At 68.3% G+C, this 84,333-nt stretch carries 67 protein-coding genes (1 of these 67 only partly in view); 37 read left to right on the forward strand and 30 right to left on the reverse strand.

The genetic code is table 11. The features are described from left to right. Nucleotides 1-148, forward strand: partial view of a GDSL-type esterase/lipase family protein gene (locus AC5P6A_RS16530; RefSeq protein ID WP_134731990.1) — the final stretch only. 953 nt of this gene lie to the left of the window's left edge; only the last 148 of its 1,101 coding nucleotides appear in the window; its start codon lies beyond the left edge, outside the window; its stop codon occupies nt 146-148. A 55-nt stretch (nt 149-203) separates the two neighbouring features. On the opposite strand, the gene AC5P6A_RS16535 is transcribed toward AC5P6A_RS16530, so the two are convergent. Together AC5P6A_RS16535 and phhA are read right to left on the reverse strand one after the other, a co-directional pair. After that, nucleotides 204-863 (reverse strand): DMP19 family protein, encoded by a 660-nt coding sequence (locus AC5P6A_RS16535; protein WP_080398880.1) that lies wholly within the window; start codon nt 861-863, stop codon nt 204-206. A 31-nt stretch (nt 864-894) separates the two neighbouring features. Further along, nucleotides 895-1,788 carry a phenylalanine 4-monooxygenase gene (gene phhA / locus AC5P6A_RS16540; RefSeq protein WP_019658833.1) on the reverse strand — a complete coding sequence of 298 codons (894 nt, stop codon included), beginning with the start codon at nt 1,786-1,788 and terminating at the stop codon, nt 895-897. Nucleotides 1,789-1,913: 125 nt separating this feature from the next. Between phhA and AC5P6A_RS16545 the strand changes: the two genes are divergently transcribed. Continuing rightward, entirely contained in the window at nt 1,914-2,396 is a 483-nt protein-coding gene (locus AC5P6A_RS16545) for an Lrp/AsnC family transcriptional regulator (RefSeq protein ID WP_134735865.1), read from the forward strand. Between the two features lie 85 nt (nt 2,397-2,481). Beyond that, nucleotides 2,482-4,479, forward strand: coding sequence for a hypothetical protein (locus tag AC5P6A_RS16550; protein ID WP_134735864.1), 1,998 nt, complete (start codon nt 2,482-2,484; stop codon nt 4,477-4,479). Nucleotides 4,480-4,520: 41 nt separating this feature from the next. Here the strand turns inward: AC5P6A_RS16550 and AC5P6A_RS16555 are convergent, their stop codons facing one another. Then, nucleotides 4,521-5,513, reverse strand: a complete 993-nt coding sequence (locus tag AC5P6A_RS16555) for a patatin-like phospholipase family protein (protein ID WP_019658835.1) — start codon at nt 5,511-5,513, stop codon at nt 4,521-4,523. A gap of 173 nt (nt 5,514-5,686) precedes the next feature. Beyond that, nucleotides 5,687-6,700 carry a TIGR00266 family protein gene (locus AC5P6A_RS16560; RefSeq protein ID WP_019658836.1) on the reverse strand — a complete coding sequence of 338 codons (1,014 nt, stop codon included), beginning with the start codon at nt 6,698-6,700 and terminating at the stop codon, nt 5,687-5,689. A gap of 159 nt (nt 6,701-6,859) precedes the next feature. Here AC5P6A_RS16560 and AC5P6A_RS16565 point away from each other — a divergent pair, with 159 nt between their 5' ends. After that, on the forward strand, nt 6,860-9,130 hold the full coding sequence (locus AC5P6A_RS16565; protein WP_171953202.1) for a TonB-dependent receptor domain-containing protein: 2,271 nt from the start codon (nt 6,860-6,862) through the stop codon (nt 9,128-9,130). Between the two features lie 132 nt (nt 9,131-9,262). On the opposite strand, the gene AC5P6A_RS16570 is transcribed toward AC5P6A_RS16565, so the two are convergent. Beyond that, on the reverse strand, nt 9,263-10,102 hold the full coding sequence (locus AC5P6A_RS16570; RefSeq protein WP_021204632.1) for an acid phosphatase: 840 nt from the start codon (nt 10,100-10,102) through the stop codon (nt 9,263-9,265). Nucleotides 10,103-10,364: 262 nt separating this feature from the next. Here AC5P6A_RS16570 and AC5P6A_RS16575 point away from each other — a divergent pair, with 262 nt between their 5' ends. Next, nucleotides 10,365-11,243, forward strand: a complete 879-nt coding sequence (locus AC5P6A_RS16575; protein ID WP_058983200.1) for a lipase family protein — start codon at nt 10,365-10,367, stop codon at nt 11,241-11,243. A gap of 11 nt (nt 11,244-11,254) precedes the next feature. After that, nucleotides 11,255-12,457 carry a DUF4785 domain-containing protein gene (locus AC5P6A_RS16580; protein ID WP_171953203.1) on the forward strand — a complete coding sequence of 401 codons (1,203 nt, stop codon included), beginning with the start codon at nt 11,255-11,257 and terminating at the stop codon, nt 12,455-12,457. A 128-nt stretch (nt 12,458-12,585) separates the two neighbouring features. On the opposite strand, the gene AC5P6A_RS16585 is transcribed toward AC5P6A_RS16580, so the two are convergent. Further along, nucleotides 12,586-13,371: an ABC transporter ATP-binding protein gene (locus AC5P6A_RS16585; protein ID WP_227844187.1), complete on the reverse strand. Its 786-nt coding sequence runs from the start codon at nt 13,369-13,371 to the stop codon at nt 12,586-12,588. Between the two features lie 187 nt (nt 13,372-13,558). Between AC5P6A_RS16585 and AC5P6A_RS16590 the strand changes: the two genes are divergently transcribed. From AC5P6A_RS16590 to AC5P6A_RS16605, 4 genes are all read left to right on the forward strand, one after another. After that, nucleotides 13,559-14,761 (forward strand): DesA family fatty acid desaturase, encoded by a 1,203-nt coding sequence (locus AC5P6A_RS16590; protein ID WP_171953204.1) that lies wholly within the window; start codon nt 13,559-13,561, stop codon nt 14,759-14,761. Next, nucleotides 14,758-15,090 carry an EF-hand domain-containing protein gene (locus AC5P6A_RS16595; protein WP_171953205.1) on the forward strand — a complete coding sequence of 111 codons (333 nt, stop codon included), beginning with the start codon at nt 14,758-14,760 and terminating at the stop codon, nt 15,088-15,090. The genes AC5P6A_RS16590 and AC5P6A_RS16595 overlap by 4 nt, the downstream gene beginning before the upstream one ends. A 19-nt stretch (nt 15,091-15,109) precedes the next feature. Continuing rightward, nucleotides 15,110-15,922: a bifunctional DNA-formamidopyrimidine glycosylase/DNA-(apurinic or apyrimidinic site) lyase gene (gene mutM, locus AC5P6A_RS16600; protein WP_164145493.1), complete on the forward strand. Its 813-nt coding sequence runs from the start codon at nt 15,110-15,112 to the stop codon at nt 15,920-15,922. Between the two features lie 105 nt (nt 15,923-16,027). Beyond that, entirely contained in the window at nt 16,028-17,632 is a 1,605-nt protein-coding gene (locus AC5P6A_RS16605) for an OpgD/OpgG family glucan biosynthesis protein (protein ID WP_164145492.1), read from the forward strand. Between the two features lie 509 nt (nt 17,633-18,141). Here AC5P6A_RS16605 and AC5P6A_RS16610 read toward each other — a convergent pair. Further along, a complete protein-coding gene (locus AC5P6A_RS16610) occupies nt 18,142-18,762 on the reverse strand; it encodes a thymidine kinase (protein WP_021204637.1) in 621 nt (206 codons plus the stop codon). Between the two features lie 101 nt (nt 18,763-18,863). Here AC5P6A_RS16610 and AC5P6A_RS16615 point away from each other — a divergent pair, with 101 nt between their 5' ends. Both AC5P6A_RS16615 and AC5P6A_RS16620 read left to right on the forward strand, forming a co-directional pair. Next, on the forward strand, nt 18,864-20,840 hold the full coding sequence (locus AC5P6A_RS16615; RefSeq protein WP_164145432.1) for a UvrD-helicase domain-containing protein: 1,977 nt from the start codon (nt 18,864-18,866) through the stop codon (nt 20,838-20,840). Between the two features lie 261 nt (nt 20,841-21,101). Continuing rightward, a complete protein-coding gene (locus tag AC5P6A_RS16620; protein WP_346715207.1) occupies nt 21,102-21,626 on the forward strand; it encodes a GNAT family N-acetyltransferase in 525 nt (174 codons plus the stop codon). A 61-nt stretch (nt 21,627-21,687) separates the two neighbouring features. Here AC5P6A_RS16620 and AC5P6A_RS16625 read toward each other — a convergent pair whose 3' ends face one another. Next, a complete protein-coding gene (locus AC5P6A_RS16625; protein WP_171953207.1) occupies nt 21,688-22,341 on the reverse strand; it encodes a DUF480 domain-containing protein in 654 nt (217 codons plus the stop codon). Nucleotides 22,342-22,442: 101 nt separating this feature from the next. Between AC5P6A_RS16625 and AC5P6A_RS16630 the strand changes: the two genes are divergently transcribed. The 4 genes from AC5P6A_RS16630 to plsB all read left to right on the forward strand — a co-directional run bounded on the left by AC5P6A_RS16630 (nt 22,443) and on the right by plsB (nt 28,102). Continuing rightward, nucleotides 22,443-23,366, forward strand: a complete 924-nt coding sequence (locus AC5P6A_RS16630; protein WP_171953208.1) for a 5'-nucleotidase, lipoprotein e(P4) family — start codon at nt 22,443-22,445, stop codon at nt 23,364-23,366. After that, nucleotides 23,363-24,088: an orotidine-5'-phosphate decarboxylase gene (gene pyrF, locus AC5P6A_RS16635; protein WP_021202271.1), complete on the forward strand. Its 726-nt coding sequence runs from the start codon at nt 23,363-23,365 to the stop codon at nt 24,086-24,088. The genes AC5P6A_RS16630 and pyrF overlap by 4 nt, the downstream gene beginning before the upstream one ends. A 424-nt stretch (nt 24,089-24,512) precedes the next feature. Further along, nucleotides 24,513-25,466: a hypothetical protein gene (locus AC5P6A_RS16640; RefSeq protein WP_346715206.1), complete on the forward strand. Its 954-nt coding sequence runs from the start codon at nt 24,513-24,515 to the stop codon at nt 25,464-25,466. Next, on the forward strand, nt 25,466-28,102 hold the full coding sequence (gene plsB, locus AC5P6A_RS16645; RefSeq protein ID WP_171953209.1) for a glycerol-3-phosphate 1-O-acyltransferase PlsB: 2,637 nt from the start codon (nt 25,466-25,468) through the stop codon (nt 28,100-28,102). Before AC5P6A_RS16640 ends, plsB begins: the two co-directional genes overlap by 1 nt. 116 nt (nt 28,103-28,218) lie before the next feature. On the opposite strand, the gene AC5P6A_RS16650 is transcribed toward plsB, so the two are convergent. Then, on the reverse strand, nt 28,219-28,422 hold the full coding sequence (locus AC5P6A_RS16650) for a YdcH family protein (protein WP_005407501.1): 204 nt from the start codon (nt 28,420-28,422) through the stop codon (nt 28,219-28,221). A gap of 91 nt (nt 28,423-28,513) precedes the next feature. On the opposite strand from AC5P6A_RS16650, the gene ttcA reads away from it, so the two are divergent. Genes ttcA through AC5P6A_RS16665 form a run of 3 tightly spaced genes read left to right on the forward strand, consistent with a single transcriptional unit; the run spans nt 28,514 to nt 31,215 of the window. Then, the gene (ttcA, locus tag AC5P6A_RS16655) at nt 28,514-29,434 is read left to right on the forward strand and encodes a tRNA 2-thiocytidine(32) synthetase TtcA (RefSeq protein WP_171953210.1); all 921 of its coding nucleotides are present in this window, start codon (nt 28,514-28,516) and stop codon (nt 29,432-29,434) included. Between the two features lie 36 nt (nt 29,435-29,470). Further along, a complete protein-coding gene (locus tag AC5P6A_RS16660) occupies nt 29,471-30,376 on the forward strand; it encodes a recombination-associated protein RdgC (RefSeq protein WP_021202267.1) in 906 nt (301 codons plus the stop codon). Between the two features lie 59 nt (nt 30,377-30,435). Next, nucleotides 30,436-31,215, forward strand: a complete 780-nt coding sequence (locus tag AC5P6A_RS16665) for a M48 family metallopeptidase (protein WP_155028750.1) — start codon at nt 30,436-30,438, stop codon at nt 31,213-31,215. A gap of 350 nt (nt 31,216-31,565) precedes the next feature. On the opposite strand, the gene AC5P6A_RS16670 is transcribed toward AC5P6A_RS16665, so the two are convergent. Then, entirely contained in the window at nt 31,566-32,432 is an 867-nt protein-coding gene (locus tag AC5P6A_RS16670) for a methylglyoxal synthase (RefSeq protein ID WP_346715205.1), read from the reverse strand. A gap of 167 nt (nt 32,433-32,599) precedes the next feature. On the opposite strand from AC5P6A_RS16670, the gene AC5P6A_RS16675 reads away from it, so the two are divergent. After that, complete coding sequence (locus tag AC5P6A_RS16675) at nt 32,600-35,008, forward strand: ATP-binding protein (RefSeq protein ID WP_346715218.1); 2,409 nt, start codon at nt 32,600-32,602, stop codon at nt 35,006-35,008. Here the strand turns inward: AC5P6A_RS16675 and AC5P6A_RS16680 are convergent. The 3 genes from AC5P6A_RS16680 to AC5P6A_RS16690 all read right to left on the reverse strand — a co-directional run bounded on the left by AC5P6A_RS16680 (nt 34,994) and on the right by AC5P6A_RS16690 (nt 41,519). Further along, nucleotides 34,994-36,439, reverse strand: coding sequence for an FAD-dependent oxidoreductase (locus AC5P6A_RS16680; protein WP_019661976.1), 1,446 nt, complete (start codon nt 36,437-36,439; stop codon nt 34,994-34,996). The genes AC5P6A_RS16675 and AC5P6A_RS16680 overlap by 15 nt on opposite strands. Before the next feature lie 61 nt (nt 36,440-36,500). Further along, nucleotides 36,501-40,955: a glutamate synthase large subunit gene (gene gltB, locus AC5P6A_RS16685; RefSeq protein ID WP_346715204.1), complete on the reverse strand. Its 4,455-nt coding sequence runs from the start codon at nt 40,953-40,955 to the stop codon at nt 36,501-36,503. Between the two features lie 174 nt (nt 40,956-41,129). Then, nucleotides 41,130-41,519 (reverse strand): I78 family peptidase inhibitor, encoded by a 390-nt coding sequence (locus AC5P6A_RS16690; protein ID WP_026347258.1) that lies wholly within the window; start codon nt 41,517-41,519, stop codon nt 41,130-41,132. Between the two features lie 111 nt (nt 41,520-41,630). On the opposite strand from AC5P6A_RS16690, the gene AC5P6A_RS16695 reads away from it, so the two are divergent. Then, nucleotides 41,631-42,689, forward strand: a complete 1,059-nt coding sequence (locus AC5P6A_RS16695) for a DNA topoisomerase IB (RefSeq protein ID WP_019661973.1) — start codon at nt 41,631-41,633, stop codon at nt 42,687-42,689. On the opposite strand, the gene AC5P6A_RS16700 is transcribed toward AC5P6A_RS16695, so the two are convergent. Beyond that, entirely contained in the window at nt 42,677-42,985 is a 309-nt protein-coding gene (locus AC5P6A_RS16700; protein ID WP_019661972.1) for a putative periplasmic lipoprotein, read from the reverse strand. The two genes, AC5P6A_RS16695 and AC5P6A_RS16700, sit on opposite strands and share 13 nt — an antisense overlap. 197 nt (nt 42,986-43,182) lie before the next feature. On the opposite strand from AC5P6A_RS16700, the gene AC5P6A_RS16705 reads away from it, so the two are divergent. Further along, the gene (locus AC5P6A_RS16705; RefSeq protein WP_346715203.1) at nt 43,183-44,289 is read left to right on the forward strand and encodes an SDR family oxidoreductase; all 1,107 of its coding nucleotides are present in this window, start codon (nt 43,183-43,185) and stop codon (nt 44,287-44,289) included. Between the two features lie 30 nt (nt 44,290-44,319). On the opposite strand, the gene AC5P6A_RS16710 is transcribed toward AC5P6A_RS16705, so the two are convergent. After that, complete coding sequence (locus AC5P6A_RS16710; protein ID WP_134735941.1) at nt 44,320-45,387, reverse strand: serine hydrolase; 1,068 nt, start codon at nt 45,385-45,387, stop codon at nt 44,320-44,322. 189 nt (nt 45,388-45,576) lie between these two features. Between AC5P6A_RS16710 and AC5P6A_RS16715 the strand changes: the two genes are divergently transcribed. After that, nucleotides 45,577-45,963 carry a BlaI/MecI/CopY family transcriptional regulator gene (locus AC5P6A_RS16715; protein ID WP_019661969.1) on the forward strand — a complete coding sequence of 129 codons (387 nt, stop codon included), beginning with the start codon at nt 45,577-45,579 and terminating at the stop codon, nt 45,961-45,963. 3 nt (nt 45,964-45,966) lie between these two features. Next, nucleotides 45,967-47,949 (forward strand): M56 family metallopeptidase, encoded by a 1,983-nt coding sequence (locus AC5P6A_RS16720; RefSeq protein ID WP_346715202.1) that lies wholly within the window; start codon nt 45,967-45,969, stop codon nt 47,947-47,949. Between the two features lie 92 nt (nt 47,950-48,041). On the opposite strand, the gene AC5P6A_RS16725 is transcribed toward AC5P6A_RS16720, so the two are convergent. The 4 genes from AC5P6A_RS16725 to AC5P6A_RS16740 all read right to left on the reverse strand — a co-directional run bounded on the left by AC5P6A_RS16725 (nt 48,042) and on the right by AC5P6A_RS16740 (nt 53,413). Beyond that, on the reverse strand, nt 48,042-48,356 hold the full coding sequence (locus AC5P6A_RS16725) for an I78 family peptidase inhibitor (RefSeq protein WP_019661967.1): 315 nt from the start codon (nt 48,354-48,356) through the stop codon (nt 48,042-48,044). A gap of 78 nt (nt 48,357-48,434) precedes the next feature. After that, on the reverse strand, nt 48,435-49,457 hold the full coding sequence (locus AC5P6A_RS16730; RefSeq protein ID WP_346715201.1) for a ribonuclease H-like domain-containing protein: 1,023 nt from the start codon (nt 49,455-49,457) through the stop codon (nt 48,435-48,437). Continuing rightward, the gene (locus AC5P6A_RS16735; protein ID WP_346715200.1) at nt 49,454-51,943 is read right to left on the reverse strand and encodes a DEAD/DEAH box helicase; all 2,490 of its coding nucleotides are present in this window, start codon (nt 51,941-51,943) and stop codon (nt 49,454-49,456) included. The genes AC5P6A_RS16730 and AC5P6A_RS16735 overlap by 4 nt, the downstream gene beginning before the upstream one ends. Nucleotides 51,944-52,036: 93 nt before the next feature. Continuing rightward, nucleotides 52,037-53,413: a hypothetical protein gene (locus AC5P6A_RS16740; RefSeq protein ID WP_495222355.1), complete on the reverse strand. Its 1,377-nt coding sequence runs from the start codon at nt 53,411-53,413 to the stop codon at nt 52,037-52,039. Between AC5P6A_RS16740 and AC5P6A_RS16745 the strand changes: the two genes are divergently transcribed. Both AC5P6A_RS16745 and AC5P6A_RS16750 read left to right on the forward strand, forming a co-directional pair. After that, nucleotides 53,380-53,898 carry a hypothetical protein gene (locus AC5P6A_RS16745; protein ID WP_134729794.1) on the forward strand — a complete coding sequence of 173 codons (519 nt, stop codon included), beginning with the start codon at nt 53,380-53,382 and terminating at the stop codon, nt 53,896-53,898. The genes AC5P6A_RS16740 and AC5P6A_RS16745 overlap by 34 nt on opposite strands. Nucleotides 53,899-53,937: 39 nt before the next feature. Further along, nucleotides 53,938-54,612 (forward strand): hypothetical protein, encoded by a 675-nt coding sequence (locus AC5P6A_RS16750; protein WP_346715198.1) that lies wholly within the window; start codon nt 53,938-53,940, stop codon nt 54,610-54,612. 71 nt (nt 54,613-54,683) lie between these two features. Here the strand turns inward: AC5P6A_RS16750 and AC5P6A_RS16755 are convergent, their stop codons facing one another. From AC5P6A_RS16755 to AC5P6A_RS16795, 9 genes are read right to left on the reverse strand one after another with little or no spacing between them, the layout of a single operon-like run. Next, nucleotides 54,684-56,492, reverse strand: coding sequence for a hypothetical protein (locus AC5P6A_RS16755; protein ID WP_346715197.1), 1,809 nt, complete (start codon nt 56,490-56,492; stop codon nt 54,684-54,686). Next, complete coding sequence (locus AC5P6A_RS16760; protein ID WP_346715196.1) at nt 56,489-58,657, reverse strand: hypothetical protein; 2,169 nt, start codon at nt 58,655-58,657, stop codon at nt 56,489-56,491. The genes AC5P6A_RS16755 and AC5P6A_RS16760 overlap by 4 nt, the downstream gene beginning before the upstream one ends. After that, nucleotides 58,654-59,775 carry a BatA domain-containing protein gene (locus AC5P6A_RS16765; protein WP_155028763.1) on the reverse strand — a complete coding sequence of 374 codons (1,122 nt, stop codon included), beginning with the start codon at nt 59,773-59,775 and terminating at the stop codon, nt 58,654-58,656. Before AC5P6A_RS16765 ends, AC5P6A_RS16760 begins: the two co-directional genes overlap by 4 nt. Beyond that, on the reverse strand, nt 59,772-60,668 hold the full coding sequence (locus AC5P6A_RS16770) for a DUF58 domain-containing protein (RefSeq protein ID WP_346715195.1): 897 nt from the start codon (nt 60,666-60,668) through the stop codon (nt 59,772-59,774). The genes AC5P6A_RS16765 and AC5P6A_RS16770 overlap by 4 nt, the downstream gene beginning before the upstream one ends. Nucleotides 60,669-60,675: 7 nt before the next feature. Then, nucleotides 60,676-61,659 carry an AAA family ATPase gene (locus AC5P6A_RS16775; protein WP_019661957.1) on the reverse strand — a complete coding sequence of 328 codons (984 nt, stop codon included), beginning with the start codon at nt 61,657-61,659 and terminating at the stop codon, nt 60,676-60,678. A gap of 16 nt (nt 61,660-61,675) precedes the next feature. After that, complete coding sequence (locus AC5P6A_RS16780; protein ID WP_019661956.1) at nt 61,676-62,383, reverse strand: DUF4159 domain-containing protein; 708 nt, start codon at nt 62,381-62,383, stop codon at nt 61,676-61,678. After that, nucleotides 62,383-63,717: a TldD/PmbA family protein gene (locus tag AC5P6A_RS16785; RefSeq protein ID WP_308305808.1), complete on the reverse strand. Its 1,335-nt coding sequence runs from the start codon at nt 63,715-63,717 to the stop codon at nt 62,383-62,385. Before AC5P6A_RS16785 ends, AC5P6A_RS16780 begins: the two co-directional genes overlap by 1 nt. Before the next feature lie 21 nt (nt 63,718-63,738). After that, nucleotides 63,739-65,373, reverse strand: coding sequence for a TldD/PmbA family protein (locus AC5P6A_RS16790; RefSeq protein WP_332329366.1), 1,635 nt, complete (start codon nt 65,371-65,373; stop codon nt 63,739-63,741). Between the two features lie 30 nt (nt 65,374-65,403). Beyond that, nucleotides 65,404-67,035 carry a TldD/PmbA family protein gene (locus AC5P6A_RS16795; protein WP_180877373.1) on the reverse strand — a complete coding sequence of 544 codons (1,632 nt, stop codon included), beginning with the start codon at nt 67,033-67,035 and terminating at the stop codon, nt 65,404-65,406. 747 nt (nt 67,036-67,782) lie between these two features. On the opposite strand from AC5P6A_RS16795, the gene AC5P6A_RS16800 reads away from it, so the two are divergent. Further along, entirely contained in the window at nt 67,783-68,397 is a 615-nt protein-coding gene (locus AC5P6A_RS16800; protein WP_019661952.1) for a DUF938 domain-containing protein, read from the forward strand. A gap of 85 nt (nt 68,398-68,482) precedes the next feature. Here the strand turns inward: AC5P6A_RS16800 and AC5P6A_RS16805 are convergent, their stop codons facing one another. Beyond that, complete coding sequence (locus AC5P6A_RS16805) at nt 68,483-72,169, reverse strand: indolepyruvate ferredoxin oxidoreductase family protein (RefSeq protein ID WP_346715194.1); 3,687 nt, start codon at nt 72,167-72,169, stop codon at nt 68,483-68,485. A gap of 169 nt (nt 72,170-72,338) precedes the next feature. Between AC5P6A_RS16805 and AC5P6A_RS16810 the strand changes: the two genes are divergently transcribed. Further along, on the forward strand, nt 72,339-72,974 hold the full coding sequence (locus AC5P6A_RS16810) for a tetratricopeptide repeat protein (RefSeq protein ID WP_019661950.1): 636 nt from the start codon (nt 72,339-72,341) through the stop codon (nt 72,972-72,974). Nucleotides 72,975-73,519: 545 nt separating this feature from the next. Here AC5P6A_RS16810 and AC5P6A_RS16815 read toward each other — a convergent pair. Continuing rightward, nucleotides 73,520-75,004, reverse strand: a complete 1,485-nt coding sequence (locus tag AC5P6A_RS16815) for an AAA family ATPase (protein WP_164144790.1) — start codon at nt 75,002-75,004, stop codon at nt 73,520-73,522. A gap of 123 nt (nt 75,005-75,127) precedes the next feature. Here AC5P6A_RS16815 and AC5P6A_RS16820 point away from each other — a divergent pair, with 123 nt between their 5' ends. The 9 genes from AC5P6A_RS16820 to AC5P6A_RS16860 all read left to right on the forward strand — a co-directional run bounded on the left by AC5P6A_RS16820 (nt 75,128) and on the right by AC5P6A_RS16860 (nt 84,113). Then, nucleotides 75,128-75,757: a nucleotide-binding protein gene (locus AC5P6A_RS16820; protein ID WP_010487235.1), complete on the forward strand. Its 630-nt coding sequence runs from the start codon at nt 75,128-75,130 to the stop codon at nt 75,755-75,757. A gap of 49 nt (nt 75,758-75,806) precedes the next feature. Then, nucleotides 75,807-76,283 (forward strand): SixA phosphatase family protein, encoded by a 477-nt coding sequence (locus AC5P6A_RS16825; protein WP_019661948.1) that lies wholly within the window; start codon nt 75,807-75,809, stop codon nt 76,281-76,283. A 4-nt stretch (nt 76,284-76,287) separates the two neighbouring features. Further along, nucleotides 76,288-76,920 (forward strand): YceI family protein, encoded by a 633-nt coding sequence (locus tag AC5P6A_RS16830; protein ID WP_329842699.1) that lies wholly within the window; start codon nt 76,288-76,290, stop codon nt 76,918-76,920. Continuing rightward, the gene (locus AC5P6A_RS16835; protein ID WP_021204082.1) at nt 76,917-78,968 is read left to right on the forward strand and encodes a phospholipase D family protein; all 2,052 of its coding nucleotides are present in this window, start codon (nt 76,917-76,919) and stop codon (nt 78,966-78,968) included. Before AC5P6A_RS16830 ends, AC5P6A_RS16835 begins: the two co-directional genes overlap by 4 nt. A gap of 10 nt (nt 78,969-78,978) precedes the next feature. Then, nucleotides 78,979-79,413 (forward strand): hotdog fold thioesterase, encoded by a 435-nt coding sequence (locus AC5P6A_RS16840; protein WP_021204081.1) that lies wholly within the window; start codon nt 78,979-78,981, stop codon nt 79,411-79,413. A gap of 121 nt (nt 79,414-79,534) precedes the next feature. Beyond that, a complete protein-coding gene (locus tag AC5P6A_RS16845; RefSeq protein ID WP_134735569.1) occupies nt 79,535-80,326 on the forward strand; it encodes a lysophospholipid acyltransferase family protein in 792 nt (263 codons plus the stop codon). A 52-nt stretch (nt 80,327-80,378) separates the two neighbouring features. After that, nucleotides 80,379-81,368, forward strand: coding sequence for a YheT family hydrolase (locus AC5P6A_RS16850; protein ID WP_026347255.1), 990 nt, complete (start codon nt 80,379-80,381; stop codon nt 81,366-81,368). Nucleotides 81,369-81,424: 56 nt separating this feature from the next. Further along, the gene (locus tag AC5P6A_RS16855) at nt 81,425-83,494 is read left to right on the forward strand and encodes a tetratricopeptide repeat protein (protein ID WP_111102907.1); all 2,070 of its coding nucleotides are present in this window, start codon (nt 81,425-81,427) and stop codon (nt 83,492-83,494) included. 10 nt (nt 83,495-83,504) lie between these two features. Then, a complete protein-coding gene (locus AC5P6A_RS16860) occupies nt 83,505-84,113 on the forward strand; it encodes a YbhB/YbcL family Raf kinase inhibitor-like protein (RefSeq protein WP_058980253.1) in 609 nt (202 codons plus the stop codon). Nucleotides 84,114-84,333 lie beyond the last annotated feature (220 nt).

Genomic DNA, 84,333 nt, shown 5'->3' on the forward strand with positions numbered 1-84,333 from the left:
CGTCAGTGGGCAGGGCAGTTATGTGCTGGATGGCAGGCAGTACGACGTGCACGCCGGGCACGCGCTGCTGACCCGCAAGGGCAGCCACCATGCGCTGCAGCAGGTGGGTGAGGAGGATCTGGTGGTGCTGCTGGTGTACCCGCGCTGATTGAAACGTAGCCGAGCATGGGCTCGGCTCTACAGAACAGCGCCGGCGTGCATGGTCATCGTCGTTCGACAGGCTCCGGGCCGAAGTGCTTCAGTCCCAACCTGGCCAGGTCTTCCGGTCGCTCGAAATAGGCTTCGTCGAAGGCGTGCAGCGCCTCCTGCTCCTGTTCGGTCATCGCGCCGTACAGGTCGGTCAGTTGCTTGACCGCCGGGTCATCTTCCAGCCGGTCGACCAGCCCGCGCATGCCGGCCAGGATCGCGTGGGTCTTCGCCGCGCCCATCGCCTGCAGCGCACGCAACGCCAGCTGGCAGGTCGGGTCGCCCCAGTTGCACAGGAACTGCATGAAGCCGCCGTTGTTGATGTCGGCCTCCATGCGCCACAGCGCCACCAGCTGCTGGTCTTCGTCGGACAGCGCATCCAGCGTCCACGCGGCTGCCTTCAGTCGCGCCAGCGCGGCCTCGTAGCGGTCTTCCCAGACCTGGTTGAGGATATCGACCACGCCAGCCTCGCGCGCCGGCAGCAGCGCCGGCCAGTTCACGCCCAGGCCATCGGCGGTGGCGACCCACCGCGCGCGTTGCCCTGCATCGGCTTCGAACAACGCAGGTACCCAGCGCAGCGGCTGGCGGGTGCGGCGGCCATCGGCCAGGGTCAGCAGGATGAAGTCGTCGTCGAAAGCGACATCGGTTACGCGCAGCGAAGCAAATGCATCAGTCATGCCGTGCAGGATAGCCGCGCGGCAGCGCGCATCACACGTCGCCGCCGTCCGCCCAGCCTTCACCCGTGCCGGCCTGGAACACGTGATCGTCAGCCTGCACGTCACCGGCAGGCAGGTGCGCCTGGTCGGCCAGTGCCGCGTAGATCGGGGTGAAGTCCGGCGACGTCGCCTGCATCAGCTGTTCAAAGCTGTCGATGACGAAGTAGGTCTTCTGGAAGGTGTCGATGCGGTACTTCGTTCGCATGATCCGCTGCAGGTCGAAACCGATGCGGTTGGGTGCGGCCGATTCCAGCGAGTACAGCGACTCGCCCTTGGACGACACGATGCCGGCACCGTAGATGCGCAGGCCGTCGGGCGTGTCGATCAGGCCGAACTCCACCGTGTACCAGTACAGGCGGGTGAGGTTCTGCAGCGCGTCCGGGCCGATCGCGTGGGCTTTGACGCCGCCACGGCCATAGGCCTCCATGTAGTCGGCGAACACCGGGTTCATCAGCAGCGGCACGTGGCCGAACAGGTCGTGGAACAGGTCCGGCTCGGCGATGTAGTCGATCTGGTCCGGGCGACGGATCCACCAGGTCACGGGAAAGCGGCGGTTGGCCAGGTGGTCGAAGAAATCCAGTTCCGGCAGCAGGCCTTCGACGCCGACCAGGGTCCAGCCGGTGGCCGCGCCCAGCACTTCATTGAGCTGGTCGAAGCGCGGAATCATGTGCGCGTTCATGCCCATCTCGTCCTGCGCGTCCAGGAATTCCTGGCAGGCACGGCCGACCAGCAGCTCGCGCTGGCGCTGGTACAGCGTGCTCCAGGTGGCGTGGTCGTCGGCGCTGTAGGTGTCCCACGGCTGCTCGACGAGCGCGGTGGTGTACACCGGCACGTAGCCCTTGTCGGTCTGCTGGTGTTCGACGCGGCGGGGCTGGGCGAGGTCCATGGGGCACTCCTTGAAGGGATAGCCACGATGCTAGGGCAGGGCGCGCGCAACAGGGTTGCAAAAGTTGCGCCGATTGGCATTGTTGGCGCAATATCCTTGCGTAGTCACCATGTTGCGGAGCAGCAATGGCCGGAGAAGTCCAGTTTGATCGCACGGATATACGCCTGCTGGCTGAAATCCAGCGGGATGGGCGCGCCACCAACGCGGAGCTGGCGACTCGGGTGAACCTGTCGCCCTCGGCCTGCCTGCGGCGCCTGCAGCGGCTGGAAAGCGAGGGCGTGATCGTCGGCTACGGCGCGCGGCTGGAGCCGCGGCAGCTGCGCCTGGGCCTGCAGGCCTTCGTGCGCGTGCAGTTGGAAAGGCACGACCAGGCCGCCATCGGCCACTTCGTGGACAGCGTGCAGGGCTGGGACGAGGTGGTGGCCTGCCATGCGCTGACCGGCGACATGGACTACCTGCTGCACGTCTACGTGCGCGACCTGGAGCACTTTTCGCACTTCCTGCTGGACCGCCTGCTCAACGCCGGCGGCGTGGCCGACGCCAATTCCAGCTTCGTGCTGCGCACGGTGAAGGGTTTCCAGGCATTGCCGTTGTCGCAGCTGGAATGAGCGCAGCGGCGATTTGACGCGGCCGGGCGGGTAGCCGAGCATCACCGCCCTGCGCGCGCCGCAGCGTTCCTTTCCGGTTCCACGCATGTCCGAACTCCAGCACCCGGTGCCCACCACCATCTTCCTGCCGCTGCAGCGCAAGTCGCTGGCACGTTACATCGCTCACGGCACGCCGCCGCAGACGGCAGTGGAGCAGGCCGGGCTGATGGCCGCGCAGTTGTGCCGGACGCGCCTGCATCCAGCGGCCGAGATCGAACGCCTGCTGCATGATGCCTGCGCGCTGTTTGCCGGCAACGAAGGCGCCGCCGCGCAGCTGGCCGGCCCCGGTGGCGGAGGCCAGCCGGAGCTGGATGCCTGGCTGACCGCATTGGCCGCCCACGGCGTGCTGCTGGCGCCGGCGCAGATCCTGCAGGACGTCATCGCGCAGTCGCCATTGGAGTATCCGGGCCTGGCCCTGCAGCAGGCCTGCCAGGAAACCCTGACCGAGCATGAGATCCGCTTTCCCGCCACCTTTTCCAGTGACGAGGCGCTCACGCAGGATGACGTGGCCGCCGAGGACGCGCGGGCGATCGAACACCATGGCCTGTACACCTCCGAGCAGGCCCGCGTGCTGCGCGCCATCGCCGCCAACCCCGATGAGCTGATCGACCTCGATGGCTATGCCGGCACCGGCAAGGGCCACCTGGTGCTGGCGCTGATGGAGGCGCGGCCCGGCCGCTACACCTACGTGGCGCCCTCGCGTGGGCAGGTGGAAGCCTTCCGCAGCCGCGTGCCGGCCAGCACCGCGGTGCGCCTGCTGACCCAGATCGAGTTCGCCAACCGCGTGGCGCAGCATGCCGCGCGCAGCGGCCACACCGGTGGCTTCGTTGCCAGCTACCGGCGCAGCACCCGCACGCCGCGCGAGATTGCCGGCCGCATCGGCCTGCAGGGCATCGGTGGGCGCAGCCCGGAGCAGGTGCTGCTGACTGCGTTCGAGGCCATCAACCGTTGGTGCGCGTCGTCTGCACCGGGCTTGGCGTTCCAGCATTTCGACCGGTCGGTGCCCGCCGCGATGCTCGACGTGTCGCCGTACATGGCGGCCGCCGAGCACGTCTGGCGCTGCATGTTCGACGCCGAACTGCAGCGGGGCACGCTGCTGAGCCTCAGCCCGGCGCACATCGGCAAGTGGTTGGCACTGCGCGGCGTTACCCCGCCGCTGGACATGGGCATGCTGCTGGTGGACGAGGCGCATGACCTGAGCCCGTCGTGGAAGCAGTTGCTGGCCGGCCATGCGCCTGGCGTGGTCAGCCTGGGGGATCCGCACCAGTGCCTGACCGGTACGGTGCCGCGCTGGGCCGCGTCGAAGGTGCTGGAAATGCACCAGTCGGTGCGCCAGGGCAACCAGGTCGAGGGCCTGGTCAACCAGACCCTGGCACTGGATGGACTGGGGCAGGACAGTGGGCCGTTCGTCGGTGCCGCCGACCGCGCCACCGGTGTGCTGCATTACCGCCACTGGACGCAGGTACCAAGCGAGGGCCTGCGCATCCATGGCAGCGTCGCCGATCTGGCCCTGGATGCGGCACAGCTGCACGCGCTCGGGCTGCGGCCCTATCTGCATCCGGCATCGCTGCGCGCGCTGCGCAGCGTGCTGCAGCGGCCGCTGGATGCGTGGCGCCGGCGCCGCGACAGCGCCTCGGACCCGGCACAGGAGCGCTTCCTGGCCACGCAGGCCGACGAAGGGCAGGGCGCGCTGGTCGAACTGTTTGCGTCTGCCGATCGGGTGCAGTCACTGCTGCAGGCGCTCGACGACCAGGACACGCCTGCTGAAGGGCGGGTGGCGCTGTGCCTGGCCGAACACGCGAAGAACCTGCAGTTCGACGTGGTCTCGCTGTCACCCGGTTGCTTCAGTGCGGGGCAGGGCGGGCGCATCTGGTACAACCCGGTGCGCGCGGTCTATCTGGCACTCACCCGTGCGCGACGCCAGCTGCATGTGCCGGCCGATGGCATGGAACAGCTGCAGCACACGGCGACACTGCAGGAGCAGGCCCGTCAGGCGCGCAGGCGCGAGCGGCAGCAGGCCAGCGGTTACCGGCCTGCGCGCTAGAACGCGCGCGTCGCTGTCTGTCAGCGACACGCCGGCTCAGCTCAGCACTTGTCCTTGCGGCCCATCAGCTTGCCCAGGCGCGAGGCTTCCTCGCACTTCGGCGCGGCCACGGGTGCCGGTGCGGCGGCCGCGGCGCGTGCACGCTGCAGCTGCTGGATCTTCGCGCGGATCTGCGGCATCGCGGCCATTGCGGCCTTTTCGCCCTCCAGGATCGCGGTGCCACGCTGGCTGAAATCGGCGGCGCCGATGTCCAGCACCTTCGGGCGGATGACGATGTCGGCGCGTGCCAGTTCCTGCTCGCCCAGGCGCTGGCCCATGATCGAGATGGACTGGTTGACGATGCCCAGCATGTCGGTCGGCGCCTTGCCGCTGGCCTTGCTGGAGATGTCCACGGCGATCACGAAGTCGGCGCCGAGCTGGCGCGCGGCATCGACCGGCACCGGGCTGACCACGCCGCCATCGATGTAGTTGCGGCCACCGATCTTCACCGGTTCGAACACGCCGGGAATGCTGCTGGAGGCGCGCACGGCCTGGCCAACGTTGCCGCGCACGAAGATCGCGCGCTCGCCTGTTTCCAGCTGGGTCGCGACTGCGGCGAACGGCTTCTTCAGGCGCTCGGCGGGGCGGTTGGCGACCTGCTCGTTGACGTAGTCCTGCAGCTTCTGGCCCTGCACCAGGCCACCGGAGAACAGGCGCACGTCGCGGATGCTGGCTTCATCCAGCGCCACTGCCTTGCTCTGCATCTGGAACGCATCCATGCCGCTGGCATACAGCGCGCCGACCACGCTGCCGGCACTGGTGCCGGACACCACGGCCGGTTCGAAGCCATTGGCCTCCAGCATCTTGATCACGCCGATGTGGGCGAAGCCCTTGGCTGCGCCACCACCGAGGGCGATACCGATCTTCACCGGCTTGGCCTGCGGTACCACGGTTGGCGCCGGCGGCGGCGCAGGGCGGACCGGGTCGCCACCGCAGCCGGCCAGCAGGCCGATCAGGGCGACGGACAGCAGCATGCGGGGTCGGAACAGGCTCATCGGCAGTGCGCTCGCGGCGCCGGATTCAGGAAAGGGCGCCAGCATACCGAAGGTGCCGCAGGGCGGGCAGGGTAGGTCGGGCCGCCCATTCATCGGATGCTTCGGGTAGTGCCGGCCGCTGGCCGGCACCCTCGTGAAACAGCCGGCCAGCGGCCGGCACTACCGCGAGGCGGTCAGAACCGGTTGTCGCCGTCCAGCATCCGGCCCAGGCCGCCCAGCACCGAACCCTCGCCGCGGTTCTGGCCGCCGCCCTGCGGCGCGGCCATCCACATGCGGCCGGCTAGGCGCGAGAACGGCAGCGACTGCAGCCAGACCTTGCCTGGACCGGTCAGCGTGGCCAGGAACACGCCTTCGCCGCCGAACAGCATGCTCTTGATGCCGGCAACACGGCGCACGTCCATGTCCACCGTCGGGTGATACGCCACCACGCAGCCGGTATCCACGTCCAGGCGTTCACCGGCAGCCAGCTCGCGCTCGACCACGCAGCCGCCGGCGTGGATGAACACCCAGCCGTCGCCCTCCAGCTTCTGCATGATGAAGCCTTCGCCGCCGAACAGGCCGGTCATGATCCTGCGCTGGAACTGCACGCCGATCTGCACGCCGCGCGCGCCGGCCAGGAAGCTGTCCTTCTGGCAGATCAGTCGGCCGCCGTGCTGGTCCAGCTTCATCGCCAGCACCGTGCCCGGGTAGGGCGCGGCGAAGGCGACCTTGCCCTTGCCGTGGCCGCTCTGGGTGTAGACGGTGGCGAACAGGCTCTCGCCGGTCAGCACGCGCTTGCCGGCGGCCATCACCTTGCCCATGAAGCCGCCGCCCTGGTCGCCGTTGGCGGCGCCGAACACCGTGTCCATCTGTACCGTGGCGTCCTTGAACATCAATGCGCCGGCCTCGGCAATGGCGCTCTCGCCGGGGTCGAGCTCGATCTCCACGAACTGCATTTCATGGCCGACGATGCGGAATTCGATGTCGTCGGCGCGGCCGCTGGCGGAGGGGACCGGCGGCGGGCTGTTCGGCATGCCCGGGGCCGCAGACTGCAGCTCCGGCACCTCGGCAATCGAGGTCCATCCGCTCATGCCCTGGCACCAGGCCAGCGCGCGCGGGTTGGCCTGCGCATAACGGCGCGCAGCCTGGTCATCAAGCGGGCCGATACGCTCGGCTTGGGCGGAGGCATGGAAATACCACTGGGTCATCGCGGCGGCTCCGCAGGGCTGGAAACCCCCGAGTCTAGCGAGGGCGCCCGGGCCGGGGCGACAGGCCCATGAACGGCGGGCATTTGCGGGGCAGGTGCTGTATTGCAACAATTATCTGGTAGCGCCGTTTTACCACCCCTCCAAACACAGCCTACCGCCATGTCCCCGACCCGTACTTCCCGTGGCCGCCTTCCGGTCGCGCGCCCCCTCGTTGCCGCTCTTTCCGCCCTGCTGCCGCTGGTTGCGGCCGCCCAGGAAACTCCCGCTGCCAAGGATCCGGTTGCCCTCGATGCCCTGCAGGTGACCGCGCAGCGGCGCGTCGAGAACGCCAAGGACGTACCGGTCGCACTGAGCGCGATCCAGGGCGAGAAGCTGGATGTGCTCGGCTCGGCCGGCGATGACATCCGCTTCCTGGCCGCACGCGTGCCCAGCCTCAACATCGAGTCGTCCTACGGCCGTGCCTTCCCGCGCTTCTACATCCGCGGCCTGGGCAACACCGATTTCGACCTCAATGCCTCGCAGCCGGTGTCGCTGGTGTATGACGACGTGGTGCAGGAAAGCCCGCTGCTGAAGGGATTCCCGCTGTTCGACCTGGCCAACGTGGAAGTGCTGCGTGGCCCGCAGGGCACGCTGTTCGGCCGCAACACCCCGGCCGGCGTGGTCAAGTTCGATTCGGCACGCCCGTCGCAGGATGCCGATGGTTACCTCCGTGTCGGCTACGGCAGCTACAACAGCTGGAACGTGCAGGGCGCCTACGGCGGCCCGCTGACCGACCGCTGGTCGGCACGCGTCTCGGCCATCTACCAGCGCCGCGACGACTGGGTCGACAACACCCGCGTCGGCGCTCCCAACAGTGGCTTCGAAGGCTATGACGAAGCCGCCGGCCGCGTGCAGTTCCTGTACGAAGGCGACGACTTCGAAGCACTGTTCAATCTGCACAAGCGCAAGCTCAACGGTACCGCCCGCCTGTTCCGCGCCAACATCATCCAGAAGGGTGGCAATTCGCTGGTCGAGAACTTCGACCGCGACAAGGTGGCCAACGACGGCGTCAACTTCTCCGACCTGGAGACCTGGGGCGGCAGCGCGCGCCTGCAGTGGAACCTCGGTTCGGTGACCCTGCATTCGATCACCGGTTATGAAACCGCCGAGTCGCTCAACCGTGGCGACATCGACGGTGGCTACGGTGCGGCCTTCCTCGGTGCCGGCAACTACGGTCCGGGCCTGATTCCGTTCTCGTCGGAGTCGGCCGACGGCCTGCCGCACCACCGCCAGTGGACGCAGGAAGTGCGCATCGAGTCCAACGAATGGGGCCGCTTCGACTGGCAGGCCGGCGTCTTCTACTTCGATGAAGACGTGACCATCAACAACTTCAACTACGACTCGCTGACCCCGGGCAATCCGCAGACCGGCCACGTGGTGCAGAACCAGCGCAACAAGGCGTGGGCCGTGTTCGCTTCGGGCGACTTCGATGTCACCGACCGCTTCAAGCTGCGTGCCGGCGTGCGCTATACCCAGGACAAGAAGGACTTCAGCGCCAGCGTGCTGCAGGCCGTTCCGTTCGGCACCCCGGTCAGCGGCCCGTACCTGGCCAACACCGACGTCAACGACGTCAGCTGGGACGTCAGCGGCGTGTACAAGCTGACCGACGACATCAACGCCTACGCCCGCGTCGCCAAGGGCTTCCGCGCGCCGTCGATCCAGGGCCGCCTGGCCTTTGCGCCGGGCCTGTCGCAGGCCGATTCGGAGAAGGTCATCTCGTACGAGGCCGGCATCAAGGCCGACCTGTTCGAGCGCCGCGCGCGCCTGGGCCTGAGCGTGTTCCGCTACAACGTTGACGGCCAGCAGCTGATCGCCGTGGGCGGTGCCAACAACACCGCCACCCTGCTCAACGCCGACAAGACCATCGGCCAGGGCGTGGAACTGGACCTGGAAGCCTACCTGGCCGACAACGTCCTGCTGACCTTCGGCAGCAGCTACAACGACACCGAGATCAAGGACAAGAACCTTGCGGTGGCGATCTGCGGCGGTGGCTGCACCATCAACGACCCGACCAAGGTCATCAACGGCGGCACCTATGCGCTGGTGAACGGCAACCCGCTGCCGCAGGCGCCGAAATGGATCCACAACGCGACCCTGCGCGTGGGCTTCCCGCTCAGCGATGGCAGCGAGCTGTACGCCTACACCGACTGGGCCTACCGCAGCGCGGTGAACTTCTTCATCTACGAGTCGCCGGAATTCCGCGGCCGCAGTTCGCTGGAAGGCGGCCTGCGCCTGGGCTACAACTGGGATTACGGCCAGTACGACGTGGCGGTGTTCGGTCGCAACCTGACCAACCAGACCCGCGTGGTCGGCGCGATCGACTTCAACAACCTGACCGGCTTCCTCAACGAGCCGCGTACCTGGGGCGTGGAGTTCACCGCGAAGTTCTGATGCGGTGGCTGCGTTGATGCAATGAAGAAGGGCCGGCTCACTGCCGGCCCTTCTGTTTCCTGCTTCGTGTAGAGCCGAGCCTGCGCTCGGCTGCTCTGAGCCGAGCATGGCTCGGCTCTACAGAGGCGTGGCCTACAGCGCGCTCTGCGGGCGCACCTTCAGCACCGCATTCTCGGTGGCGCAGTCGCGGCTGGAGTGCAGGCCGGCCTTGCGCGCCGCTTCGATCTCCTTGCGTGCGGCCAGCAGGTCCTTGTTGAAGGCCGCGTTGTCGTGCAGGCGGGCCACGGCGGCGGCACCCATGAAGCGGCCTTCGAGGATGTCGCTCTGCCAGTGCACGTTGCACACCAGGCGGCTCTCGCCGTAGTTGCGCCCGCGCGCCTGGATGGCGTCGGCGCGGTCCGGCGCGATCTCCGACAGGATCAGTGCCCAGGCCCAGCCGATCGAGGTGTGGCCGGACGGGTACGAGCCGTTCTTGCGCAGGCCGTCTTCGTCCTTCGGCGAGCAGGTCGGTTCACCGTTGACCATGAACGGACGCGGGCGCTGGTAGTGGTTCTTGGCCGCCTTGGTCGCCGCACTGGCGTCGATCCGGCTGCGCTCCAGCAGGCGATACAGCGCCGGGGTCTTCACCGCATCGACGTCGATGTCGGCGGCGCAGGAGAAGTGGTTGGCGCCTTCGGGGAAACCGAGTTCCGCATCGACGCCGGCCTGGGCGAAGCGCGGGCTGCCACGCAGCGCGCGGGCCTCACGGCTGACCTGCTCGTCCAGGGCGAACGCGGCCGAACCGGCCACCGGTGGTGCCGGTACCAGGTCGAGGCTGGCCGGAACCGCGCTCTTGTCCAGATAACCCACCGCCTTGGTGGTGATGTTGGCTTCGACGGCGGTCGGCTTGGCGGCGGTGGCGGCACAACCGGCCAGGGCAGCGGCCACGGCAAGGCCGAGCAGCGGGCGGGCAGGGTGGGAGATCAGCGACATGGACGGGCTCCGGAGAAAGAACATCGCGTCATGATCGCAGTCCCAGTGCGGCACCGCAGTGGCCATCGGTCATACGGCCAGAACCGGCATGGTCATCGAAACAAGATGAAAAACGTCATCAAGTGACGCCAGTCTCCTGAATCCGGGCGCAGCGCACGGACTTTCACGCGCCCGCGCCGTGAGCATCGGCACATCGGCAGGCACCAGAGGCCGTCCAGTTCCAGCCGGGTCGGGGGGATCCGAAGACAGAGGGAGAGACGCGATGCGCAGCACCGCAACAGGAAGTACCGTCCTGGCCCTGCTCCTGGGGCTTGCAACAGCGCCGGCGCAGGCCGCCGACGTGGTCGGCGTGGCCTTCGTGCATGGCACCGGCGCGCAGACCAACGCCACCCAGGACTACTGGCAGCCGACCATCATCGACACCGTGCGCCAGGGCCTGCCCAACAGCAGCAATTACGTGGTCATCAACTGCGATTTCACCCAGTACATGTGGAAACCGGAAGCGGCCGGCTGCCTGGCCAACCAGCTGACCCGTTTCATCGACAGCCGTGGCATCACCCAGCTGGTGGTGATCACCCACTCCAACGGCGGCAACGTGGTGCGCTGGATCCTGTCCAACCCGACCTACGACAGCCGCTATCCGAAGATCATCCGCACGGTGCGCAAGGTCACCGCGCTGGCGCCGTCTTCGGCGGGCACGCCGCTGGCCGATGCGGTGCTCAACGGCAATACCTTCGAAACCTCGCTGGGCTGGCTGCTGGGCTACAAGAACGACGCGGTGCGCCAGCAGCAGGTGGCGAGCATGGCCACCTACAACGCGCAGAACCTGTACGGCACCGCAGGCCGTCCCGCCCTGCCCAAGCCGTTCCGTGCGGTGGTCGGCAGCGACGTGGAATCGGCGGTATGGGACAGCAACAGCTACTGCGGTGGCTACGCCGCCAATGTCGGCCTGGAGTTCACCCAGAACTGGCTGTCCTCCTGCTCCGATGGCTTCCTGGAGTGCAGCAGCCAGAAGGCCGCCGGCACCACCTGGTTCACCGACACGCAGCGCACCCAGGGGGCAGAGCCGCTCAGCCACAACCAGAGCCGCCGCGAGTGCTTCGGCCTCGGCACCCTGCTGCGCAACGACCTGACCCAGTGAGGGAGACGACCATGACGATTCATTCCACCCTGCTGGCCAGTGCGGTGCTGGCAGTCCTGTCCCTTTCCGCCGCGCAGGCCGCGCAGCCTCTGCAGGCGGCCCGCGTGGGCGACCAGGTGCCTGCGGCGCTGGTTGCCGCGCCATTGCCGGCCGATGACAGCGAACGTGCACCGCTGTCCTTCGCCTGGGCGTTGGACCCGGCACAACCGCTGCAGGCGGCCACGCCGTATGCCTCGGTCAGCCGCAGCTACTGGCAGCAGGTCGATGGCTCGCAGCTGCAACGCGGCCTGGACCTGCCGCTGACGGCGCCCGATGCGGTGATCCAGCTGAGCCCGGCCGCAGGTGCCCGCGCGCTGCCTGCCAACACCCTGCAGATGCGCGACTCGGCTGGCCGCAGCAGCGTGGCCCGCAGTGTCGATGCGCGCGCGCTGCAGGATGCCGGCATGCCGGTGGGTGATGGCAGCAGCATGCTGCGCACCGGCGCGACCAGTTCGGCCGGTGCGTACACGCTGCAGAGCACGCAGGCGCAGGGCCGCTATGTGGTGCAGGTGCTTGAGCCGAACAGCCCGCTGCGGCTGGAAGTGCAGGCCAACCAGGCGCAGGTGCTGGCCGGTGGCAACGTGCAGCTGCAGGCACGCTTGCTGGAAGACGGTGCCACCACCGCGCAGATGGCCTCGCGTCGCGGCAGCCTGGGCGGTGAAGCCCTGCTGGTCGCACCGGATGGACGCAGCTGGCCGCAGCGGTTGCTGCGCACCACTGATGGCAGCCTGCGCGCGCAGGTGCGGATCCCGGCCGACGTCGGCACCGTGCAGGGGCTGTGGGAACTGCAGGTGTTCGCCCAGGCCGATGGCGTGCTGCGCGACGGCAAGGTGGCTTTCGCGGTGGCAGGGCCTACTGCTCGCTTCAGTGGCCAGGCGGCACCCGACCCGGCCAGCCGCCAGGTCGCGCTGCCGCTGCAGGTGGCCGCCGCCGGTCGCTACGAGGCGCGTGGCACGTTGTATGCCACCGGCCGCGATGGCCAGCTGAAGCCGGTGGCGCAGGCGCATGCGGCCGCGTGGTTCGATGGACCGGGGCGTGGCCAGCTGGTGCTGCCATTCGACCAGGCCGCGTTGCCGGCTGGCTTCGGCGCACCCTACGAACTGCGCGACCTGCAGCTGCAGGACCAGAGCCGGATGGCACCGATCGAGTCGCGCGCGCTGGCGTTGAAGTTCTGAGCAAGGGTGCAGCGGGCGGGGTTCCGGCCCGCTGTACCGTTTTCTGTAGAGCCGAGCCTATGCTCGGCTGCCGTTCCCCGCGGCCAGAAGCAGCCGAGCATAGGCTCGGCTCTACAGTGGCATGTCGATTATCCCGCGTACGCGGTCAGCCGGCCTTCCTGCTCGCATACCGTGATCGCGCCACCGAACACCGCCGACAGCGGTTCGTTGCGCAGCAGCTCGGCGCGGGTACCGTCAGCCAGTACGCGGCCGTCACGCAGCAGCACCACGCGTTCGATCTCGGGAATGATCTCTTCGATGTGGTGGGTCACCAGCACCAGGGTGATGCCCTGCTGGGCCAGCACGCGCATGGTCGCCACCAGCTGCTCGCGGGCGACCAGGTCCAGCCCGGTGGAGGGTTCGTCCAGCAGCAGCGCCTGCGGCCGGTTGACCAGCGCGCGCGCGATCAGCACGCGGCGGGTTTCGCCGGCCGACAGCTCGGCGTAGGCACGTTCACGCAGGGACAGCGCGCCGGTCATCGCCAGTGTCTCGCCGACACGTGCGCGCATGTCGGCGGTCACCTCGCGGAAGGCCGGCACCACGTAGCTGGCGAAGAAGCCGGACAGCACCGCCTGTTCCACGGTCAGGCCGGGCATGTCGGCCAGGTTGCTGCTGAGGTCGCCGGTGACGATGCCCAGCTGCGAGCGCAGCCGGTCCACCTGCCAGCGGTTCTGGCCCAGCACCTTCACCGCCACCGTGCCGTCGCCCTGCGCCAGTGGATACAGTTCGCGGGTGATCAGCTTGATGAAGGTCGATTTGCCACAGCCGTTGGGGCCGAGCAGGGCGGTGTGCTGGCCCTGCGCGATGCGCAGGCTGAGCCCATGAAGCACCTTCACCTGGCCACGCACCACGGTGGCGCGGTCCAGTTCGATCAAGGGGGGCAGCTCCGCGACGGGCGGGGCGGCGGAAATGCGGCTGGCGCGTGGATCAAGGCTCGACAACTCAGGTCCCCAACTGTGAACGGTGCCACGGATGGCGATGCGATACATCGCCGCAGGGATGCAGTTTGCAACGCAAGCGCCCATCATGTCTGCCATCCCCGCGTGGATCCGGAGAGCTGCCATGCCTGATGCCCTGATGTCCCTGTTGACTGGTGGTGTTCTCGGCCTGGGGTGGTGGGCCATGCTGGCCGTGCTGCTGGTCTTCACCCAGATCACCATCTTCTCGGTGACCCTGTACCTGCACCGCAGCCAGGCCCATCGCGGGGTCGATTTCCACCCGGCGCTGGCCCACCTGTTCCGCTTCTGGCTGTGGTTGACCACCTCGATGATCACCCGGGAATGGGTGGCCATCCACCGCAAGCACCACGCCAAGGTGGAGACCGAGGACGACCCGCACAGCCCGGTTACCCGCGGCATCGGCACGGTGTTCTGGCATGGCGTGGAGCTGTATCGGGAAGCGCGTGGCATGCGCGCGGACATTGAGCAGTACGGGCGCGGCACCCCGGACGATGCGATCGAGCGCCACCTGTACACCCCGCACGCCACGCTGGGCCCGGTGCTGCTGCTGGCAATCAACAGCGTGCTGTTCGGCCTGCCCGGCGTGGCCCTGTGGGCGATCCAGATGGCATGGATCCCGTTCTGGGCGGCCGGCGTGGTCAACGGCCTGGGCCACTGGTGGGGCTACCGCAACTACGAGTCTGCCGATACCTCCACCAATCTCACGCCGTGGGGGTTCTGGATCGGTGGCGAGGAGCTGCACAACAACCACCATGCCTTCCCCAGCTCGGCGCGCTTCGCGATGCGGCGCTGGGAATTCGACATCGGCTGGAGTGCGATCCGCCTGCTGCAGGCGCTGCGACTGGCCAGGGTGCTGCGGGTGGCACCGGCCATGGACGTGCGCCCGAACATCGCCGTGCCCGATGCCGAAACGCTGAAGGCGCTGCTGTCGCATCGCTTCCAGGCGATGACCGATTACCAGCGCAACGTGTTCATGCCAGCCCTGCGCGAGGAGGCCGCGCAGGCCGGGGCCAAGCTGCGCCGGCTGCTGCCACGCCGGCTGCGCCGCGGTCTGGTCAACGATGGCCGCTGGCTGAAGCCGGACAGCCGTGCCCAGCTGAGCGCCTGGGTGGCACAGCGCCCGCGCATCCGCACCCTGGTCGAGTACCGCGCGCGGTTGGCGGCACTGCTGGAGGCGCGCGGCCACGATGCTGCCGAGCGCCTGCATCAGCTGCAGGCGTGGTGCCGCGAGGCCGAGGGAAGCGGTATCGCGGCGTTGCAGGCCTACGCCGCACGCTTGAAGGGCTACAGCCTGGTGGGCGCGTGAGGGCAGGGTACGGGCTTCTGCTGGCGGCGCTGCTGCCGGGTGCGGCGCTGGCCCAGGTCACCGACACCGCCAGCTATCTGCAGCGGATGGACAGCGATGGCGACGGCAAGGTCAGCGAGGCCGAGTACGTACAGTGGATGCTGTATGCCTTCGATCGCATGGACCGCAACGGTGATGGCGTGCTGAGCGCCGACGAGCTGCCCGGCGGCAAGGGCAGGACGATCAGCCGCGAGCAGCAGCGGCAGGTGATCGTGCAGCGCTTCCACAAGCAGGATGCCAACCGTGATGGCTTCCTCAACGCCCGTGAGCTGTCCGCGCCGCCGCGTTGAGCGGGCGTAGAATCACCCCATGCCCGAACTGCCCGAAGTCGAAACCACCCGCCGCGGCCTGGCGCCGCACCTGCAGGGCCGTCGCGTGCATGGCGTGATCCTGCGCCGCGCCGACCTGCGCTGGCCGATTCCACCGGAAGTGGCCGAGCTGATGCCGGGGCAGCGCATCGAGGACATCCGCCGGCGCGCCAAATACCTGCTGCTGGATACCGCCGTCGGCAGCGCGGTGCTGCACCTGGGCATGTCCGGCAGCCTGCGCGTGCTGCCCGGTGATACCCCGCTGCGGGCGCATGACCACGTCGACATCAGCCTGGACAACGGCCGCCTGCTGCGGTTCAACGATCCGCGCCGCTTCGGCAGCCTGCTCTGGCAGCCGGCCGGCGAGGTCCACCCGCTGCTGCAGGGGCTGGGTCCGGAGCCGCTGGACGAGGCCTTCGACGGCGACTACCTGTTCGCCCGCAGCCGGGGCCGCAGTGCGCCGGTGAAGACCTTCCTGATGGACCAGGCGGTGGTGGTGGGCGTCGGCAACATCTATGCCGCCGAGAGCCTGTTCAAGGCCGGCATCAGCCCGCTGCGCGAGGCGGGCAAGATCTCGCGCGAACGCTACCAGCGGCTGGCCGGGGCGGTGAAGGAAATCCTCGGCTATGCGATCACCCGGGGCGGCACCACGCTGCGCGATTTCATCAGCCCTGACGGCGCACCGGGCTACTTCGAGCAGGAACTGCTGGTGTACGGCCGCGACGGCCTGCCATGCCCGAACTGTGGCCGCGCGCTGAAGCACGCCACCATCGGCCAGCGCGCCAGCGTCTGGTGCAGCCACTGCCAGCGCTGAGCCGGGCGGCCAGCGGCAGCTGAACGGGCAGGAGACGTCTCCGCTGCCCGTTAACGTTTGTCTGCCTATCATGGCCGACCTTCCCTTCGTGCCTGACGCGCCTGCATGCAACGACGCGACTTCATCCGCAATGCCTCCCTCGCCCTGGCAGCATTCGGCCTGCCGTCCCTGCCCGCGTGCGCGGCCAGCAGGAGCGGCCAGATGGGCCTGCGCCGCCTCGGCCAGCCGCAGCCGTTCGACTTCGCTACCCTCAAGGGCCAGGCGCGCGCGCTGGCACAGGCGCCCTACAAGAGCCACAAGCGGGTGCTGCCGGGCCGCCTGGAAGGCTTGGACTGGGACCAGTACCAGTCGATCGGTTACCGCCAGGACCATGCGCTGTGGGCTGACCAGCCGGGCAAGTTCCAGGCCAAGTTCTTCCACCTGGGCCTGTACTTCCATTCGCCGGTGCGCATGTTCGACGTGGTCGACGGCAAGGCGCAGGAGCTGGCCTATGACGGCGCGGCATTCAACTACGGCAAGAGCGGCATCAAGGACGGCGAGCTGCCGGCCGACCTGGGGTTCGCCGGTTTCCGCTTGAACACCCGCAAGGACACCGACCGCGATTTCGCCGCCTTCCTCGGCGCCAGTTACTTCCGCGCGGTCGGCAAGGAGGGTCAGTACGGCCAGTCCGCGCGTGGCCTGGCGATCGATACCGGCATGGGCAAGCCGGAGGAATTCCCGGATTTCATCGCCTACTACCTGGAACAGCCGTCGGCCGATTCGGAGACGATCGTGGTCTACGGCCTGCTGGATTCGCCCAGCGTGGCCGGTGCCTATCGCTTCGCGATCACCAACGGTGACGTGCTGCTGATGGACATCGACAGCGCGCTGTACCCGCGCAAGGCGATCGAGCGGTTGGGTATCGCGCCGTGCACCAGCATGTACCAGGTGGGCGAGAACGACCGCCGCATGGGCTGGGACTGGCGCCCGGAGATCCACGATACCGACGGCCTGTCGCTGTGGACCGGTGCCGGCGAATGGATCTGGCGCCCGCTGCTGAACCCGCGCAACCTGCGCTTCAACATGTTCGTGGACCGCAACCCGCGCGGTTTCGGCCTGCTGCAGCGCGACCGCAACTTCGACCACTACCAGGACGACGGCGTGTTCTACGAGAAGCGCCCGTGCCTGTGGGTGGAGCCGAAGGGCGAGTGGGGCGAAGGCTCAGTGCAGCTGGTGGAGATTCCCACCGTGGACGAGACCTTCGACAACATCGTGGCGTTCTGGAATCCCAAAGAAAAGCCGCAGCCGGGCCAGGAGCTGCTGGTCGGTTACCGCCTGTACTGGGGCGCCGAGCCGCCGGCACGGCCGCCGATGGCGCACTGCGTGGCCAGCCGCACCGGCCTGGGCGGTGTGGTCGGCAAGAAGCGCGAGTACTTCAGCTGGCGCTTCGCGGTGGACTTCGAAGGTGGCGAACTGGCCAGGCTGATCGACAAGGGCGAGGTCGAGGCGGTGGTGGAAGCCAGCCGGGGCCGGGTCGAGATCGTGTCGGCGCGGCCGCTGCGCGAGATCAACGGCTACCGCGCGATGTTCGACCTGGTGCCGCCGGAAGGCAGTACCGAGCAGATCGACATCCGCCTGTTCCTGCGCAGTGGTGGTAAGACCCTCACCGAGACCTGGCTGTACCAGTACACCCCGCCGCCGGCCGGAGCGCCGGAGCGCACGCTGTACTAAGAGGGGGGGGCAGGGCTTGCAGCCCTGCACCTGCTGACGTCAACGTCAACGTCAAAAGCGGGCATTCCGTGGGATGGCGCGGTGGGTCCGGTTGCGGGGGACGGCGTAAATACGTCCATGTAGCCTCGGTCGCGCCATCCATGGCGCTCACGCCCCCGCAACCGGACCCACCCCGCCTTCGACAGACCTCCGCGATCTGTCGGAACAGCTCATGGGGTCAGATCCGTTTTCCGAAGGAAAACGGATCTGACCCCGGAATTTCATTCGATATCTGACAGATTTCATCCACTCATGGCGTGGATCTACTGGCCGCCGGCCAATTGTCGAAGGCGGGGCACTGTGGGTTTGCGGGGTGTGAGCCGCATGGATGCGGCGACCAAGGCTACATGGACGTACTTGCGCCGTCCCCGCACACCCACAGTGCCCCGCCATCCCACGGAATGCCAGCTTTCGCTGTTGACGTTGCTGTTGCCTCTGCAGGTGCAGGGCGCAGCCCTGCCGAACACCCTTTACAACGGCAGCGGCGCCTGCGCCGGATCGATCCGCCCTTCGCCGCGGGTGATCTTCTTGAACTCGGCGCGGCTGACCGACACGTAGCGGTCGTTGCCGCCGATCTCCACCTGCGGGCCGTCCTGTACTGCGTGGCCATGCTCATCCACGCGTACCGTCATCGTTGCCTTCTTGCCGCTGTGGCAGATGGTCTTGATCTCCTGCATCTCGTCGGCCCAGGCCAGCAGGTACTGGCTGCCTTCGAACAGCTCGCCGCGGAAGTCGGTACGAAGGCCGTAGCACAGCACCGGAATGCGCAGCTGGTCGACCACCTCGCTGAGCTGCCAGACCTGGGCGCGGGTGAGGAACTGGGCTTCGTCCACCAGCACGCAGCCCATCGGCCCGTTCGCCGCCAGGTCCTGCTCTACCCAGCGCTGCAGGTCGGTATCACGGTCGAAGGCCATGCCTTCGGCGCGCAGGCCGATCCGCGAGGCAACCACGCCGGCGCCGGCGCGATCGTCCAGGCGCGGGGTCAGGATCGCCACCCGCATGCCGCGCTCGCGGTAGTTGTGGGCGCTCTGCAGCAGGGTGGTGGTCTTGCCGGCGTTCATCGCCGAATAGTAGAAGTAGAGCTTGGCCATCGACGGATTGTACGCCGCGGCCCCGCTTCGCCGAAGCCGTTCAGCAACCCCGCCGGCAGGCCGCTGTGGTCGTCACCCCGCCCCGCTACAATCCCCATCCCATGCACGGTCTCAATCCCCCCCAAGCCGCCGCCGTCCTGCACATCGAAGGTCCGCTGCTGGTGCTCGCCGGCGCGGGCAGCGGCAAGACGCGCGTGATCGTGGAAAAGATCGCCCACCTGATCAGCTGTGGCCGCTACCCGGCACGCCGCATCGCGGCGATCACCTTCACCAACAAGTCGGCCAAGGAAATGCGCGAGCGTGTGGCCAAGCGCCTGCGCGAGCAGGATGCCGACGAGGTGACGATCTGCACCTTCCATGCGCTGGGCCTGAAGTTCCTGCAGATCGAGCACGCGGCGGTGGGCCTGAAGCGTGGATTCTCGATCTTCGACGCCGACGATGCCGCTGCGCAGATCAAGGACCTGATGCACGGGGCCAAGCCCGACGACATCGAGGACATGAAGAACCTAGTGTCGCGCGCGAAGAACGCCGGCCTGTCGCCCGAACAGGCGATGGCCGCCGCACGCAGCAACCGCGAGAAGGAAGCGGCCAGCGTCTACGAGCGATACCAGCTGAGGCTGACCGCGTTCAATGCGGTCGACTTCGATGACCTGATCCGTCTGCCGGTGCAGATCCTGGAAGAGAATCCGGACATCGCCCTGGCCTGGCGCGAGCGCATCGGCTACCTGCTGGTGGACGAATGCCAGGACACCAACGACGCGCAGTACCGCCTGCTCAAGCAGCTGGCCGGCGAGAAGGGCAACTTCACCTGCGTCGGCGACGATGACCAGTCGATCTACGCCTGGCGTGGCGCCAATCCCGAAAACCTGCAGCAGATGGGGCGCGATTACCCCACGCTGGAAATCATCAAGCTGGAGCAGAACTACCGCTGCTCCAACCGCGTGCTGCGCGCCGCCAACGCGCTGATCGCCAACAATCCGCATGAGCACCTGAAGAAGCTGTGGAGCGACCAGGCCGACGGCGAACGCATCCGTGTTTGGGAATGCCGCAACAGCGAACATGAAGCGGAGAAGGTCGCCGCCGAGATCGCCTTCGTGGCGCAGTCGCGCAACGTGCCGTGGAGTGATTTCTGCATCCTGTTCCGTGGCAACTTCCAGTCGCGCCCGCTGGAAAAGGCGATGCAGCTGCTGCGCATTCCCTACCACCTGACCGGCGGCACCATGTTCCTGGAACGCCAGGAAGTGAAGGACACGCTGGCCTGGCTGCGCCTGCTGGTGAACCCGGACGACGACACCGCGTTCATGCGGGCGGTGCAGTCGCCCAAGCGCGATGTGGGTGCCGGTACGCTGGCCAGGCTGGCCGAGCTGGCGCAGGAAAAGGACATGCCGATGGCGCATGTGGCCGAGACCATCGGCGCCCTGCAGCAGTTGCCGCCGCGCGCGGCCAACAGCCTGGCGCGCTTCACCGACATCCTGCGCGACCTGCGTGCACAGATGCGCCAGGTGACGTCCGGCGACATGATCCGCAAAGTAGCCAAGGAATCGGGGTTGCTGAGCGAGCTGCGCCAGCAGGCCAAGGAAGAGGCCAGCTACCAGCGTCGCGCAAACAACATCGAGGAACTGGCGCAGTGGTTCGAGGGCGGCCCGCGCGGTGCAACCGCCGCCGACCTGGCCGGCCAGCTGGCGCTGCTGTCGCGCAGCGACAAGGACGAGGGGGGCAACCAGGTGCGCATGATGACCCTGCACGCTTCCAAGGGCCTGGAATTCCCGTACGTGTTCATCGTCGGCTGCGAAGACGGCGTGCTGCCGCACCAGGTCAGCCTGGACGAGGGCAACCTGCAGGAAGAACGGCGCCTGCTGTACGTGGGCATCACCCGCGCCAAGATCCAGCTGTGGATGAGCTACAGCAAGCTGACGCGCAAGTTCGGCGAACACGTACGCCTGAAGCCGAGCCGGTTCTTCGAGGAGATTCCGGCCGAGGAGATCCAGCGCGATGGCGCCGATCCGGTGGCCGATGCGGCGCGCAAGAAGGAACGGGCGAGTGCGGGGTTGGCGGCGATCGAGGCGTTGTTCGACTAGGGCGCTCCAACGGCGCCGCCCCTCCGTGGTGGAGCACGCGTTGGTTCCGCAGTGTGGCCGGTCGGGGTGGGTTCGCGGGGGACGCCGTGAACCCGTCCTTGGGGGCTTAGCCGCGCCATCCATGGCGCGGATACCCCCGCGAACCCACCCCGACCGGCCTCTGACAGATTCCGGGCGCTTCCTTCCACGGCAATGCAGAGGAAATCAAAAGCAACAGCCGGCGGTTGAGGCAGAATCGGGGTTTCGGCTGGAGGTCTGCCTGTGCAACCGATCGAGAGTGAGCGCCTGCGGCTGCGGGCCATTGAACCTGACCGTGATGCGGCACCGATGCTGGCCCTGCTCAACGATCCGGGCTTCGTGCGTTTCATCGGTGACCGCAACGTGCGCAGCGAGGCGCAGGCGCGGGAGTACATTGCGCTGCGGGTGCTGCACAGCTATGCGTTGAATGGCTTCGGCATGTATGCCATCGAGCGGTTGTCCGATGGTGCCTGGCTGGGCAACGCCGGGCTGGTGCGGCGGGATGGCCTGCCGGGGCCGGACATCGGCTATGCGGTGCTGTCGGAATTCGCGGGGCAGGGCTATGCCGGTGAGGCGGCACGCGCGGTGTTCGCGCATGCGCGTGGAGCGCTGGGCCTGCACGATCTGTATGGCATCACCGATCTGGACAACGTGGTGTCCGGGAAGATCCTGCAGGGCCTGGGTATGCAGACGCGCGGGGTGATCCAGTTGCCGGGCGTGGACAGCCCGAGCCGGTTGTATGCCACGCCGGGTGCGGCGCAGGTCTGACCCCTGATGTTGGTCGGCACGATTCAGATGCAGTGCCGACCAACGGTCGGCACCCACCCCCTCAGCCGCGCAGTTCGTCCAGCTGCGCCTGCAGCTCGGCCACCGCAGCTTCCAGCTGGGCGACGCGCTCGGCCAATCCCGGATCGGCCGCCTCGCTGCCACCACCACCACTGCTGGCGTACTTCGCTGCCAGCGCCGCACCGTCCACTTCACCGCACAGCAGGTGCATGTAGCGGTCTTCGCGCTGGCCGCTGGCGCGCGGCAGCACCACCAGCAAGGCGCGCTGCTGCAGGCGCTCGATGGCGTGGCGGGCTTCGTCCACATCGGCGAAGCGGTACAGGCGTTCGCTGCGCGTGATCAGTTCACCCAGCGTCTGCGGCCCACGCAGCAGCAGCAGCGCCAGCAGCACGGTCTGCTGCCGGGTCAGGTCCAGCGCGGCCTGCAGGCGGTGCTCGTAGCGGTCCGCGCGCGAGGAGTAGTGCTGGCGGGCCAGGCCCAGCGCCTCCAGCTGGCGCAGCGCATGTTGCACGCTGCCGGCATCGACGTTCATCACCGGCTCGCGGGCGGTCTTCTGGTTGGCGGCCGATTGGGCGGCATTGACGGTCAGCGGATAGGTGTCCGGTGTGGTCGCCTCCTTTTCCACCAGGCAGCCCAGCAGGCGTGCCTGCACGGCGTCGAGCAGGGGGACGTCGGGGGTCTGGGTGGAATCGGTCATGGCGGCCTCCGGAAGGGCAACGGGTCAACCGCCAAGCATAGCCGTCCCGGGGCCGCCTTTGCCGGTAAAATGCGCCGGTATATCTGATTGCCGGTGAATCCATGCGTCGTCCTGTTTCCCTGTCCCTGACCCTGCTCGCTACCGCGGCGCTGGGCCTGTCCGCCTGCAAGCGCGTGGAGGCGCCTGCCGCCGAAGCCGCGGCCCCGCAGGCGCCCGCTGCCGCTGCCAAGGCCGATGGCGTGCTCGATGCCACGGCCAACGACAATCTCAATGCGGTGCTGTGGATGCAGCGCGCGCAGGAGTACAAGGCCATCACCGAGCAGACCTACCGTGCCGCCGCCGACCAGCTGGACGCCGCGCTGAAGGAAGCGCACTGGGATGCGCTGGTGCCGGAGGAACGCGGCAACGAGGCCAAGGGCCTGAAGCCGGCCGTGGTGCTGGACGTGGATGAGACCGTGCTGGACAACTCGCCCTACCAGGCGCGCCTGGTGCGCGACGGCAAGGAATACGACGAGCTGAGCTGGGACCAGTGGGTGGCCGAGAAGAAGGCCAAGGCCATTCCGGGCGTGGTGGATTTCGCCAAGGCTGCCAACGCCAAGGGCGTGACCCTGCTGTACATCTCCAACCGCGCCGTGCACCTGAAGGACGCGACCCTGGCCAACCTGCGCGAGCAGGGCCTGCCGGTGGCCGATGACAGCGTGTTCCTGGGCCTGGGCACCGTGGTCGAAGGGTGCGAGCAGGCCGGTAGCGAGAAGAACTGCCGCCGCCGCCTGGCCGGGCAGAAGTACCGCGTGCTGATGCAGTTCGGCGACCAGCTGGGCGATTTCGTGGAAGTGACCGCCAACACCAACGAAGGCCGTGACGCACTGCTGCAGCAGTACCACGACTGGTTCGGCGAGCGCTGGTGGATGCTGCCCAACCCGACCTACGGTGGCTTCGAGCCGGCGCAGTTCAACAACGATTACAGCCAGTCGCGCCAGGCCCGCCACGACGCCAAGCGCGCTGCCCTGGACTACGCACCATGAGCCGCGCGCCACTGCCGCTGCGCGACGACGAGCGCCTGATCTTCGCGCTGGACGTGCCTGATCGCGCGCAGGCGCTGGAGTGGGTCGACCGCCTCGGCGACAGCGTGGCGTTCTACAAGATCGGCATGGAACTGCTGGCGTCGGGCGAGTACTTCCAGGTGCTGGACGAGCTGGCCCGCCGCGACAAGCGCGTGTTCGTCGACCTGAAGTTCTTCGATATCCCGGCCACCGCCGCGGCGGTGATCAAGCGCCTTTCGCAGTGGCCGGTCAGCTACGCCACCATCCACGGCTGGCACCCGGCGATGATGGAAGCCTGCGCCGCCGCCAACAGCAGTGACATGCGCCTGCTGGCGGTGACCGTGCTGACCTCGATGGGCCGCCCGGACCTGGCGCAGATGGGCATCGACCGTGAACCGGTGGAGGTGGTGGTCGAACGCGCGCTGGCCGCGCAGGCGGCCGGCATCGATGGCGTGATCGCCTCGGGCCAGGAGGCCGGCCCGATTCGCGCCGCGACCGGCGCCGGGTTCTCGATCGTCTGCCCGGGCATCCGCCCCGGTGGCCCGGTCGGCGATGACCAGAAGCGTACCGTTGGCGTGGCCCAGGCGTTTGCCGATGGTGCCGATGCCATCGTGGTTGGCCGTCCGATCCGCCTGGCCACCGATCCGCAGGCCGCGGCCCGGGCCATCCAGCAGGAAATCGCGTCGGCACTGGGTGCGCGCTGAGGTTCCGTTGCGAAGGCTGCAGGCCCGAACGCCATCCCGGCCCGCGCGGGATGGCGTTTTTGCATCTGTCTACCGAGCGGTTGTGCCCGAATCGCCGCAAAACCTGCCGTAGATTTCATTGCTTCCACCCCCATCATCAGGTGAATCAATAAAATCAATAGTTTAAGGCGAACTACGTGAAGTGTTGCCTTAACTTGAGCGGCAGCGTAGGATCGCCGCCATCCGGTCCTCGGACCGGACATGTGCCACAACACTGTCCACCGGCCCTGCGCCGGTTTGAAGAGCCTGTGATCCCCGTGATCCCGGCTCTTTTTTTATTCCCGTCAGTGACTTGCACAGGCAACAGCGGAAACCGTGACGTCCCGGCTTGCCGCTGTCACGTCGCAGGCCGCAAGATGCGGACCGGTCCGGGGAGTCCGATTGCATGAGCGTGGCGGTGCGAGGAAGGTCTGCGCGTGGATGGGGGCTGGCAGCCATGCTGCTGCTGGCGGCGGTCGCGTGCCGCGAATCAGCCGATGATCCGGCCAAGCCGGCAGCCGAACCGGTCGCGGCGGTGCAGGCGATGGCCCTGCGCCTGGCCGAGGACGATCTGGTCGGCTACGCGAAGCTGTCGGTGCCGCCCAGCCAGTACCAGCGCCTGCAACAGGCCTGGACCGAAGGCCACAGCCAGTGGCCGCTGACCGAACTGCCGCTGGGTGACCAGCTGCTGCCGATGCTGGCCGCGCTGCGCAAGCCCAACGCCAGCGCCGAACTGCAGCGCAGCTTCGATCGCCAGCTGGCCGGACAGGCCGGCGCCGTTCGCCAGGCCGCGCAGTCGATGGGCAACTTCGGCGTGCAGTATCTGCGCCACCAGAAGGGCTATACGCCCGGCCAACAGGCGCACTACATCGCCCTGGTGGAAACCCTCGCCAGCTGGGCGCAGGGCGCACCGATCAGTGACCGCGCCCGCGCGCGCAGCACCATCGCCGCACTGGTTGGCGCGGCCGGCAAGGTTGGGTTCGATGATGAGGCCGGCCTGCAGGCCGCCGGCATGGAAGGCAGCCTGCAGCAGCTGGCGCCGTTCATCCACACCCTCAAGGCCGTGTTGGGCAGCTACGGGCTGGGCGTGGACGATGCGCTGCGCAGCGTGCGCGGTGAGCTGCTCTCGGTGGAGGGTGACAATGCGCTGGTACGCCTGCACTACGACCTGGCTGGCCGCGAAATGATCCTGCAGCTGCCGCTGAGCCGCCGCGAGGGCCACTGGTACCTGACCCGCACCCTGGCCGACACCGATGCGCTGCTGCGCAAGGCCGACGCGGCCCGCGCCGCGGCCTCGCCATCACCGGCTGAAGCCCCTGCTGGGGGTGGGGAAGCAGCAACGCCGCCGCCTAAGCCATAATGGCGCCGATGTCGAAACAGAACCCGCTGCCGTTTCCCGGCGAAGAATCCCAGTCGACGCCCGCCGATACGGTGCCGGCGTCCCCCTCGACCGGCACCGGCCCGAACCCGGTACCGCCGCCCGTGCACGCGCGTCCGGCCGGCCGCCGCCCGCTGTGGGCTCGCCTGCTGGGCCGCCTGGTCGAGCCGTGGCTGTCGCTGAAGATCGAGCCGGAAGACCCAGGCCAGTACAACGATGGCCGTCCGGTCGTGTACGTGCTGGAAGACTACGGCCTGTCCAACGCGCTGATCCTGGACAAGGCCTGCCGCCAGGCCGGGCTGCCCTCGCCGCTGGTGCCGCTGGCCGGTGACCCGACCGGGCGCAAGCGCGCCTACCTGGCGCTGTCGCGGCGCAGCTCCAGCAACTCGCTGATTCCCGAGCAGCGCGGCGCCAAGACCCACTCCGATTCGCTGGCCAAGGTCCTGCAGGCGCACCGCGTGCGCGACGACCTGGATGTGCACCTGGTGCCGGTGTCTATCTTCGTCGGCCGCGCGCCGGACAAGCAGAGCGGCTGGTTCGCGGTGCTGTTCTCGGAAAACTGGGCGCTGGTCGGTCGCTTCCGCCGCCTGCTGGGCCTGCTGCTTAACGGGCGCAATACCATCGTGCGCTTCGCCCCGCCGATCTCGCTGCGCAGCACCGTGGACGAAGGCCTGGAGCCGGAGCGCACGGTGCGCAAGCTGCAGCGCGTGCTGCGTACGCACTTCCGGCGCATCCGTGAATCGGTGATCGGCCCGGACCTGTCGACGCGGCGCCTGCTGGTGGACCAGGTATTGGCTGCCGAACCGGTGCGCGAGGCGATCGCCGCACAGGCCAAGCGCGACAATTCGAAGCCGGCCGATGCCTGGAAGAAGGCACACGCCTACGCCTGGGAAATCGCCGCGGACTATTCCAGCCCGGTCGTGCGCTCGGCCAGCTTCATGCTCAGCCACGTGTGGAACCGCATCTATGCGGGCGTGCTGGTGCACCACCTGGACAAGTTCAAGGCTGCCGCGCCGGGCCACGAAGTGGTGTACGTGCCCAGCCACCGCAGCCACATGGACTACCTGCTGCTGTCCTACCTGCTGTACGACCGTGGCATCGTGCCGCCGCACATCGTGGCCGGCATCAACCTGAACCTGCCGGTGGTGGGTACCCTGCTGCGCAAGGGCGGTGCGTTCTTCATCCGTCGCTCGATCCGCGGCAACGCGCTGTACTCGGCGGTGCTCAGCGAGTACGTCGCGCAGCTGGTGGCCGGTGGCTACTCGCTGGAGTATTTCGTTGAGGGTGGCCGGTCGCGCACCGGCCGCCTGCTGCAGCCCAAGGGCGGCATGATCTCGATGACGCTGCGTGCGTTCCTGCGCCAGCCGCGCAAGCCGGTGCTGTTCCAGCCCGTCTACATCGGCTACGAGAAACTGATGGAAGGCGGCAGCTATCTGGACGAACTGTCCGGCCGGCCGAAGGAAAAGGAATCGATCTGGTCGCTGCTGTGGGGCATCCCCAAGGTGCTCAAGCAGAACTACGGCCAGGTGGTGGTGAACTTTGGCGAACCGATCGCACTGAACGACGTGCTGGCCGAGAAGGCGCCGGAGTGGAAGGGCGAGGCGGTGTCCGAGGACGAGAAGCCGGCCTGGCTGTCGACCACGGTGGATACGCTGGCCGAACGCATCCAGGTGCGCATCAACGGCGCCGCCGACGTCAACCCGATCAACCTGCTGGCGCTGGCGCTGCTGTCCACGCCGAAGCACGCGATGGGCGAGGCCGACCTGATCGCGCAGATCGAGCTGTGCAAGACCCTGCTGGTCGAGATGCCATATTCGGACCGGGTGACGGTGACCCCGCACTCGCCGGAGCGGATCATCGCCCACGCCGAGGAAATCAACGTCCTCACCCGCGTCAAGCACCCCCTGGGCGATGTGCTCAGCGTCAGCGGCGATACCGCGGTGCTGCTGAGCTACTTCCGCAACAACGTGCTGCACCTGTTCACCGCCTCGTCGTGGGTGGCCTGCTGCTTCCAGAACAACCGCCGCATGAGCCGCGCCGGCCTGGTCCAGCTGGGCCGTACGGTGTACCCGTTCCTGCAGGCCGAGCTGTTCCTGCCGTGGAGCGAGGACGAGTTCGCCCAGCGCATCGACCAGACCATCAACGTGTTCGTGCGTGAGGGGTTGCTGCAGAACGTCAATGACGACGACGGCGGCATTCTGGCGCGCAACACCGGGCAGACCGACGAGGTCTTCCGCCTGCGCGCCATCGGGCACTCGCTGCAGCAGGCGTTCGAGCGCTACTACATCGCCATTTCGGTGCTGGTGAAGAACGGCCCCGGCGTGCTTGGCGCCGCCGAACTGGAAAGCCTGTGCCAGCAGGCCGCGCAGCGCCTGAGCCTGCTCTATGCGCCGGCGGCGCCGGAGTTCTTCGACAAGGCCCTGTTCCGTGGCTTCATCCAGAAGCTGCGCGAGCTGCGCCTGGTGTGGCCGGACGAGAACAGCAAGCTGCTGTTCGACGAGCGCCTGGATGCCTGGGCCAAGGATGCCAAGTTCATCCTCGGCCGCGAGCTGCGCCACACCATCGAGCGGGTCAGCCCGGAAGCGGCGCGCCCGGACGAGCCGGCACCGCAGGATTGAACTGAATCCTGCGGTGGGTGTGGACCTTGGTCCGCACACCTTCCCGTCGTGCCGACCAGGGTTGGCACGTACCGGAGCAGGAGGCCAACCCGGGTTGGCACCCACCTGAACCCGGCTCAGGCCGGCTCGTCGGGAATCTGCAGGCTCTCCAGCCTGGCGATGCAGTCCTTCAACTGCAGCTTGCGCCGCTTCAGGCGCTTGGCTTCCAGTTCGTCCTCGCCGTTGGCCGCCATGCGGGTGATCTGTTCATCCAGCAGGCGGTGCTCGGCGCGCAGGGCGGCGAGGCGTTCGACGATCTCGGCGGGGTCGTAGGTGTCCACAGGTCCCGAGCATACACAGCGATGATGACCGCCGGGAGAGGGGAATACCGACCCCCGGCCGGGGCCGCTCCGAGCCGTTAGAATGGAGCCCATGAGTGCCGTGATTTCCCTTCCCGATCCCCAGCCGCGCGCCGCCCGCGATCCACGCGTGGCCGAGCGCGAGCAGCACAAGCTGGCCAAGCGCCTGCGCCGCCAGGTCGGCGAGGCGATCGCCGACTTCGGCATGATCGAGGCCGGCGACAAGGTCATGGTCTGCCTGTCCGGCGGCAAGGACAGCTACACCCTGCTGGACGTGCTGCTGCAGCTGCAGAAGAAGGCACCGGTGCCGTTCGAGCTGGTGGCGGTGAATCTGGACCAGAAACAGCCGGGCTTCCCTGAGCACATTCTGCCGGAGTACCTGGCCGGGCTGGGCGTGCCGTACCACATCATCGAGCAGGACACCTATTCGGTGGTCAGCCGGGTCATTCCGGAAGGCAAGACCATGTGCTCGCTGTGCTCGCGCCTGCGTCGTGGCGCGCTTTACAACTACGCCGAAACCCACGGTTTCACCAAGATCGCGCTGGGCCATCACCGCGACGACATGGTGGCCACCTTCTTCATGAACCTGTTCCACCACGCCAAGCTGGCGGGGATGCCGCCGAAACTGCGCAGCGATGACGGCAGGCACGTGGTGATCCGGCCGTTGGCCTACGTGCGCGAAAGCGACATCGTCGACTACGCGCAGGCACGCCGGTTCCCGATCATTCCCTGCAACCTGTGCGGCAGCCAGGAGAACCTGCAGCGCCGCCAGGTCGGCCTGATGCTGAAGCAGTGGGAAAAGGACCATCCCGGCCGCATCGAGCAGATCGCGCGCGCCATGGGCGACGTCCGGCCCTCGCAGCTGGCCGACACTACCCTGTTCGACTTCATGGCGCTGGGCCGTCGCGACGACGCGCCGCTGCCCGATGCCCATGCCTGGCTGGCCGGTTCCCCGGCCGATGCCGACGCAGATCCCGAGACGCCCACCGTTTAAGGTCGGTCGCCCTTCCTCTTTGCCATCCGGAATTCCATGTTCTTTCGCAACCTGACGTTCTTCCGTTTTCCGACCGCCACCGATTTTTCCGAAGTCGATACCCTGCTGCCGCACGCCGTGCTCAAGCCTGTTGGCGCGCTGGAAATGAACTCGCGCGGCTTCATCTCGCCGTTCGGCCGCGAGGAAAAGGAGCAGCTCTCCCACCGCATCGCCGAACACCTGTGGCTGACCGTGGGCGGCGAGGACAAGATCCTGCCGGCAGCGGTGGTCAACGACCTGCTCGAGCGCAAGCTGGAGGAGATCGAGGAGAAGGAAGGCCGCCGCCCAGGTGGCCGCGAGCGCAAGCGCATGAAGGATGACCTGCTGCATGAACTGCTGCCGCGCGCCTTCGTGAAGTCCTCGCGCAACGACGCCTTCATCGACCTGCAGCACGGCTATGTGGCGGTGGATACCTCCAGCCGCAAGACTGGCGAGTACTTCATGTCCGACATCCGCGGCCTGCTCGGCAGCTTCCCGGCGATGCCGCTGAACGCCGAAGTCGCGCCGCGCTCGATCCTGACCGGCTGGATCGCCGGCGAGCCGCTGCCGACCGGACTGAGCCTGGGCGAAGAGTGCGAGATGAAGGACCCGGTGGAAGGCGGCGCGGTGGTCAAGTGCCAGCACCAGGAACTGCGCTGCGACGAGATCGACAAGCACCTGGACGCCGGCAAGCAGGTGACCAAGCTGGCGCTGATCTTCGAGGACAACCTGTCCTTCGTCATCGGCGACGACCTGATCGTGCGCAAGCTGAAGTTCCTCGACGGCGCCCTGGACCAGCTGGAGCATGCCGACGAAGACGGACGCCGCGCCGAGTTCGACGCCCGCTTTGCCCTGCAGAGCGCCGAGATCCGCCGCCTGTTCCTGTTGCTGGAAGAAGCCTTCAAGCTCAGCAAGGCTGACTGAACAGGCAGCGCGACGGCCGCCGGTCATCCGGCGGCCCGAAGCGGCGCTATGCTGGGCGCATGAGCCGTCTGCTGCGCCGCCTGATCAGCCCGACCCCGCCCGCCACCGTACAGCGCGACACCGTTCGCCTGCGCCTGGAGGATGCCGAGATCGAGGTCCTGCGCGTGCGTGATCCGCGTGCGCGGCGCATCAAGCTGAGCGTGGACGAACGCGGCGCACGCCTGACCCTGCCGCCGCGCGCAAGCCTGGTGATGGGCGAACGCTTCCTGGAACAGCACCGCGACTGGTTGGCGCTGCAGCTGCGGCAGTACCAGGGCCAGGGCCTGCCGCCACCGTTGCAGCCGGGCGAAGACGGTGTGCTGCCCCTGCGCGGCGAACTACTGCCGCTGCGCTGGCAGGAAGGCCGCTACGCGCGCCTGGAGATCGACGCGCACGGCGCCTGCGTGCAGTGGCCGACCCGCGGCGGCGACGCCACCCTGCGCCGTCTGCTGCGCGAATTCTACGAAGCCCAGACCCGCGCCGACGTCGGCCGCTGGCTGCCGAAGTACCTGCCCACTCTGCCGCGCGCCCCCAGCCGCCTGCGGCTGAAGGTGATGTCCTCGCAATGGGGCTCGCTGGCCCCCGACGGCAGCATGGCACTGGACCTGGCCCTGGTGCTCGGTCGTCCGGAAGCGTTCGAGTATGTGCTGGTGCACGAGCTCTGCCACCTGATCCAGCCCAATCACTCGCCTGCGTTCTGGCACGAAGTGGAACAACGCTTCCCCGCCTGGCGCGAGCAGCGCGACTACTTCCAGCTGGAAGGGCGACGCCTCAAAGCGATGCTGCACCAGCTGCTGTGATCGCACCCCGCACCCTGTAGAGCCGAGCCGAGCCCACGCTCGGCTGACGCGCGCAGCGCGGGGTTTCAGTCATCACGTTGAAGAGCAGCCGAGCATGGCTCGGCTCTACAGGGAGTGTCCGTGGTGGGCAGGGGCGTGAGCCGCATGGGCCCGAGGCATGCCTCGGGCGGGTTGGGCAGGACGCCCAACCCCGGTCTTGCCGTGTGCGCAGGAAAGCGCACACGAGCAAGCGGCGACCGAGCTTACAAGGACGTACTTGCAGCGACCCCTGCGCAATCCACCCCGGCCGGCCGAGCACGGCTTCTGATTTGAACGACCCGCCACGAGGGCCCAGCCGTTGGCCGAAACCCTCACCCCACCCGCAACGCCGCCGCCGCCGCCCACCGCGCCGCCACCCGCGGCGCCGTAATGCACACTGCCTGGTCGGTCACCGTCGTCACCGCACGCTCCAGCAGCTGGATATCCGCCTCATGCTGGCGCGCCACATGCGGGTCCTCGAAGAAGATCGCACGCTGGCAACGCCCCTCCAGTACCCGGTCGGCAATCTGCGCATCACCGCCCATCGGGCCACTCTGGTAGCGCGTCACCCACGGCGTATCACGCGGCCAGCCCCGGCTCCAGGCCAGTTCGTTCAAACGCTGGCCGGTGGTGCCGGTCGCCACCCGCTCGCCGAACCGGGCCAGCACATCGAAATGCTCATCGGCGAAGGCCAGCATCGCCGGCTTCATCGCATCATGCGCGATCAGTGCCAGCGTCTGGCTTTCGAACGCATGCAGGTCGTCAGCGCCGCGGTCTGCCGGCAGCCCGGCGTGGACGCGCTCCACTTCGACCCAGTCGCGTGCGGTGGCCACGGTCGAAATGAACGGCTTGCCGTGAATCACGCACTGCCGTTTCAGCGCCGTGGCTTCTGGAAACACCGAGGATGGGTCGACCGGATCGATCAGGTAGATCGCGCCATCCAGTGTCCGATCCGGACCCATGCCGACGACTTCGGCGACCAGCTTCATCAGGCCACCCTCGCGTCCGTACGGGTAACGGTGCAGGCCCGCGTACCCGGCCAGGAAACCCTGTCGTTCGATCGCGTCATGGGTGCGACCGACCGCATGCAGCGACACGCCCAGCTCGCGCAGGCCGGCCTCGCTGCTGCGCAGCCAACGGAACAGCGCGGCGCGCGCGTCGTGGTGATGAAGACGGTTGGCAGCCAGGCCGATGCGCATCGAACGCTCCGCAGTTACGGGTGAAGGCGGCAGTGTATGTCGGCATTCCCCTATCTGGATGCTTTTACAACTTTCTTCATTGCCGTCGGTCCGCACGTCGATAGCGTGGCAGGCAGCGGTACCGCAGCGCGGCCGTTCCTTCCGCCCGCGAGATGAGGATGCCTACCGTGAATGTCGCCGGCCTCCCGGCAGCCATTGCTGTCATGGCCAGCCTGCTGCTGCCTGCCACGGCCTCCGCCACGGGCTGCAGGACACCGCTGCGCATTGCCTGGCCTTCCGACCGCGCACCCTTGTCGTCCAGCGAACAGGGTGAGGCACGGGGGCTCGGCGCGGTGTACCTGGAGCTGTTGGGGCGGCAACGGCCACTGCAGCTGCTGCCCGTGCCGGCCGCCAGCGTGGACCGGGATGAGCTGCCGGCCGGCACCCAGGCGCTGCTGGGGTGGCCACGCTCGCAGCTGCCCGCCGGGTGGGTGGCCAGCACGCCCTACCTGCAGCTGCCACAGGTGATCGTCCGCCGGGAAGGTACGCCGCCGGTGCTGGGCCTGGAAGATCTGCGTGAGCGAACCGTAGCCAGCCCCAGCCGGATGCCGCTGCAGGGGCTGCTGGCCGAGCAGGCAACGGGTGCGCAGCTGCTGCCACCGGCAGCGCTGGACGATGCGCTCCCGCTGCTGGGCACCGGCCTGATCGATGCCGTGGTTGCCAACCTCGGCGAAGTCGAGGCCGCGTTGCGCCGCTACCAGGGCGATGCACTGCTGATCGCTGCGCCGGCCGGTTTCGATGATGCCCTGGTGCTGGCGACCACGCCCGCCTGCGCCGATGTCATCGCCGGCTTCGAGCAGGCGCTGTCGCAGCTGACCGATCCCGAGCGCGATCAGATCCGCGCGGCCTGGCTGCCGGACCGGCCGCGCAATTGGCCGTCATCGTCACCCCTGCGCTGGCTGGTGCCGGCCTCGTTGATCCTGCTCGCACTGGCGCTGGTACATGCCTACGGTTACTGGCGGGTGCATCGCGAAAGCGTGCGGCGCCGAGTCGTGGAGCAGCGCCTGCAGGAGGTGACTGCGAACCTGCCGGCGGTGGTCTACCAGGCGCGCCGTTCGGCGTGCGGTCACTACAGCTTTCCGCAGATCGCCGGCGACGTGCAGTCCCTGTTCGGAATCAGCGTGGAGAGCGCGCGCATCGATCACCAGTGGCTGCTGGCCGCGGTCCACCCCGAGGACCGCAGCAGGGTGATGGCCTGTATCGAGACAGCCGCATTGGCGCGTGGCCCGATCGATGTCACTTTCCGTACCCGTTCACCACAGGGCTGGCGATGGGTGCGTTCGCATGGGCGACCGTTGTCCTGCGACGATAGCTACGTCGAGTGGAGCGGCTACTGGATCGACGTCAGCGAGGTGCAGTCACGTACCCGCGCGCTGGCCGACGCGCGCCGCGAGGCCGAGCAGGTGGCACAGGCCAAGGCGCACTTCCTGGCCACGATGAGCCATGAGATCCGCACGCCGATGAGCACGCTGCTGGGCATGCTCGAACGGCTGGCGGGCAGCAGGCTGGAGCCACGCCAGCAGCAGGTGCTGGCCACGGTGGATGATGCGGCGCGGATGCTGCGGCAGATCCTCGACGATGTACTGCACAGCCAGCGCCTGCAGGGCGCACCGCTGCAGTTGCGGCCCACCGATCTGGCGGCACTGGTGCGCGCGGTGCAGCAGCTGCTGATGCCGGTGGCCGCCAGCCGCGGCCTGCACCTGCAGGTGGTGCTTGATCCGGAGATGCAGCCGGGATCGCTGGCCGATGGCCTGCGCCTGCGCCAGATCCTGTTCAACCTGGCCGGTAACGCACTGAAGTTCACCCGGCACGGCCACGTGGAACTGCGGTTGCAGGTACTGCAGCAGCATGCCCGCGGGCAGCGGCTGCGCCTGCAGGTAAGCGACAGCGGCGTGGGCATCAGCGAGGAACGACAGCAGGCGGTGTTCGCCGCCTATGCCCAGGCGGAGCGCTCGACCACGCGGCGCTTCGGCGGCAGTGGGCTGGGCCTGGCGATCTGCCGCGAGCTGGCAACCTCGATGGGGGCGGAGCTGCAGCTGCGCAGCTCCCCTGGGCAGGGCACCACGGTATGGATGGATCTGGACCTGGAGGCCTGCGAGGCACCCATGGCCGCACCTTGGGCGGCATCAGCGGATGAGCATCCATTGCCGGCGGCGTGCGTACTGGTGGCTGAAGACCATCCTACCAACCTGCAGCTGCTGGAGCAGCGCCTGTGCGCGCTAGGGCTGCGGGTCCACGCCTGTACCGATGGGCAGTCGGCGCTTGAAGCATGGCAGGCGCAGCCGTTCGAGCTGGTGATCACTGACTGCCACATGCCGGGCATGGACGGCTTCGCACTGGCGCGGGCGATCCGCGCTGATGCCTGCCCGGCACGTGCGCAGGTGCCCATCATCGCGCTCACGGCCAGCGTGATGGAAAGCACCCGCGAAGCCTGTCGCGCGGCTGGCATCGACCACTTCCTGGCCAAGCCGGTGGAGCCGCACGTGCTGCGGGCGCTGCTGGCGGTACTGCTGGCGCCGGACTCAGTGGGCCAGTAGCCGGACGATGCTGGCGGCGGCATCGCGGCCCTCGGCCACGGCGGTCACCACCAGGTCGGCACCGCGTACCGCATCACCACCGGCGAACAGGCGCGGATGCGCGGTCTGGAACGGCAGGCGATCCTTGCCTCCGGCCACGATACGGCCGTTGGACCGGCCTTCCACGCCGTGCTCGGCCAGCCATGCCGGAACGGTCGGCGAGAAGCCGAAGGCGATGATCACCACGTCGGCCTCCAGCAGCGATTCGCTGCCATCGATCGGCACCGCGTTCTGGCGGCCGTTCGCATCCGGCTCACCCAACCGGGTCTCGACCACGGTTACGCCGATTACTTCGTCATCGGCGCCGGCTTCGATCGACAGCGGCTGCCGGTTGAACAGGAAGCGCACACCTTCCTCGCGTGCATTGGCGACCTCGCGCGCGCTGCCGGGCATGTTGGCTTCGTCGCGGCGGTAGGCGCAGGTGACCTTGGCCGCGCCCAGCCGTATCGCGCTGCGCACGCAGTCCATGCCGGTATCGCCACCGCCGAGCACCACCACGCGCTTGCCGTTGAGATCGGGCAGGGCGATGGTGTCTTCCCAGCCGGCAATCGGCCGGCCCTTCGGATCATCACCACCGACGATGCGGCTGTTCTGCACCAGGAACGGCAACGCCGGCAGCACGCCTTTCAGGTCCTGGCCGTCGAGGCCGCCATCGGTGTAGCGGTAGGCGCCGGTGCCGACGAACACCGCATCGTGGGTATCCAGCAGCTGCTGCAGGCTGATGTCGCGGCCGATCTCCACGCCGAGGCGGAACTGCACCCCCATGCCCTCCAGCACGTCGCGGCGGCGACGGATCACGTCCTTGTCCAGCTTGAAGCTGGGGATGCCGAACTGCAGCAGGCCGCCGATCTGCTCGTAGCGGTCATAGACCACGGCGGCAATGCCGGCGCGAGCCAGGCGGTCGGCACAGGCCAGCCCCGCCGGACCGGCGCCGATCACCGCCACGCTGTGGCCGGTCGGCTGCACCGCGGCCAGATCCGGGCGCCAGCCACTGGCCAATGCGGTATCGACGATGTACTTCTCCACCGCGCCGATGGTGACCGCACCGAACTCCTCCAGCGTGCAGCTGCCTTCGCACAGCCGGTCCTGCGGGCACACCCGGCCGCACACTTCCGGCAGCGGGTTGGTGCTGTGGCACAGCGTGGCCGCCTCGTGGATGCGGTTCTCCTGCACCAGCTGAAGCCACTGCGGAATGGCGTTGTGCACCGGGCACTTCCAGCTGCAGTACGGGTTGCCGCAGTCCAGGCAGCGGCCGGCCTGGTACTGCGCGTCTTCCTTGCCGAACCTGCCGTACAGCTCACCCCAGTCGCCGGAGGTGCGCAGTTCCACCGGAATGCGCTGCGGCATGGTGCGGGGCAGGTCGAGGAACTGGAAAGCGTGCTTGCGGCTCATGGCGGGCTCTGTAATGCGAGGGGGAACGTTGCCGGCCAGCGGCCGGCACTACCGGAAAACATCACGCGGCGCGTCGCAGGGTTTCGGTCAGCGACTCGATGCTGGCGGCCTTCGGTTTGACCAGCCAGAACTTGCCGATGTAATCGCGGAACTCGTCCAGGATCTGCTGCGCCCAGATGCTGCCGGTCAGCTCGCGGTGGCGGCCGATCAGGCGGTGCAGGTGCTGGCGATAGTTCTCGAAGCCCTCGGCGGACACGCGATGGATGTCGATCAGCTCGTGGTTGTAGCGGTCGACGAAATCGCGATCAACGTCCAGCACGTAGGCCAGGCCGCCGGTGAAACCGGCACCGAAGTTCAGCCCGACCTTGCCCAGCACCAGTACCACGCCATCGGTCATGTACTCGCAGCAGTGGTCGCCGGCACCCTCCACTACCGCCAGCGCGCCCGAATTGCGCACCGCGAAACGCTCGCCGGCGCGGCCCGCGGCGAACAGCTCGCCACCGGTAGCGCCATACAGGCAGGTGTTGCCGATGATGGCGGTGCTGCGTGCCTCGAAGCGGGCGCCACGCGGCGGACGCACCACCAGCCGGCCGCCGGCCATGCCCTTGCCGACGTAGTCGTTGGCTTCGCCTTCCACTTCCAGGTGCAGGCCGCCGACGTTGAAGGCGCCGAAGCTCTGCCCGGCACTGCCGCGGAAGCGCAGTTCCAGCGGCGTGTCGGCCATGCCCTGGTTGCCGTGCGCGCGCGCCACCGCGCCCGCCAGGCGGGTGCCGATGCTGCGGTCGGTGTTGTGGATCAGGAAGCGGTGCTCGCCGCCGCGCTTGTGCTCGATGGCCGGGGCCAGCAGCCCATCCATCTGCGTGGCCAGGCTGTCCGGCGATTCGTACAGGCGCTGCGCGGCGCAGTGGCTGCCTTCGTAGCGGCTGTCGGCCAGCAGCCGCGACAGGTCCACGCGCACGCCGTCGCGCGGCGCGGCCTCGATCTGCCGCAGCAGGTCGGTGCGGCCGACGATCTCTTCCAGCGAACGCGCGCCCAGGTACGACAGCCAGCCGCGCACTTCCTCGGCCAGCAGCCGGAAGAAGTTCTCCACGCGTTCGGGCTGGCCGGTGAAGTGGTTCTCGCGCAGGCGCTCGTCCTGGGTGGCCACGCCGGTGGCGCAGTTGTTGAGGTGGCAGATGCGCAGGTACTTGCAGCCCAGCACGATCATCGGCGCGGTGCCGAAGCCGAAGCTGTCCGCCCCCAGCAGCGCGGCCTTGACCACATCCAGGCCGGTCTTCAGGCCGCCATCGGTCTGCAGCAGGGTGCGCCCGCGCAGGTCGTTGGCCAGCAGCGCCTGGTGCGCTTCGGCCACGCCCAGCTCCCACGGCACGCCGGCATAGCGGATCGAGCTGACCGGCGAAGCGCCGGTGCCGCCGTCATGGCCGGAAATGGTGATCAGGTCCGCGCCGGCCTTGACCACGCCGGCGGCAATCGTGCCAACGCCGGCATGGCTGACCAGCTTTACCGACACCAGCGCGGTCGGGTTGACCTGCTTGAGGTCGTAGATCAGCTGGGCCAGGTCTTCGATCGAATAGATGTCGTGGTGCGGCGGCGGCGAGATCAGGCCGATGCCCGGGCGCGCGTAGCGCAGGCGGGCGATCAGCTCGTTGACCTTGTGGCCGGGCAGCTGGCCGCCTTCGCCGGGCTTGGCGCCCTGCGCGACCTTGATCTGCAGCACCTCGGCGTTGACCAGGTACTCGGCGGTGACACCGAAGCGGCCGGAGGCCACCTGCTTGATCTTGCTGCGCTTTGCGGTGCCATAGCGGGCGGGATCCTCACCGCCTTCGCCGGAATTGCTGCGGCCACCGAGGCGGTTCATGGCAATGGCCAATGCTTCATGTGCTTCCGGCGACAGTGCGCCCAGGCTGATCGCCGCAGTATCGAAGCGCGGGAACAGGGTACTGGCTGGAGCGACCTCGTCCAGCGGCACGGGCGCGGCCGCCGGCACCAGCTCCAGCAGGTCACGCAGCGCCGATGGCGGGCGCGCATGCACCGCATCGCAGTACTGCTGCCACGCACGCGGGTCACCGCTGCGCGCCGCGCGCTGCAGGGTGGTCACCACGTCCGGGTTGTACATGTGGTATTCGCCGCCGTGCACGTACTTCAGCAGGCCGCCGACATCCACGCCCTGCTGCGCGTCCCAGGCCTGCGCGCACAGTTCGCGCGCGTCGGCATCCAGGCGGGCAAAGCCGGCGCCGCCGATGCGCGAGGCGGTATCGGGGAAGCACAAGTCCACCACTTCCGGTTCCAGGCCGATGATCTCGAACAGCTGCGCGCCGCGGTAGCTGGCCACCGTACAGATGCCCATCTTCGAGATGATCTTCGACAGGCCCTTGTAGATACCCTTGCGGTAGCGGCGGCCGATCTGCGATTGCTCGCCGCCCTTGCTGAGCTTGAGGATGCCGCGACGGCCCAGGTCGAACAGGGTCTGGTAGGCCAGGTACGGGTAAACCGCCGTGGCACCGAAACCGAGCAGGCAGGCCATGTGGTGCGGGTCACGTGCGGTGCCGGTCTCGACGATGAGGTTCACGTCGCAGCGCAGGCCCAGCCGAGACAGGTGGTGGTGGATGGCACTGGTGGCCAGCAGCGCATGCACCATCGGCCGCCCGGCCACCGGGTAGCGGTCGGACAGCAGCAGCATCACCATGCCATCGCGCGCGGCCTGTTCCGCTTCGCTGCAGATGCGTTCGATGCCGGCGCGCAGGCCTTCGTCTTCGCTGTAGGAAAGGTCGAGCAGGCGGTTGGCCTGCACGTACTGGTCCATCTTCAACAGCTGGCGCAGCTTGCGCTGGCTCAGTACCGGCGAATTGAGGATGACGTGGTTCACCGTCTCCGGGCCGGCATGGAAGATGTTGGTTTCCTTGCCGAGCTGGGTGGACAGCGACATCGCGCAGTCTTCGCGCAGCGGGTCGATCGGCGGGTTGGTGACCTGCGCGAAGGCCTGGCGGAAATAGTCGTACAGCGGGCGGCTGCGCTGGCTCAGCACCGCCATCGGCGTGTCGTCGCCCATCGAGCCGGTGGCTTCCTGCTCGGTCTCGGCCAGCGGCCGCAGCACCTGCTCCACCTCCTCGCTGCTGAGCTGGTACAGCTTGTGGTAGCTGCGCAGGGTGCCTTCGTCGAAGGGCTCTTCCACCAGCGACGGGTCGATCAGTTCGGTCTGCAGGTAGGTCACGCCCTGCTGCAGCCACTGCTTGTAGGGCGCGCGGCCGCGGTTGATGCGGTCGACCGCATCGGAGTCGAGCAGGTCGCCGCGCTTGAGGTCGATCGCGATCATCTCGCCGGGGCCGAGCTTGCCCTTGCGCACCACGCGCTCGGTCGGCACTTCCCACACGCCGGCTTCGGAGGCGACCAGGAAGTGGCGGTCGGCGGTGAGCATCCAGCGCGCCGGTCGCAGGCCGTTGCGGTCCAGCGTACACACCGCATAGCGGCTGTCGCAGGCGACGATGCCGGCCGGGCCGTCCCACGGCTCGCTGTTGAGGCCGTGGAACTCGTAGAAGGCCGCCAGGTCCGGATCCTTGAATTCCAGCGACTGCGTGGCAGGCGGCACCAGGATGCGCAGCGCCTGGATCAACTCCATGCCACCGGCGACCATCAGCTCCAGCATGTTGTCCAGGCTCTGCGAATCCGAACCGTGCATGGAGATGACCGGGTCGAATTCACCAATATCGAAGCGCGGCGTCTTCCACACCTTGCTGCGCGCCTGCGCCCAGCGACGATTGCCCTCGATGGTGTTGATCTCGCCGTTGTGGGCGAGCATGCGGAACGGATGGGCGAGCGGCCAGCGCGGCAGCGTGTTGGTCGAGAAGCGCTGGTGGAACACGATCGCGCTGGAGGCCAGCTCGCGGCGCTGCAGGTCCGGGAAGAAGCGGCTGAGCTTGTCCGGCAGCACCATGCCCTTGTAGCTGATCGCATCCGGGGTGAGGGTGGTGACGTAGAAGTCGGCGTGATCGCGCAGCTGCTGTTCGCTGCGGCGGCGGGCCAGGAACAACGCCAGCGCGAAGCCGGCATCATCCTGGCCAACCCCCGCATCGACGAACACCTGCTCGATGCGGGGCAGCGTGTCGCGCGCCAGTTGGCCGCAGACGCTGTCGTCGGTCGGTACCTCGCGCCAGCCAGCGATCTTGCAGCCCACCGCTTCCACCTGCGCCTGCAGCTGCGCGCGGCAGGCCTGCGCCGCGTCGGCGTCGTGCGGCAGGAATACCAGGCCGGCGGCGAAGCGTGTGGCGACGGCAATGCCGGCTTCGCTGGCCAGCAGTTTCAGGAACGCATCGGGGCGGCGCAGCAGCAGGCCGCAGCCATCACCGGTCAGGCCATCGGCGGCGACACCGCCACGGTGGGTCATGCGCGAAAGCGCGGCGATGGCGGTATCAACCAACAGGCGCGATGGTTGATCGTCGAGCTGGGCGACCATGCCAAATCCACAGGCATCGCGCTCGGAGCGCGGGTCGTAAAGCCCTTGGCGGTTGCGGGGGGCCATCTCTACCTCGATGCGTATAGGGTTGGCGGCGACACTCGTCCCCGCTCATTCCCTGGAGCGCATCGTGAGGCCACCGGATGCCTCGACTAGATCACAGGTTGCTGCAACGCCGCAATACACGGTTGCAGGTGCAACAGAACGCGCCGGCAACCCAGTGCCGGCGCGGGGCGGGACTCAGCCGCAGCGCACGCCGCTGATGGCGCCCTTGGCGTCCACTTCGATGTTCAGGCGGTCGCCGAGGAACTCCATCGTGGCCACATCATTGGGCTTGAGCACGCGTACCTGGCTGGCGCCTGCATCTTCCTGCGCCTGCTTGCCCAGCCCATCGGTGTAGGCCTGGCCGACCAGGCTCTGCACCTGGCTGGCATCGCAGGTGCCGACCGGCGGCGCCTCGATGGCCTTGCCGGCTTCGTCGGCCGGTGCCTTGGCGGCTTCGGCCGCCTGCTGGGCGTGGGCCGTGGCCGAATCCTGTTCATCCAGCGCCGGTGCCTGGCAGGCGGTCAAGGCCAGCACGGCCGGCAGCAGCAGGGCGGAGAGCGAACGGGCGCGAATCGGGAACGACATCATGACTCCGGAAGGGGTTGTGAAGACCCGAGCATAGCGGCGAACCGGCCCTCACGTGTTTGTCTTGTGTTATCGACAGGATCGCGGCACGGCGACCGCGACACTACTGGCATGCCGACCGCCTCCACTCCCGAACGACAGGCCGCGCGCGCGGCCGGCCTGCGCTATGTCGACGACACCCAGCCGGGCATCAGCCGGCGCCGCGCCGGAAAAGGTTTCAGTTACCGCGATGCTGATGGCCACGCGATACGCGACGCCACCACCCTGCAACGCATCCGCGCACTGGCGATTCCACCGGCCTACACCGCGGTGTGGATCTGCGCCCACGCCAACGGCCACCTGCAGGCCACAGGCCGCGATGCGCGCGGGCGCAAGCAGTACCGTTACCACCCCGACTGGGCGAAGGAGCGCGACGCCGGCAAGTTCGACCGCATCATCGCCTTTGGCGAGGCCTTGCCCACGCTGCGGCGGCGGTTGTCGCGGGATCTGAAACGGCCGGGTTTCCCTAAGGAAAAGGTGCTGGCCATGGTGGTCGCGTTGCTGGCCGACACCCTGGTGCGGGTCGGCAATGAGACCTATGCGCAGCAGAACCGGTCATTCGGACTGACCACACTGCGTAACCGTCATCTGGAGCTGCTGCGTGGCGGCCGGGTGCGCATGCGTTTCCGCGGCAAGTCCGGGCAGCTGCAGGAGGTGACCGTGGGCGACCGCAGGCTGGGGCTGCTGGTGCGGCGCCTGCAGCAGCTGCCGGGGCAGGCGTTGTTCCAGTACCGCGATGACGACGGTGCGCTGCAGCCGGTCGACTCCGGTGCGGTGAACGACTACCTGCGCGAGGTGATGGGCGAGGACTTCACTGCCAAGGATTTCCGCACCTGGGGCGGGACCGTCGCGGCGGTGCAGGCGTTTGCTGCCACCGAGCTGCCGGAACCGGCCAGCCAGCGTGCGCTGGCGCAGGCACAGCGCAGCGTGGTGTGCCAGGTGGCGGCCCGGTTGGGCAACACGCCGGCGGTGTGCCGCAAGGCCTATATCGACCCGTGCGTGTTCGTCGGCTGGGAGCGCGGTGAACTGGCCAAGCTGGCCGGCCTGCGCGGGCCGCGCCAGTGGGAGCAGGCCACCCTGCGCGTGCTGCGCAGGGCACGCCGGCTCAGCCGCAGTCGTCAGCCGCAGTAGATCGCGACGATATTGTTGGTGCGGCCCTTCTCGATGGTCAGGCGGTCGCCGCCTTCGCTGGCCGGTGGCACCCGCGGGCCGTCGTGGCGCAGGACCCGCACGTGCAGGCTGTCGCTGTCCACGCGTGCACGGGCCACAGTGGCGTCCGAGGCGGCCAGGCCCACCGCGCCGCGCACCCTGTCGCTGTGGCACTGGCCGGAAATCACGCCGTCGATCGGCTGCACCTGGGCCATCGGTGTGCTGCTGCAGGCGGCGAGGGCAAAGCAGACGGCGGCGGTGGCGATGGCATGTTTCATGGAGGCGTTCCCTGTGTGGTTGCGTGCAGGGTGCGACGGCGCACGTGGTGGCGGAATGAATGCCGTGCACATCGTGGACACGGCGCGCTCACTGCCGCCAACAGCGTGCGTAGAGAGACTGCAGGTGCGGCGCGCGCCGCCCCCCCGGTAGTGTCGGCCGCTGGCCGGCAGCCCCGTTCCCTCCCGAGGAGACCTGCATGGCCACCACCAAGAAGACACCCGCCCGCCGAAAGGCATCGCCGAAAGTGCGTAAAGGCAGAACCCCGGCCAAGGCGGTCGCCGACCCCGATCGCCCGCGAGTAGTGAAGACCGCGACCCGCAAGGCGGCCGCCAGCGATCCGCGGGCAGCACGCGTCGCGGCCCGGCAGCGGCGCCTGCAGGACCAGGAGAAGGCCAAGGACGCCCGGGCGGCCAGCAAGGCCACGAAGAAGACCGCGACCCAGGCCGGCGCACGGCGCCAGCCGGAGGCGATGCCGGCGCAGCAGCTGGCCAAGCCCGGGCATGAGCACGAACTGGAGCTGGCGCCCCGCTTCCTTGCACCCGACTACGCGGGCAGCGGCAAGCTGCAGGGCATGCGTGCGATCGTCACCGGTGGCGACTCCGGCATTGGCCGTGCGGTGGCGGTGCTGTTCGCACGCGAAGGCGCGGACGTGGCCGTGCTGCACCTGGACGAGGCCGAGGACGCGGACATCACCCGCCAGCACGTGGAGCGCGAAGGCGGCCGTTGCATCGTGATCGCCGGTGACGTGCGCGATCCGCGCTTCTGCGACAAAGCGGTGAAGCAGGTGGCCAAGGCGTTCGGCGGCATCGACATCCTGGTCAACAACGCCGCGTTCCAGCTGCACTGCGAGCGGCTGGAAGACCTGGAAGACGCGCACCTGCAGGAGACCCTGCAGACCAACATCGGCGGTTACATCCAGATGGCGCGCGCGGTGCTGCCGCATCTGGGCGAGGGCGCCAGCATCATCAACACCGGTTCGGAAACGGGCATCTTCGGCAGCAAGGCGCTGATCGACTACTCGGCCACCAAGGGCGCGATCCATGCGTTCACCAAGTCGCTGGCCAGCCAGCTGCTGCCACGTGGCATCCGGGTGAACTGCGTGGCGCCGGGGCCGGTGTGGACGCCGCTGAACCCGGCCGACAAGCAGGCCGAGGACGTCGCCCAGTTCGGCAAGGACAGCGACATGGGCCGGCCCGCACAGCCCGAGGAACTGTCGCCCGCCTATGTGTTCCTGGCCTCTCCGGCCTGTGCCAGTTACATCAGCGGGGTGATCCTGCCGGTGATGGGCGGTCCACGTGGGTGAGACGGGGCTGCCGGCCGCTGGCCGGCAGCCTCAGGGCACGGTCAGCGCAGGCGCATAGAGATCGGCAATGCGTGGAATGAACTGCTGCGGATTGGCACCGACCAGGTTGGTCAGCACCACCACCGCCACGCCGCGCTCGGGATAGACCACGAACGCCGCACGCGCACCGCCGATACCTGCCACCTGCAGGTCGGGCGATGCGCGCAGTACCGGCCAGCCCTCCGCCCACGGGCCGGCACGGCCATCCGCCAAGCGCTCTGCGCTCCACATCCGCCGCAGGGCCGCCTCCGGCAGCAGGCGGCCTTCGGTCAGCGCGGCCAGCCAGCGCGCGGTGTCGTCGGCGGTGGTGAGGATGCCGCCACCGGCCCACAGCGAAGGCGGTATGTCGTAGAACCAATGCGACAGGCGTGGCGGTGCATCGGCCGCGTCGGTGGCACGCGGGGCCAGGCTGTACATCGTCGCCGCATCCGGAATCAGGTCGTAGCTGTCGCCGAAGGTGGTGCGTGCCATGCGCGCGCTGCTGAACTGGCCGGTGGCGAGGAAACGTTCGTAGGGCATGCCGGATTGCTTCGCGATGATCCGTGCCAGAAGAACGTAGTTGGTCTGGTTGTAGGCGAAGCGCTGCCCGGGTTCGGCTTCGACCGGCTGCGCAGTGACGGCCGCCCACGCCTGCGCTTCTGAGCCAGCGCCCAACAGCCCGTTCGCATCAAGGATGTCCGGAAGGCCGGAGGTATGCGCCAGCAGCTGGTGTACGCGTACGTCTCTCCACGCTGGTGGAAGATCATCCAGGTAACGCGAGGCCGGCGCGTCCAGATCCAATCGCCCCTCCTGCGCCAGCTGCGCGGCGGCCACGCCGGTGAACGCCTTGGTGGCCGAGTTGAGCGGGAAGCGGGTGTGGCGCGAAGCAAGCACGCCGTTCTCGACGTTGGCCAGGCCGTAGGCCTCGGACAGCACGATCTGCCCGTCCTTGACCACCGCGACCTGCAGCCCGGGGATGCGCTGCTGCATCATGATCTGGCGGATCAGGCGGCGGGTCTGGTCGTTGGCATGGTCCTGGCTGGCAGAGACGGCGGTGAAGGGCAGGGCACTGATGAGCATGAGCACGACTCGGAGCATTGGACGGAACATGCGGAATTCCAGCGGGCGTTGCGGATCGGATGCGGACAGCGCGCCAAAGGTTTAAGTGCTCGGCGCCGCTACCGTTCGTCGGCCCATGACTTCCGGGGGGTTGACTACAGCTGTCGTCAAGCTGACAGTGGCGACACGTGTAGTCAAGGGAGTGGTGTCATGCGTGGCAAGACCATCGGGGACCAGGAGCTGGCCCTGCTGCAGTACATTGATGAACATGCGCCGGCCAGCGTCGGCGAGGTCGCCAGTGGGTATGGAGAGGCCCGAGGCCTGGCCCGTTCCACCGTGCTGACGATGATGGAGCGGCTGCGGGCGAAGGGGTATCTTCAGCGCCGGCAGCAGGACGGCGTCTACCGCTACCAGGCCACCCGTGGCCCGCAGAGCGTGCTGCAGGGTGCCGTGGCCCAGTTCGTCGACAACACCCTGCAGGGCTCGGTGTCGCCGTTCGTGGCCTACCTGTCGCAGCGCCAGCAGGTCAGCGACAACGAGCTGGCCGAGCTGGAAGCGCTGGTCGCCCAACTCCAATCGCGTCGCCACGAGGGCTGAGCCATGGACACCACGATGCTGATCCCGATGCTGGAACGGCTGGGCTGGACCAGCCTGCAGACCGTACTGCTGGTGGTGCTGGTGTACGGCCTGTGCCGCGTGCTGCCGTCGCTGTCGGCGGCCACCCGCTGCCGCCTGTGGTGGCTGGTCTCGCTGCAGGCCGTGCTCGGCCTGTTCTGGAGCCAGCCGTTGCAGTTGCCCTGGCTGCCGGCCCCGCAGGCGGTGGCGATGACCGCAACCGACGTGGCCGCTGACATGGTCTACCCGCTGGCCCCGGAGGCCTCGGCACAGTTGCTGGCCGCGATGCCGATGCCTGCAGCGGACGTGCCGGCAGTGGCGTGGTGGGCGGTTGCACTGGCTGCGCTGTGGGCATCCGGCGTGCTGCTGATGGCGCTGCGCACCTTGGGTGAGTGGCGCCGCTGCCGCGCACTGCTGGCTGCGGCCTATCCCTGCGAGGACGAGGCGCTGGTACAGGCGCTGCAGCTGGCCTCCGATGCGCACGGCGTGCGTCCTGCGCCGCGGTTGTGGATGAGCACGCAGGTGGACGCACCGCAGCTGGTCGGGCCGTTCCGCCCGGTGCTGCTGCTGCCGGCCGGCGACAATGCCCTGCAGGGCGATGCGCTGGACCTGGCCCTGACCCACGAACTGCAGCACCTGCAGCGGCGTGACCTGCAATGGGGCCTGCTGCCTGCACTGGCCCAGCACCTGTTCTTCTTCCACCCGCTGCTGCGCCTGTCGGTGCGTGAATATGCACAGGCGCGCGAGGAAGCGGTGGATGCAGCGGTGGTTGGCCAACATGGCGCCAGCCGCCAGGCCTATGGCCGCCTGTTGCTGCAGTTGGGCGTGGCCCCGCAGCCGCATCTGGGCGTGGCCAGCGCCGCACCGAGCACCACCAGCCTCAAGCGTCGCCTGCTTTCGCTGCAGTCGCCCCGGTCCTGCCCGCGTCTGCTGGCGGTGGCGCTGACCGCTGCGGTGGTGGTGGTGGGCGTGGCGCCGATGCGGCTGGTCGCAGCGCCGGTGCCGCCCGCCCCGCCCGCCCCTCCGGCCGCGCCGAAGGCCGTGGCGCCGCCACCGCCTAAGGCCCCGGAAGCACCGTCCGCACCGCCGGCGGCCGCGGCTGCCCCAGCGGCACCTGCCGCACCGGCAGCCCCGGCCGAACCTGCTGACGCGACCGGGCCCGACGATGCCGACGTGGCCGACGTCGACGATGCCACCGGCATGGCCGAAGACGATGAAGGCACGGTGTCGGCCGCCCGCTCCATCACCACCTACGGCCGCCTGGACCTGGGCAAGTCGCCCCGGGAGGCCTTTGTGCTGGTCGATGGTGATTCGACTTTCGCCAACGGCGGCATGGACGACGTGACGGTGGCCCGCAGGCAGCTCGGCAAGGGCCCGGCGCTGTGGTTCCGCCAGGGCGACAAGCGCTATGTGGTGCGCGACCCGATGCTGATCCAGAGCCTGCAGCGTGCCTACAGTGGTGCCGCAGAGCTGGGTCGCCAGCAGAGCGAACTGGGCCGCCAGCAGAGTGCGCTGGGTCGCCAGCAGGGCGAACTCGGCAGGCAGATGGGTGAGATGAGCCGCCTGCAGGGCGAGGAGTCGCGCCGCATCGCACTGATTGCCGCCGAGGCTGCACGCAATGCGATGGCCGCCCACGACATCAACCGTGAGGCCGCCGCGGAAGCGGCGAAGGCAGCGCGCGGTGCAACCGGCGATATGGCCGTTGCGCGTGAGGCTGCACGCGAGGCCGCTGCCGAGGCACGTCGTGCGATGCAGGAAGCCCGCAGCGAGGCCACGCAGTCCGGCCGCACCCGTGACATGCGGCGTCTGGCCAACCAGCAGTCTGAACTGGCCAGCCGCCAGGCGGCACTGGGCAGCCAGCAGGCCGCGCTGGGTGAGCGCCAGGCACGTGTGCATGCGCAGGCATCGCAGCAGGCACAGCAGGTGATCGCGCGTGCACTGGCCAGCGGCAAGGCCGAGCGCCTCTGAAACGGCGGTAGCGCCGGGCCATGCCCGGCGAGCGCAGCGGCACACCTGAAGAGGGAAGGCGCCGGGCATGGCCCGGCGCTACCAGCGGAACATCAACCGCAGCTGGCGCGTTCGATGCGGTTCTGCGCATCCACCTGCACGGTCACGCGGTCCTGGCGGAAGTCCATGGTCACCGCCATGCCAGGCTTGACCACCCGTGCATTGCGCGCGCCGCTGGCGCTGACCAGCTGCTTCACGGTGGCCTCGTCGGCGGTCTTGCCGGTGAAGGGTTCAAGCTTGTCGGGCTGGCACTCATGCGGGCCATCGGCCGCCGGTGGCGGCGTGGTCTCATGCGCGGTACTGCTGCCGGCATGGCTGCAGGCGGCCAAGGGCAGGATGGCGAGCAGGACCAGGGGATTGAGGCGCATCGTCGAGCTCCAGGTGTGGATGGTGGCGGCAGTGTCACCGCTGCCACCGTCAGGGCATGTCAACGCTGCCCCGTGTCATTACTGCCCGACCAGCGCCAGCGTCTCGCGCTCGCGCTGCTCCTCGTGCACCAGCCGTTGCAGCAGCAGGGCCAGGGTCACCACGTCCTGGTGGTTGTGCTCGGCCACCCGGCGCAGGTTCACCGCGTCGCCGCCACGCAGGAAACGCAGCCATGCACCGGGTGCTTCCGAACCGGGCAGGTCGTCCTCGCGGACCACGCGCAGCAATTGCCGCTCGATGGTGGACAGCTTGCAGTTCTCCCAGGTGCCGCGATAGCGGCGACGGGTGGGGTAGAGCAGGTCCACATGGTCCAGCGCGGTGATCGGATCGCGTTGGCGCGCCAGCCGGTAGCGCGCCTTCAGCAGCGGCGCGTCGTAGCTGCGGCCGTTGTAGCTGCAGAACACGGTGGAGGGCTGCAGCCAGCTGGCGAAGGTGGCCAGCATCGCTTCTTCCGCAGCCATGGTGGACATCAGCAGCTGGCGGATGCGCAGGCCTTCGCCACGCTGCGGGCACACGTACCAGTCGGCCGCGCCGATCATGAAGGCACGCGTGCCGGTGCCACCGGCCAGGCCGGTGGTCTCGGTATCGAAGAACAGCAGGTCGCGCGCAGCTACGTGCTGGTCCTCGCGCTTGGCGAAGGCCAATGACAGCGGGGCGGTAGGGATTGGTTGCGGCTGCAGCGATTCGATCAGGAACAGGCCCGGTGCGATCTGCTCGCCGGGCAGCTGACGATCCTGTGCGCTGGCGCGTGCCGGCGTGGTACTGCCGCGGGAGCGCAGGCCGAGCAGGCGATGCAGGCTGCCTACTTCCGGCCGACGCAGCGGTACGGGTGCCGGTGCGGAGGCCGCAGCGCCGGTCGGCTTGTGGCGGATTTCCTGTTCGACCCAGGCGAACACCGAACGTTCGGCCGGTGGTTGCCGCGCATCGTTGGCGGCCACGGGCGCCGGTGGCGCAGGGGGCGCGTCCGGCGCGGCCGGTGTGATCGCCTTCGGGTCGCCGGCCTGCTTCCGCAGCAGGCGCAGCTTGTCCAGGCTCAGGCTCACGGTGCCAGCAACTCCATCGGCTCGCGCGTGGTGATCACCACGTCGGGCACATGCTGGCAGGCGTCGGCATCGAACAGGTCGAGCACGCGCAGCGCCAGCGTGCGCGGCGAAGTCTCATCGTCTTCCTGCGCGGCCAGCACCGGACCCACGCAGGCCGGGCAGCCAGCCTTGCAGTCGCAGCGCTGCACCAGTTCGCGCGCGCGCTGCACCAGCTCGGCCTGGCGTTGCCACAGCGGTTCGCTGAGGCCGACACCGCCGGGGAAATTGTCGTACAGGTACACGGTGGGCACGAATTCCTGCAGCAGCTCCACTCCAGCGGGATCGCCCTCGCTGCCGCGTAGCTGGCCACGGCCACTCTGGTCGGCGATGGCGAACCAGGAACCATCGCCGTTGCCGACCGACTTCTGCAGGTCGCGCGCATCGGCCATCACCGCCACGGTGGCAACGATGTGCAGCGCGTAGGCGGCGCCGAGAAAACCATCCAGCGCATCCTGCTTGCTGGCGAACGCACGCAGCAGCAGCGCCTGAGGCAGCTGCCACCACACCGCCGTGGTGTGCAGTTCCTGGTCAGGCAGGTTCACCGGGCCGTAGCCGATGTTTTCGTGGGTGTAATAGCGGATCTTCTTGTAGCCGGCCACGCGCCGCACTACATGCACTTCGCCATGGTGCGAATCGCCACGGCCGGCCACGCCGCCGTCGAAACGGTCCAGCACCTTGAGCTTGGTGAAGTCGATGCTGTCGGTGTAGTAGTCCACGTGGGTACGGGTGACGTAGGCCTTGCGGCCCTCCCAGTCCAGCGTCTCCACCTGGTACGGGGTGGACTGCACCATGTGGATCGCCCCTTCGTACAGGGTGAGTGCGGCGGCGGAGTAATCGACCTCGGCGATGATCTGCTGGCGGCCATCGCTGCGGTCGACCACCACGAAGTTACCGTCGGCCACCGCGCGCAGGCTGACCGCATTGGCGGGATAACTGTCGGCAATCCATTCCCAGCGCTCGCCTTCGCGGTGGATCACTTCGGTCTCTGCCAGCGCTTCCAGGAATACCTCCGGATCGATCGGGCCGAAGCCATCGCCGACCCGGAACGGCAGCTCGAAGGCCGCGCACCGGATATGGTCGAACAGGATCAGCGGCTGGTCCGGCGCGATACGCGCGTGCTCGGGCGAGGCCTCGGCGAAGAAATCCGGATGTCGCACCACGTACTGGTCCAGCGGCTGCGAACTGGCCACCATCACCCCCAGCGCGGGCTGCTGGCGGCGACCGGCACGGCCAAAGCGCTGCCAGGTGGCGGCCACGCTGCCGGGGTAACCATTGAGGATGACCACGTCCAGGCTGCCGATATCCACGCCCAGTTCCAGCGCCGACGTGCTGACGATGCCGTCGATGTTGCCGGCACGCATCGCGCGCTCGGTCTCGCGCCGCTCGGTGGGCAGGTAGCCACCGCGGTAGGCGCGGATGCGCGGCGGTTTGCGCGGGTCGTGGTCGAAGATGTCCTTCAGGTACTTGGTCAGCACTTCGACCATCAACCGGGTCTGCGCGAACACCAGGGTCTTCAGCCCGGACTTGATCGCGATGCGCGCGATGCGGTTGCTCTGCGACCGCGCCGAGGCGCGCAGGCCCAGGTCCGGATTGATCACCGGCGGGTTCCACAGCAGCACCTGTTTCGGCCCGCTGGGCGCGCCGGATTCGGTGATGGCGGTGACCGGCGCCTCGATCAGCGCCTCGGCATGTGCCTGCGGGTTGCCGATGGTGGCCGAGCACAGGATGAACTGCGGTTGCACGCCGTAGAACGCGCAGATGCGCTTGAGCCGGCGCAGCACGTTGGTGACGTGGCTGCCGAACACGCCGCGGTAGGTGTGTACTTCGTCGATGACGATGTAGCGCAGGTTCTCGAAGAACTGCGCCCACTTGGTGTGATGCGGCAGGATCGCCTGGTGCAGCATGTCCGGATTGGACACCACGATGTCGCCATGCAGGCGGATCGCCTGGCGCGCATCACCCGGGGTATCGCCATCGAAGGTGAAGGCCTTGACGCCCAGATCGCCAGCACGGTTGAGTTCCAGCAGCTCGGCCACCTGGTCCTGTGCCAGCGCCTTGGTCGGGAACAGGTACAGCGCCTTGGCCTTGTCCTGCATCGCCGCGCTGACCACGGGCAGGGTGTAGCACAGCGACTTGCCGCTGGCGGTGGGGGTGACGATGGCCACGTGCTCACCACGCTGGCTGGCCTCCCAGGCCTCGGCCTGGTGGCTGTAGAGCTGCTCGATGCCGCGTGCCTTCAGGGCCGCGGCCAGGGCCGGCGGCACCGACCTGGGAAAGGGCGCGTAGCGGCCTTCGCGGCCGGGAATGGCGAAGCTGCCGGTGATGCGGTCCTGGTAGCGGCGCTGCAGGCGCGCGCTGAGCAGGGCGCCGTCGCGGGCGGGCAGGCCGTCGCGGGTGGCGAGCTTCTGCTCGGCGTCGGCGGTGCGCTTGGCGAGTTCGTAGGCCATGGAAAGTGGAGCCGGGACGGATTGCGAGGGGTCACATGGCACCACATCCACGTCTCAGGATGTGAGACATCGCGCGCGAGGGGCGTGAACCGTTCAGTGCCACGGGTCCGGACGCTGCGCGATATCCGCGTCAAGCGCCTCATTGCGGCGGAGGAACTGCACCATGCAGATCACAATCCGCATCGCGTGCCAGCCCAACGCCAGCAATGCCGCCGCCCGCCACCCAGACGCAAGCGGCCAGCCCGGCTCCAGGCGCTGCGACCACGGCATCCAGGCGGCGCCGAAGACCAGCACGCACAGCAGCAGGCCCAGCCACGCCAGTTGCCAGGACCCTCCCGGGGGCGGATAGCGGCGTCGGTCGCTGGCCAGGCACCACGCCGTGCCAGCGCCCAGCACTGCGCCGTCACAGGCGCGCACATCCAGCAGCATCGAGCGCCTGCGGGAGAATGCCGCAGCGTGCTCCCATTCCGCTGGAAGCTGCACACGCCGGTCATTGCCCAGCAACCACACCCGTGATGTCTGGGCAGTACGCTGGTACGCGCGCAGGCGCCCGCGGACCCGCAGCACGCGCTGCGCTGTCGCAGGGCCGTTGCGGCGAGGGAAGCCCAGCCAGGCCGCAAGACCGGCGATGGCGAGCAACGGCATGGCGAGCAGGCCCGGGACGCCGGTGGCGGCCCACAGCGCCAGTGCGGCAATCAGCAGCGGGGACGGGCGCAGGCCGGGACCCCGTCGCATCGAGATTTCTTCGGGTGTCTCCAGGCGCTCGCCACAGACGCGGCTGGTGGCTGCATCCGGCCGTGCAGCAGCGATGGTGAAGCCATTGAGACGCACCACCATGGCCACGTGATCACCCAGTACCATGTCAGCTTCATTGTCTTCCGAGAGGTAGGGCCATGCCTGTCTTGGCACCAGCACGGGAATGCCAGCCAGAAAGCCGTCACCGACCGGGAAGCTGTTCCGCCACGCCCCGCCGGTGAAGGCGCCACTCAGCCGCTTTATCTGGTCGTCATGGTCGCAGCCGGTCAACGCGCGCACCGGTGCCAGTGCCATGTGTTCGTCCGCGCCCAGCGTCCGCAGCGTGCTGCTCCGGCGCAGCGAGGCGATGCCTGCGCGGACACGCGATGTCCATTCGGCTGCGGTCGCGATGACCATCAGGCACACGACCGCCAGACCAACCAGTACTGCCGCGCGCGACATCAGCAGGCGACTGGCCGACGCGGCGGGCGTGTGGAGGGAGCTGTCATCAAGGAGGGCCTTACCGGGAAAACCGCAGGATGCCGTCCCCGCGCCCCGAGGGGAATGAAGTTCGTTGCAAACTTCGGTGCCCGGTCCGCGCAGCGACGATGCGTGACACACCCTGAATGCCCCCGCCGATGCCAACGAAATCTGAAGCCCGCATCCGTATCCTTGTTCACTGGACGCAACCAACAGGGTGGATGGCTGTGGCACGACCGGGAACGCAGGGAGCACTGCTGGCCAGCCTGTTGCTGGCGGGCATCGCGCAGGCGCAGCAGGCAGCGCCGGTAGCGGTGTCCGATCCTGTGCCCGCTCCCCCTGCTGATGCCCCGGCAGCACCTGCCGCGCCGATCTCCACCACCCTGCCGCAGGACAATGTCACCACCCTGGGCGAAGTGCGTGCGCTCAAGCCCGATGACGAACCGCTGGACCTGTACCGCTTCAAGAACCCGGTGAAGTTCGGCGACAACCGCTTCAGCCGTGACTGGAGCGAGCCGCCGTCGCCGGAGCAGGTCAGCATGGGCGGTGGCTACATCATGATGGGCGTGGTCAAGGGTGTGATGGCGGCAGCCAAAGGCATCAACAAACTCACCGGCGGGCCGGACCAGATCCAGGCGGCCGTGGCGCGGCCACCGCCAGAGCTCAGCGCCGAACAGCAGCAGCGCGCGCTGCGGTTCTCACAGGAGCAGGATGCCGGCGACACAGCGCCAGTGAAGTAGGCCGGTATATGCTGCTGGCCCCCCACCGGTAATGCTGTCATGTCCCTGCGTTCGTTCTGCCTGCTGGCCGCGTTGCTGCCGGCCTCCGCCTTCGCGTCCGATATCGCCGATGGCGGCGCCTGCCGCAATGGCGCATTCCCCTCCGAACAGAGCCGGTTCGCGCTGGCGCGGGTGGTCGATGTACCGCGCCTGTACCTGCTCGGCGACATGGATGGCTGCCCCGCCAAGGGCGAACCGGCCTGCCGCCAGCGCAGCTATGTGGTCAACGGCGATACGGTGGTGACCGCTCGCGACCTGGGCCGTTACCGCTGCGCGTTCTTCCCGAACAAGGTGGGCGGCAGCGCCGGCTGGGTCGACCGCAGCAAGCTGCAACCGTTGCCGGTAGCCGTGCCCACGCTGCAGGACTGGACGGGCCACTGGAAAGATGGCGACAACGGCCTGCGCATCACCGTGCAGGGTGGACAACTGCACGTGGATGGCGACGCCTACTGGCCCTCCGCCAACCCCACGCCGGAACAGCGCCCGTATGGGCCGAACCTGGGCCAGGTGAAAGCGCGTGCCATACCGCAGGGTGCCGATGTCGAGTTCGCCGAGGACACGTGCCGGGTGCGCGTGCACTCGCTGGGTGAGGTGCTGATCGTGGCCGACAACAGCGAATGCGGTGGCATGAACGTGCGTTTCAACGGTGTGTACCGGCGCGCCGGAAAACGTTGAAGGGCGCATGAGGGATGGGGCCGGTAGATCCACGCCACGCGTGGGTGCTGCCCGCGATTCAATCGATGCGGTCAGCGCCGCCGCTCCAGCCACCACAGCAGCGAGGCGCACAGCACGAACGCCAGCCACCACGGCCAGCGCGACCCCGGCACGGGTTGCACCACCGACGCGTCTGCCAGCGTGCTGGCAGCCAACGCCCGCGTGGTCGCATCGATCATCACCTGTCGATGCAGCGTCGGTGCATCCTTCGGGTCGAACACGTAGCGCCAGACAACGCTGTCGCCATGCTGCAGGCGTTGCCAGCCTGCCTCACGGGGCCACCAGCCGGCGCAGCGCAGCGCCGACGCCGTGCCATCGACGATCAGGGGCACGTCGTCGCCGCGTTTGTTGAAGGCCTGCAGTGGTGCCTGCACACCGCACAGCGCCTGTCGTTCACCTGCCCAGGCGATCGGCTGCGGTGACCACAGTGCATCAGCGCTGTCCTGCGCGCGTGCCAACGTGGCCACCGCGTCGCTCCAGAGTTCGCCGTGGCGGTCATCGCGGCCGGCCAGCACCCAACGCCAGCTGTCGGTGATGGGCAGCAGGCCGATGCGGCCCTTGCCGACCGCGCGCCAGCCACCGATGGCATTGCCGGCACGATCGTGCAGCAGCGCGCTGCCGCCCGGCGCCTGCAACGCCAGTGCTTCCAGCGAAGGCAGCGCGGCACCGTGCGAGCTGCGGTCGGCCTCTTCGCCGTAGCCGGTGGGCAATGTGCCGGCGGCGAGCGGGCCACGGCGTGCGGCGAGGATCGCGCCTTCGCCATCGCCGGGAAGTCCGACGGGGTGGCTGCTGCCATCACCCTGCACGGGCAGGCCCAGATCGCGCAGGCGCTGGCGCGCACTGGCCGAAGGTGCGCCCGCGCTGCGGACCAGCACGCCCAATCCATCGCGCAGCGCCTGGCGCACGGCGGCCAGCTGGCCCGCACTCAATACTACGAGGCTGCGCTCGTCCAGCAGCAGCAGATCGCTGCGCGTGAGCGATGCTGCATCAATCGCCACCGCGCCATCGCCGATGCTGAGTCCGGCCCCGGTATCCGCCTGCACCTGCACACGGATGCCGGCATCGACCGCCCAGCGGCGCAGGTACTTCAGCTCTGGGCCCGGCGCACTGGCGCGCACCAGCAGGCGCAGCGGTGCGGCCGGCAGGGTCTGCTGCGGCACCGGGACGCTGTCCACCACATGGCCGTCGGCATCGAGCAGGCGCAGCTTGAACACGCTGCGGCCTTCGGCGCGGGCGATGCCGCTCAGCTGCACGCGGCCGTCGTCGGCAACGTCCGTGCGATCGACTACGCTGTCGGCCGGGTCGAGCAGTTCTGCTTTGGCCTTTGCCGCGCCACGCGCCTGGGCCAGTACTTCGAAGCGTGCACCGGGGGCCACATCGGCCGGTGCTTGCAGCGCGATCCAGCCGCGCGGCTCCGGTGCAGCCTGCCAACGTATATCCGGTGGCAGCAGCGCGTCGCGGTCACGTGCGGCCAGGCCTGCACCGACCAGCGTCAGCGTGGCGGCCGGATGCTGGCGCAGCGCGGTGGCCAGGTCGGGAACGCGCTGTGCGCCGGGCACATCGGCAGCTTCGGGCAACAGCAACAGCGGGCCTTCGCTGGCCGGGGGTGCGCCGGCCTTGCCGGCATCGACGCCAAGCACGACCAGCCCGCCTGCGGGCTGCTGGCGGGTGGGCGGCATCAGGCAGAAGTACAGCAGCGTGGCGACGATGACCTGCAGTGAGATCACGCTCCACCGGCGGCCAGGGTGCGTTGTGCTTCCACGCAACTGGCGCACGCTGGCGATGACCACGACCAGAGTGAGTGCCAGCGCAATCCACAGGTTCAGGCTGGTGGCGGTCATGGCTGCGCCTCCAGCGCATCGAGGTAGCGCTGGCCCATCGCATCGGCCGCACTGCGCCGCATCGCCTGCGGCAGTGGACGCTGCAGCGCGCGCCACAGCTGCGCACGCAGGCGCTGGCGACAGTCGATGCAGTCGGGCTCGATGCGCAGCTGCTCGATGGCCGCAGCCAGATCCAATGCATCGGGCAGGTAGGCCGCGTTGCGCTGCTGCCAGGCCGCGAGCGCATCGAGATCCGGTGCGCCGTTGTCATCACCGAGGCGCTGCCAGGCTTCAACGATGGCCGGATCGGGCGGGGTGCGCGCGGCCAATGGCAGTTCGCGACTGGCTAGTCCGGCGCGATCACCGCCCAGCCGGCGGCTTTCATCGATGGGTGGCAGCTCCGGCCCGACCCGGGCCAGGTAGATGCGCTCGGCCTGCTGCACCTGCTTGATGAAGCCCAGCGCCTTGTAGGCGAAGGGCAATGCCTGTTCCGGACGCCCCTGGCGCAGCTCGCCTTCGGCCGACCACATCTGGTCCAGCGCTGCCTTCAACGTGGCGCGGGTCTGCGGATCGAGCAGGGTCGCCGCTTCGGCGTGGTCATGGGTGTGGCCATACTCGGAGAGCACGTCGGTGTCGCTGCCGAACACCGGTGGCGTATCGGCATTAGCCGGCTTGCCGCCGTGATCATGGCCATGCGCATCGTGCGCGCCGGCATCGGCGCCATGTTCGTGATCGTGATCGTCGTCGTGGTCGCCGGCGACCGGCGTATCGCTGGTGGGCAGGTCGCTGGTCGGCGGTGGCTTCGGCGCACCTTCGCTTTCCTCGCCCAGGAACTGGCCGTAGCGCAGGCGCAGGATGCGCTGGTCGACACCGATCGCATCGCTGCGCTTCACGAAGTCCTCGGCGGCCAGGCTGCGTCGCTGCCGGATCAGGGCTTCGGCATCGATGATGATCTGCCGCTGGCTGCGGAAGTACGCAGGCAGGGTCTTCTTGATGCGGCCCTCGAGCTCTGCACCAAGCGCGACTTCGGCGCTGGGCAGGCGCAGGATCACGCTGCTGCTGCGCCCGGTCTGCGGCGTGGGTGCATGATTGTCGCGCACCTCCAGCTGGGCGATCACATCGTTGCCGGGCTGCGCGCCCAGCGACGCCAGATCCAGGGTGTGGGCGAAACGCCGCGCGGTGGCTTCGCCGCTGCCGGCAAGCGTGACGCTGCGCTTCACGAAGGTGATGTTCTCACCGCTGCCCTGGGTGGTGGTGATCGACAGCGTTGCCTGCGCCGCGACACCGTAATCGTCGTTGGCTTCGAAGCGCAGTGCCCACTGTCGTTGCCCCGGCGTGCCCAGCACCAGGCTGGCCGTGGGCTCCAGTACGCGCACGCTGGGTGCACGGTCGGCCACCACATCCAGCCGATGCAGGCGGGTCTCTGCCAGTGCCGGTTCGCTCACCACGCGGTACAGCACCGGCGCGCGTGCCACATCCTGCGCCTGCCACTGTCCTTCGTGCTCGCTCAGCGGCAACCTGCGACCATCGTGGAACTGCAGCCATGCCTTGTCCGGTGCGCGGTCGAAGCGCAGCGACCAGGACAGTCGGCTGTCGGCGGCGACCTTGGCGTCCAGCGCATTCTGGGTAAGCGTGGCCTGGCCGGTATAGACCGGTGCGTCGATGCGCAGGCGGGTGGACTGCAGGCGTAGCGGGCCTGCGGCGGCCGTGCTGCCGGGCGCCGACGTGCGGACTGGCGCGGAACCGGGGTTCGAACGTGGCCAGCCGGCTGCCAGCACAACAATGGCCAGGCCTGCGATCCAGCACAGCGCCAATGCCCCAGGCGGCCAGTGTGGACGCAGCTCCGGCATCGCGCGTTCCAGCGTGGCCAGCACATGCGCACGCTGGCGCTGCTGCAGCGGATTGAGCGTGGCGGCATCGGCGAACAGCAGATCGGCACTGTCCTCGCTGGCACCGCTGCCATCAAGGTGGCGTTGCAGCCACTGCCGGTCCAGTTGGCGGGCATGCGCAGTGGCGAAGCCCGCACACGCGAGCAGGCTGATCGTACCGACGACGCAGGCGATATCGAAACCTGCCAGACGCAGGGCCAGCCCCGCCGCAGCCAGCGCCCATGGCAGGCCCAGCAGCAGGGTGATGAGCGCACGGCGCCGGCGCGCACGTTGCCAGGCGTGCTGCAAGGTATTCATGCGGCCATCCTGCGGCGGGCGCTGCTGGCCATCCAGCGTTCCAGGGCGAACAGCAGCACGATAGCCAGCAACAGCCAAGGCGTCGGCTCACGCAGCGGTGGTGTTGCAGCAGGCAATGCGGCCCGCTGCGGTGCCTGGTCACGTGCATCGCCCAGGCGCGGAGCCGTGGGTGGCTGCAGCGCCAGCAGCAGGGCACGCGGCAACTTCGGATCGCGCAGCGCGGCGTTGCTCGTGGTATTCCAGTCGCCCGGCAGCGCCAGCAGATAGCCGTGGCCGACGCGTTGTTGCCACAGCAGCGGTGCGCCCTCCGCGTCGCGCAGCAGGATGCGGGCGTCGGCAGCGGGCTTGCCGGCGGTGATGACACGACCGCCGTCGCGCAGCCACGCCTGCCAGTTCGCCGGCAGTGCATCGCTGCGGCTCCACACGCCGATCTCGCCGCGTTCGGGCAGGGCATCCACCGACAGCGGAGCGAGCGTTGCCTGCACGCCCCACGCGCGCCGCAGTGCGTTCAACCAGTGCTGGGCAGTGGCGGATGCCCCGCCGTGCGCGCGCAGCTGCGGCAATGCCGCTGCAGTCTGCGGCGGTGTGACCGGCATCGGCTGCGTGTGCCATTGCACGTCGCGCGACAGCTGCAGGCGGGCGCCATCCAGGCCGGGCAGGGGATCGGGAACGTGCACGGTCAACGCGGTGCCCGCGGGCAGCTGTGCGTCCAGTTCGCGCAACAGGCTGGGCAGGGATGCGCTGGATGCCGGTGGTGCCTGATCGATGGCGGGGAAGCCAGGTGCCAGCCAATGCCAGTTGCCCTCTTCGGCGGTGCCGCGCAGTGCGGCGGCGTCCATCCCAGGTGCCACTACCGTCCAGGCAGCGGGGACAGGGGCAGGGCCGGTCAACGCAGGTCGTGCCAGCAGAAAGGCCAATGCAGCCAGCAACAGCAGCCGCACCAGAAGCAACGGCCAGTCATCGAAGCGGATGCGCTGGCGCGGCCGGATCTGTGCACGCAGCCAGCGCAGTGCAGCGAAATCCAGTGGCGTGTACGGATGGCGCCGGGCCAGGTGGATCAGCAGCGGCAGCAGCCCTGCGGCGAGAGCGGCCAGGCCGAGCGGGAACAGCAGGGTCATGCAGCGCCCCCACGGCCGAACAGCGCCTGCAGCGGCTGGTCCAACGGTTGGTCGAGCCAGCCGGTGGCACTGGCGATGCCGCTGGCCTGCAGGCGCGCACGTAATGCGCTGCGTGCGTCAGCGAAGCGCTGCAGGTAATCGGCGCGGATCGCCGCGCCGTCGCCCAGCAGTTCCTCGCCGGTCTCCGGGTCGCGGAAGCGGTGGCCGGCGTCGAACGGGAAGTCGCGCTCGTCGGCGGTCAGGATCTGCAGCAGTGCCACTTCGCGGCGTGCGCTGGCCAGCTGTTCGAGCAACACGATGCCGGCGTCGTCGAAGCCATCACCGATTGCCAGCAGCAGGTCGCCCGGGCGCACGCGTTCCCACAGCGGGCGCAGGCGATCAGGCGCGGGCCAGGCGCCGCGCGCCTGCAAGGCATGCAGTTGCAGATGCACACGGTCGCGCTGGCGTGCGCCGTTCGCCGCGGGAACCAGCCGCAGGCCATCGCCATTGATCGCCAGCAGGCCGAAACGGTCGCCCTGCTGCAGCGCCAGTTCCACCACGCAGGCGGCCACGCCGCGCATGTGGTCCAGGCGCGTGCGCTGCGGTGCCGCGCGATCGGCCTGGCCGGCCGAGGCGGTGGCATCGAGCAGCAGCCAGACCGTGATCGGGCTTTCGCGTTCGGATTCGCGCACGAAAAAGCGGTCCGAGCGCGCGTATAGCTTCCAGTCGATCTGGCGCAGTTCGTCTCCCGGCTCGTAGGCACGGTACTGGGCGAACTCGAGGCCGGAACCGCGGCTGCGGCTGGCGTGCTGGCCGATGCCACTGGCACCGCTGGCCAGGCGCGGCCGCAGCCGCAGCAGGCGCAGGCGCGCACGCAAGTCCGGTGGCAAGGTCAGCGGGGTACCGGCGTTCACGCGTGGCTCAACCCGGGAACGGCACGGCCTGCAGCAGGGCAGCGACCACGTCGTCGGCACGCTTCTGCTCGGCTTCGGCGGCGAACGACAGCAGCAGGCGATGGCGCATCACCGGTGCGGCCAGTACCTGCACGTCCTCGCGGGTGGCGGCGAAGCGGCCCTGCAGCAGTGCGCGCGCTTTTGCCGCGAGCACCAGCGACTGGCCGGCGCGCGGACCGGCGCCCCACTTCACCCACTGGTTGATCGCTGCCGGTGCGCCTTCGCCCGGCCGGCTGGCACGCACCAGGCGGGTGATCCAGGCCAGCACATCGGGGCTGACATGCACCTGGCGCACGGCCGCCTGCAGTGCGGTCACCGCTTCGGCATCCATCACCTTCGGCACCGCGTCGGTGGTACCGCCGGTGGTCTGTTCCAGGATCTGCCGCTCCTCGTCTTCGCTGGGGTAATCCACCAGCACGTGCAGCAGAAAGCGGTCCAGCTGTGCCTCCGGCAGCGGGTAGGTGCCGGCCTGCTCGATCGGGTTCTGCGTGGCCAGCACGAAGAACGGCGCGGGCAGCGCGTAGGTGGTGCCGGCGTAGCTGACCGTGCGCTCCTGCATCGCTTCCAGCAGTGCGGCCTGGGTCTTGGGCGGGGTACGGTTGAGTTCGTCGGCCAGCAGCAGGTGGGTGAAGATCGGGCCCTGCTGGAAGCGGAAATGGCGATGGCCGGTGCCGTGGTCTTCTTCCAGCAGCTCGGTGCCGAGGATGTCGCTGGGCATCAGGTCGGGGGTGAACTGCACGCGCCGGAACTGCAGCTCCAGCGCCTGCCCGAGCGAGCGCACCAGCAGGGTCTTGCCGAGCCCGGGCGCGCCTTCCAGCAGGCAGTGGCCGCCGGCCAGCAGGCCGATCAGCAGCTGCTCGACCACGGTGTTCTGGCCCACCACTGCGCGTGCAAGCGCGGCGCGCAGCGCATCCAGGCGCGGCAGCAGGGAATCGAGGTCGGGGGAGGTCATGGGCGTGCAGGTCCTATCAGTTGTTCAACGCGTACATCACGATGTTGACGCCGAAGCGGGTGTTGTCTTCGGCCAGGAAACGCTTGTTGCGCCAGTCGTAGTCCCACTCGCAGCCGTAGTCCTTGTTGCTGTAGAGCAGCCCCAGGCGGCCATCGACCTCGATGCCCTTCAGGTAGTCGTGCACCAGGTCGTCGCCCCAGCCGTTGAGTTCGAAACTGGTGGCGGGCGGGCCGTCGGGGAAGCGGAAGAAGCTGCGGTACAGCGGGTGGCTGTTGGGCAGCTTCTGCAGTGCCTTCGGGCCGAACAGGCGACCCATCTGCGCCTCGAACGAGGTGGCGAACAGGCCATCGATGTCGTGGTTGCAGTCGTCCACGAAGACGAAGCCGCCATTGCGCACATAGCGCACGAAGTTCTGCCGCTCGGCGGCATTGAACTCCACCAGCGTGTGGCCGGCCAGGTAGCAGAACGGCGCTTCCAGCATGCGCGGGTCGGCCAGTGCCACCACGTGCTCCTGCGGGTCCACGCGCAGCGAGGTGTAGTCGATCAGCGAGGTGATCAGGTTGGATGGCATGCGCGCGTCCACGTCCCAGTCACCGGAGTCGTACTGCAGGCGGGTGAACCAGAAGTCATAGCGCGAACTGCGCGGGCCTGCCTGTGCCCAGGCTGGCAGCGCCGCCGCCGAAGCGGCAGCGGCCAACCAGCGCAGGCAGGCCCGGCGATCCATCAGACCGCGTCGGACAGCGAGGTGAAGGTGAAATCGCGCAGCTTCATCGGCGGGATCATCATCACGTAGCTGGATTCATCACCGGCCACCCGCACCGGCTTGCCCAGCTCTTCGATGTTGTTGAGCATGATCACCGGCGACTCGTTGAAGCGGAAGTTCTTCACCGGATGCTTGATCTGGCCGTTCTCGATGTAGAAGGTGCCGTCGCGGGTCAGGCCGGTCAGCAGCACGGTTTGCGGATCGACCATGCGGATGTACCACGTGCGGGTGACCAGGATACCCTTCTGGGTGCCGCGTACCAGCTCGGCGGTGCTCTTGTCGCCACCGCTCATCAGCAGGTTGCCCGGTGAGGCCTTGGCGGTCTTGCCCTGCTTCTGCGCCCAGAATCGCGAGTAGTCCAGGTTGGCGATCCTGCCGTTCTCGATGATCGCCATGCGTTCGCGCGGCAGGCCTTCGTTGTCCCACGGCAGCACCGGCGCCTCCGGATGCCACGGGTCGGCGATCATGGTCACGCGCGGGTCGTAGACCTGCTCGCCCAGCTTGTTGCCGCCACCCTTTTTTGACAGGAAGCTGCGGCCTTCATCGGCCGAGCGTGCGCTGAAGAAGTTCATCATGAAGCTGATCAGGCCTGCCGCCGCGGCCGGCTCCAGGATCACCGTGTACTTGCCCGGTTCCAGCGCCTTGGCTTCGGCCGATTCGGTGGCCTTGCGCATGGCGATGCGGATGTCCTGGTCGGCCTTGAAGTCGGCGGCATCCTTCAGGTTGCGGCCGACCCAACCCGAACCGCGGCCATCTTCGGTACGCACGGTGCAGGTGTAATCGAAGTTGGTGGTGCGCTGGTAGGCGAAGTTGCCGTTGCTGTTGGCGGTCGCCTGGAAGCCCTGGCCGTCCTCGAGGAAGCCGGCGGCAATGAGCCCGTTGCCACGGCACGGGGCGATCGAATCGGCGGCGACCTTCGCGCGGAAGGCCGGATCGATCGCGGCGGTGGATTCGCTGAAGGTCGGGCTGGGACGGTAGCTCTGCTTGCCGATGGCCGGCATGAACTCCGGGTTCTCCGGGGCCAGGCGCGCCAGGTCTTCAGCACGGCGCACCACGCGTTCCAGCGCGGCGTCGTCGAACTCGTTGATCGAGGCGGTGCCGACGCGCTTGCCGAAGGCGACGGTGACCGCCAGCTCGGTGTTGTCGACGATGCCGCTGGTGGAGACATTGTTCAGCGCGAAACGGATGTTGCCGCTGATCGCGCCGGACAGCACGGCGGTGCACTCGTCGGCCTTGGACAGGGCGATGACCTTGTCGAGGATGGCCTTGGCCTGGGCTTCGGTGAAGATACTCATGGTGTAAGGGCTCCTGACCGATCAGCCGAGGCTGCGTGCGGTGTTGATGACGTTGATGCCGTTGAAGCGCGCGGTGGACGAACCGTGCGAGACCGCCGAGACCTGGCCCGGCTGGCCCTTGCCGTCGAAGAACGAACCGCCCAGGCGGTAGTCGCGCTCGTCGGCCACGGCGGTGCAGGCATTCCAGAACTCCGGCGTGCGGATCTGGTAGGCCACGTCTTCCAGCATGCGGGTGATCTGGCCGTTCTTGATCTCGTAGAACAGCTGGCCGCCGAACTGCGCGTTGTAGCGCTGCTGGTCGATCGAGAACGAACCGTCACCGATGATGTAGATGCCGTTCTCCACGTCCTTGATCAGGTCGGGCACGCTCAGCGGCTTCTTGCCCGGTGCCATCGACACGTTGGCCATGCGCTGGAACTGCACGCTGGACCACGAGTCGGCATAGCAGCAGCCGTCGGACTCGCTCTTGCCGAGGATGTGGGCCTGGTCGCGGATGGTCTGGTAATCCACCAGCTTGCCGTTGCTGATCAGGTCCCAGCGCTTGCACTTCACGCCTTCATCGTCGTACGCCACCGCGCCCAGGCTGCCCGGCTGGGTCTTGTCGGCGAAGATGTTGACCAGCTCGCTGCCGTACTGGAACTGCTGCTCGCGCTTGTCCAGGGTGGCGAAGCTGGTGCCGGCGTAGTTGGCTTCGTAGCCGAGCACACGGTCCAGCTCCAGCGGGTGGCCGATCGACTCGTGGATGGTCAGCCAGGTGTGTGACGGGTCGAGCACCAGATCGTACTTGCCCGGCTTCACCGACGGTGCCTTCAGCTTCTCCTGCGCCTGCTTGGCGGCGGCGATGGCGTCTTCCTTCATGTTGTAGGAAGAACTGTAGTTCACCACGCCATTCGGGCTGACCACCTTGCCGGCAGCCGCACCGTCCAGGTACTCGTAGCCCAGCCCCATCGGCGAGGACAGGCCCTCGCGGGTGCGGAACTTGCCGCTGGACTTGTCGATGGCGGTGACCGTCATCGGCGCCCAGATGCGGTGCACGTCCTGGTCGATGTAGGAGCCGTCGGTGGAGGCGAAGTACTTCTGCTCGTTCACCAGGAACAGCATCGAATTGACGAAGCTGGCGCCGGCACCCATCGCCGCGGCGTTGACGTCCAGCAGCAGATCGACCTTTTCCTTGATCGGCACCTCCATCGCATTCTTGCGGATCGGCGTGCGCCAGCTCACCTCACCCACACCCGGCGCCTTGGCCAGCTGCACCGGCGCGGTCTGCACGCCAGCATTGGCCTTGGCGATCGCCGCGGCCTGCTGCGCCGCCCTGGCCACATCGGCGGTACCCAGCGCATTGGTGGCGGCAAAGCCCCAGGCGCCGTTGACGATCACGCGTATGCCCACCCCGGTGGACTCGGTGTTCACCACGTTCTGCACCTTGTCCTCGCGGGTGATCACAAACTGCCGCAGGTAGCGGCCGATGCGCACGTCGCAGTAGGTGGCGCCGGCGCTGCGTGCGGCCTGCAACGCAGCGTCGGCCAGGCGCTTCTTCAGCGCCGGGTCCAGGCTGGACTGCAGCTGCTCGGCGGCGATCACCTTGCCGAAGAAGGAGGGCACGATCAGCCCGCCCGCGGTAAGCCCGGTCAGGGCCAGGAAGTCACGTCTTTGCAAGGCTGCTCTCCATGTCGAAGGATGGGTGGCTCAAGCGCCGAGACTGCGCGCGGTGTTGATGATGTTGATGCCGTTGAAGCGGGTGGTGGACGAACCGTGCGAGACCGCCGAGACCTGGCCGGGCTGGCCCTTGCCATCGAAGAACGAACCGCCCAGGCGGAAGTCGCGTTCATCGCAGATGGCGGTGCAGGCATTCCAGAATTCCGGCGTGCGGATCTGGTAGGCCGCATCCTCAACCATGCCGGCAATCTTCCCGTCCTTGATCTGGTAGTACAGCTGGCCGCCGAACTGCGCGTTGTAGCGCTGCTGGTCGATCGAATACGAACCGCGGCCGTGGATCCAGATGCCGTTTTCCACGTCCTTGATCATGTCCTCGACACTGAGCCGCAGCTTGCCCGGTGCCAGAGAGACATTGGCCATGCGCTGGAACTGCACGCTGGACCAGGAATCGGCGTAGCTGCAGCCGTGCGATGCATCGCGGCCGAGGATATGGGCCTCGTCGCGGGTGGCCTGGTAGTCAACCAGGATACCGTCGCGTACGAGGTCCCAGCGCTGCGTCTTCACCCCTTCATCGTCGTAGCCGACGGCGCCGAGGCTGCCCGGCTGGGTCTTGTCGGCGAAGAAAGTGACGATGTCGCTGCCCCAGCGGAAGCCGGCATCGCGCTTGTCCAGCGTGGCGAAGCTGGTACCGGCGTAGTTGGCTTCGTAGCCGAGCACGCGGTCCAGCTCCAACGGGTGGCCGACGTTCTCGTGGATGGTCAGGAACAGGTTGGACGGGTCCAGCACCAGGTCGTACTTGCCCGGCTTCACCGACGGCGCCTTCAGTTTCTCGCGCGCGTGGCGGGCGGCGGCGATGGCGTCTTCGACCGGGTCGTAGGAATCGCGGTAGGCGGTGATGCCGCCGGGCAGCTGGACCTTTCCACGCGCATCGCCATCGAGGAACTCGTAGCCCATGCCCATCGGCGAGGAGAGGCCGGCGCGGGTACGGAACCTGCCGCTGGCCTTGTCGATGGCGGTGGCGGTAAACGGCAGCCAGATGCGGTGAATGTCCTGGTCGATGAACGAGCCGTCGCTGGAGGCGAAGTACTTCTGTTCGTTGACCAGGAACAACGTGGAATTGATGTAGTCGGCGCCCGCATCCAGCGCGGCGGCGTTGAGCGCCAGCAGCAGTTCGACCTTGTCCTGGATCGGCACCGCCATGGCGTTCTTCCGCACTGGCGTCTGCCAGCGCACTTCGCCGACCGACGGCGTCGGCGCCAGCTGTACCGGCCGGGTCTGGATGCCGGCATTGGCGCGGGCGATTGCCGCTGCCTGCTCGACCGCGGCGCGCACGGCGGCCTCGGTCTGCTGATGGGTTGCAGCGAAGCCCCACGCGCCATTGACGATCACCCGCACGCCCACACCGGATGATTCGCGGTTGGTCACATTGCCGACCTGGTGTTCGCGGGTGATGACCGACTGGTTGAGATAGCGGCCGATGCGGACATCGCAGTAGCTGGCCTTGGCGGTGCGTGCGGCGGCCAGCGCGACCTCGGCCAGGCGCCTGCGCTGGGCGGTGTCGACCGGGGCCAGCAACTGCTCGGCGGCGATGGCACGGGAATGCGGCAGCAGCAGGCCCGCCAGGCCCAGACCGGAAAAAGCCAGGAACTCACGTCGTTGCACAGCGTTTCTCTCTCTCGCTTGCGTGCGGCCGACAATGGGTCGAGCCGATCACGTCAACTTCTCGACTTTCGCCAGCGCGGCGCGTGCGGGCAAGTGACTGCAGTCATGGTTGGTGGGGGTTTCGGCAGGGCTTGCAGCCCTGCACCTGCTTCAAGCCAGGGCAACGTCAACGTCAAAAGCGGGCATTCCGTGGGTGGGTGGGGCGGTGTCGGATTGCGGGGACGCCGTGAATCCGTCCATGGAGGCTTGGCAGCCGCTTGCTCGTGTGCGCTTTCCTGCGCACACGGCAAGACCGGGATTGGGCGTCCTGCCCAACCCGCCCGAGGCATGCCTCGGGCCCATGCGGCTGACACCCCGCACTCCGACACCGCCCCACCTTCGACAGATTTCGTGTGCTGTTGGTGGGTGTCGACCTTGGTCGACACAATCTGTCAGATATCGAAATGTATCCGGGGTCAGATCCGTTTTCCTGTGGAAAACGGATCTGACCCCAAGAGCCGTTCCAACAGACCGCAGGAAACCGTCGAAGGCGGGGTGGGTCCGGTTGCGGGGGCGTGAGCCGCATGGATGCGGCGACCGAGCCTCCATGGACGGATTTACGGCGTCCCCCGCAACCGGACCCACCCCGCAATCCCACAGGAAGCCCGCTGTTGCTGTTGCCGTTGCTTCGGCGGGTGCAGGGCGCCGCCCTGCCGAGCAACACCCCCTCGTGCACAATGGGGCCGACCCCGCCTGGACGCCGTCCTGATGTCGAGCAAGCCGTATTCAGAAGCCTGCGAACGCAACCGCGAACCCATCGCCGCCGCGCTCGACCCGTGGATGGGCGACCGCCACCGGGTGCTGGAGATCGGCAGCGGCACCGGCCAGCATGCGGCCTTCTTTGCCGAGCGCTGGCCCTGGCTGCGCTGGCAGCCCAGTGATCATCCGGACCACCTGCCAGGCATCGAGGCATGGCGTGCCGAAACGGCATTGCTGAATCTGCTGCCGCCGGTAGCGCTGCAGGTGGAACTGCCGCCAGCGCCCGGCCTGAACCTGGCACCGGGCAGTACGTTCGATGCCGCATTCAGCGCCAACACCCTGCACATCATGAGCTGGGCACACGTCCAGTCATTGTTCGCGGCGCTGCCGCCCCTGTTGCGCCACGGTGCGCTGCTGGCGGTGTATGGCCCGTTCAACTACGGCGGCCGCTACACCAGCGACAGCAATGCGCAGTTCGATGCCTGGCTGAAGGCACGTGATCCGCGCAGCGGCATCCGCGACAGCGAAGCGGTGCAGGCGCTGGCGGCCGACAACGGATTCACCCGGTTGGGCGACGTGGCGATGCCGGCCAACAATCGCCTGCTGCTGTGGCGGCTGGGGTAATCCATCGGTAGTGCCGCCCGCTGGCCGGCAACCGATTGCCGGGATGAATGCCGGGATGAATGCCGGCCAGCGGCCGGCACTACCATCAAGCCACCTGCACGATATGCAGCGCCTTCGGATTGCGCCACTGCGCCAGCAGGGCCGCTTCGCGCGCCTTGGCCTGCTCGAAATGCGCTTCCTTGACGTGGCCGAAGCCGCGGATGTGTTCGGGAATGCTGGCGATCTCCACCGCCAGCGCCAGGCGGTCGTCATCCAGGCCATCCAGCAGCACCTGCACAGTGGCCTCGTAATCACTGATCAGCTTGCGCTCCATGCGCCGCTCTTCGGTGCGGCCGAACACGTCGAAGCGGCCGCCACGCAGGAACTTCAGCTTCGCCAGCAAGCCAAACGCCTTGAACATCCACGGGCCGTATTCCTTCTTCAGCAACCGGCCCTGCTCGTCCTTCCTGGCGAACAGCGGCGGCGCCAGGTGGAAGCGCAGCTGATAGTCGCCCTCGAACTGCTGCTGCAGGCGTCGCTGGAAGTCGCCGCTGGTGTACAGGCGGGCCACTTCGTACTCGTCCTTGTAGGCCATCAGCTTGAACAGGTAGCGGGCCACCGTCTCGGTCAACGCGGTGGAGCCGCCGATACGCTCGGCTTCGGCAGCGCGCACGCGTGCCACCAGATCACGGTAACGCGTGGCGTAGGCAGCATCCTGGTACTCGACCAGGAAGGCGGCGCGGCGCTCGATCATTTCATCCAGCGAGCGCGACAGGCGCGCGTCGTCCAGCGGCAGGAATGCCACGTCGCCACCGTGCGAGGGCAGGCCGCGCAGCTCGCGTTCGTCGCCGGTGTTGCGCGGTGCAGCGGTGGCGCCCCATTCGTTGCCCTCCCATTCGCCCGGCGGCAGCGGATGCAGCGGGCCCGGGGTGGATTCGGTATCGGTGTGGCGGTTGCGCACCAGGCCGGCGGCCTGCTGCACGGCCTGCGGATCGACCGCGGCCAGGCGGCCCCAGGCGAAGGCCTGCTGGTTCATGGCCACCGCAGCGCCATTGAGCTCGATGGCGCGCATCAGCGACTCGAACGACAGCGGCACCAGGCCCTGCTGCCAGGCGTAGCCGAGGATGAACAGGTTGGCGGCGATGGCATCGCCCAGCAGCGCGGTGGCCAGCTGGGTGGCATCCAGCAGCAACGGCTCCTGGCCGCCCAGTGCCACGCGCACACCGGCGATGATGTCGGCGGCGGGGAACTGCATGTCCGGGCGGGTGGTGAAGGTACCCGGCATCGCTTCGTAGGTGTTCAGCACCACCTGCGAACGGCCGGCACGCACCTTCGACAGCGCCCAGTAGTCGTTGACCACCACCATGTCGCAGCCCAGCACCAGGTCGGCTTCACCGGCGGCGATGCGCACGGCGTGGATGTCATCCGGGCGGCGTGCGATGCGGATGTGCGTGGTCACCGCGCCACCCTTCTGCGCCAGGCCGGTCTGGTCGAGCACGGTCGCGCCCTTGCCCTCCAGGTGGCCGGCCATGCCCAGCAGCGCGCCAATGGTCACCACGCCGGTACCGCCGACGCCGGTGATCAGGATGTTCCAGGGCTGCTCAAGCGTGCCGCGGATCGTCGGCGCCGGCAGGTTGTCCAGCAGCGTGGAGGCATCGCGCTTGCTGCCCTTGCGCGGCTGGCCACCGTGCACGGTGACGAAGCTCGGGCAGAAGCCGTTCACGCAGGAATAGTCCTTGTTGCAGTTGGACTGGTCGATCTCGCGCTTGCGCCCGAACTCGGTTTCCTTCGGCAGCACCGACACGCAGAAGCTCTTCTTGCCGCAGTCGCCGCAGCCTTCGCAGACCAGCGAATTGATCAGCACCCGCTTCTGCGGATCTTCCAGCTTGCCGCGCTTGCGGCGGCGACGCTTCTCGGTGGCGCAGGTCTGTTCGTAGATCAGGATCGAAACACCCTTCACTTCGCGCAGGCGCTTCTGCACCTCCTCCAGTTCGCTGCGGTCGTGGAACTCCACGTCGCTGGGGAAGTGTTCGCGCTGGCCGGTCCACTTGCCGATGTTGTCCGACAGCACCATGATGGTGTGGATGCCTTCGGCGCGCATCTGCTTTGCGATGTCCGGCACGCTCAGCGGGCCGTCCACCGGCTGGCCGCCGGTCATCGCCACCGCATCGTTGTAGAGGATCTTGTAGGTGATGTTGACGCCGGCGGCGACCGCCTGGCGGATCGCCAGCGAGCCGCTGTGGAAATAGGTGCCGTCGCCCAGGTTCTGGAACACGTGCGGGGTGTCGGTGAACGGCGCCTGCCCGGCCCAGGTCACGCCTTCGCCGCCCATGTGGGTGAAGGTGTCGGTGCTGCGGTCCATCCAGGTCACCATGTAATGGCAACCGATGCCAGCCAGCGCACGTGAACCTTCCGGCACCTGGGTGGAGGTGTTGTGCGGGCAGCCTGAGCAGTAGTGCGGCACGCGCGGGAAGCTGGCGCGCGGCAACGCAAGCTCGGCTTCCTTTTCCTGCATCCACTGCAGGCGCTGCTCAATCGACTCGTTGTTGAAGAACTTCTGGATGCGGCGACCGATCACGCCGGCGATGGTGGCCGGGGTCAGTTCACCGGTGGACGGCAGGATCCATTCGCCGCTTTCATCGTACTTGCCGACGATGGACGGGCGGTGGCCCCAGCTGGCCGGCCAGTTGAAGAACTGTTCCTTCATCTGGCGCTCGATGAAGGCACGCTTCTCCTCCACCACGATGATGTCTTCCAGGCCCTGCGCGAAGCGCGCGATGCCCTGCGGCTCCAGCGGCCAGGTCATGCCGACCTTGTACACGCGGATGCCGATGTCAGCGCATGCGGCTTCATCCAGGCCCAGGTATTCCAGCGCCTGCAGCACGTCCAGGTAGCTCTTGCCGGTGGTGACGATGCCCAGCCGCGCGCGCGGCGCGTCCATCACCACCTTGTCGATGCCGTTGGCGCGGGCGAACGCCTGTGCGGCCTTCACCGCATAGCGGTGCAGGCGCATCTCCTGGTCCAGCGGCGGGTCCGGCCAGCGGATGTTGAGGCCACCCGGGGGCATTTCGAAGTCTTCCGGCAGCACGATGCGGCGCGCCATCGGATCGACCTGCACCGAGGCCGACGATTCCACCGTCTCGGCAATGGTCTTGAAGCCGACCCAGCGGCCGGTGTAACGGCTCATCGCCCAGCCCAGCAGGCCCATGTCGAGGATGTCCTGCACGCCGGCGGGGTTGAGAACCGGCATCATCGCGCTGACGAATTCGTCTTCGCTGCCGTGCGGCAGGGTCGAACTGCGGCAGGCATGGTCATCGGCGGCCAGCGCCAGCACGCCGCCGTAGCGCGAGGTGCCGGCGGCATTGGCATGCTTGAACACGTCGCCGCAGCGGTCCACGCCAGGGCCCTTGCCGTACCACATGCCGAACACGCCCTGCACGTTGGCGCCGGGGAACAGGTTGGTCTGCTGCGTGCCCCACACCATGGTGGCGCCCAGGTCCTCGTTCAGGCCCGGGGTGAACTTCACCTTCGCCGCTTCAAGATGCTTGCGCGCGCGCCACAGTTCCAGGTCGAAGCCACCCAGCGGGCTGCCACGATAGCCGCTGACGAAGCCGGCGCTGTCGATGCCTTCGGCGGCATCGCGCAGGCGCTGCATCAGCGGCAGCCGCACCAGCGCCTGCACGCCACTCAGGTAGATCCGCCCCTCGTTGCGGGTGTACTTGTGGTCGAGCGTGTAGTCACGGTCGAGCAGGTCGGCGGAAGAGGGCGAAGTGAGTTGCGCGGTACTGGTCATGGCTGGCCCGGTAGAATCGGCTGGCACCGGCCGCGTGCACGCACGCAGCGGGAAAGGCGCGAATTGTAGCAGCGGGGCCGCGCAGGCCCCGGCACTCGCGCCCGTGGCGGTGCTGGGGTTAGGATCGGGGAGAGAGAGGGAGGCTGCAGTCGCGGCCTGGGGAGAAGGGATGTCAGTTCCAGGAAAGATCCTGGCCAGCGTGCTGCTGGCCTCGGGAGCGGCCACGGCGTGGGCCGCGCCGGCCATGCCGGCACCACAGGAGTTCTACTTCGACAATGACCCGGCGGCCACGCCGATGGTGGCGGTGCAGGGCGGGGGCGATGATCTGGTCGCCCAGCTGGTCAAGCTGCGTGAACGCGGCCGCCGTGCGGTCGAGGCCACGGTACAACTGGCCTCGGTGGCCGGTGCGCAGGGCCGTGGCGAGCTGGCCGAGCAGTTGTATGCCGAGGCGATGAAAGAGGCCCCGGCACAGAGCAGCAGTGGCCGCAGCGTGCGCTGGAACTACGGCTGGGACCTGCTGCGCCAGGGCAAGCCAGAGGCGGCGCTGGAACAGTGGCTGGCCTCGGCCGCCAATGCGCGTACCAAGCCGAGCTGGGTGCCGCCGACCTATGCGCTGGCATTGTGGCGGATGGGGCAGAAGCAGGAGGCGGTGCAGTGGTATGCGGCTGCGGTACGCACCGAGCCGACGCAGTGGAATACCACGGCCAACTATGCGCAGCTGCTGCCGCAGTGGCGCGAGGATGAGCGTGCGTCGCTGGCCGAAGTGCAGCAGGCCTGGGCGGCCGCACCGCCTGCCTGGCCCTGAGGGAGGGGTTCGGCCGGGTTGCACCCGGCACCCGCAGAGGCAACAGCCAAAGCCAAAGCCAAAGCAACAGCAACAGCGGTCTTCCGGTGGGATGGCGGGGCACTGTGGGTTTGCGGGGACGCCGTAAACCCACAGTGCCCCGCCTTCGACAGATTTTCGCAGCTGTGGGTAGGTGTCGACCTTGGTCGACACGGTAGATCCACGCCATGCGTGGATGAATCTGTATCGGAATCGACTATTCGATATCTGATCGAAGAGCAGCCGAGCGTGGGCTCGGCTCTACAGAAGGCGGCCAACCAACCGGCTTTTGCTTTTGCTTTTGCTTCTGCTTTTCTTTTTTCTTTTCCGTGGCGGACGCACTCGGAAATTGTCAGAGGCCGGGCGGGGTGGGTTCGCGGGGGTGTCCGCGGCATGGATGCCGCGGCCAAGCCCCCATGGACGGGTTGACGGCGTCCCCCGCGAATCCATCCCGCCCGGCCAAGCGCGGCTTTTGACGTTCACGGTCAACCAGCCGCCACGAGGGGCTGCGCCGTTCGCGGGAAACCTCAGTCGTCCGCGGAAACCGTCCGTCCCGACGCCCACGCCCGCAATGCCTCCACCTGCTCGGCCATCAGCACCGACAGCGGCCGCGTGGCGCGGATCTCGGTCATCAGCAGCTCGGTGTCCAGCGGCCGGCCCTCGGCATGCGCCGCGTACAGCCCGGCCACGATCGCCTGCTCGATCTCCGCGCCGGAGAAACCATTGGCCGCGGCCGCCAGCGCCGGCAGCGCGAAGTCGTCGCCATTGAGCTGGCGCCGGCCCAGGTGCAGCCGCAGCAGTTCCACGCGCACGTCAGGCGAAGGCAGGTCAACGAAGAAGATCTCGTCGAAGCGGCCCTTGCGCAGCAGCTCGGCCGGCAGCTCGTGCACCTGGTTGGCGGTGGCGACGATGAACACCGGCGCCTTGCGCTCGGCCATCCAGGTCAGCAGGTAGCCGAGTACACGGCGTGATACGCCACCGTCCTCGCCACCACTGGCCAGGCCCTTCTCGATCTCGTCCATCCACAGCACGCAGGGTGCCAGCTGCTCGGCCGAGGCCAGTGCCTGGCGCAGGTTGGCCTCGGTCTCGCCGTGGTACTTGTTGTACAGCGCGCCCACGTCCAGGCGCAGCAGCGGTACACCGAAGCCGGCGGCGGTGGCCTTGGCCAGCATCGACTTGCCGCAGCCCTGCACGCCCAGCAGCAGCATGCCGCGCGGCGGGTCCAGCCCGGCCGGCGCCGAGCCGGCGATGAAGGCCACGCGCCGCTGATTGATCCAGCGCTTGAGCCGGTTGGCGCCGGCCACATCGCCGAAGCGCGCGCTGTCATGCTCGAAGAACAGGTGGCCGCTGCGGTTGAGCAGCTCGAACTTCAGCCGTGCCAGCTGCGGCAGGTCGTCGTCGCGCAGCGCGCCATCGGCGTAGATCAGCTGGCGCGCGATGCGCCGGGCATCGACCAGGCTCAGGCCCTGCAGGTTCTTCAGGATCTTCTTCACCGCCTCGCTGTCGACTTCGACCCGGCGGCCGCCGTGCTCGCGCGCATAGGCGTCGGCCTCTTCGCGCAGCATCTTCAACAGGGCGTTGGCATCAGGCAGGCGCGGGTTGAAGCGCACCGCCAACGCTTCCAGCTCGGCCGGCAGCTCCACCTTGGCACCGATCAGCACCAGCACATGCGGCTCGCTGTGGCGGCGCTGGATCAGGTCGCGCAGGGCGCGCTGATGGCTGGCATAGCCCAGGTACGGGTGGAAATCGAGCAGCAGGTAGACCCCGCGCTGGTCGGCCTGGCGGATCATCTGCAGGGCCGCGCTGGCATCGGGTGGCCCGACCGGCGGGTCTTCACTGTCCAGGTCGATGCGGCGCAGGCCCTCGGTGATCGACCAGCGGTGCAGCGCCCGCCATACGTGCATCAGCGTCTGCCGGAACAGCTCGACGATGCGACCCTCGTCCTGGGTCTCGATCACGATCAGTGGGGTATTGGCGCGGATCAACGCGCTCAGGTCCTGCAGTTCGCTCATGCCGGTTCGATCCTTCGGAAGCGCCACGATAGCAAAGGCGATGGCCGCTGGTTCAGCACGACGCTACCTCCCGTCACCATCGCCGGTGTACGCTCGGGGAACGTACCCGGAAGCGAGGCTGGCATGAAGACGATCCTGGTGGCCGGTTCCAAGGGCGGGGTGGGCAAGACCACCGTCGCCACCCACCTGGCCGCGTACGCGGCATTGCAGGGCAAGGCCACGGTGATTGCCGATGCCGACCCGCAGGGCTCCAGCACCCGCTGGGCACAACGCCGTGCCGGGCTGGAAAGTGCGGTGCTGCCGATCGACGTATATCGGAAGAAGCAGTGGGCGCAGAAGCTGCCCGACGGTACCGACACCGTCATCATCGATGCGCCGGCCGGCGCCCTGGCCGACGATATTCCCCATTTCCTCGACGCTGCCGACGCGGTGGTGGTGCCGGTGCTGCCCTCGGCGCTGGATATCGAAGCCATCGTCGGTTTCCTCAACAGCTTGGCCCAGAACCCGCGCGTGCACAGCCGCAAGCTGCCAGTGGGTCTGGTGCTCAACCGTACCAAGCCCTGGACCCAGACCTCGCAGCAGGCGCTGCAGATGCTGGGTGAATGGCCGTACCCGGTGGTCGCGCAGCTGCGCGACAGCCAGAGCTATGTGGTCATGACCGGCCTTGGCCGCAGCCTGTTCGACTACCGCTCGGCCCAGGTGCGCGAGCACCAGGCCGATTGGGAGCCGCTGCTGTCCTGGCTGAAGCTTTGATGCCTGCATCACCCTTCCTGCTGCATCCTCTTCTTCATGGAAACCCGCGATGCGTGAATTGATCCTGCTGCGCCATGCCCATGCCGAGCCGGCGACCCCCGGCCAGGCCGACCTCGACCGGCCGTTGTCGCCGGTGGGGCTGGCCGAAGCCGAAGCCGCCGGCAAGTGGCTGAAGGAGAACAACCTGCTGCCGGACTGCGTGCTGTGCTCGCCGGCGCGACGTACCCGTGAGACCCTGGAAGCGGTGATGACGGCCATCGGCTATGTCGAGAAGCGCCTGGAAGACCGGATCTACGAAGCCACCCCGGGCACCCTGGCGGCGCTGGTGGACGAGCGTCGCGACCTGGACCGGGTGCTGATCGTGGGCCACAACCCGGGCCTGGAGCAGCTGGTGGCCCTGATGACCGACGGCACCAGCAGCGACTACCGCGGCATGCCGCCGGCCGGCATTGCCGTGCTCGGCTTCCCGCGCGAGGCTTCGATCGAGCCGGGCGTGGCCAGCCTGAACGCGTTCTGGTGGCCGTGATCCAATGAGCCTGGCGCGGCGCAGCCGCTTTCTGCTGCCCGTGCTGCTGGCTTCCGGCGCGGCCTGGCCTGCCGCGCCTCCTCCGCCAACGCCAACGCCAACGCCCCTGCCGCCGGTGGTCGCCGAAGCGCATCGGGTCCTGCGCCTGGACACCCAACGCTCGCAGATCGGTTTCGAGGTGCGCACCCGCTTCGGCCAGCGCATCGAAGGTGTGTTCCCGCACTTCGAGGGCCGCATCGAGATCCTCTCCGATGGCCGCCACCAGGTGCACCTCAAGATGTTCACGCGCTCGGTCGAGATCCCCGGCAAGGCGCGCTATACCGGCTGGATGCGCGGCGAGGAATTCTTCGACGCGGGCCGCCACCCGGTGGTCGAGTTCGACTCGCTGCCGTACTGGCCGGAGACCGTGGAAGAGGGGGGTGACATCAACGGCCGGCTGACCCTGCGCGGGGTCAGCCATCCCGAGAAGCTGAGGGTGGAGAAGGCGGAGTGCGCCCGACCCGGCTATGATTGCGACGTCGTCAGCCGCGGTACCGTGCAGCGAGGCCGGTATGGAATGGACAGCTGGCAGCTTGCCTTGAGTGATCGTGTGACCTTCGTATTGCGAGCGCGCCTGAGCGAGGCGCCGAAACCGTGAACCTCCTGCTGCGTGTACTGGCGCTGGCAACCGTGTTGCTGGGCAGCGGTTGTGCATCGCTGTCCAATACCGAGCGCGACCGCGCCGAAGCGATCGCCGTGCAGGCGCGCTCGACCCAGGTCGACTGCCAGCGCGCCGACCGCTGCGCGCAGGACTCGCCGCTGCGGGCGCTGGCTGGCCGGGCGTTCACCGAATCCACCCCGGAGCAGCCGCGCCACTACGCCACCCTGCTGGACGAGGGAGAAGGCGCCCTGGTGGCGCGGCTGAACCTGTTGCGCAGCGCCACCCGCAGCATCGACCTGCAGACCTACATCTTCGACAAGGACGACAGCGCCCGGCTGGTCATCGACGAACTGCTGGCTGCATCGCGGCGCGGGGTGAAGGTGCGGGTGCTGATCGACCAGCTCTCGGCGATCTCCGACCTGCAGATCCTCGGCGCGCTGTCCGGCGCCCACCAGAACTTCCAGCTGCGGGTGTACAACCCGACGTTCGGCAAGGCCCGGCTGAATTACTTCGACTATGCCGGCAGCGTGCTGTGCTGCTTCCGGCGCTTCAACCAGCGCATGCACAACAAGCTGCTGGTGATCGACGACGCAATCGGCGTGGTCGGAGGCCGCAACTACCAGGACGACTACTACGACTGGGACCGCGAGTACAACTTCCGCGACCGCGACGTGCTGATTGCCGGCCCCGAGGCGCGTGCGATGGCGGCCAACTTCGATGCCTTCTGGCGTGCCCAGCGCAGCGTGCCGGCCGAGCGCCTGAATGATGTCGGCCGCACCCTGCTGCGCGAGGGCGTGCCGGCGCTGCCCCCCGCCACGTTCCGCCGCCCGGAACGGGTGCAGCGGGTCAGTGCCGAAGCCAATGACATGGACTTCGTCACCCGTTCCTTCGTGGATACCGCGCTGCCGGTGGCCTCGGTGCGCTATGTCGCCGACCTGCCGCGCAAGCACCGGCGCGAGAAGGCCGATGCCCCGCTGGCCGGCCAGCACGTGACCGAGCCCCAGCTGGATGCGCTCATTGCCGGTGCGCAGAAGGAAGTGATCCTGCAGACGCCGTACCTGGTGCTGTCCAAGCCCGCGCAGAAGCTGTTCCGCGAGCTGCGCAAGCGCCCGCAGCCACCGCGCGTGGTGGTGTCGAGCAACAGCCTGGCGGCCACCGACAATCCCATCGTGTATGCGCTGTCGTACAAGTACAAGCGGCGCAACATGCGCGAACTGGGCTTCAACATCTTCGAATACAAGCCGTTCCCGCTGGATGCGCCGGTTGATTACCGCAACCTGCTGCCCGACCCGATCGCCGCCCCCGGGGCAGACGACGACGGCGGCCGCAACCCGCTGATCGGCGGCAGCGCCGCCGGCAGCAATGCCGGGGGGGGCAGCGAGGGGGACCGGGCAACAACGCGCAGGCAGGCAGTGGTGAATCATCCGCGTACCGGCAGTGCCTACCAGAACGCGCGCGAACGCCGCCGCGCGGCCGGCAGCGAGGTGGAAACGCGCCTGCTGCGCACCGAAACGCGGCCCTCGTTCCTGGGCAGCAAGGCGGTCAACAAGCCATTGCCGGTCACCCGCAAGGGCGCGCGCATGGGCCTGCACGCCAAGTCGCTGGTGGTCGACCGCCGCATCGGCGTGGTCGGCACCCACAACTTCGATCCGCGCAGCGAGAACTACAACACCGAAGGCGCGGTGATCATCGATGATCCGGTGTTTGCCGAGCAGCTGGCCGAGAGCATCCTGCGCGATACCCATCCGCAGAACTCCTGGACGGTGGCGCCGCGGGCCAAGCCGCCGGTGCTGTCGGGGCTGAACTACAGCGTCGGCAAAGCCTCCGAAGCGCTGCCGATCCTCGACTTCTGGCCATGGCGCTATGCCACCGACTACGAGTTCAAGCCCGGCCCGGACTGCCCGCAGCCGCTGCCACGGCAGGACCCGGAGTTCCATCGCTGCTACGTTGCCGTCGGCGACTTCCCCGAAGTCAACGTCGGCCCGAAGTGGCTGCTGGTGCGCATGCTGACCGCATTCGGTGCCGGCCTCGTTCCCATTCTCTGAAGGTGACCGCATGACCCAGGTGTTCCGCGAAGCCGTTTCCCTCGAGCAGCTCAATGCGCTCAGCCGCAACACGGCGATCGAATCCCTGGGCATCGTCTTCAGCGCAGCGGGCGAAGACTGGCTGCAGGCCACCATGCCGGTGGACCAGCGCACCCGCCAGCCCTACGGCATCCTGCACGGCGGGGCCTCGGTGGTGCTGGCCGAGACGCTGGGCAGCAGCGCCGGCAACCTGTGCGTGGATACCGCAAAGCAGGTCTGCGTGGGCCTGGAGATCAATGCCAACCACGTGCGGGCGGTGCGCTCGGGGATTGTCACCGGCACCGCCCGCGCACTGCATGTGGGCCGCAGCACCCAGCTGTGGGAGATCCGCATCGAGGACGAGCAGGGTCGCCTGGTATGCATTTCGCGGCTGACCCTGGCGGTGGTGGCGGCCGGCCACGGTTGAGCCCCCGGTCGGGCGTGTTGACGACGGCAGAACCCAGCGTTCCCCACCGATTGCCCCGGTCAATGGCGGTTATGGCCTAAATCGGCTGGCAGCTGCTGCGACGCTCCGGTATCGTGCGCGGATGACTTCCCCCACTCCGGCCCCCCGTGGCGGCGTGGCGCGTGCGTGCCGTTACCTGTACCGCGTACCGCTGCTGTTGGTCCACATCACCGTGTTCCTGCCGCTGATCCTGATCGGCATGCTTCCGCCGTGGGGCGAGCTGCGCGTGGGCGAGGATACCCTCGGGGCGAAGGTGGTGAACTGGTGGCAGGGGGGCCTGATGTGGATCTTCGGCTTCCGCCTGGTGCAGATGGGCGCGCCGCTGCCCGGTGCCGTGCTGTTCGTGGCCAACCATGTCAGCTGGGTGGACATCTGCATCCTGCACAGCCAGCGCATGATGGGCTTCGTCGCCAAGCGCGAAATCGCCAGCTGGCCCCTGGTCGGCTGGCTCGCTGCGCGCGGGCAGACCATCTTCCACCAGCGTGGCAACACCGAGTCGCTGGGCGGGGTGATGCAGGTGATGGCCGATCGCCTGCGTGGCGGCAAGGCAGTGGGCGTGTTCCCGGAAGGGCGCACCCGCGGTGGCCACGAAGTGGGGCCGTTCCATGCCCGCATCTTCCAGGCCGCGGTTGAAACCGGCGTTCCGGTGCAGCCGGTGGCGCTGGTCTATGGGCTCAAGGGTGACGCACAGACCATCGTGGCATTCGGCCCCGGCGAGAGCTTCTTCGCCAATTTCCTGCGCCTGCTCGGTGAGCCGGCGCGGCGTGCGGAAGTGCACTTCCTGGCACCGATCGGTGCACAGGACCTGGAAGGCCGTCGGCGCATCGCGGAGACCTCGCGCGCGCGCATCGTGGCGGCCATGAGCACCGGTTGAGGGCACGGTGGCCCTGGTTCCGCCACCTGTCCTGGACGCCGGTACGCCGACGTTGCATGCGGCTGACTACCAGCCGCCGCGCTGGCTGCGCAACCCGCACCTGCAGTCGATGCTCAGCTCCAGCCGCATGCGCCTGCAGCGCGGCCTGCTGCTGCTGGCGGCCACCGGCGCGGTCAGCGAAGAGCTGATCCTCGACGGCGGCGATGGCGTGCGCCTGCAGGGCTGGCACAGCCATGTCGAAGGCCGCGAACCCAAGGGCATGGCCCTGCTGCTGCATGGCTGGGAGGGCAGTGCCGAATCCAGCTACATGCGCATGGCGGCCGCGCGCATGATCGAACAGGGTTTCGATGTCGTGCGCCTGAACTTCCGCGACCACGGCAACACCCATCACCTGAACCCCGGCATCTTCCACTCCAACCTGATCGATGAAGTGGTGCATGCCGCAGGAGACATCGCCCAGCGCTGGCCGCAGCTGCCGCTGGTGGCGGCCGGCTACTCACTGGGCGGCAATTTCGTGCTGCGCCTGGCCCTGCGCGCGCCGGCCGCCGGCGTGCCGCTGCTGCGCGTGGCCTCGGTGTGCCCGGTGCTGGACCCGGGGCTGACCATGGAGAGCATCGAGAATGGTCCGGCAATGTACGATTGGTACTTCCGACGCAAATGGGCCGGCTCGCTGCGCCGCAAGCGCGATCTGTTCCCCGAGCTGAGCGACTGCGACGACCGCGTGTTGAAGCTGGATATCCGTGCGCTGACCGCCTGGTTGGTTGAACGGCATACCAGCTTTGGCTCGCTGCAGGCCTATTTCGATGGCTACTCGATTGCCGGTGACCGCCTGTCGGCCCTGCAGGTGCCGGCCGACATCCTGATGGCGCAGGACGACCCGGTGATTCCCTATGCGACCTTCAGCGACTGGCAGCTGCCGCGCCACGCGCGCCTGGAGACCGCCTGCTGGGGAGGCCACTGCGGTTTCCTGGAAAACTGGCGGGGCGACGGCTTCTCCGAACGGTGGGTGGCGCAGCGCCTGCAGCGGGTGCTGGCGGGCTGAACCGGCACCGGCGCGTGGACCGCTACAATGCGGGTTTGCACTCGAACCGGACCGCCATGCAAGACCAGATCATCCAAGCGTTGCGCCAGAACCAGGCCGACCAGGCCGTGCAGCTGGCCCAGGCGTGGACCCGTGACGAACCCGGCCAGGCCGGGGCCCACCGCTGGCTGGCGCTTGCGCTGCAGCAGCAGGGCAAGGCCGAAGATGCCATGGAAGCCCTGCAGCAGGCGTTGCAGCTGGCACCGGACGACGCCCAGCTGCACCTGCAGCATGCTGGCCTGCTGCTGGCCCTGCGCCAGTACGAAGGCGCCGACGAAGCGCTGGCGCGCACCACCGGGCTCGACCCGAACTCCTTCTCCGCCTACCTGATGCAGGCGCACCTGGCGGTTGGCCGCAATGACTTCGACGAGGCACAACGCCTGTCCACCCTGGCCTCGCGCGTGGAGCCGGACCACCCCGAGCTGCTGACCATCGACGGCATGATCGCGCTGCGCCGCGATGACCCGGACCGTGCGCTGGTGCTGCTGTCGGCAGCCAACAAGGCCCAGCCGAATGACACCCGCGTGCTCTATGCGCTGGGCTTTGCCTACCTTGGCAAGGACATGCTGGCATTCGCCGAGCAGGCGTTCCGCCGCGTGCTGGAACTGAACCCGGCCATCAGCTCGCTGCATGGCCTGGTGGTGCAGCTGGCGCTGCGCCAGGGCAACGTGCCGGCGGCGGCCGAAGCCATGGAGGTGGCCCTGCGGCAGCCGGAGCTGGACGTGCCGGCGATGCGGCGCCTGGCCGGTGAGCTGGCGTTGCGCAACGGCCAGCCGCTGCAGGCGCTGGACCATCTGCTGCCCTTGCTGGAAGCGATCCCCGATGACCGCCAGCTGCTGCAGCTGCTGCTGATGTCCTGGCAGCGCCTTGGCCGCGAAGACGAGGCGCGTGCACGCCTCGACGCTGCCCTGGAGCAGCACCCGCAGCTGCATGATCTGTGGCTGGCGCGCCTGGCCGTGGAAGAAGTTGGCAGCCCCGCTGCCGCGGCGACCGTTGAACGCTGGATGGACGCCATGCCGGGCCACCTGCCGGCGCTGGAAGCACGCCTGCGCCTGCACGACATGGTGGGCGAGCACGAGCAGGCCGAAGCCATTGCCGAGCGTATCGTCAGCATTGAACCGGGGCGTGTCAGTGGCGAAACCCGCCTGGTTGAAGGGTTGCTGCAGCGTGATCCGCCTGCTGCGGTGGCCCGCGTGCAGGCGCTGGTCGAGCAGGCGCCGGAAGCGCATCGCGCCGATCTGCGCACCTGGATGGGCGAGATCCAGGACCGTGCCGGCCAGCCGCAGGAGGCCCTGCGTACCTGGCTGTCGCTGCAGGCCGACCAGGCCCCGCAACGCCTGCCGCTGCCACCGCAGGCCAAGTCTCCGCCAAGCTGGCCGGAGAAGGGTGAGATTGACGGCAACACCAGTTCCGCGCCGATCTTCCTCTGGGGCGCGCCGGGCTCGGGCGTGGAGCGCGTGGCGACCGGCCTGGCGGCCGCCAGCCCGGTGCTGCGAAGCGACCGCTACACCAGCAACCCGCCCGACGATGCGTTCCAGAACTACAACACGCTGCAGGATCTCGCTTCGGGCGTACTGACGCCGGAGCGGCTGGTGCAGCGTTGGCGCGAACAGCTGCCGGCGCGTGGCCTGCAGAGCGATACCGTCATCGACTGGCTGCTGTGGTGGGACAACGCCCTGCTGTGGGCGTTGCGCCCGCAGCTGCCGCAGGGGCGACTGGTGCTGGTGCTGCGTGATCCGCGCGACATGCTGCTGGACTGGGTGGCCTACGGTGCCGCCGCGCCGCTGGCGATGACCTCGCTGGCCGAAGCCAGTGAATGGCTGACCCGCGCGCTGAACCAGATTGCCACGCTGCATGAGGACGACCTGTACCCCCACGTGCTGCTGCGCATCGACCAGGTCGGCAACGATCCGCAGGCGATGGCCGAACTGCTGGGCCGCCTGTTCGAGCGGCCGATGCCGCCGGCGGCGCAGTTGGGCGCGCCGCGCTTCCCGCCCGGCCACTGGCGCAACTACCGCGACGTGATGAGCGCCGCCTTCGCCCAGCTCACCCCGGTTGCGGTGCGCCTGGGTTACCCGGAAGAGTGAGGAGATCCTGATGCAGCTGACCAGTAACAGCCTGACCAATGGCGCACCGATTGATCGTGAGTTCGCCGCCGGCGATGCCAATGGTTTTGCGCCCGACCGCAACCCGCACCTTGCCTGGAACGGGGCGCCGGCCGGCACCCGCTCGTTCCTGCTGGTGTGCGTGGACCCGGACGTGCCGACCGTGCCGGAGACGGTTGGCCGCAGCGACATGAGTGTGCCGCGTGACCAGCCACGTTGCGATTTCGTGCACTGGGTGATGGCCGATATTCCGGCCTCGGTGCAGGAGATCGCCGCTGGCAGCTGCAGCGACGGCTTCGTGGTGAAGGGAAAGCCCGCACCCGCCGGTCCGGCCGGCAGCCGCCAGGGCCTGAACGACTTCACCGGCTGGTTCGCGGGCAACCCGGACATGGCCGGTGATTACCTGGGCTATGACGGCCCGTATCCGCCGTTCAACGACGAGCGCATGCACCGCTATTTCTTCCGGGTATTCGCGCTGGACGTGGCGTCGCTGGACCTGCCGCAGCGCTTCACCGCCGCCGACGCGTACCGCGCCATGCACGGCCACGTGCTGGCCGAAGCCGCACTGCACGGCACCTACACGTTGAACCCGGCGCTGTAACCGCAACCCCGGTAGCGCCGGCCGCTGGCCGGCGTTGCTTTCGGTAGCGTCGAGCCATGCTCGGCTGCTTTTCCCGATAGACAGCAGCCGAGCATGGGCTTGTATGTTCCTCCCGGCTCCTACGCGGTATGTAGGAGCCAGGGTGGAGGGACCGTCAACATGATATCTGCGGATAGCAGCCGACAGACGAGCCGAGCGATCCCCATCCCGCACCTTAACG

Source organism: Stenotrophomonas sp. YJH_SMC_20 (assembly GCF_059367845.1).

What these genes read in the sequence shown, in the direction of transcription:
- AC5P6A_RS16800 (WP_019661952.1), top strand. Translation starts at nt 67,783, where the DNA reads ATGTCGAGCAAGCCGTATTCAGAAGCCTGCGAACGCAACCGCGAACCC.
- AC5P6A_RS16815 (WP_164144790.1), bottom strand. Translation starts at nt 75,004, where the DNA reads ATGAGCGAACTGCAGGACCTGAGCGCGTTGATCCGCGCCAATACCCCA.
- AC5P6A_RS16575 (WP_058983200.1), top strand. Translation starts at nt 10,365, where the DNA reads ATGCGCAGCACCGCAACAGGAAGTACCGTCCTGGCCCTGCTCCTGGGG.
- AC5P6A_RS16725 (WP_019661967.1), bottom strand. Translation starts at nt 48,356, where the DNA reads ATGCGCCTCAATCCCCTGGTCCTGCTCGCCATCCTGCCCTTGGCCGCC.
- AC5P6A_RS16665 (WP_155028750.1), top strand. Translation starts at nt 30,436, where the DNA reads ATGAGCCGTCTGCTGCGCCGCCTGATCAGCCCGACCCCGCCCGCCACC.
- AC5P6A_RS16745 (WP_134729794.1), top strand. Translation starts at nt 53,380, where the DNA reads ATGGCTGTGGCACGACCGGGAACGCAGGGAGCACTGCTGGCCAGCCTG.
- AC5P6A_RS16565 (WP_171953202.1), top strand. Translation starts at nt 6,860, where the DNA reads ATGTCCCCGACCCGTACTTCCCGTGGCCGCCTTCCGGTCGCGCGCCCC.
- AC5P6A_RS16785 (WP_308305808.1), bottom strand. Translation starts at nt 63,717, where the DNA reads ATGAGTATCTTCACCGAAGCCCAGGCCAAGGCCATCCTCGACAAGGTC.
- AC5P6A_RS16640 (WP_346715206.1), top strand. Translation starts at nt 24,513, where the DNA reads ATGAGCGTGGCGGTGCGAGGAAGGTCTGCGCGTGGATGGGGGCTGGCA.
- AC5P6A_RS16560 (WP_019658836.1), bottom strand. Translation starts at nt 6,700, where the DNA reads ATGACCCAGTGGTATTTCCATGCCTCCGCCCAAGCCGAGCGTATCGGC.
- AC5P6A_RS16810 (WP_019661950.1), top strand. Translation starts at nt 72,339, where the DNA reads ATGTCAGTTCCAGGAAAGATCCTGGCCAGCGTGCTGCTGGCCTCGGGA.
- plsB (WP_171953209.1), top strand. Translation starts at nt 25,466, where the DNA reads ATGGCGCCGATGTCGAAACAGAACCCGCTGCCGTTTCCCGGCGAAGAA.
- AC5P6A_RS16535 (WP_080398880.1), bottom strand. Translation starts at nt 863, where the DNA reads ATGACTGATGCATTTGCTTCGCTGCGCGTAACCGATGTCGCTTTCGAC.
- AC5P6A_RS16755 (WP_346715197.1), bottom strand. Translation starts at nt 56,492, where the DNA reads ATGACCGCCACCAGCCTGAACCTGTGGATTGCGCTGGCACTCACTCTG.
- AC5P6A_RS16765 (WP_155028763.1), bottom strand. Translation starts at nt 59,775, where the DNA reads ATGACCCTGCTGTTCCCGCTCGGCCTGGCCGCTCTCGCCGCAGGGCTG.
- AC5P6A_RS16705 (WP_346715203.1), top strand. Translation starts at nt 43,183, where the DNA reads ATGGCCACCACCAAGAAGACACCCGCCCGCCGAAAGGCATCGCCGAAA.
- AC5P6A_RS16670 (WP_346715205.1), bottom strand. Translation starts at nt 32,432, where the DNA reads ATGCGCATCGGCCTGGCTGCCAACCGTCTTCATCACCACGACGCGCGC.
- AC5P6A_RS16545 (WP_134735865.1), top strand. Translation starts at nt 1,914, where the DNA reads ATGGCCGGAGAAGTCCAGTTTGATCGCACGGATATACGCCTGCTGGCT.
- mutM (WP_164145493.1), top strand. Translation starts at nt 15,110, where the DNA reads ATGCCCGAACTGCCCGAAGTCGAAACCACCCGCCGCGGCCTGGCGCCG.
- gltB (WP_346715204.1), bottom strand. Translation starts at nt 40,955, where the DNA reads ATGGCCCCCCGCAACCGCCAAGGGCTTTACGACCCGCGCTCCGAGCGC.
- AC5P6A_RS16830 (WP_329842699.1), top strand. Translation starts at nt 76,288, where the DNA reads ATGAGCCTGGCGCGGCGCAGCCGCTTTCTGCTGCCCGTGCTGCTGGCT.
- AC5P6A_RS16715 (WP_019661969.1), top strand. Translation starts at nt 45,577, where the DNA reads ATGCGTGGCAAGACCATCGGGGACCAGGAGCTGGCCCTGCTGCAGTAC.
- AC5P6A_RS16695 (WP_019661973.1), top strand. Translation starts at nt 41,631, where the DNA reads ATGCCGACCGCCTCCACTCCCGAACGACAGGCCGCGCGCGCGGCCGGC.
- AC5P6A_RS16860 (WP_058980253.1), top strand. Translation starts at nt 83,505, where the DNA reads ATGCAGCTGACCAGTAACAGCCTGACCAATGGCGCACCGATTGATCGT.
- AC5P6A_RS16570 (WP_021204632.1), bottom strand. Translation starts at nt 10,102, where the DNA reads ATGTCGCTGATCTCCCACCCTGCCCGCCCGCTGCTCGGCCTTGCCGTG.
- AC5P6A_RS16700 (WP_019661972.1), bottom strand. Translation starts at nt 42,985, where the DNA reads ATGAAACATGCCATCGCCACCGCCGCCGTCTGCTTTGCCCTCGCCGCC.
- AC5P6A_RS16760 (WP_346715196.1), bottom strand. Translation starts at nt 58,657, where the DNA reads ATGAATACCTTGCAGCACGCCTGGCAACGTGCGCGCCGGCGCCGTGCG.
- AC5P6A_RS16750 (WP_346715198.1), top strand. Translation starts at nt 53,938, where the DNA reads ATGTCCCTGCGTTCGTTCTGCCTGCTGGCCGCGTTGCTGCCGGCCTCC.
- AC5P6A_RS16580 (WP_171953203.1), top strand. Translation starts at nt 11,255, where the DNA reads ATGACGATTCATTCCACCCTGCTGGCCAGTGCGGTGCTGGCAGTCCTG.
- AC5P6A_RS16710 (WP_134735941.1), bottom strand. Translation starts at nt 45,387, where the DNA reads ATGCTCATCAGTGCCCTGCCCTTCACCGCCGTCTCTGCCAGCCAGGAC.
- AC5P6A_RS16625 (WP_171953207.1), bottom strand. Translation starts at nt 22,341, where the DNA reads ATGACCGATTCCACCCAGACCCCCGACGTCCCCCTGCTCGACGCCGTG.
- AC5P6A_RS16775 (WP_019661957.1), bottom strand. Translation starts at nt 61,659, where the DNA reads ATGACCTCCCCCGACCTCGATTCCCTGCTGCCGCGCCTGGATGCGCTG.
- AC5P6A_RS16845 (WP_134735569.1), top strand. Translation starts at nt 79,535, where the DNA reads ATGACTTCCCCCACTCCGGCCCCCCGTGGCGGCGTGGCGCGTGCGTGC.
- AC5P6A_RS16855 (WP_111102907.1), top strand. Translation starts at nt 81,425, where the DNA reads ATGCAAGACCAGATCATCCAAGCGTTGCGCCAGAACCAGGCCGACCAG.
- AC5P6A_RS16610 (WP_021204637.1), bottom strand. Translation starts at nt 18,762, where the DNA reads ATGGCCAAGCTCTACTTCTACTATTCGGCGATGAACGCCGGCAAGACC.
- AC5P6A_RS16605 (WP_164145492.1), top strand. Translation starts at nt 16,028, where the DNA reads ATGCAACGACGCGACTTCATCCGCAATGCCTCCCTCGCCCTGGCAGCA.
- AC5P6A_RS16630 (WP_171953208.1), top strand. Translation starts at nt 22,443, where the DNA reads ATGCGTCGTCCTGTTTCCCTGTCCCTGACCCTGCTCGCTACCGCGGCG.
- AC5P6A_RS16805 (WP_346715194.1), bottom strand. Translation starts at nt 72,169, where the DNA reads ATGACCAGTACCGCGCAACTCACTTCGCCCTCTTCCGCCGACCTGCTC.
- AC5P6A_RS16780 (WP_019661956.1), bottom strand. Translation starts at nt 62,383, where the DNA reads ATGGATCGCCGGGCCTGCCTGCGCTGGTTGGCCGCTGCCGCTTCGGCG.
- AC5P6A_RS16660 (WP_021202267.1), top strand. Translation starts at nt 29,471, where the DNA reads ATGTTCTTTCGCAACCTGACGTTCTTCCGTTTTCCGACCGCCACCGAT.
- AC5P6A_RS16820 (WP_010487235.1), top strand. Translation starts at nt 75,128, where the DNA reads ATGAAGACGATCCTGGTGGCCGGTTCCAAGGGCGGGGTGGGCAAGACC.
- AC5P6A_RS16590 (WP_171953204.1), top strand. Translation starts at nt 13,559, where the DNA reads ATGCCTGATGCCCTGATGTCCCTGTTGACTGGTGGTGTTCTCGGCCTG.
- phhA (WP_019658833.1), bottom strand. Translation starts at nt 1,788, where the DNA reads ATGGACCTCGCCCAGCCCCGCCGCGTCGAACACCAGCAGACCGACAAG.
- AC5P6A_RS16720 (WP_346715202.1), top strand. Translation starts at nt 45,967, where the DNA reads ATGGACACCACGATGCTGATCCCGATGCTGGAACGGCTGGGCTGGACC.
- AC5P6A_RS16840 (WP_021204081.1), top strand. Translation starts at nt 78,979, where the DNA reads ATGACCCAGGTGTTCCGCGAAGCCGTTTCCCTCGAGCAGCTCAATGCG.
- AC5P6A_RS16550 (WP_134735864.1), top strand. Translation starts at nt 2,482, where the DNA reads ATGTCCGAACTCCAGCACCCGGTGCCCACCACCATCTTCCTGCCGCTG.
- AC5P6A_RS16735 (WP_346715200.1), bottom strand. Translation starts at nt 51,943, where the DNA reads ATGGCCTACGAACTCGCCAAGCGCACCGCCGACGCCGAGCAGAAGCTC.
- AC5P6A_RS16615 (WP_164145432.1), top strand. Translation starts at nt 18,864, where the DNA reads ATGCACGGTCTCAATCCCCCCCAAGCCGCCGCCGTCCTGCACATCGAA.
- AC5P6A_RS16825 (WP_019661948.1), top strand. Translation starts at nt 75,807, where the DNA reads ATGCGTGAATTGATCCTGCTGCGCCATGCCCATGCCGAGCCGGCGACC.
- pyrF (WP_021202271.1), top strand. Translation starts at nt 23,363, where the DNA reads ATGAGCCGCGCGCCACTGCCGCTGCGCGACGACGAGCGCCTGATCTTC.
- ttcA (WP_171953210.1), top strand. Translation starts at nt 28,514, where the DNA reads ATGAGTGCCGTGATTTCCCTTCCCGATCCCCAGCCGCGCGCCGCCCGC.
- AC5P6A_RS16555 (WP_019658835.1), bottom strand. Translation starts at nt 5,513, where the DNA reads ATGAGCCTGTTCCGACCCCGCATGCTGCTGTCCGTCGCCCTGATCGGC.
- AC5P6A_RS16680 (WP_019661976.1), bottom strand. Translation starts at nt 36,439, where the DNA reads ATGAGCCGCAAGCACGCTTTCCAGTTCCTCGACCTGCCCCGCACCATG.
- AC5P6A_RS16690 (WP_026347258.1), bottom strand. Translation starts at nt 41,519, where the DNA reads ATGTCGTTCCCGATTCGCGCCCGTTCGCTCTCCGCCCTGCTGCTGCCG.